Below are 115343 nucleotides of genomic sequence, written 5' to 3'. Positions count from 1 at the left end.
GCATTTCACCGGTAGCAAATCCGCGTTCGGCAAGATCTTGTGCCACCCGGGATGCTGTGCGCTTTGTGCGGGTAAAAATGATTGATAGACCGCGATCTTTGGCTTGTAAAATGCGGGCGAGAACTTCAATTTTGTTCATCGCATGGGTCCGGTAAACCACTTGGCGAACCGACTTAACCGTGGTGGAATCGTCATCGTGCGCTTGTGCACGAATATGCGTTGCGTGTGACATGTACCGGCGAGCCATCGCAACAACTGGTCCAGGCATGGTTGCCGAGAACAACATGGTGTGGCGGGTAGCTGGGGTGGAGCTGAGGATTTTCTCGACGTCTTCGAGGAATCCAAGATCCAACATCTCATCCGCTTCGTCTAAGACAACCGTTTTAACGGCACTGAGGTTCAATGTGTGATGCTTGAGTAAGTCGATGAGACGACCGGGAGTACCGACAACAATTTCGGTACCTTTTTCTAGATCTTTAACCTGCGGCTCGTAAGCTCGTCCGCCATAAACTTCAGCTATACGCACGCTACGATTCTTTGCGGCGTTCTTGAGATCTTGGGCGACTTGTTTCGCAAGCTCTCGCGTAGGGACGACGACGAGGCCTTGTGGGGATCCGGGCCGGTCGAGTTTGTCAAAGCCCTCTTCACCAGGGCCGACACAGCGTTCGATCATGGGAATGCCGAAACCGAGTGTTTTGCCGGTACCCGTTTTTGCTTGACCGATGATGTCGGAGCCTTTAAGCGCTACCGGTAGGGTTAACGCTTGGATAGGGAAGGGGTGGGTGATACCTTCAGCTGCTAAAGCATCGACGATAGGAGCAGAAACTCCGTAATCGGCAAATGTTTTCTCTTCTAAATTGAGATCAGTGGCTGCAACCTCAATATCTGCTGCAGGCTCAATAATTGTTGGAGCGGATGCACCTGACGTATCCGCGATTCCTGACGTATGGGTCATTCTTATGCTTTCTTTGTTCGGTTTTTGATATTTCTACGCAAAACCGAAGCCAACGCGCCGTTGGGGCGTTCCTGATATTTGAACGTAGCCAAGAGCGTGAGCTGGCACAAAGACTGTTTCATCATCTGAGCTGGTGAGTACCAGTGGTTTTTCTGATGCGAGTGCATCGGTGACAAGGTTGTTGAGCTCTTCGGTAGACATATCTACACTCAAGTTTACAGCTCCGGCAACGTCACGAATTCCAATTGTAATATCCAAGGCTAGTCCTTTCTTTTCTCTACGAGTCTACCGTTCTCGACAGTTACTGTCAGTTCCCATCGCGCAGGGCGTAGTTTTTGTGGAGTTTGCCGTATGCGGAGGAAAGCCCAACCAGGATTGCTCCCCAGAGGAAACCGACAATAGCTGAGCTAAAAGTCTCGACAACCCAACCAATGAAACTTCCTGCGCGCGCAACGACTGGATCAATGGCGCCCTGCAGAATATGGTGTGGATGATCGAGCCCAATTTCAGCAAGTTGAACAATGAGCATATGGCCTCCAACCCAAATCATGGCTGCCGTCCCAACAACAGTCAAAATGCGTAAAACACAGGGCATCGCTTTGATTAAGAGTGTACCTAGTATTTGGAAAGAACGTGACTTTTTAGTTGAAAGTAAGAGCCCGACGTCGTCAGTTTTAACAATCACTGCAACCACGCCGTAGACGAACAAAGTGATAAGGAAAGCGACGAAGATGAGGATCGCTAACTTTTGCCACAAGGTAGAATCAGTGACTTCGTTGAGGGCAATCACCATGATTTCTGAAGATAAGATGAAGTCAGTGCGTACTGCTTGACGCACCATAGAATCTTCTGACTGAGTGTGGATAGCAGGTGTATGCGTCGAATTCCCGATAACCCGTTCAACAATTTTATGGGCGCCTTCAAAGCACAAATACGAACCGCCAGCGATAAGGAGGTAGGGAAGTGACCAAGGCGCTACAACCGAAAGAAGGAGGACCGCAGGCAAAATAAACACTAGTTTGTTGCGCAGAGAGCCTTTGGTAATCCGCCAAATGATTGGCAATTCACGCTGCGGGCCCAGTCCTTTGATATATTGCGGCGTTACGGCGGTGTCGTCAATAACAACGCCCAAGGTTTTTGTGCCGGCTCGCGCAGCTCCAGCGGCTACGTCATCGAGGGATGCCGCTGCAATCTTGGCAAGTGCTGTTACATCATCAACTAGGGCAATAAGTCCACCAGCCATACAATCCTCCTGCGAATCGAACCTGTTAATAGTGATCGTACGGGAAGTGAAACCAAAATGTGTCGGAGGTCGGATATAACATTAAGGGAGGTAAGGCAGACAGGCACTAGGTTGAGGACCATAGCATGAGAGAAAAACTCGTTGATGCGTCGCACGAGGCAGTCGTGAGTGCATGTGAAGAAATTGCTCGCGCACGTGCGGTCGGCAAAGCGATTTCTGTTGTTGGTGCTTCAAGCACCGGAAAAACAACGGTGCTTCGGCAGTGTCTGCAAACAATTATTGACCTTGATCAACACGCGCGCATTGCAGTGCTTTCGCCTGATCGCCGTGCAGCTAATGAAATGCGCAATGAAATTGTGGGCGAGCTTAGGGTGCTCAGCGAGAATGTGCGTGTGCGGTCTATCGCCGCATTCGCATTCGCCATCGTTTCGTTGTACGCCCAAGCTACGGGGAGAAAAGAGCCAGAACTGCTCTCGGGCCCAGATCAAGATGCGCTGCTCAAAGAGCTGTTTGATATCGCAACCACTTTTTATCCGCACGCGAACGAGATCGGTTCAGTTGATCGCGATGTTGCCCATATGGAAGCTTTCCGGCAAGAATATCGAGATTTGCTCACGCGAGCGGCCGAACTAGGTATTACGTCAGATACGTTGCGAAATCTGGGTGAAAAAGAGGGAAATCCATCGTGGGTTATCGGGGCAGATCTTCTAGATGAATATGAGAAAGCGCTGGCAGTCCAAGCTGGTACTGGCTATGGCCAGCCTGATCGCACCGATCATGCTCGTATAGTTAACCAAGCTGTTGCGTTTTTGCAACAATGGAATTCTCCAACAACGGTCGAACCACGAGTGGCTTGCCCACAGTGGGATTGGATTTTAGTTGACGATATTTCCAACTGCACGTTAGCACTGCGCTCCTTGCTTAAAGTACTCCAAGATCACGGGTCCAATATCGTCGTCTTCGGTGATCCGGATACTGGTGTGCAAAGCTTCCGTGGCGGTATTGCGAATCTTCAGTCATTGTTATCGCGGCCGCTTCATGATGGCGGTTTAGCAGCGCATACCTATGTGTTGACTCACCGGTATCGTGGGGGAGGGCCTGCTGCGAATATTATTTCCACTATCGAATCAGGAATTCATGTTGCCGGATCAGCGCAGGGACGCAAAGCAGACTATCAATATGCCAAACCGCTAGCGATCAGTGCACATGTGCTGCTCAGCGAACACGATGAGACCGCATACTTGGCAAGTCGAATTCGCCGCCTGCATATGGAACAAAAAATCGGCTATGAACAAATAGCAGTGATCACCCGTTCACGCGCAGGGCATCAAAGTCTACGGCAAGCCTTGCTTGACAGAGGAGTGCCGGTTCAACCGTTGGCTGCAGTGATGCCGCTGAGATTCCAGCCGGCAGTGGCGAATGTTTTGTTGACGATGAGAATCGCTGCTGGGCTCATCGAACCGGATGAACTTGCCGAGAATATCCGTCGGCTTTTAACCGGTCCGTTATTTGATATGACCAGCCTCGATATGGCGTCGATAATCAAGCGTTTGCACGGGTGGGAGCTGTTGCGCGGGGGAAAGACGGTCGGCGAGCAACTCCTACTTTCGGTTCTCGATCTTGATCCCCAGTCGCCGGGGGCTAAAATCGGTGAGCTCGCTAAAGTACGGAAGGTTATCGCCGCGGTACGTGATGCAATCGAGACAAATCCCTTGGCAGAACACGTATTGTGGGAAACTTGGGAAAAGATTGGGATAGCTGAGCAATGGCAAGAAAAAGCTCTTGAAGGTGGCGAAGAAGCTGATCAGGCAGACCGCGATCTCGATGCTATCATCCAGCTCTTTCGTATCGCCCAACGGCTATCTGATCGAGATCCGCACAGTGCCCACATCACCGATTTATTGCGGGTTCTTGAAGAACAAGAAGTTCCTGAAGATTCGATTGCACGCACTTCTGTTAACAACACGGGAATCGTTCTCACTTCTCCTGCCGGAGCGCTGGGGCAAACCTGGGATCGAGTCTTTATCTCTTCGCTCAACGAAGGAGTATGGCCAAACCTGCAACTGCGTAACCCATTAACTAAAGTCCCCGAACTTGTTTCAATCGTTGTGGGTAGTGAGCTTGCCGGTACTGATGTTCCGGGGGAACAACGTATGAGCGATGTTATCGACGACGAACTTCGAATGTTGCTTTTTAGCGTTCTGCGTGCCGAAAACGGGGTAGAAATAACCTGCGTCAACTCAGAAGACACATTGCCGTCACGGTTTATGCATTGGTTGTTCCCTGAAGAATCACAGCTGTTAACTGAACACCATCAGGAATCGCTCACGATCGATCTGCCAACATTTATCGGCCAGTTGCGCCGAGCCCAGCAGGGGAATAACCCCGAACTGGCCGAGCTAGCTACTAGCTATCTTGAGCAGGTGAGCAACGCAAACCTTGCGGGTATGGCTGAAAAGATGTGGGCGGATTCGATTGATTACAGTGACGGCGATCTACCAGAGGGCCCCGTTAGAGTCTCGCCATCTGTTGTTGAAAAGATGCTTACGTGTCCATTGCGTGGGGTTTTTGATTCTGTGCACGGCCAAGCATTAGGGGATACCGCACTTGCTGATCTCGGAACTCTTATCCACCAGATTGCAGAAGAAACACGCGAGCCGGATATGGAACAAATGAATCAACGTCTCGATGAGCTATGGGAAGCTAGTGATTTTGGTTCTGGTATCGCAGCTCAACAACTCTACTATCGAGCGAAGCAAATGGTTGAAAAACTATATCGCTACCTCCAAGACTATCCGGCCGAAGCCGAGCACGAACTATATGCTCGCGTTGAGCGCGATAATGTGATCATTTCTGGAAAAATCGATCGCCTAGAACACGTCACCATGCGACCGGATGAAGTGCGGGTTGTTGATTTCAAAACTGGAAAAGGCAGCCCAGCAAAGTCAGAAAGCGAAACTGTTCCGCAGCTCTTGATTTACCAGTGGTTGATTGAACAAGGCGGTTTGAATAATCAATCGGCTAACGAGCCGATGCCTACCACCAGTCTTGGAGCACAACTTGTGCACATCGGTACCGATTCGAAGAAGTATTCATTGACCGAACAAAGCCCGCTGGATGATAAGCGTAGAGAACTAGCTGGAAATATGATCGATACGGTTGCGGAGATTCAGCGCTCTGCTTCGGTGCCAGCAATTGTTAACGTCGGATGCCGAACGTGTTCATATCGATCCTTGTGCCCGGCGGTTGAAGGGAAACGGATTTTCTCATGATAACCTATGAAGAATTTGTTGCTGCAGAAAAATTCCCACCCACTGCGGAACAACGTGCAGTTATTACCTCCGAGCATCGAGCAACGCTTGTTATTGCTGGTGCTGGATCAGGAAAAACAGCGACGATGGCGAACCGAATTGCGTGGATGCTGGCCTCGAAAGTGGCCCAGCCACAGGAAATTCTGGGGCTAACGTTTACTCGGAAAGCCGCAGGTGAATTAGCTGAACGGGTGACGAAGAAGATCCGTGAGGTCTCCAAGCGTGGGCTGATCTCCTTCGATGGTGATGTAGTTTCCGATGATGAATGGGAAAGGATTCCTGAAAACCAGACGGCTTCGATGGTACAAGCAAAACTCCACCGGCCTACGATTACAACATATAATTCCTTCGCCTCGCAGATCGCCACATCATACGCCATGCTCATTGGGGAAAATCCTGACTCTCGGTTGATGAATGAAGCCGAACGTTATCAGCTGATGTACGAAATCGTCGAAAATAGTCAGTTGCGCGAGGCTTTGGTAGATACATCACTAGATACCATTACTCGCAATGCGTTGAGTCTAGCTGCTGGGATAATCGATAACGACGTGAGCATTGAATACATTCGCAAGTTCTTGATGGAAGAAGTAGACGCAGTTAATTCGATCCTGCAGCCGCGGATGACTGCGAAGACAACACCAGACAAAGGATCTGTCGAACGTGCGCTCTACGATCGCGCTGTGAAGAGTTTCCAGCGCAAAAAAGTCGGAGAAAATCTCCATGGTCGGCTTGCCCTTGTGGAATATGTTGAGCAGTATTTCGTGGCTAAGAAAGAACGGTCCTTGATTGAATTCGCCGATCAGGTTTCGTGGGCAACGCGCATTCTTGAAACAGTTCCAGAGGTGCGCACATCAGTGCAGGAAGCCTTCCCAGTTGTCCTACTTGATGAGTTCCAAGATACTTCAGTCAACCAGGCGCGGTTTTTGAAAGTAGCGTTTAGTGATGCGCGATCAGTGACGGCTGTGGGAGACCCGAACCAGGCAATTTACGGTTGGCGCGGCGCCTCAGCCAATGCCTTCGCTGATTTCATTGATGACTACCAGGTCACTGCCCAAGCCCGGCTGTCGCTTTCACAAGCATTTCGTAACGCGACGTCGATTCTTGATGCAGCCAACCAACTCACCAACGGGAAACTCTCCTATGGGGAACTTCAAATCAAAAAGCTACGTCCGGCACCTGCAGCACCCGCCGGTGAAGTAATTCGCATCCATCGCCATTACGCACAGGACACATATCATGCTTTGGCTATGCGATTAGCTGACGAACTCCGCAACTCGCACGAGCAGAAAGTTCCTAGTATTGCTGTATTGGTGCGCAACCACAGTTTTGAAAAATCAGTAATCAAAGCACTTGATGATGTTGGTGTGCCCTACGAGGTCATTGGTGGCCAATCGCTGATTATCCGCCCAGAAATTCGCGCAGTTCGAGCTTTGCTTGCGATTGCTGACAATCCACAGCGCAACGATCAGCTTCTGTATTTATTGAACTTCTTTGGCCTGGGATTGAATGACCTGCGGCACTTTTCGGCAGTTGCCGAAGATGTCGCGCGTGCAGAACAATCTCGCTTGTGGCGCGAGCTGAGGCAGAGCGCGGAAGAAGAAAAAGTAGAAGAACTCAAACAAGCCTCGAAACGTCCAGCTGTGAGCATAGTGCAGGCATTGCTCAGCCATGACGATTTCAGTAAGCTCAGCCTGAGCGGGCAAGAACGGATACAGTACATTGCCCGGCTGGTACATCAAGTCCAAGAACAGCGCCACAAGCCACTGAGCGTCGTGGTCTCGACTGCGATCGATGCTCTAGACCTCTATGTATACGCCACCACCCGGTCTAAGGGCGGCGCCGCATTGAAGGCTGCGTTGACTGGTTTCATCAAGCTAGCTGGAACCTATCACGGCCAAGAACCTTCGGCACGACTGTCTAGTTTCTTGAGCTGGATCGATGCGATGGAAGTCCACGAACATGCAGGTGAAATTACCCCGGCATCCGATCTTTCATTGAGCGAAGAAGTAACACCGCAGTCCGGTATCGTGCAAGTCCTTACAGTCAACGCTGCTAAAGGACTGGAGTGGGATATCGTGGCGGTTCCTGAACTCGTAGAAAAGCGTTTCGATTACATCAAACGGCGCTATCCGCTTTGGCATAAAAACAACGATGTCTTTCCAACGTCGTTGCGTGCCGACGCACACCATGTGCCTATTTTCTCGGCACAAGACTACCTCGACGGTGAAGACTTACAGTTCCGTAAATGTGAAGCGTTAATTGAATACGCAAAATACGAAAAAGCAGTAAAAGCGCAGTCGGGTGACGAAGAACGCCGTCTGGCCTATGTTGCTCTGACCCGTCCGCGTCGTCTGTTGCTCTTGCTTACCTATGATTTCCTTGACGAAGAAGCAGCTGGAAAGGAATACCGTAGTGCGTTGGCAAGCCAAGAGGGCGAAGGTGAAGAAGATTCTGGCACCAGCAAATGCAATGAACAAACCCACACGTTACTAGATAATGGCAGGCGTCAATCGGACGCAGACACAGATGCGGTACCGGCACCATTGTACTTCTCGAACGTTTTCATCGAAGATCTTGAAGGAAAGCTAACACCGGACCGCGGATATGAAGAACCATTTACAGACCAAGCTTCAGTTATCGCTTGGGGAGAAAAGCACAACCTCCCAGCTGAAGAACCAAAAATCGGTGATTCAGTGGTTAGCTCGTCCGGTATTTCCTGGCCCACAAGCGTTGACCGGGAAGTCGAACCATACTCGGGCGGTACTCCGATAGGCACAGTCGACATAGCGAAAATTAAAGCAGTATGGCAAGAGACATACAACCGGTTAGTAGAAGAAAATTCGCGCCAGAACGATCAACAACAAGGTGTCCAGCGTGAATATCTCACCGCCTCGGACATCGTTTCATTGATGAGTGATGCGCAAGAGTTCTATCGGGATCAGCGTCGCCCAATTCCACGACGGGTCTCCCAAGCGTCTCGGATCGGAACCAGCGTACACCAAGCAATCGCAGAGCATTTCGATTCCGTCCTAACGCTCGATATTGATTCAGTCCTCAGCCCGGAGGAAATGCCAATAGACCAAGATGTATTTAAGGACGACGAAACTGTGCGGCAATATCTTCACCGGTTTGAAACTTCACGGTTTGCAAACGTTCCGCATATTGCTATCGAGCAAGCTTTGGAAATTCAGTTAGCTGGCTATCCGGTGCGTTGCGTGATTGACGCAGTGCTCGACACGTCGAATATTCCAGGAGCAAAACCAGTAACGATTGTGGATTGGAAAACCGGAAAACAACCTTCGCAAGAACAACTCCACGCCCGTGAACTTCAGCTTGGGCTTTACCGCCTGGCATGGTCACAAGCTCACAACATCGAACTAGCCGATATCGATGCGTGCTTTTACTATCTAGGTGAAGCAGATCCTGCTCGCCGCGAAGTCCATGCCGGTCAGCTCAGTGAAGAACAGATAACGCAAGCGATTAAACAATCGTTGGAATCTGTGCAAACAAACTGAGCCTTCACTCAGCTGAGGGGGCAGAGGAGAAGGTGAGATCGTCGGCGACTTCTGGAACGAATCCATCCTCGAGGGAATCAACGTTCCATACCGGGCCGGGAGCTAAATCGGGATCTGATGCGACATCTTGTGCAAGTTCGTCAAGCATTCCTTCTGCTTCGCGCACGATAGCCGGATCTTGATTACGGATACCGAACATCATCCAGCGAGCCAAAGCAATCTCGGAGAGCAATACAATACGAGTAAAGAAATATTCGTCAATACTGCTATTCAACGAGTTTCGGTACGATTCAACAATCGCGTCGAACAGGGATTCGTCTAGCCCGGACATCAAGGAAGCGAAATCTTGTGCCGGATCACCCACGTGTGCTTCACCAAATCCGAGCACGCAACTCACATGGCCTTCGGACCACAAAATATTATCTGAAGCGATATCGCCATGAACCACAGCTGGTGTAAAGTGCCACAGCTGTGAATTTTCAATAGCGTTCTCCCAACGTCGCAACAACACAGCCGGAATGTTACCTGCCGCATTCGCATCGTGAAGCTCGGTAAGAAGACGTTTACGAACCATATCCGCATCGTAGCCTGGCATGCCGGCGTCGGTAATCGTGGTCGGCTCCAGCTGATGAATAGTGGCTAACGTTCTGCCTAGTTCATGAGCCTGGTCGGTCGATAGATCATCAAAATCAATTGACTTGCCCAATGGGCGAGGATAGACAATCGCGCGGCCGGTTTCCATCGGAGCAAACCCAGCTGGTCGCATGATATCGAAAGGGAGTTGACCGTGGCGTAGACGTTCCATTAAGACCGGGGCTAACCCGGCCTCCGCCTCAATCGCGGTGGAAGCGTGCGTGTTGAGCGGAACCTTAACTATCCAATGTTTACCACGTGAGTCAAGCACACCGCCATACATATAGTCCGGGGAGGATGAGTATGGCCCGCGGATTGATACGGCATTGAGCCCGTCAATAGCAACAACGGCGAGGGCAGCTAAATGATATGGCGACATCTTCATGTCTTTACGGTATCTATTTTTTTCTCGGTATGGCTGCCCACACGCCCCTTACCACAAATTCTCCTGCATCAAACTAAATTTTCCACAGCTGTGGAAAGCTTTCGACGCGTATTTTCGGATGCCCGATATGCTGGTTACATCAACCGGATCCGAATCAACACTGTGTTGAACTTTCGCGGATCTCAACACACCAGATTTTGGAGTCTACAGATGAAAATCACGCAACCGCAGAAGTGGTTAGAAGAACGTGTGCGTGATCTTGTTCGTTCATCGGGGTTAGATCCACAAATAGACAGCGTAGGTTTAGAACAACTCATCGATACTGCGCTGAGTGAATACGAGGCACTGACGGTGACCGGGCAGGCCCTCGCGCTCGAGAACAGCGCAGAAATTGTGCAAGGCATCCGCCACAACGTCGGCGGCTTTGGCCCAATCCAGCCGTTAATCGACGATCCAGAAATCGAAGAAATCTGGATTAATGAACCCGGGAAAGTATTTGTCGCACGCGGTGGCCGCAGTGAATTGACGACGGTGATGCTCAACGACCAACAGGTGCGCGACCTCGTCGAACGAATGCTGCGGGCTTCTGGGCGCCGCCTCGATCTATCTAGCCCATTCGTGGACGCCGCGCTCCACACCGGTGAGCGCCTCCATGTGGCGATTCCTGATATTACGCGCCGCCACTGGTCGGTTAATATCCGCAAATATATTGTGCGTCCACGCCGATTAACTGATCTTGCACAACAGGGAGTATTGAGCACGGCTACAGCACGATTCTTAGATGCGGCAGTCGATTCGGGCCTCAACATTGTGGTTTCAGGAGCAACGCAGGCTGGTAAAACAACGTTTTTGGGCGCATTGCTCGGGGCGGTGCCCGCCGGGGAGCGCATTATCACTGCTGAAGAGGTTTTCGAACTGAACTTGTCGCATCGTGACGTAGTGGCGATGCAGACCCGTCCATCAAATCTCGAAGAACGTGGCGAGATCACCTTGCGCCGCCTGGTCAAAGAAGCCTTGCGTATGCGCCCGGAGCGTATCGTGATCGGGGAGGTTCGCCAAGCTGAGGCGTTCGACATGTTGATTGCTTTCAATTCAGGCATTCCTGGGGCATGTACCTTGCACGCCAATTCTGCACGCGAAGCGGTCAGTAAGTTATGTGCGTTACCGTTGCTCGCTGGCGATAACGTGACGGCCGGGTTTGTCGTCCCAACCGTGGCGCGGTCTATCGACGTCATAGTTCATCTGCATCGTGACCGGCTGGGACGACGCCGAGTACGCGAGGTCATGGGCGTCACTGGGCGCGTTGAAGGCGACGTTGTCGAAACTATTCCGATTTTTACCGACGACGGCGATGGCTTGCGGCAACGTACAACAGATGTTCCGGCACGTGAGCGCTTCGAGCAGGCCGGATACGATATTGCACACTTGTTTGGAGAGACGTCATGGGATTTCTAGCAGGTGCAGTTGTGGGACTCGGTGTGCTGCTTATTCACCGGGCATGGGGTAATCCGAAACCGGTGAAGATTCCGGGCGAGTTTTATCCGCTGGTTGGTTCGGCGTTGGCTGGCACACTAGTTGGGCTGGCAGTGACCGGATCGAGCGTGGTGGCGGTGTGCGGAGCTGTGCTGGGCGGGGCCATCCATTACGTCTTACGCCAGGCGCATACCAAACGCCAGCTTCGTGCCCAGCATGAAGCCTGGCCCGATGTTCTCGATGACGTTGTGGCCTCGCTACGTGCCGGGTTGTCAGTTTCGCAGTCGTTGGCGAAAGTGGGCGAGCGCGGGCCGGAAATGATGCGTGGACCATTCGCGCGCTGTGCGCAAGCAACGCGTGCTCACGGCAGGGTAGATCTCGCTTTAGATCAGCTCAAAGAGGAGTTTAACGACGCGTTAGCTGACCGGGTATTGGAAGCGATGCGAGTTTCGCATGAGCTTGGTGGCCGGGATTTGGCTGGTATGCTTTCGCGTCTAGCGAGCGTGGTACGAGAAGATAACCGCGCTCGCGGCGAGTTGTTGGCTCGCCAGTCGTGGACAGTCAATGGCGCTCGCATGGCGGCGGCTGCGCCATGGGCGCTGCTGGCAATGTTCGCGACTCGGCCGGGAACTATCGAGGCATTTTCGAGTCCGGGTGGGGCATTGGTGCTCTCTTTTGGCGCGGTGGTGACCGTGATTGCCTATGCGCTGATGATCAAATTGGGTGAGCTGACCCCCGATAGTCGTATTTTTACGCGTACTCGCCGGACTGTGAGCGCGGGTACGCGCCCTGCAACGGAGGTGGGTTCTCAATGATAGCGAGCATGATTGGTGCGCTTATCGCGTGCGGGATAGGCCTAGTTACCTTCGGGTTTTTCACTCCGCGTAAGCCGCTGCCGGCCCGGATTGTGGCTCACGTAGCTACCCGCGAACATCGTCCACAAAAATCGCAACTCGTCACGAAAGCAGTTGCATTGGTGATGAATGTGATTGAAAGCTTGGGATCGACCCGGTCCTCGGTTGCTAGACGGTTAGCGATTGTGGGCAAGAAAAGTGTTGAGGATTTCCGCTTGGCGCAATTACAGTGGGCTGGCGGTGGCTTGATAGCTGGCGGACTGTTCGGGGTTGCCTTGGTGGCGCGCGGTTATCCGCCGCTATCGGTTGTGGTGGTTGCGGTTTCAGGCGCATTGGCTGGCGCTTTATGGCTCGATTCGCGGTTGACGACGACGGCGAAACAGACCTCGCTTCTCTACACTCGCCAACTTCCAGACGTCGTTGAATTGATTGCGCTCGCGGTGAGTTCGGGTGAACCGGTTCGTCCGGCTATTGAGCGCGTGGTTCGGCTAGGCGAAGGTCCACTGATTGATCAGTTTGCGACGACATTAGCTCACGTTCATGCCGGTGTTTCTCTCACTCAGGCTTTGGGCGATCTAGCTATCCGCACGGATAACCGAAATATCGCGCGGTTTACTGATTCGCTCATCAGTGCTATGGAACAAGGCGGTGGTTTGGCGCAGACGTTACACAATCAGGCACGTGACGCGCGCGATGCGGCGCGGCGTGATCTTCTCGAAGCTGGTGGCAAGGCCGAGATTTCGATGATGCTCCCGGTGGTCTTTTTAATTCTTCCCATCACAGTATTGTTCACTATTTTCCCGGCACTTCAACAGTTAAGTTTTCAGTAATTTCCGCTATGAAAGGTATATAAATGAAAGAACTACAAGCTTCGATGCGACGGAAGTTTAACGCCATGGCTAATTTACGTTTGGCGCTCGTTCCTAAAGGTAAGTCTGGAGTCGAGCGCGGTGACGTACCAGGTTGGGTGATGATCACGTTAATGACGGCGGCTCTGGTTGTGCTGTTGTGGACCACCGTGGGCCCGGCGCTGACCTCATTGTTCGAAGACGCGATCAGCCGGGTTACGAATATCTCGTGAGTAAGCCTCGTCTCGAACGCGGCAATGCTGTGGTGGGCTTTACCGCCACGGTGGGGTTGCTGTTGATCGTTACCGTGACGGTGATGAGTATCGGGCTGACGTGGTTTGCTCGCGAAGTCATGAACGATTCGGTCGCGTTAGGCGCACGGATAGCCGGCCTGTCTGGTAGCAATGAGTCGATTGCACGCCAGCGCACCCAAGAGCTGATTACCCAGACCTTGCCACAAGATTTTGCGCACGACGTCGAGGTTTCGTACGGGACGACGTGGGTGGAGGTTTCAGCTTCTGCACCGGCACCGGTTCTCGGATTGCTTCTCCCAGTCACGATTGAGGTGAGTGCGCGTGCGCCGATTGAATAATGCGGGAGTGGAGACCAGAAGTGCGGTTACCGAAACCGGGAACGCAGTGGTCGAATTCGTTGGGATTATGGTGGTGATCATTGCACCCGCCTTGCTGTTATTGGTATCTCTGGGTACCGTTTTGGGTGCTCAGTTCGGCGTCCAGGCAGCAGCGCGAGACGCGGCACGTGAAGTCGTACGTGCAGACGTCTCGGACACCCAGGCATACGCTGCTGATATTGCTCGCCAGATTTGGAGCGAACGCGGTCATACTGAGCCCCTCGACGTCGGAGTGTCTTGTACACTCATGCCGTGTTCGATGCCAGGTAATGACGTGTCAGTGATGGTTTCGACGTTGATCCAGCTGCCAGTTTCCGGGATAACAGTGCCGGTATCGGCAACGCATACGATGCCAGTGGATCGCTTTCGGGTTCAGCCATGAGAAGAGATCGAAACCGCAAAGCACAAAACCGCAGGGAAGCGGGAAACCTGCTGATTCTTGGGTTAGGGATCTGGGTATTTGTGATCGCGCTGGTGTTGGTAATCGGAGCTGGCGTGAATTTACATAATCACCACAAGGATCTACTAGCCCACGCCGATGCGTATGCGTTGTCCACAGCACAACAGATTTCTGATGCACAATATTATGGAACTGGCCGGGTAGCCTATGATGCTCAGGCGCTAGCGATGTCAACATACGAAATGATTCGCCCGCAGTCTGCGGACGATCGCGTGAAAATGATCGACGTGGTGGACACCAATGTTGTTGTGGTTGAGCTGTGCCGGAGAGTGGATATTACGCTGCTTCCGGCGTTCGGTAACTTTGTGAAAAGCGTAGAAATGTGTGCAACCTCGTCTGCGCGATTAGAGATTGCACCCGGTGAATAGCGTAGACTGGGATGCGTGGCAACTGATTATTTAGCTGAAATTGAAGAACTCCGCCAATCGTATTCGCAGATTGAGGCGGTTACTGACGTAGCTGCGCTCGAAGCGCAGATCGCTGATTTGACCGAGAAATCGGGCGCGCCAGATCTATGGGACAACCCCGAAGAAGCACAGGCAGTGACGTCGAAGCTTTCGCATGCTCAATCTGAGATTGAACGTGTAGCTAAGATGGGGCAGCGTATTGCTGATCTAGGCACGCTCTACCAGATGGCAGTCGAAGAGGCAGAAACAGATCCAGAAATGGGCGCCGAGCTTCTTTCAGAAGTTGATGGCGAACTTGAACGTGTCCGTGCTGACCTATCCGAACTCGAAATTAAGACTCTCCTTTCCGGTGAGTATGATGAGCGTGACGCGGTTGTTACGATCCGTTCCGGTGCTGGTGGTGTTGATGCTGCTGATTGGGCACAAATGTTGCAGCGCATGTACTTGCGTTGGGCAGAACGCCGCGGATACGCCACGAAAGTTTTGGATACGTCCTACGCTGAAGAAGCCGGAATCAAGTCCACCACTTTCGAAGTCTCGGCACCATATGCATATGGCACGCTCACAGTCGAAGCAGGTACGCATCGCCTGGTACGTATTTCGCCTTTCGATAATCAAGGCCGGCGCCAAACTTCATTTGCTGCTGTGGAAGTAATTCCATTGATCGAAACCACTGATCACATTGATATTCCAGACAACGAATTGAAAGTCGACGTCTTCCGCTCTTCTGGCCCAGGTGGTCAGTCGGTGAACACCACTGACTCGGCTGTTCGTATGACCCACATTCCAACCGGTATCGTCGTGTCGATGCAGGATGAAAAGTCGCAGATTCAAAACCGTGCAGCGGCGTTGCGCGTGTTGCAGTCCCGCTTGCTCTTGCGCCGTCGTGAAGAAGAAGCTGCGATGAAGAAGGAGCTAGCGGGTGATGTCAAGGGCGCCTGGGGTGATCAAATGCGCTCCTACGTTCTCCACCCGTACCAAATGGTTAAAGATTTGCGTACCGGCCACGAAGTCGGAAACGCAGATGCTGTTTTCGACGGCGATATCGATGGCTTTATCGCCGCTGGTATCCGTTGGCGACACGGCCAAATGCACGGCGAAGCTGAATAGATTTCGTTAACTAAACTGGGAGTCGTAGTTCAACTGTGACTCCCAATTTGCTTAAGGAGTGCGGTTGCGTGCTAATTGTCTGACTTCAGGGTAGATGTTGTGAAATAGCTCTTTGCAGGGAACGATGTTTCCCGGCGCGTCGCACTGTTATGCCTCTGCCGGCACACTAGTGTGAGTTAAGAATGTACCCGAAGTAGATTGTGCTTAGTTCATGATTACGTTTGAAAACGTTACGAAAATCTATGCCCGCGGAGCTGCGCCGGCACTAGATCAAGTTAGCCTCAACATTGAACGAGGAGACTTTGTCTTCCTCGTCGGTGCCTCTGGCTCTGGCAAATCGACGATGTTGAGCCTGATCCTCGCCGAAGAGCGCCAAACCTCTGGTCGAGTGCATGTTCTTGGCAAAGACCTCTCGACGGTTTCGTCGCGGCGAGTGCCGTTTTTGCGCCGGAAAATCGGTACGGTTTTCCAGGATTTCCGTCTTTTAACCGACAAGAATGTTTTCGATAACGTCGCCCTAGCAATGAAAGTCATCGGCCGGCCACGCCATGCCATTATGAAGGAAGTTCCGCAAGTGTTGGAACTTGTTGGGCTAGACGGCAAAGAAAAACGTGGAATGCATGAGCTTTCCGGTGGTGAAAAGCAGCGGGTAGCTATCGCACGAGCTATGGTCAACCGCCCCGAGATTCTGTTGGCAGATGAGCCAACCGGAAATCTTGACCACAACACCGCCCTCGGTATTATGCGTCTGCTTGACCGGATTAATCGCCAAGGTACGACTGTTGTTATGGCTACCCACGATCAGGAAATTGTGAACCAACTGCGTAAGCGCGTTGTGGAATTAGTTAGCGGTCAGGTCACTCGAGATCAAGAGCGCGGCCAGTATGGAGGTGCTCGCTGATGCGTATTGGGTTTATTTTCTCTCAAGTCTGGAAGGGTCTGCGGAAGAACACGTCGATGATGGCATCGGTTGTTCTAGTCACCTTCGTGTCCCTTTTGTTTGTTGGAGCAGCTATTTTGTTCCAAGAACAGATCGAGTCCGCCAAGAATGACTGGTATGACAAGGTCGAAGTTTCGGTGTTTATGTGTCCGCCACAGTCAACAAGTGCTGCTTGTGCTGGTGGTGAAGCCAGTGAAGCACAAATTGAAGATCTGCGAGCGTTCCTTGAAGATGGTGAAGTCTCGAAGCATATTGAGCAAATCTACTTCGAAACGAAGGAAGATGCGTATGAGGCCTTCCGTAAGCAACTCGAAGATACTGCTTGGGCTGATACGATCGACGCTGAATTGATGCAGTCTTCCTTCCGGTTGAAGCTCACTGACCCAACAGAAGACGATATTGCTGTGGTGTCCGAAATGCTTTCGGGGCAGCCTGGTGTGGAGTCAGTTGTCGATCAACGTGAACAGTTGAAGCCGTTGTTTAATATGCTCAATAGATTCACTCTTATCGCAACGATCCTCGCAGTGATTATGATTGTTGTTTCGGTGCTTCTTATTCCGGCAACGATTCGACTTTCGGCGATGTTCCGCCGTAACGAAACAGAGATTATGCGTTACGTTGGTGCTTCGAATGCATTTATCCAAGCGCCGTTTATCCTTGAAGGCGTTATTTCTTCACTCATTGGTGCGTTGTTGGCAATTGGCGGCTTGTACGTGGTCGTAGAATTCTTCGTACATCAGTGGTTTGCTGATTCGTGGTTAAAGATTGTTTCTTCACATGATGTTTTGATGCTTGCACCATGGCTACTGCTTGCTGCAATCGCGATTTCCGCACTAGCTTCCTTCCTTGCGCTTCGGCGATACACGAGGGTATAACCATGAGCCTACGACGTCGATCCATCGCCGGTGTTTGTGCGTTGATGGTTGTTGTTGGAGGGCTAACCCTTCCTGCTTCGGCTGATGAACGCGAAGATTTAGTAAATCAGCAAGAACAGAACGCGCAACGCGAGCGCGAAATCAAGTCCACTTTGGAAGGCTTGGATGTTAATCTCCAAGATGCTTTCTTAGAGTTGGAAAAGACACGTTCGCAGATTCCCCGGGCGGAAGCAGACCTTGCGACAGCACAAAATGAGCTAGCGATCGCAGAACGCCAGGCGCAAGCAAATGCTGCGTTGTTGTTCTCTGCGAAAGAAGAGCTGGCAAGTATTTCTGGCGAGCTGTCAACGTCGTCAGCCGCAGCCCTACAAACCAAGCGTAAGCTGGCAGAAATCGCACGAGCTACCTATCGTGGTGAAACGATGCCGAACGCGATCGATCTTGTGCTGGGGTCGGCATCAGCGAAAGAATTTACTGATGCTTATCGAGTTAATGCTGCGTTGACACGTACGCAAAGTGCCGCTTTCACTGAACTTTCGCAATCCGTCGCGCGGTCTAAGAATCGCCAGTCGCGTCAAGAAGCAGTTGAAGATCGGGTTGAAGAACTGAAAGCCGAATCTGATGCACTTGTCGTTGCTCGGGATAACGCGCGTGATGTAGCGCAAACACATAAAGATACGTTGCTCGAATTGGAATCCTCGATTACCGCGCAGACTCAGAGTCTAGAACAGCGCAAGGCCGAATTCGAAGCTTCTTTGGTAGAGGTAGAAAAATCTCAACAGGCTGCAAGCGCACGCATCGCTGCGATCGACGAAGAAAATCGGCGTCGTGAAGCGGAACGTTTAGCGGCGCTCAACGCTGCCCAACAAGCTGCAGCTGCCGCTCAACGTGCGTCGGCAGCTGGTGGTTGGCTCAATCCACCGATCCCTGGACCGCTCGTTGTTACATCGCCATTTGGTATGCGGGTATATCCGCTTGGTAATTATCGGCGTATGCATCAAGGCGTCGATTTGCAATCGGCGTGCGGTGATCCGCAGTATGCGGCTGCAGATGGCGTAGTTGCAAGTACTGAGTTTGATGTAGGCGGTGGAAATATCGTATACGTAAACCATGGAATCCATAATGGTAGCTCGTATGTAACTGCACATATGCACTTGTCTGCGATTAAGGTCGCGCCCGGCCAACGAGTCTCGCAAGGGGACTTGATTGGGTTATCGGGTGCTACTGGTCGAGTTACCGGTTGCCATGTTCACTTCGAAGTGTGGCAGAATGGTACAGCTATCAACCCGATGGGTCTGCCAGGTTTTTAACGAGAAGGAGATAACGCATGGCGAAAAAGAATAGCGCTGCGAAGAACTCCGGGAAACTCACGCAAGCTCAAAAGTCGAAGATGGCTGCGGAAGCTAAACAGGTCATTGCGCGCAATAAGAAAGCTCGTCACGATTACTTCATTGATGACGTATTCGAAGCTGGTTTAGTTTTGTCAGGTACAGAAGTAAAGGCGTTGCGGTTGGGCCGTGCCTCGCTCAGCGAAGCCTGGATTGAAGTTGATCGTTCGGGGGAAGCCTGGGTAGTTGGAATGAATATTCCAGTCTATGCGATGGGTTCGTGGACGAACCATAAACCTACGGCTAAACGTAAACTGCTGCTGCATGCTCATGAACTTCGCGAGCTGGGTGTGAAAGTAAAAGCGAAGGGTACAACGATCGTGCCGCTTGAGCTGTATTTCGTGCGCGGCCGCGCCAAACTTGAAATTGCCTTGGCGCACGGTAAGCAGGAGTGGGATAAGCGCGAGACATTGCGCCGGCGGCAAGATGAACGAGATGCACAGCGCGCGATGAGTGAGGCGCGCCGTAAGCAACGTCGATAAGAAGTCAAGCGTGCATACAGTGTGCAAAATGATGCTCATGTCATCTGTTTTTTAGTATTAGGGTTCGTTTTTGCAAACTCTGTGCACATAGTTAGCCGTGCATTGGCTAGTTTCTGTTCTTTCATAAGCGAAACTTGTATCCTTGGCCGTCTAAACATGGTAAACATAGGTATATGAAGTCATGGCTTATTGATATGGACGGCGTGCTGGTGCACGAAGGTAAAGCGTTGCCGGGTGCAGCTGAGTTTTTGGGACGTTTGCAGGAAAAAGATATCCCGCACTTGATCTTGACAAATAACTCGATTTTCACCGAACGTGATTTAGCAGAACGATTGAAAACCTCTGGACTGGATGTGTCCGAAGATCATATTTGGACGTCGGCTTTGGCTACGGCTGGGTTCTTGGCGAAGCAGTCGGATTCGCGTCGGGCCTACGTAGTGGGTGAAGCTGGTTTGACTACTGCTTTGTATGAGCAGGGTTTTATTATGACCGATTCGAAGCCGGAGTTCGTGGTGCTGGGTGAAACCCGTACATATTCGTTCGATGCGATCACGAAGGCGATTCGTCTTATCCAAGACGGTGCTCGTTTCATTGCAACGAACCCGGATAGTACTGGCCCGTCAGCCGATGGAGATATTCCGGCAACAGGCGCGGTAGCTGCGTTGATTGAAAAAGCGACGGGTCGTTCGCCATTCTTCGTCGGCAAGCCTAATCCGGTGATGTTGCGTAATGGTTTGAATAAGATCGGTGCACATTCGGAGTCGACTGCTATTGTGGGTGACCGCATGGACACGGATGTTCTAGCCGGTGTAGAAACTGGTTTGCAGACTCATTTGGTGCTCACTGGTTCGACGAAGAAGTCAGATATTGAGAAGTTCCCATTCCGTCCAGATTTCGTTCACGATTCGATCGCGAACGTTGTTGAGCTCGTGTGAGCTAGCATCTGAGTTTTTCTGGGTTGACGACGCCGGTGCGGTGCGTTAGTCTGGCTAAACAGTATGTTTCGTGGTTTCGTTCAGTGAAGAGATGGACGGAATCATGAGGTGACAACTGAATAGGGGATGATCGGTTTCGACGGTAGTGATTACCGAAGGGAAGCGGGTAGAGGATGCACAGTTATCTCTTTAACGACCTGTGCGAAAAAATAACTGCCAACAAGCAGAACTCTGATTTCGCCCTCGCCGCCTGAGCGAGCGCATTTAACATGAAATCCGTCAGACTCACGTTGCTTTCGCGTGAGAACTCTGGCGTCGCCTTTGAAAGCCACTGGCACTAGCGGTTCGCTATTAACCGCTAGGCGACTCCCAAGTAGCTAGGTTCGTCAGCAACATGTCTGTTAGAGTGCTGGAGCCGAAAACAACGATGAACAGACTGCACCCGGAGAAGCCTTGGGTTCCTCATTATCGGACGGGAGTTCAATTCTCCCCATCTCCACACAACGGGGTCATGTCGAACTCTCTCACGAGTTCGACATGACCTTCAGCTTTCCGCGATCGTACTGATGCCCTCACATATGGGCGCTGTCCAGAAGGTAATAATAATCGGGACTATGGTGTTCTTGACCTGAATTTTATTGATTGCGAAACTAGGCAATTGTTAACCTGCTACAGGTAAGGGCAATACTAAAATATGTTTGTAGATGCTTATTATGTGTGTTGATTTAGTTGCTCTGTAAAAGTCGGGATCTAAAGTTTCCGAGGCTTCGCCGCTTAATTGGATTTATTTTTCGATAGTCATATCGGTATCTGTGTATTTAGGCTGAATTATGATGGGGATTCTGGTGATCGTTGTAACGCCCTTTGACTGAACCGATGGGTTCAGGTATACGCTCTCTGGGTTTGTCGTAGCCCAGTGTTGTGTGGTTGGCCGTTGTGTTCTTCGCCGGCTGCGTTGAGTAGGCGAAGAATGCTATTTAGCTGGCTGATCCTAGGACATTGTGTTTCATAAGACTGCTGGTGGGTCGGGAATTTTACGAGTGATTGCGTCTTGGATGGTCTAAGGGTCATGGTTGCTAGGCAGGCAGAATATAACAATAAGACGTGTCTTAGGCTCAACGAGTATGTCGATAGTGCTTTTGTTTTCTGCTCCCGATCTGGGCAAAAGAATCTTGCTAAGTGGATGGGGGAGTACGTGTTTTATCGCAAGGAGTTAGGGGCTTAGAGGGTGAATGCTGCTCCATGGGGGATGCCCAAGCTGGTTTGTTGTACTAGCGGGTTTGTAAGGAAGTCGTCTCGTATGAGTGTGGTGACTTTGTTTGGCCAGGTCGTTCCGGGCGAGGCGGTTCGTACAAGGGCAGCCATAATGGTCAAAGCACCGTATATTTTTTCGCTTTGCCCCTCGGGGAGTGCTGCGAATTCCTGTCGTGTCCGTAACGCTTCGGTCGGTGCAGGAGTGAAGGACTTGTTCCATAACCGGGCGTGATGTGCACAAAAATTGCGAACAATAGTTAGTTGTTCTGTCCATCGCACTAGTGGCGATTGTAGTTTCACTTTGCGCTGCTGATTCTTCGTCAGGATACTTAAATCGATGATGATCCCCAGATTCTCAGCTACTTGCTGTTGATATCGGCCTGGTAGTCCTTCGAACAGGCGTGAGATATCGGCGAAATCAAGCACTTCAGCTAACACCCAAAATGGGTACCTGCCCGCATAGTCAGCTTGATAATGTCTGATTGATTCACTCCGCTTACCTACTCGCTGTATACGCTTATTAATTGTGCTCATCCACTGTTGGTGCTTGAATGTAGTACGAAACTGGTTTGGGTCGCTATAAGCTAAAGGATCCGTCTCACACAGGATCTCACCGATGCTGGTTCGCATCGCGATTTCAATACGTTCCATTCCGTCATGGATAAGAGAACGCAGCTTTCTGTCCGCTTCATACAAGGCCACCGCGTCACTAAACCTAGTCCCAGCAACGAATGTGTCTATACGTGTATTGTTGTTAGCCATTTCTCTGGCGGGATACCAATAGGCTGATAGCCGGTAGTAGCTCACATAGGTTAGCCATTGACGTGCAAGGTTGCTGTCGACTTCCATGCCACGAGAGCGCAATAAATCAATGTGTTCATCAATCGTTGCAACTTGTTTCACTGGTTTAATCGACATACCATCTCCACCTTATAAGAGATCCAGCCCACTCTCGACCAAGTGTCGAGGCGGGCTGAACGATTACTCCTAAGCTACCACAAGAATCCCGGAGACTCATAGCGCCCAGTGCGACATCACATACGATCCGAGTGTAACTAGGTTTGTCATCTTTGTTACCTGCTACCTGTTATGCGCATAGGCGGATAACAGATGTTGCGCGATAATTAGAGCGTTAGACCCTCTGTTCTCTTTAGCCTTGACCTGGACTGAAATTCTCAGTCGATAACACGTCCTGATTGGGTAGCATCCAAGGGCTTATCTGAACATTGTTGTTCGCACCAATTGGACTACAAGCTCTGGCGATTGACAAGCGTGCGTGCGCTATAGTGATATCACTTTTGATTCTGCTAAAAGCTAGTTTTGAAGCGGATCTGGTTATGCTGGCTGTGTTGGTTGGTATGATAGACGTTATAGTTTATGGCACTGATTCAACGGAGAAGAACTTTATGACCACCTCGATGACCCCTTCTTCATGGCCGGAACTTCGGATTGATGAATGGGAAGATACCCGCGATACCTTGCACATGTGGACGCAGATTATTGGCAAGATTCGTATGCAGTATGCGCCACTGGTTAATCATTGGTGGCAGGTCACATTGTATGTATCGCCGGTGGGCTTAACAACATCCTCAATCCCATTCGGGGGAGATGTTTTTGATATTGAGTTTGACTTTATTAACCATGAACTCAATTTCCGGCGTAGCAATGGTCTTCACGCGAAGTTTGCGTTGGAAGCGATGGCGGTAGCCGATTTTTACGCGAAGGTGCAGCAGTCTATGGCCGACATTAATGTGCCTATGGATATTAGTGTTATTCCGAATGAGGTTGATCCAGCAATTCCGTTCCCGGAGGATACTGTTCATAAGAGTTATGACAAAGATGCCGTTCATCGTTTCTGGTTACAGCTATCGAAGGTTCATATAGTGTTGGATTCTTTCCGCGCTGGGTTTTTGGGTAAAGTGAGTCCGGTACATTTCTTCTGGGGATCTTTCGATATGGCGTGTACTCGTTTCGTAGATGAGCTCGCTCCTGAGCATCCTGGTGGTGTACCAAATTGTGCTGATTGGGTGATGGTGGAAGGCTATTCGCATCATCTATCTAGTGCTGGTTTTTGGCCTGGAGGCGAAGGCGAAGGCATGTTCTATTCCTACGCATACCCGGCTCCAGATGGCTACCCACGCCAAAAGATTGAACCTGCCGAAGCTTATTACAGTGAAGAATTGTATGAGTATGTTCTGCCTTATGAGGCGGTCCGTAAGTCGGATAATCCGGAAGAGACGGTTCGCCAATTCTTCGAAAGTACCTACGCGTTAGCTGCTGATTTGGATGGTTGGGATCGAGAAAAGCTCGACGCTGACCCGCATCGACTAACCACATACATGAACTAGTTGTTTCCCAGCTCAGACACTATTGACACCCATCCGGGGCAGTGTGCATCGTCGAAAACGTTCAGAATATCGCCGTACGCTGCCCCGGATAGTTCTATACTTATCTTTGAGCTTGTGGTTACTAGCCCCGCAGCACGTCGACGATTTCGTTGACTTTCGGGACGCGTCCAGCAATTTTGACGTCGCCGTCGACGACGAGCCCAGGGGTGTTCATAACCCCGTAGCTGAGAATATCTGCGTAGTCGGTGACTTTTTCGATATTGGCCTCGATGCCGAGTTCGTCGACTGCTGCACGGGTAGCTTTTTCGAGGTTGACGCAGTTGGCACATCCAGGTCCAAGAATTTTGATCTCCATAGTCTTCTTTCCTTTCGGTACAATGTGTTGTCTGTTCGATGTCAGATGCTTGTTCGTTATCCGTATATGAAATTAAAGAGATAGCCGACGATGATGATTCCGGCACTCACAGATCCGAAGAACAATGCTAGTAGTTGTGGTTTGAGGACACGTCGTAGTATGACAGCTTCAGGGATCGATAAAGCTATCGATCCCATGATAAGTGCCATGACGGTTCCTAGCGGCATTCCTTTATCCCATAAGGCTTGTGCGATCGGCACGATTCCGCCACCTTTTGCATAGAGGGGAACGCCGAATAGCGTTGCGATGGGTACAGCGAGTGGGTTGCTCGGTCCGGCGTATGTGACGACGACGTCGGCAGGCACCCAGCCGTGGATGAGGGCGCCGATCCCTACACCGAGGAGGATCCAGTGCCATACTTTTGTGAAGATCTCGCGTGCGTCTCGGATTGTGGTGTCAACACGTTCGTGCCAGGTGAGTGTGTGGCCGGCGGCGACGGTAGCGCCGACTTTGATGCCGAAGACCGATTGTTCTACCCAGCGTTCGAGGTTGAATCGGGAGAAGATCCAGCCAACCGTAAATGAGATCACGGCTCCGGCCAGTATATATATTCCTGCGATGTCCCAGCCGAATTGGGCGCCGATCAAGATCGCTGCAGTTTCTGAAACGAGTGGTGAGGCAACAAGGAAGGTCAGTGTGATGGAGAGCGGAATACCAGCTGCGACGAAGCCAATAAAGAGTGGGATAGAGGAGCAGGAACAAAACGGCGTGACTAGCCAAGAACCACGGCGAGTATCAGTCCGCCTAGTAGTAAGAAGATTTTTGTGCTGTCATAGCAGAAAAAGTGGAGGGCGGAACTCCAACGAGTATGTGGATCGAGGCCGGCTACCGAAAAGAGTAGCCAGTCCCAGAACGGCAGGTTGGCGAGGTAGACGCCAACCCACGGAACAAGTCCCAAAGCTAGTTGGGCGAAGAGGCTGACGGTACTCGATGGACGGGTTGTTGTGTTCACGATACGTTCTCTTCAACGGCTGGAAGTACTTCACGGCTGGGGATCGCCGCATGGAGACGATCTAGAGCATCTTGCATGAGAGTGTAATCCACCCACCTGCTGCGCCGTTCGCTGGTTACTAGGCCGGCATCTCGTAAGACTTTGAGGTGGTAGCTGAGTTGATTATCGGGGATGACGGGTTCGATTTGGAGGTTACATACGCAGGTAGTGCCAGATGAAGCGAGTTTGGTGATGATTGCTAACCGGATGGGGTCTGCGATAGCAGCTAGTAAGGCTGCCGCTTCACATGTGCTGGCTTGGGAAGCAACCATAATGGTGACACGTCCTCATATCAAAAAATATTGATTCAGATATATTTGAAGCATAACGCAATGGAGTTCCGACGTGCGAACCCAATAAAAAGACATCGGATGAGCACCAACACTATCTGTCATGCGATAGACTGAGCGAAAGTTTTATTCTTCGGCGAAAGAAGACGTGCGATGACGCAAAACAGCCATAACCAACCAGTAACAGTGATGTTCGCATGCCGAAAAAATGCCGGACGATCACAGATAGCGGCTGCGTTATTGGCAGCAAAAACAGATGATCGGGTGCGTGTGCTTTCTGCCGGAACAACGCCGGCTAACGAACTTCATCCACAAACATATGAGACCTTAGCCGAAATCGGATTAGAACCCCTCGGTGGTAGCCCCACCCAGCTCACCGTCGATAACGTATCCGAAAGCGACTGGGTGATCACCATGGGCTGTGGTGAGACCTGCCCGATTTTCCCAGGAACGCACTACGAGGATTGGGATGTTGCAGATCCTGCAAACCAGCCTACCGACGTCGTTCGACAGATACGTGAAGATATCGCACAGCGAGTTGACCAACTGATCGAACGCCTCGATATTTCAACGCCAGATCGGCACTAAAACGAAACAAAGTTATCTACAGCATCGGAAGGCAGTCCATGATTTCAGTAACCACACCGTCGATTGAAGGCCACAACATTATTCGCTACCACGGGATCGTCTTTGGCGAAGTTATCCAGGGAGTGAACGCTATTAAGGATTTCAGTGCGGGATTAAGCAATTTTTTTTGGTGGGCGCTCGAGCTCCTATGAAGATGAACTTTTACGAAGCCGTGAAGCCGCAATCCAAGAAATGGAAAACCGGGCAGCCGCACTGGGAGCAAACGCAGTCATCGGCGTCGACATCGACTACGAAGTACTGGGAACTGGAAACAATATGCTCATGGTGACTGCTTCGGGTACTGCCGTCTACATCGACTAACGCCCAGAAAACAACCACACTTAGAGCAAACTCGCGCTGGTAAACCAGCGCGAGTTTGCTCATAAAAATCAGATCTCAGTCAGATCAACCTCAGCGAACGGGTCACTGATATCCTCAATGCCGTTCACCATAAACTGAACTCGTTGAGCAACTGCAACAGCGTTGTCCCCAAACCGTTCCAAATAGCGGCCTAATAAAATAATGTCAATAATTTCTTGCCGCGTCAGGTCGAGATCCTCGTCAAGCACGTAATTAAAAGTTTTCTCATGGAGATCATCAAGGAAATCGTCTTCCTCTTCGATCGCGGTGGCAAACTCCAAATCACGAGTTTCGAGCAATAACGCCACGTTACCCGCCATAGAACTAGCATGCTCAGCCATCTTCACCAAAACACCTAATGCAGTATCAGGCAACACTGCATGCGGGTAACGGCTACGCGCAACGTAGGCGATATGCCGAGCAAGATCACCCATCTGTTCCAAAATTGACGAAAGGCGCAACGCCGAAACAACTACTCGTAGATCTGAAGCAACGGGTGCTTGCCGAGCTAAAATGGACACACCCATCTCATCAATAGAGCGCTCTAAGAAATCAATCTTGCGATCAGAGTCGATCACTTTTTCCGCTTTGGCAAGATTGGCATCACGCATCGCAACGCTAGCACGCTCCATCGCCTTATTAACGGCTTTTGCCTCCAAAACAATCGTATCGTTTAGGCGGTTCATCTGTTGATGGAAAAGTTCGCGCACAAGATCTCCTTCTGTTGCGGGTATACCACTGCTGTCTTCCCTCACAGTAAAACATATCTGCGTTAATTCTTACCCTGTTGAAGGTTAACAGCAGGTGTCAAATTCATATACGGCTCGTGCAGAGCGCCCGCGACCGATAGGGTAGAAGTATGCAAGAAGCAATGACGTTCGCAGTTGGTCTCATGCTCGGAGCTGCCATTATTGGCGGAATCTGGTTAACCGAACTGCGTATCCGTAGATATCGCGAACGCCAAGAAATTGCGAGCGTTAAAACGACTACCGAAGAGCATGTGATGCTCATTTTGGATACGTTGCCCGAGTCTTTTATTTTAGTTGATCAAGACAACGCCATTATTCGAGCCTCAGGGCTGGCAACCAATTTTGGACTGATCCAAGACGGGGTGTTGCGCGCGAATCTGGCAGCGATTGTTTCCGAAGTGTTTGTCACCGGGGAAGCACGCGACGTCGAATTTGATATGGTGAGTATCCGCAAACGTCATTCGCGTCCGCGTCGTATTTGGGTACGTGTGGCGAAGGCATCCTCGGATCGAGTCGTGGTGTTGTTTGAAGACCAAACCGATAAACTACGGCTCGAAAAAACCCGCCGCGATTTCGTTTCTAATATTTCCCACGAACTGAAAACCCCAATCGGCGGAATTAAGTTACTTGCCGAAACGATTACCAACGTGAGTGACGACGGGGAACAGGTACGTCATTTTGCTTCGAGTTTAGAAGCTGAATCTGACCGGTTAGCCCAACTAGTCCAAGAAATCATTCAGCTGTCTCGGCTCCAAGAATCAGACGCGCTCACTGATCCACGCACGGTATCAGTGGACGCCGTCGTCGCCGAAGCTCTCACACGTATCCAGGTCGAAGCTGACGCGCGCAAGATCGAACTGGTCCACGGCGGGGAAACCGGCCTGGAGGTCTTGGGTGACGATGTATTGCTGGTTACCGCGTTGCGTAATTTGCTCGACAACGCCGTGCGATACTCGCATCCGCATTCGCGAGTATCCGTGGTGGTCTCCGCGGAAAACAACCACGTGTCAATCGCTGTGATCGACGCCGGTTTAGGGATCCCTGACGATGCGAAAGAGCGGGTATTTGAACGGTTCTATCGTGGAGACGAGGCGCGTTCACGCGAAACCGGAGGTAGCGGTTTGGGCTTAAGCATTGTTAAACATATCGTTCACGATCACGGTGGCGAAGTGAAACTATGGAGTCAAGTGCGGCAAGGCTCAACATTCACCATCATCTTGCCGTTAGCTCACCATGCAATCCAAGCAGCACGTATAGAAGCAGAAGGAGAGAACTGATGACGACGATCTTAGTTGTTGACGACGAATCCACCTTACGTGAAACCCTCGCCTTCAACCTCGGGCGTGACGATTTTACGGTGGTCACCGCGGCCGACGGGAGCGAAGCGCTCGCAGTTTTTCGCTCTGAGAACCCGGATCTGGTGCTGCTTGACGTGATGTTACCCAAGCTTTCTGGTACTGAAGTGTGCCGGGAGATCAGGAAGAACTCAGCTGTGCCGATCATTATGCTCAGTGCGAAGGACTCGGAGATAGATAAAGTTGTTGGTTTAGAGATCGGTGCCGATGACTATATAACGAAACCGTATTCGTATCGGGAATTGTTGGCGCGGGTGCGTGCCTTGTTGCGGCGTAGCGTAACGGTAGCGATAGAAGACGACGTCGATCTGGAAGCTATGACGGTAGGAGAGGTTGTTTTAGACCCGACATCTCATGTGGTGACAGTGGCGGGTAACGAAATACCGATGCCGTTGCGTGAATTCGAACTCTTGGAATTCTTGATGGAAAATGCGGGGCGGGTGTTGACCCGTACCCAGATTTTTGACCGTATTTGGGGAGCAGGCTATATCGGAGATTCGAAAACTCTTGACGTTCATATTAAGCGGTTACGTTCGAAAATTGAGCCGGTTCCCAGCCAGCCGCGTATGTTAGTCACTGTACGCGGGTTGGGATACAAGTTTGTTGCCGAATAATATCTACACAATGTTCACCCACTGTTAACCCGCAGTGTATTGAGTGGTTACGTTGGCCTACTAGATTGAAGAACAGGTGAGGAAGAATAATCCTCACAGGTCAATCGAAGGAAACGAATCGTGACTATGAAAACTGGTACTCAAGCTATTGCATTACTATCAGTCGTGGCTTTAGGGCTGAGCGCATGTGCCGGACCATCCAATGATGCCGATGATAATGGTTCTACTTCCGCAGGCTCGTCGTTGAACGGATCGGGTGCGTCTTCTCAAGTTAATGCTCAACAAGCATGGCGAGATAATTTCACCACTGACTCGGGCATTGTGGTCAACTATGATCCGACTGGTTCCGGTACTGGCCGTAAACAGTTCATCTCTGGACAAGTCGATTATGCAGGAACTGATTCGATACTTGACGCTGCAGAAGTTGAGAAAGCTACTGAACGTTGCGGGGCAGAACCGCTGGAATTGCCGCTGTATATTTCGCCCATCGCAGTGACCTTCAACCTTGAAGGGATTGACTCTCTCAAACTATCTGCGCAAGTGATTGCCCATATTTTCGATGGGAAGATTTCTTCCTGGAACGATGCCGAGATTGCTAAGCTCAACCCAGGCGTGGCACTTCCCGATTTGACGGTTATCCCAGTCAATCGTGCAGACGATTCGGGTACTACCGAAAACTTCCAACAGTATTTGAGTGAAGCTGCTGGCGGTCAATGGCCTTATGAACCTTCTGATACCTGGCCGCGTACTGGCACGCAATCGGCGGAAAAGACTTCTGGTGTGGTGAATCTGGTGAAGTCGACGCCAGGTGCGATCACGTATGCCGATGCCTCCCAAATCGGAGATCTGGGTTCAGCTGATGTCGACGTCGCAGGGGAATTCTTGCCGTACTCGCCACAAGCAGCCGCCAAGATCGTAGACGGATCGTTACCTAGTGTGGACGCATCCGAACGCCGTCTTACGGTAGACCTTAAGCGTGATGGCTCGATTGCTGGGGCATATCCGATCGTCATGGTGTCCTACCTGTTGGCTTGTACTGATTATGATCAGGCAGAAACCGCGAAAAATGTGAAGAGCTTTTTGACGTATGTGGCTTCAGTTGACGGTCAGGACGTTGCCGCAAAATCCCGTGGTGGCAATGCGCCAATCTCCGATGAGCTGCGCAATAAGGTTATGGCTGCTATTGAGCAAATCAACGGCTAACATCCACATGATGGACCGGTTGCTACCAAACCGGTCCATCAGTGCCCGGTAGCGGGCAGAACGAAATTGAGGATCTAGTGGACACAAATACAATGGCTGGAAGCGATATAGCTGCCGCAACCGTATCTCATATTCGTGAGCAGGACGACCGACCGCATGCGGTGTGGTCGCCGGTGGCGCGTGGGTCACGCGTAGACAAAATCTTTCGATGGATGTCTAGTGGCGCCGGCGCCATGATTCTTGTGTTGCTGGCAGCGGTGGCAATCTTCTTGTTGTTGTCCTCTCAGAATGCACTTTTCGCATCCGGTGAGACAATCATCGAAAAGGTTGAATTTACACGCGGAAAGAATTTTTGGCAGTTCGCAGCAGCTGCGCTCTTTGGTACGATGCTCGCCTCGATTATCGCACTGATTATCGCGGTACCGTTCGCGGTGAGTATTGCATTATTCATCTCGCATTATGCTCCGCGTCGCCTTGCAGTCTTTTTCGGATCAATTATCGACTTGCTAGCCGCTATCCCATCAGTCGTATTTGGTTTGTGGGGGATGTGGACGTTAGAACCGCTATTGCGTCCAATTTTTACGTGGATATCGACGTCGTTCACTCCAGTTTTCGAGTTCATCTCCGGAACCAAAGAAATGGTTGACGGCAAAGAAGTGTGGAGCGGGGGACTGCCGGGCTTTTCAACTCTGGCGCAAACCTTCGAATGGTGGCCGCTGCAACCCGACGCATTGATCTTCTTGCCACCGGCTCGAAATATCATGATGGGTGGAGTGATTTTGGCAGTCATGATTTTGCCGATTATCACTTCGCTGTGCCGTGAGGTATTCCTCCAGTCCCCACGTCTGTTAGAAGAAGCGTCATTGGCGTTGGGTGCTACCCGCTATGAGATGATCAAGATGGTTGTGTTACCTCACGGTCGTTCGGGAATTGTGTCGGCAACGATGCTAGGTTTTGGTCGAGCCTTAGGCGAAACAATGGCGTTATTAATGGTTCTTTCACCAGGCCTCATGATTAACTTCAAGATTTTTCAACCCGGTCAACACTCAACGATTGCTTCGCAAATCGCGCTGCGTTTTCCAGAATCTTCAGGGCTGTCCTCTGACTTCCTGGTAGCGCTTGGATTTATTTTGTTCATCATCACTTTCCTTGTCAATTTCGTGGCTCGAGCCATCGTCAGCCGCTACGCAGAGTTTTCGGGAGCTAACGCATGAGTACTTTATCAACGGTAAATTCTGTGCCAGAGACGTTCGCCTCGCGAAAGCAACGCTACCTGCCTAAATGGTTTAATATCGCTGCCGGAGGGGCAGCGCTGATTATCTCGCTATTCTTCTTCGTCATTGGCCAAGAGCAACCAGATATTGTGGTAGCCGGTATGGCTACTGCTGCATTGTTCTTAGCTTTTTCCGCGTTATGTGGTTTCGCGGTAGAAGGACGGCGATACGGTAAGAATCGGTTAGCTACCAACATTATTATTGGCGCATTCGTGATGGCTGTTATTCCGCTGATCTCGCTGCTGTATACAGTTACCATCCACGGCTGGACCCGGATGATTCAGGCTGGGTTTTTTACCCACACCACATTCGGTTCGTCAAATATCGATACGGTTGTTGGGGCTGGGCACGCCATTATTGGAACTTTGGTCATTACTGGCACAGCAGCATTGATTTCGGTGCCTTTCGGTGTACTCACTGCCGTCTATCTGGTGGAATATGGCCGAGGTACGTTTGCGAAAATTATTACGTTCTTAGTCGATGTGATGACCGGTATTCCGTCGATTGTTGCCGGTTTGTTCGCTGCGGCTCTCATTCCAATTGTCAATCAGCAGCTTTTTGGGCAAGCACAGTTCAAATCCGGATTCATGGGCGCTATTGCGCTGGTGGTGTTGATGACTCCACTGGTGGTTCGAAACACTCAAGAAATGCTCCAACTGGTACCCAACGAGCTGCGCGAAGCATCTTACGCTTTAGGTGTGTCTAAAGCGGCAACGATCGTGAAAGTGGTACTTCGTACTGGAGTTTCTGGAATTGTTTCTGGAATTGTTATCGCAACTGCCCGTATCATTGGTGAATCGGCTCCGTTACTTATCACGGCCGGAACCACAGATTCATATAATCTGAACATGTTCCAGGGGCAAATGCTCACATTGCCAGTCTACGTCTACAACGAATACACCAAAGGCCATCAGATAACTGCATGGGCCGGAGCGCTTATCTTGATTGGTATCGTATTGCTCCTCAATCTTTTCGCGCGCTGGATCGCTAAGCGTTTCGCGCCTGCCGGAAACTAAAAATATTTATGGCACTGCCATTAACGAAGGGACTAGCCATGCAAGATGGAATCAAAGTATCAGACCTCAATATTTACTACGGGAGCTTCCTCGCTGTCCAAGACGTCAACGTCGACATCGAGCCCCGTTCGATCACTGCTCTTATTGGACCATCTGGTTGTGGAAAATCGACGTTTTTACGTTCGCTGAACCGGATGCACGAAGTTATTCCAGGTGCTCATTCGAAGGGCTCAGTTATTATCGATGGTGCAGATATTTATGCACCTGGTGTCGATCCGGTGAGGGTACGTGAACATGTGGGCATGGTGTTCCAGCGTCCTAACCCGTTCCCAACCATGTCCATCCAAGACAATGTGCTTGCTGGTTTACGGTTGAACAATCGTCGTATGGCGAAAAGTGAGGCTGCGGAGATTGTTGAAACCTCGCTACGTGGCGCAAATCTCTGGGAAGAAGTAAAGGATCGCCTTGAACGTCCTGGGTCCTCGCTGTCAGGCGGACAACAGCAACGATTGTGTATTGCTCGTGCTATTGCGGTAAAACCTAAAGTGTTGTTAATGGATGAACCGTGTTCTGCGCTTGATCCGATCTCCACTCTTGCTATCGAAGATTTGATGCAAGAGCTCCAAAAGGACTACACGATCGTGATTGTGACACACAATATGCAGCAAGCTGCCCGCGTTTCTCAAAAGACCGGATTCTTTAATATCGAGGGGACGGGGAAACCGGGACATCTGGTGGAATATGACGATACGGAACGGATTTTCTCTAACCCGGCTAATAAGCAAACCGAAGATTACGTCTCCGGCCGCTTTGGGTGAGGAACATCTAGGAGCGGCGGTGATAGGCGAGGACGGCAACCAGGCTCGATGTAGCGCACAGCGTCCACGTGAAGCACAAGAATACTAATGCCGCAGTACCGATTGTTCCCGAGATGGATGCTAAAAGTGAGCCACGTAGTATGGGCAGTTCCGAAAGCATTGTTTCGCCTAACGACATTGTGCCTACTGGGAAGGTTAGCGCCCACCAGCCGGGCGAAAAGGGGATGGTACTCCGTAAAGCGCGCCAGGTTTGATGGAATGCAAATATTAGAACCGGCACGCTCAGAATCAGCATGATCACGGCATAAATTACTGCGGTTGTGGTGGCATACGGGTGGATGCTGATTCGTAAGAATAGACCTGAGGAGTGGGAAATAGCAACAGCTCCGGCAGTGGATTGCCCGACGATACCAAGTGGGATCCACGCACTTATTGCATCTTTTAAAGGCAACGGTTTGAAGCGTTTGACTGCACCGTAAGACAAGGCAAATATGATGAGCCCATGTACCAGAGCGATAATAAAGCAGAGAAACGAAACGGTAAGCATGAAAAATTGCAGTCCAACAGATTCGTATTCGCGTAGCAGCATAGCGCCAGTGGTGGCTGAAACCATCGGTCCCACGACGGCGAGGCCCCAAACAGGAGTTGGTTGGCCTAGCTGACGGAATAATGCATGGGCGAGGAATGAAAAGTTTGTGACAAGTCCAATGAACGTTCCAGTCCACCACAAGAAGGTATCTCCGATGACGGCAAACGTGTCTAATCCCCATTGCGGACCGATGGTCAAGAGGGCTGCGCCGAGGGCAAGGTAGCCCATGGAGACGCTTCCCCATGCAGGATCAACGACCGGAAGTAACCGGATATGTGTATTTCCGTGGAACGTCTTCCATATCCAGCGGGTGATATATGTTGCCGTGAACATGATGAGTAAGAGAGTTCCGATCAGCAACAACGTAGTTGCAATGGGGAGGTACCACGGATGGTCTGCACTTCTCCTTCCTAAAAGAGCGGCGAGGATGGCGGTGCCCATTACCGTAGAAAACCATGCTGGGCCCATGGGTGGGATTATCAGTTCACGTTGCTTTTTCACGTTAGTAATTTTCCGCGCCTTATGTCGGAAAATCCACTATGAGATTATCGGATAGTTCATATGTTGTTGGTACAGATGGTTAGCCGAATAAGTGGTATTGGCGTAGTGGATTAACCGATTGAATAATAAAGAATAGCGTTCAGAGTTAGGGTGTGCTAACCTAATTCCGAACGTCATTCAGTATGAAAGGTTTGTTATGTCTAACCAAGAAATGCCAGAGCTACGCACTCGTTCCGCATCAGGTACAAATGCTCAAAAAATTGTTTACACCGGCGTGTTCACAGCTATCTATTTCGTTGTGTTCTTCGCCATCGGCATGCTGGGGTTCTTTGGCCCACAATTCATGTTCGTGAGCGCACCATTAGCACTTCTAATCGAAGGTACAGTGATCGTTTTGATGTTGAATAAAATCCGGTCATTCGGCGCTTTAACTATCTTGGGTATCATCGTCGGCTTATTAATGATGCTCACTGGCCATGCGTGGACAACCTTAGCATTCACTGTTGTTGCATCTTTCCTTGCGGATCTTGTTGCCAAGTCAGGCAATTACACTGATGAAAAGAAGAACATCTTTGCTTATGTGATTCTCCAGCAATGGTATATCGGCGCCTGGTTGCCGATCTTCTATGCTGCCGATGCCTATTTTGCTGATATTGCCGTGCAAATGGGGCAAGAGTATGCCGATCATATGCAGGCAATTTTCACTCCGAATATCATCATCATCTTCACCATCGTGAACTTCTTTGTCGCCCTTATCGGCGGCTGGGTAGGAACAAAAATTCTGCGGAAGAATTTCGCTAAAGCCGGCATCGCCTAAATAGTGAGATGACGTTGAACGCTGTGAACGTACCGGATCAGATGTGTACCTCGTGGAAACCGATTCGCTATTTTAAAAATGATCCGCGCACAACCCTGCTAGTCGTTTTAGCCATAAACATCACCGTCATTGGTGGAGCTAGCGCTCCTGTTTTACTCATGGCAACTGCCATAGTCGGAATTCTTTTTGCTTCGGTTGGGACGCTTAAAGGTGTTATCAGGTTCGTGGCTTTAGAGAGTGGATTTCTTCTGTTCACCTACTACGGTGCGTCGTTAGGCACTAACGGATTTGTTGCCTTCTTGATAGGTATCAGCTTTTGGATGTCTCGTTTTATCTTGACTGCAACGATAGGTATTTATGCTATCTACTCCATCAGCACGTCTGAACTGGGGGCGGCACTGCGTGCACTATATTTGCCGGCAAGCTTTGTTTCGGCGGTCCTCGTGATGCTACGTTTCATTCCAACAATACTTGCCGAGTTCAAAGCCATCCAAGAAGCAATGAAACTGCGTGGAATAAACCTTGTAGGTGCAGACGTCATTCGTCACCCAACACAAACGGTGCAATATTTAATTGTTCCGTTGCTAGCTGGAGTCGTTCGAATTGCAGACGATCTCACTGCCTCGGCAGTGATCCGAGGCCTAGGGTCTAACGAGCGGCCACTGCCGTTATACGCAACTCGATTTCGGCCAGCAGATGCACTTATTTTATTCGTCACTATGAGCTATGTTCTGATGCGGTTTTGGAATCCAACTGGTGAAGAACTACTCGGTTTTGCCCATATTCCAGGATTGATACGATGACTAAGCACGATAACGGGGAAGTTAATTTTGATGACGTTTGCTTTGCCTACCCGGCTCCGCAAGGGCAGCAACCGTCGTTCGTCTTCCAACATGTGAACCTCCATATACCAGCGGGAAGTTGCACTCTATTTTGCGGACCGTCAGGAAGCGGAAAATCCACTGCGTTGAAAATGATCAACGGGCTAATCCCGCAGCTCCAGCCAGGGCACATGAGTGGAAGCGTGACGGTTAGCGGACATAAAGTGGACGACGTCGATCTGACAGATATCGGAAAAACAAGCGCCACTGTGTTCCAAAATCCCCGGACACAGTTTTTCACAGGGCACGTTTTGGCTGAAATTGCATATGCTGGTGAAAACTACCGTGTGCCGTCGGAACAACTGTGGGATAGATGCATCGATGCCGCAAAAGAAACTGGCACATATCATCTGTTAGAACGAAGTTTACATACGTTATCTGGTGGGCAGCTTCAATCTGTGGCGCAAGCAAGTGGCCTAGCAACTATGGTTCCGGTTTTGCTCTTTGATGAACCGACGTCGAACCTTAGCCCGGAAGCGATTGATAATTTTTCGACTGTGCTCCGCCGTCAAAAAGCGGCTGGAAAAACCATTATTATTGCTGAACACCGGTTATATTTTCTGCGCGATCTCGTGGACCAAGTGGTCTATTTTTACCCTGGTTCCGATCCGGAAATGATTGATGGACCAACGTTTTTTGCCTTCGACGACGCCGAACGTCGTCGTCGTGGATTGCGTGTTTTGGATTTACCAAAAAATAGTGCGATTCCTCGCGTCGAAACTGGTATGGAGCACGCTTCTCAACCACCGATAACTACTGGCGTATCGTTGCGCAATCTCAATTTTTCCTACCCGGGCCATGAGGTTTTGCATGATTTTAGTGTTGATCTTCCCGCCGGCAAAATAACGGCGTTAACTGGCGCTAACGGTGTTGGAAAAACAACGTTAGCGCGGTTGCTGTGTGGGCTACTTAAACCGCAATCAGGCAGAATATATCTCGATGGACAACCCCGCTCACCTCGAGCATTGTCCTCGCTTAGCTCCATCGTTATGCAAGATGTCCATCGGCAACTCTTTGCCAATAGCGTCATTAAAGAAGTGACGTTAGGAAGTGATACCGACGTCGAAGCGGAGAGCTTACTGGAACAACTGGGGTTGCTATCGTCCCAACATCGACACCCATTGGCCTTGTCCGGTGGGCAAAAACAACGTCTTGTTATTGCAGCTGCGTTAGCTACTAGGCGCCGGCTGGTTATATTCGACGAACCGACATCTGGTGTGGACTACCGTCAGCTACAAGCAATTAGTTCGCTTTTTCGTCAGCTCGCTGACTGTGGACACATCATTGTGGTTATTACTCATGACAAAGAACTACTAGCTTCGTGCGCCGATCGGATTCTTCATTTGGACTATTGGATGCACTCCATTACATCAAACCTACCCCACACGGAAGATTGTTATGAACGATAATTCTGAAATTAGTAATAAAGAAAAAGATAAAGCCGGGAGGATTGCGTTTAACGACCTCCTGAAACCGATTTCTGGACGCATCCTGCTGGCTCGGATACTTGCCGTGACCTCAGCGCTACTTTCGGTTGGCCCATACATTGTTTTAGTACAGCTGTCTGGCACACTTTTAGAAGCATGGCAACGCGGCACTAGCCCTGATCCAGATAAAGTAAGAAATGCTCTGATGCTCCTCATCTGGCTCTTTTTAACAAGACTCTTCCTATATGTCTTGGCGTTAGCCGTCACGCATTTTGCCGATATGCATCTGCGCCGAATCCTACAAGATCAGGTTGCCGAACGCATCGCGCGAGCACCATTATCGTGGTTTACCAAAACTAACTCTGGTTTAGTGCGTAAAGCTGTCCAAGATGATACTGCTGATGTGCACACCGTGGTTGCACACGCTCCAGTTGATAATACAGTTGCTATTGTCAGTCCCATTGCGTTGCTAGTATATGCGTTCTATCTCAACTGGTTATTGGGCTTCATCGCCATTGCCACGATCCCGTTCTACTTTGGTGCGATGGCATACATGATGCGAGATATGGGCGAAAAAACTGCTGAGATGGATACTCGGTTAGGCTATGTTTCGGCAACGATGGTTGAGTTTATTACCGGCATTGCGGTGGTAAAGGCTTTTGGACGTACCGGCAAAGCCCATGAGCGTTACCGTTGTGCTACCGAAGAGTTCCATCGTTTTTATTTGGCTTGGTGCGGGCCGCTACTACGGATGTCAGCATTAGCATATTCGGCGATTTCAACATCTGTTTTGCTTCTAACAAATCTCGGATTAGGAGCGTTGGCTGTTTATTATGGCTATGCTCGGGCTACTGACGTTATCCCTACAGCGATTATCGCATTGATGATTCCGCAGTCCATCGAAGTTTTGGCCAATATGACGTGGTCGATTCAGATGGCTGGTGCGGCTGCGCTGCGTATTCAAAATATATTAAATATCCCGCAGATCTCCCAATCGTCTGATCCCCAAGGGGTCGATCGTGACACAACCGTGCCAGAAGAAGTCGTTTTCGACCATGTATCTTTTAGCTATGGTGATAACCTCGCCGTTGATGATGTCTCATTGACGCTCAAACCGGGAAGCATAACCGCACTTATTGGTCCGTCAGGCGGCGGAAAATCGACTTTGGCAACCCTGTTAGCTCGGTTTTCTGACCCGGACAGCGGAGCAATTACTATCGGTGGGATAGATATTAGGCAATGGCCTGATGCGCAACTGTACCGATACGTCAGTTTTGTTTTGCAAGATCCGCAAATACTTCGGCTGTCGATTCGCGATAATGTGCGGTTGGGATGCCCGCAGGCGGACGATGAAGCGATTTGGCAGGCCTTACGGGATGCCCAGATTGCTGATGAGATTGCCGCTTTGCCTCGTGGCTTGGACACTGTTTACGGAGTTGATACCTATCTTTCCGGTGGACAATGTCAACGCTTGTCTATCGCCCGCGCTCTGTTGATTGATGCACCAATTCTTATTTTGGATGAAGCAACTGCATTTACTGATCCGGAATCTGAAGCACTTATTCAAACAGCATTAACTCGCCTTATCAAAGCTCGGAAAGGTGGAAGAACAGTTCTTGCAATTGCCCATCGTCCGGCATCAGTACAGGGAGTGGATCAAGTGGCAATTTTAGAACAAGGACGGTTGAGCGCAGTGGGCACTCCAGATGAAGTGAATGAACATCCTCTCTATGCAGCTCTGTGGGAAGGAACGAACGCATGAAAACGGTATCACGAGGGATTACCCAACAGATTTTTCGGTTGTTAAGCTCCCAAGGTCAAAAACAGCTCCGATCCGTATTCATCCTTGCTGCTATTTCTGGCGTCATTCGTGGTCTGGCTCTGTCTGCTTTCTTACCTGCAGCGACTGCGCTGGTAAAGAATGAGAATGTGTGGGGCTTGTCTATCGTCGGTTGGCTCTGTGTCTTGCTCTGTTTGGGAATAACATCGGCAATCTTAGAGTATGTACTTGCGATGGCAAACTATTCGGTAGCTTTGGATTCCATGGTGAGTTTGCATAAGCAAATAGGTGATCAAGTGGCTCGGCTGCCACTTGGCTATTTCACCTCAGAAACTGCAGGGAAGTTCTCGAGGTTAGTATCGAAACAGATGCTGATGCTTGGCGAATCATTCGCCCACTTTTTAGCGCCGATGATCATGAACACGTTTACTATGCTTGTGCTTCTAGCTGGATGCTGGATCTGGTCGCCGTCGATGGGCATGCTTTTAACAATATGCGTCCCGGTCATGTTACTGGCAGTTTGGGCGTCCCAACGTTGTAAAGAACATGATGACAAGTTAACTACCCCGCCGTCGCAAGAACTATCGGCACGGCTGGTGGAATTTGCTCAAAACCAACCAATTTTGCGAGCTTGTGGACAAGCGAGTTCGTTCGAACCGCTCATTTCGGCAACAAAGGCATCCGAAAAGGCCGGCATTCGCGGCCTATGGTGGGGTGTATTAGGAAATGTCATTGTTGGTACTGCAACGCAGTTCGTTGCAGTGTTCGCGATGATCATTGCCGTCAGTGCGACTTTTGGCTTTAGCGATCCGATTGCAACCATTGTGTTTATTGGAATTATGCTTCGCTTCACTACCATGTTGTCCGAGATTGGTTCGTTAGGTATGGCGTTAGAAGGATCTAGGCCGCTGCTATCACAGATTGACGAGCTACTTGACGAGCCGGTATTAACTGACCCAATTTCGCCAAAGCCAGTTGAACGTCCAGGGGCAGTAGAGCTGCAAGACGTGCATTTTGGCTATACTTCGGAGACATCCGTACTCAATGGTGTCAGCATCCGGTTTGCACCTCAATCGTTCACTGCTATCGTAGGCCCTTCTGGTTGTGGAAAAACAACAGTAGCGCGTCTCATTGCGCGATTCTATGAAGTTGAACAAGGCTCAGTTCTCGTTGGCGGCGTTCCAGTGAAAGAACAACGTGTGGCGGATCTTATGGAGCAAATCGCATGGGTATTCCAAGATGTTTACCTCTACGATGACACTCTTGAAGCAAATATTAGAGTTGGCAATCCGGACGCTACTGAGGAACAGATTCGCCATGCCGCGGACCTGGCCGGGGTAACAGAGATCGTTAAACGTCTGCCTGATGGCTGGAACACAAAAGTTGGTGAAGGCGGACGCGCATTGTCCGGTGGCGAGCGCCAGCGGGTATCAATTGCTCGGGCTATCGTCAAAGATGCACCGATTGTTTTGTTTGACGAGGCGACCAGTGCTTTAGATCCGGCAAATGAGAATCATGTCGTTCAGTCGCTGAATTATTTGCGTGAGCGGGCTACACTTATCGTTATTGCACATAAGTTATCTACAATCCAAACAGCAGATCAGATTGTAGTCTTAGATTCTCACGGACGAGTTGCTCAACAAGGTACGCACCAAGAACTTCTTGAAAAAGACGGAACGTATCGGGAGTTTTGGGAGCTTCGTCAAGCAGCTAAAGGATGGTCGTTGACATAATGCATATGCGCCTGGGACGTAAAACTGGTCCAAAGCCGAAGTTTACTGCAGAACAAGTTATCGATGCAGTGCTACGAATTGGTTTGGACAAGTTCACTATGTCCCAGGTGGCACGGGCTGTTGGGGTAGGCGCACCTAGCCTGTATCGCCTCTACAATTCTCGTGACGATCTGGTTGCAGCTTGTTTAGAGGAGATCGCTCGACGTCGGCCGTGGGTTTCGCCGCAAGTACCGTGGCCAGATATGCTTCGTGAGTGGTCTCGGTACTGTTGGGAACTGTGCGAAGCGTTCCCAGGATTTGCTCTTACGCTTTACACATATCCATTTCCGCAAGTCAATTTTATGAAATCAGTGCCGTCAATAGTTGAGGATTTTACCGCTGCTGGACTGTCTAAAGACATAGTTCTATTCGCACTAGATTTCATTGGTGACACTGCCATCACAATTCATTTGGGAGTAAGTGCATATCGTGCTGGTCCTGATGATCATGAACGACGTGATCTTATCCAACGCAACCTTGAAATATCTAATCAGCAGTTAGATACTGATCTATCTGCGTTGCTTTATAGTCCTGACATATACCGGGACTTGGTTGAGCCAAAAATCGAATTTATCATCGCGGCTTTGCAAGCCGGAATACGGCCTCCTGCGCATGGCTTTGGTCAGTTAACATAGGGCCGTAATTAACTAGTAGAGATAAAACCATGTTGAAAAGTGAATTACGTATACTTCTATTTACCGTCTTATTGGCTTTCATGGGGCAAATGATTCTTAACCCCATACTTGCTCCGTTAGCGCGAAAACTTGGATTAGCCGAATGGCATATCGGGGCAGCTATCTCTACAGCAGCAATCATGTTCGCGCTTTTTGCTGGAGTCTGGGGAAGGGCCTCACTGCGGTGGGGGACTCGCCGAGTACTACTTTTGTCGATGCTTCTTGGCTTTATAGCTCTAGCATCGTTTGCATATGTATCTCATATCGGGCTCTCTGGTTACAGAACCACAGGTGTGCTGGTGGTACTTATTTTACTTACCCGAGGTGTACTTTATGGTAGCGCAATAGCTGCTGTAGCTCCGTCGTCACAAACATATATTGTCACGCATACGGTTACCGAATCTGAACGAATCAAAGGTGTTGGTGCGTTAGGTGCCTCGCAGGGTATCGCATCGATTCTCGGAGCAATAATTGGCGGAGCTTTAGCTGCCTACGGCGGTATTATGCTGCCTTTAGTAGTTATGCCGGTGATGATGGTTGCAGGGATTTGTGTTTTATTGCTATTTTTTCATCCCTCTAGCGAATCTTATCGGGTGGAAAAACCTGCAGCTGTCCATTACCGGGACCCGCGGGTTTTTCCGTTCCTTAGCGTTGGGCTGTTAAATTACATTTCATTTGCTAGCGTGGGGACGATCTTCGGATTTCTCCTTCAAGATGGTCTCCAACTCGAGCCGAGTTATTCAGCTGGGCTGATTGCGCTCTGCATGGCGGTGATGGGAGTCGCGATGATTCTCGGACAAGCTGTGGTAGCTCCGCTGTCTAAATGGAAGCCGGCAGTGTTATTACGTCGCGGTACGCTGATGCTGTGTTTAGGTGTCGCATGTTTAATGCTCCCGGCACATTTAGGATCGTATTTGGTGGCGTGCACTGGTGTGGGAGTCGGAATGGGGCTGGCGTTGACTGGATATAATGCTGGTCCCACTGCGTTGGTGGAGCATCATGAGCAAGGTGGATTAGCAGGTATTCTTAATGCTAATGGGGGAATCGCTTATGCGGTGGCTCCGATTGGATCTACCGCCTTGTACAGTTGGAACCATACTAGTCCGCTTATTGTGTGTATCGGGATATGTGCTATCTCGACATTGTGGTGTTATTTTCACCCGGCTTTACGACGGGCAGCTGTAGATTCAATCTGAAACCTGTAACGCACAGCCTTCGTTGCCTGTTGACTATCTATCGTTGTGCGTCGTCTAATTCGGCTGGTGAACGATAGGAAGCAAGCTCATATCAATAGTAAAGTTAGCCGATGTTTAATCCGAGAAAAACGGCAAACTAGCATAACAGCTACATGGCGTCCCTTAACAAGATAGGATGCCAGTAATAGAAGATTTCTATGTGAGTATAAAGTGCAGTTGAGTGGTTGTGAATACATTTCAAAAGACAACTGGCCAAATTGCGAAGAAAACTTGGGGAGTCTTCGTTGTGGCCGTCAGTATTATTTTCAGTCTCCTCATCTCGATTGTGGGGACAGCACAGGCCACTCAACGGCCCTTTCCACAATATGACCTATCTTTCGAATGGATCCATGGCAAGGCTGATCCGCAGTGGAAACCGGGTGATCCGGGGGATGGGTGTTTGCATGAAGCTAATCCGCAAGTCACCCATATATCAACGTTTGGCTTCCGCACGGTTATTAATCCGTGCGATGGTGTGCGAACCGCCATGCGCTGGTATTACACCGGGGATCAAACAGTTGGCGAAAATACCGCGCCTACTAAACAGTTTCGTCTTGGAGTGACTTGGCAGTATACGCGTCGCGACTCGAACGATCCATATTTTTGGAAGCCAGTGGAGAATATGACGCTCGACGGCAAGCCAATCGATGCCGCGCTTTATGATCCAGCTGATCAAGAATCCGTCGTCGTAAAGAAAGCTGACGGCACGTGGAGTCATATCCCGGATCGTCCAACTGGATTCTTCGAACCAAAGCACATTGTTTTTGACGATGTGTTTGAGTTCGACGAAGAACACACATTTGTGTGGGATGCCTACCTATCAGTTTTTGGTGACTATGGGGGCATGACAATTGGGACCGGTTCAACCGGAGATACTGAGGGAGGCTCTATTCGTGCGAAAGCTAATGGTCTTCACGTGTCAATCCCTGCCTACGCTGATTTCCGATATGTTCTCGATTCTGAGTATCGCCAAGCATTAGGTATTACCGATACTGAGTCAGATGGGCAACCGATTAAGCTGCCGCATCGCCCGTTAGCTCGTTGGTCTGGTGGATTAGCGGGGTCAACATACACAACAATTGCGTGTTTGGAAGATTCGTCCCAGTTCCTTTCGCCGGTGCTTGCTTCCCAGAAAACAGCCGAAATATATCCTGAACTGGCTAAGAAGTATCCAAATATTGCAGCAAGTACTGATGAAGTACAGGTAGCAGACGGCTCTGGTAGCTATGGGTTGGGTCGCTGGCCGTACGAATTTTCGTTACGCCAGCCAGGCACCTGGGCTTCGGCGTCGGGCCTGCGTCCGATGAATTACGATAGCGCAGCTGGACAGTTCCTGGATTATGGGGGATAAGAATCTTCCATACAGGCCAACGTTTGAATCGGTGAAGAAGGAGATCCCGGGATACACTTACGTGGATAACGATCTCCCAGTAGAAGAAAAAGGCGTTTTTGATTCCATGGGGTCTGGCGGTATTCCGCTCTTCAAGCCTGCGCCGAACATCAAATTGTCTTTCCACAAGCAGGTTGGATATGAAACGCAACATCTTTATTTCACGTATAAAAAGAATCCCGGTACGTTCCGAGTTGAGAAGACTAATTCTGACGGTGTGCCGATTGCGGGCGCGAAATTCGCGATATATAAGGTTGTCGATAATACGCCAAGTGCATGTGGGGTAGTAACTGAGGTCCCAACCGACGTCGAAGACATCAAAGTCTGTGACGCAACTGATCCGCAAGCCTGTGCAGAACTCACAGTACAACAGGTAGTTTTGGACGATTTCGAGACTAGTGACGGGACGTTCGTGACTGGCGTTGACGGCACGTACATGCCAGCTGGTGAGCGGTCATTGGAGCCAGGACGATACGTTGTTAAAGAACTCAGCGTGCCCGAGCCCTACCTTATTTCGCGCCAATACACAGTATTCGAGATACCTATCCAAGCGGGAAAGAACGACGCCGGAGATCTTGTTTCGATGACTGTGCCCGGTGTAGCGAAGGTGGTCAACCATCCAGATTACGTTAATGTTCCCGTGACGAAAGTTTGGGATGACGGCGATGACGTAGACGGGTTACGTCCGTTGAAGATCAGTGTGGAATTGTTGGCTGATGGTATGCCGACTGGGAAGCAGGTTGAGCTCAATGCGGACAATAACTGGTCTGCTCAATTTACGGATCTACCACGGACGAAAGATGGCCGGGCGATCGTTTACTCGGTTGCTGAGGAAGTAGTTGAAGGCTATCAGGTAACCGTTAGTGGCGATGCACAGACTGGATTTGCGCTAACTAACAGCCATAAACCGGTTGTGCCTCCGACTCCGCCGGTTGTGCCTGGGCCCGGGGGTGATTTAGCAAGAACGGGTATTGGTCTTCCTGCTGGTATGGTCTTCATGGCATTGGCTAGCGGCGTAGTAGGAGCATTCCTCACGTACCGAAGAACGATCTCCAAATAGAAACAGTGGGGAGTACATCATGGTATGTACTCCCCACTGCTATTTCTAATGAGGATTATGAGTGCTGCTTATACCTGAATAAGCCTCCTACTATAATGAATGATAACGCGAAACCTACAAGAATCAATCCAGTAAAACCTGTTTTTGCCAAGCTTGCTGATTGAGTAGGAAGTACAATCGGTGCTTGTGGCTTCTCTTTCTGATCGTGATGGGTCTGTGCTTGATGCTGCTGTTGTCCTTGTTGGTCCTGCTCTTGAGGCTTCTGCTCCGGTGTGTGATCTGTTCGTGGTAAGGCAGGAGTAAGCTTTAGAGCTGGAATAACCTTTTTAGCTGGTTTGAGTGGGAATAGTGGGAAGGTGGTTTGGGGATCAGCTTCGATTACTGTGATCCTAACCGGGATATTTTTGTGTGTACCATCTGTGTACACAGCAGTCACAGTAAAGCTATAGTCACGTAACTCGACATACTCATCCGGATGGACAGTAATTGCTCCAGATTGCGGGTCGACGTCAAGCCAACTCGGCATCTGTGCTCCAGCGTTGAATATAATATCCTTTGGCATACCGCGGTTCTTGCCAAATAATGTGGCAATAACATCGAGTTTTTGCGTGTCTCGCTGTTTGAGTGTTAAGTCTGGATAAGATAGCGTCCAAGCAGAAGAATCAGGCTGGGAGCTATTTGCTGGAAGAACAGTAATATGCACTGGCAATTTAGTTGCTATACCGTCCGAATGTGTTGCAATAACAGTGAAAGTGTACTTTTGTATAGCGGTGTATTCGTTGGGGGTAGCCGTGATCGTTCCAGTTGTCGGATCGATTTGTACCCAATCTGGCGTGCTGGCCTCAGTAGTGTACGTGATGCCGTGGGGCACTCCGCGATCTTTACCGAATAAAGTTGCTGTCAATGCGCTCTTGATGGTTTCTTGTTGTTTGACTGTCATGTCTGGATACAACAACTCCCAAGCATGTGTCTCACTCTGAGATGTAGGTGGTTCATCCCATTGTGCCCATGCCTCATTGTCTTTGAGATAGAAGTAGGCAGAATAGTTGCCGCGTAATGCTAAAGGAGTGGCCGCTATTACGGTATAGCGCCCATCGCTTAGCCCGCTGGGCAGCGAGACGACGGTATCTAGAGAACCATCGTTAGTGGTTGTTGCAGGCGTGCTCATGACTACTGATCCTGATGGATCGAGAACTTTTATCGTGATTGTACTGTTCTTAGTGAAAGCATTGTCACTGGATAGTTCATCGTTGCGATATGAAACGACGCGGATATTACGAACTGTTGCATCGGCTTTAGATACTTTAATGCCGTATGTAGGCTTTGATGTGAGAAGTGAACGGTAGTCGAGTTGATATTTATTCGTTGTTCCGATTGCAAAAATAGTAAAACTCTTGGCTTTGTCGTTGAGCGGGATCCAGATATTGGTATCTACGTGACCGCTATCGTCAGCGGTGATATGTCCAATGTTGGTTCGTTCTGAAGAATCATCGAAGGCAACGAATAGTTCGACGTCTTCACCTGGAACAAATGGTTCGGCTTTGGTGCCGTCGGTGAGAAGCAACTGCTGATGTGATGGATATGATGAGATACGCACACGATCGCCAGGCCGTGGAATGAGGTAGTTTAATGGCTCCCCAGCAAAAGTGACGGGCAAGTTGGCACGGGTCAAGGTTATATCGCGTGATTGCGTGCTGTAAACCTGTTGTCCGTCAAGTGATTGGCACTGCGCGTTGATTGTGTAGACGCCAGTTGGCCATTGAGAAGCATTCACGTTTTCGGTTCGTGAAGAACGTCGAAGTTGCGCCTTATGTCCATTGAAAAGTACGGAGACATTGACTGTTTTGCGGTTCGTTACAGAGCAACCAGAAACATTCCAAGATAAGGTGCGTCCAGTTAGCGACTCAGTGAACTCAGCTAGGTTGATTGCCATTTCATTATCTGGTGTAGATTCTGGATCTGGTGTTGGCTGATCTGGTTGCGAAGCAGGTACGACGATAGATTTAGTGAGAGTAGTTGGCACAAGCCATTCAGGGGAACATGTAGCGCGCATTGTGTATGTTCCAGCTGGCTGATCTTTAAGAGTTAACTCGCTGAGGCTATCTATTTTTATTGGGCTGTTATCGCGCATGAGCGTGAGCGTCGCTGGAGAAGGAGCGCGGCATCCTGTTGTGTGCCACGTTAATTTTGCGTTATCGCCCTCGCCAACTTTATCGAAATAAAGTGTGAAAGGTCCATCGTCTTGTGGTTTATTTTCCGGGGGTTTGGGGCTTTGCGGTAGTGGGCTAACCTTCAGCTCCATAGATTTTTTCACCGGTGCCAGCCACTGGCTGTAGGTGCATACTGCGTCAAGGTGGTAAGTACCGGCATCGTTAGTCTCTAATTGCAATCGAGTTTGACCATTGAGGGGAATGTTAGTGCCATCTTTAGTCATCGTATATGTGACGGTTGCAGTTTCACCGGTAACTGGGATGCAGTTTGTGTGCGACCATTGGAGATGGCGTTGCGAGCCGTCTGTGATTTCTTGAAAAGAAATATTGAATCCTTCTTGCTTCCCGGCTGCAGATGAGGGGATTGCAGTTGCTGGAATGATAAGTGCGCTTAGACAAAGACTACCTATTGTTAGCGCGGTAACGAGTTTAAAAAGTTTCATAAACGTCCTATCGAACTAATAAAAGTATCGCGTAATTTAGGGTACCCTAATAATGTTTCTGTTGCGCTAGCTCAAAGTCCTAAGGGGGTATATACGCATCTCGCTTTGTGGGACGGGTCTATTTCACAATATGAGAACTTGTGTTGAATTCTGGATTTTTGGTTCGCAACATCGATAGAGTTTCTTAGTGAAATTCTTAAACAATACTGCGCCTAGTTTTGACCTGACCTACGACGACGTCTTCATGGTTCCATCACGATCTAACGTCGGTTCTCGAAGCAACGTTGATCTAACAACGAGTGACGGATCGGGAACAACCATCCCACTTGTCGTAGCCAACATGACAGCTATCGCTGGAAAGCGCATGGCTGAAACTGTTGCTCGCCGCGGCGGCCTCGTGATCATCCCGCAAGATATCCCAACCGATATCGTCATCTCAACAATCGCTGACGTTAAGTCACGCCATCTCGTATACGACACCCCAGTTGTTGTGAAACCGCACCACACCTGCGGATATGCGCTAGGACTATTGACGAAACGATCCCACGGGGCGGCGATCGTCGTCGATCCAGACACAAACGTTCCAGTTGGCCTCATTGTTGAAAAAGACATCACCGGTGTCGATCGCTTCACCCAGGTTCAAGATGTCATGTCAACCGAACTCTTCACCTTGCCAGAAGGAATCGATCCCCGTGAAGCCTTCGACATTCTCAAAGCCAAACATCATCCACTAGCTCCAGTAGTTGATACCAAAGGCGCACTCGTCGGCGTACTTACCCGTGCCGGGGCAGTACGTGCCACCATCTACAAACCAGCAGTTGACGCTAACGGTCGCTTGAGAATCGGTGCGGCAATCGGTATGAACGGCGACCCGGCCGGCAAAGCTCGCAAGCTAGTCGACGCCGGAGCCGACGTCATCGTCGTGGATACTGCTCACGGTCATCAAGAAAAAATGATCGAAGCAGTGCGAGCAGTGCGTGCAGTTGTCCCTGCCGATTTCCCGATAGTTGCCGGAAACGTCGTCGCTGCTGACGGTGTACGTGACCTCGTTGAAGCGGGCGCCTCGATTATCAAAGTTGGTGTTGGCCCGGGCGCCATGTGTACCACGCGTATGCAAACCGGCGTAGGTCGCCCACAATTTTCTGCCGTGCTCGAATGCGCAGCCGAAGCCGCGAAATACGGCGCACACGTGTGGGCCGACGGCGGAGTCCGCCACCCGCGCGACGTCGCCCTCGCACTCGCGGCCGGCGCCTCCAACGTCATGGTCGGATCGTGGTTTGCAGGCACATATGAATCGCCAGGCGACCTACAATATGACGCAAACGGACGGCCATATAAGGAATCTTTCGGAATGGCATCCAAGCGTGCAGTACGCAACCGAACCGCCGCTGATGAAGCGTTCGATCGAGCCCGCAAAGCACTATTCGAAGAAGGTATTTCGGTGGCGCGCATGTTCCTCGACCCAGAACGACCTGGCGTTGAAGATCTCATCGATCAGATCATCTCCGGTGTGCGCTCCTCGTTTACCTACGCCGGATCGCGTACCATCCCTGAATTTGCCCAACGAGCCATCGTGGGTATCCAATCATCCTCCGGTTACCGCGAGGGTGCTCCCGTTCCTACATCGTGGTGAAAACCAAGGAAAGAGGAAAATAATGTTAGAACAACACGTTGACACCTGCGCTGCCATTGTCGGAGCGAACTGGGGCGATGAAGGTAAAGGCCGGATGGTAGACCTTCTCGCTGCGGACTACGACGTCGTCGTCCGTTATCAAGGCGGCGGAAACGCCGGCCATACGGTCGTCAACGAGTATGGTACGTTTGCACTTCACCTTCTCCCGTCTGGCATTTTTAACGACGGCGTGATCAACGTTTTGGGTAACGGTGTAGCACTCAATGCCGAGCAGCTTTTTGGAGAAATCGACACTCTCAAAGACCAAGGCGTCCATGTCGGGCCAGATAACCTCGTTGTTTCTGAACGTGCATCGCTACTCTTGCCATGGCACCGCGACCTTGACAACCTTGAAGAAGCGCGCTTGGCGGACAAGCAGTACGGTTCTACTCGCCAAGGTATTGCACCATTCTACTCCGATAAATTCCAAAAGAAGACGATTCTAGCTGGTGAATTGCGTGATCCAGAACGGCTCCGCCAACATGTCGCGGACCTTCTTGAATGGAAGAACCTCACGCTTACCAAGGTTTACGGGGCGCCAGAGGCGAAACTGGACGACGTCATGGAATGGATCGACACCTGGGCGATGCGTCTCGTGCCATACTTGGCTAACACCGCCGACGTGCTATCTCAGGCGAAGAAGGACGGCAAGCGCATCCTGTTCGAAGCTCAGCTCGGTGCCTTGCGTGATATCGATTTCGGTATTCACCCATTTACGACGTCGTCGAACACTGTTGCGGCATATGCTCCAGTCGGTAGTGGCCTGCCAAGCCTGACTATCGATCGGGTAGTGGCTGTGGTCAAGGCGTACTCGACCTGTGTGGGTGCCGGTCCGTTCACCTGTGAATGGTTCGGCGAAAAGGCTGACAACTTGCGTGATGCGGGTGGCGAATACGGTGCAACAACCGGACGTCCGCGTCGTGTGGGTCCACTCGATATGGTTGCTACTCGCTACGGTATTCACATGCAGGGCGCATCTGAAATTGCGTTGACGAAGATGGATGTGCTTTCTGACATGGATGAGATTCCAGTATGCGTAGCCTACGAGACGCCTAATGGAAAGACGGAAAATTTCCCATTCCCAGCTGACCTTGACGCTGCTAAGCCAATTGAAATCAAGTTGCCCGGTTGGAAGAGCGATATCAGCAACTGTCGTACCTGGGAAGAGCTCCCAGAAGAAGCACGCGCTTACGTCGAATATGTGGAACAACAGCTCGGTTGTCCCATCCGCTACGTCAGTGTTGGCGCGCAGCGTGAAGCCTACATTGTCCGATAGATAACCTCCGGCTGGCTGTGGCAGTCGTCAAGCTTCCACAGCCAGCCCTATACTTATTTCTGTTTGCAATACGTGTCCCAGAAAAGAGCATTCCTCGTGGATCATTCAGCCAAGAATCGCTATGTCAATCCGCTCACAACCCGCTACGCTTCAGATTTTATGGTCGAGCAGTTCTCTCAACGAACTCGTATCGAAACCTGGCGAAAGCTATGGGTATCGTTAGCTCGTGCACAGCACGAACTCGGATTGCCGATTTCGAATGAACAGGTTGCTCAACTTCAAGACCACGTGGCGGATATCGATTGGGACGTGGTGGCAGCGCGTGAAGCCGAGGTGCGTCACGACGTGATGGCGCATGTCTATGCGTTTGGTCAAGTTGCGCCAGATGCTGCCGGTATTATCCATCTGGGTGCTACCAGTTGCTACGTGACAGATAATGGAGATCTCGTCATTTACCGCGATGCACTGCTGCATGTGCGACGTTCCTTGTGTACTGTCATTGCTAATTTGGCGCAGTTTGCCCAGCAGTATCGCGCGATGCCAACGCTTGGCTATACACACTATCAACCCGCTCAGCTAGTGACGGTTGGTAAGCGTGCCACCTTGTGGTTGCAAGATTTCATGGCAGATCTTGAAGAGCTCGACTTCGTGATATCTTCTGTTCGTTTCCTCGGTTGCCGGGGAACAACTGGAACCGAAGCGAGCTTCATGGAATTATTCGACGGTGATGAAGCCCGTATAGATCAGATGAACTCACGTATCGCTCAAGATTTCGGATTCGATCGACTCTTTGACGTCGCCGGCCAAACTTATCCGCGTAAATTTGATGCGCGGATCATGAACTGCTTGTCGTCGATTGCGCAAAGCGCCTACCGTATGGCGCAAGATATTCGCTTGCTACAGCACGATCGCCAGGTCGAAGAACCGTTCGAGGCCCAGCAAATAGGTTCGAGTGCGATGCCATACAAGCGCAATCCGATGCGCACCGAGCGTATTTGTTCCCTGGCGCGTTACGTTATGTCCGACGTCGCCAACCCAACGATGACGGCGGCAACTCAATGGTTTGAACGAACCCTTGACGATTCAGCAAATCGCCGTATCTCGATGCCAGAAGGCTTCTTGGCTACGGACGCAATCTTGCGCCTGTGTATGAACGTCACCTTTAATCTGCATGTCAACGACCAGATCATCGCAAAGTCGGTGCGTGACTATTTGCCATTTATTGCTACCGAAAATATTTTGATGGAAGCAGTTAAGCGTGGCGGCGATCGGCAAGAATTACACGAATTGATTCGCGAAGAATCTCACCGTGCAACTGCCTTGATGAAGGCTGGCGAACCATTTGATCTTCTGGGTGCGCTTGCCACGCATGCCGAGTTCAATATGACCGAAGAGGAACTGAACGCAGTGCTCGATCCGGCTGCGTTTATTGGCCGCAGCCCACAACAAGTCGATAACTATCTCGCTGTTGTGCGTCAAGCGATTGGGGAGTGCCAGCCACGCGATCAGCTGCTAGCGGTTTAGTCTGATGGTAGAGGTAGCTCTACTAAAAAAGTAGAAGCCGGGCTATTTCAACTCGAGTGTGAATGCATCATAATCGAGTTATGAATAAAAAGTCGAGGATACAACAATGGCTAAGGATTCCTGCATTACTGTTAGCTACAGTGTTGTTATGTTCAGGATGCTCAACGTTTGAGGCGCTCACTCGCTACTATGCACGGGACAAAATCCACTGTCAGCTGAGATATCCCGATATTCAGCATTTTTCGTGTGGTGATATAACCTATGCCATCACCGCCCAGCGAGCAGAAGACGAGCAAGTCGGGGACTGGATCGGATATATCCGTCAGCTCGTTGTTGTCGATAAAACTGGCAAGGTAGTGGCCTACCAAGATGCAACCACCATGTACGACTCAGATCTTGCGGTAGATGGCGAGCAAAAGCAGCCAGGTAACCATACAATACAATTTTTCAACGTCTACCGGGACCACGGCGAATCCACGGCACTACTCGTCGATATTGGAAATCAACGTTACCGCGCAGTTGACGAACGTCAGCTTGATCCAGGGAGTGAACTCTATACTCCGCAACCTCATGCGCAAGATGCGTCCAGTGATAGCCACGAGGCATCCCTCCGCCTCGATCCGGAAAATGCTTACGTATTCTATGCTTACGGGCAACGTTATGCGGTCACGAATGAAAAACTCGGCGACCGCCAACTGGGAGAACTGATCGGTGGAATAGACGATATCGTTGTGTTCGACGTCGAGACTGCCCGTCCACTATCTAAAAAGCAGCTTGCTGAAATTGACTGGCTGGGAACACAATCGGACAAAGAGCGTGATGTGTGGAATTACGGAGAAGTGTCGCGCATACAGGGCAGCGATCCAGATCAAGAGTTAGCGGTTGAAATCAACGGTAGTTACCGACTAGCGCTACGGATCGTTTAAGAAACACGTGATACGAGGGAAAATACGTCATCGTCCCAGTATGTGACACTAAAACACAGTTATGTATTGTTGAACACGGGGATGCTTGTTATTCTGAAAGTACTCTTATACGGCACTCATGTTACGGAGACTGTCTTCATGAAAAAGACGTTTATGCGCCCATTGACTGGCGCAACCATTGCTTTTACCCTAGCTACTGTTCCCAGTTTGGCGTGGGCAGAAGATACTCCAGCAGTACCAGCTGCTGACCCGACCGACATCGTCGAACTAGACCTATACAATCTGACAGATATCCATGGTCATATTGAACGCTTAGAAAAGACTGACAAGGTTACAAACAAAGTAACCGTCCGCGAAGCAGGTCTAGCGGCTGTGCAGTGTTATTTGGACGGAGTAGAAAAGAAAACTCCAAATTACACGTTCACTCTTCTCGGTGATAACATCGGCGCCTCGCCGTACACCTCAGGTTCACAAAAAGATAACCCAACGATTGCTGCGTTAAATGAGCTTCCAGTTGTAGGATCCACCATCGGCAACCACGAACTAGATCTCGGCCAGCCTGTCTTCAAGCAGCGCGTTGATGGCTCTGCTCCAGAAGATTTCGTTAAGGTTGGTTTCCCTTACTTGGGCGCCAATGTTAAGGGAATGGGATCGTACATGGATAATGGTGTCGAGACACCATATCTGAAGAACTATGCCATCGCTGAGCGCAACGGCGTCAAGATTGCATTTATTGGTGCTATTGCACAAGATGTGCCTTATAAGTTGAGCCCAGATACAACGAAGGGACTTACCTTCGAAGATCCCATTGCAGAGATCGCCACTCTCGCAAAAACACTGAAGGCTGACGGCACAGCTGATATCGTCGTTGCCATGCTTGATGATGACGTCAAGAATAACTACCCAAAGATGCCAGCTGAGGTTGATGTTCTTATGGGAGGCGATACCCATGTCCCATACGAATTTGATCATGTGAATTCCACAGTCAAGCTAGAATCAGAAAACCCACTCCTAGCTGGCGTTGCATCTGGCTCCTACACAGACAATCTCGGCTTGGTGCGCTTGCAGTACGATAAGACCGCCAAGAAAGTTGTCACTGCTGATTCCATCCTTATTCCAGCGGGTGAAATCGTAGCTGGCGCAGATGCTGGTTGCTTGGCATCGTCCACCGCTGGCGCTGTTGTTGAGAAGGCCAAGAAAGCAGCAGAAGTTGCCGGTAAAGTCGAAATTGTTTCCGGTGTTACTACCGAATGGCGTCGAGGTGTTTTCCTTGAGCCGGGCAAAGACGTACCTGGCCCAGGCTCAAACCGCGGAGTAGAGTCCACGTTGGGCAATCTTGTTGCTGACGCAATTCATAGCGAAGTAACTATTGATGGCAAGACACCAGTTGATTTCGGTGTTGTCAACGCAGGTGGTCTGCGTGCTGACCTCGTGCCTGAAAATGGCGTATTGACATACGCTAATACCTACAAGGCTCTGCCATTTTCCAATGAACTGGGATATTCGCCAATGACTGGCGCACAGTTCAAGCAGGCATTAGAAAACCAGTGGAAAGAGAACCTCAACTCGCAAAATTCTCGCCCTATGCTTCGTCTAGGCACCTCCTCGAATCTTACCTACACGTATGATCCGTCCCGCCCAATGAACGAGCGCATTACCTCGATTTTGCTTAACGGCGAGCCGATGGATATGGACAAGACTTACAATGTCGGTTCGATGACTTTCGTTCTTCAAGGCGGAGATGGATACTTCGAAAAGGGCTTACCAGTAACAACCTTCGGTCAACTCGATCGAGATGGTTTCAATAACTATCTCAAGAAAGTTACCGGACCAAAGCTAACCTCTTCTATGCTCAAGCGTGGTGTTGGCATGACGCTTCCGGAAGCAGAAGTTGCATCCGGCGAATTCCCTGTCGCGCTCCGTGGTCTTTCCTTCACTGAAGGCGCAGGCAAAGCAGCTAATGTGACTGTGAATATTGGTTCTGCAACCAAAACCGTCGACGTCAACAACGATTTACTTGAGCCCAATGCAGAAAGCCATAAATCAGTTATTACCACTGACGGTGCTGGGCAAGCTAACGCAATGTTCCCAGTAACTGAGGTCTGTGGCGACAAGTCTGGTAAGCACAACTTCCCAGTGACTGTTGAAAACGAATTTGGTCAACTTGTCAAGACCGAATCTGGCTTAACGGTTGCCGTTGACTGTGGCGGGGCAACATCAGACGAGGATAAGGACAAGTCTGATCAGGGCAATTCCGATCAGGGCAATCCCGATCAGGGCAATCCCGATCAGGGCAAGTCTGATAATGGTAAGACTAAGCCTACTCAGCCACAGAAAGTCAAGAATCTAGCTAAAACTGGTGCCGAAATTAATTTCGCAGGTTTTGCTTTGCTTGCCATGCTAGTGGGCGTAGCTGGAGTAGCTTTCTCACGCCGAGAAGCACGCTAACCATATCAAGTATCAATCGATGCAGTAACTATACTGGTCGATGAGTTACGCGGACCGTTCACGCATCATGCGTTAACGGTCCGCGTAATATATGTTTATATAAGGCGTGGTTTCTACGTTCTGATAGATCATTGTGCTAAGGCGCTTTCGCTATCCAAAATATCGTAGTAGGAAAGTTGTGTTGTTTTTAGCCGGAGTTATTGGTATCGGTGTCGGAATTGTTGTCGGTGCTTTGGGTGCTGGCGGCGGGATTTTAGCAGTGCCCATCTTGGTGTATGTACTTCAGCAGCCTGCCCACAACGCCACTGCTGAGTCACTCGTTATTGTAGGTCTCACAGCACTGGTTGCGATGACTACCCGGTGGCGTTACATTCACTTTTCTTCGGGTTTCACATTCGGTGCGCTTGCCATCATAGGTGCCATCGTAGGTTCGCGACTTAGCCCCCTTGTTGCTGATAACGCATTGATCGTGATGTTTGCCGTGTTGCTATGCCTCGTGGGCATCGTGATGCTCCGAAAAGGAATACGTGCATTGCGCGTGCACAGCATAACGAGTCAGGACGGCGATATCACAAGGCGTCCCTTATGGGCAGTAGTTGTGACAGCTCTAGGTACAGGTATGTTGACTGGGTTTTTTGGAGTTGGTGGGGGATTCGTCGTCGTTCCCGTGCTGATTTTAGTTCTTGGCATCCCCATCCAATATGCCTCATCGACGTCGTTGCTCATTATGGTGATGACGTCGATTTCTGGACTGGTGGCACGTATCGGTACTGGGGTAGAGATCGACTGGCCGGTAACGTTGGTCTTTGGCGTGGCTTCGATGCTTGGCGGTATCGTTGGTGGTCCACTAGCTCAACGTGCACGTTCGGAATATTTGACAATCATTTTCGGATGCTTACTTCTCGGAGTAGCCGGTTTTTCACTTGCTATGAGCCTCTAACACTATGAGCAAAGACAAAAGAGTAAGCACTCTAACAATTTACGCAACGATTCTGTTCTGTAATTAAAGTAAGCTAAAAGTCTAGCTTAGTTTCTGCTTTAGAGGAGTATGCGTGTCTGAACATCGCGTTGTTGTTATCGGCTCTGGCTTTGGCGGCCTATTCGCTACCAAAGAACTGAGAAAATCGGATGTATCGGTGACGATGATTTCACGCACCACCCACCACCTCTTCCAGCCATTACTTTACCAAGTAGCAACTGGAATCCTCTCACCCGGAGAAATCGCGCCAACCACCCGTGAGATTCTCTCACGTCAAAACAATGCGGAAATTCTTCTTGGCTTAGTTGAGGACATTGACGTCGATGCGAAAGAAGTTATTTGGCGTTATCACCAGCGGCAGATGCGTACCCCCTACGATTCGCTCATCGTCGCTGCCGGTGCAGACCAGTCCTACTTCGGAAACGACCAGTTTGCTCGATTCGCCCCGGGATTGAAAACTATCGATGACGCCCTAGAAATCCGAGCCCGCATTCTCGGCGCATTCGAACTTGCCGAGCTTGAAACTGACCCAGAAAAACGCAAGGAAATCTTAACCTTCGTCGTTATCGGAGCAGGCCCGACTGGTGTTGAAGTTGCCGGTCAGATCCGTGAACTAGCGTCGAAAACTCTACGCAAAGAGTTCAAAAACTTTGATCCTCGCGAAGCCCGCGTTATTTTAGTTGACGGTGCAGATTATCCGCTACCGCCGTTCGGTGAGAGCCTCGGAAAACGCACCTGGAAAGCGCTCGAAAAGCTTGATATTGACGTCATGATGGGCCAGATGGTTGTCGGAATGACAGATAACACCGTCACCCTGCGTGACCGCTCGGGTAACGAACAAACCATTTCCAGCATCTGTAAAGTGTGGTCTGCTGGCGTGCAAGGCTCACCACTGGGCAAGAAGCTTGCTGAGCGTACTGGCGTTGAACTTGACCGCGCTGGTCGAGTGCGGGTCAATCCGGACCTCACAATCCCAGGTTATCCAGAGATCTTCGTCGTAGGTGACATGATGAGCGTCGATGGGGTTCCAGGTGTCGCACAAGGCGCTATCCAGCCGGGCCGATTCGCAGCTCGCACAATCAAGAACCGACTTGCTGGCAAGCCCACCGAAGAAAAGTTTGTTTACAATGACAAAGGTTCGATGGCAACGATTGCAAAGTCGAAAGCCGTTGTAAAAATCGGCAAGCTTGAATTTGATGGTTTTATTGCCTGGTTGGCATGGTGTTTGCTCCACATCTTGACGCTGTCTGGTTTCAAGACTCGTATTTCGACACTCATGCGATGGACAATCAGCTACCTGTCCTCACACCGTTCGGCACGTTCGACGACGAATCAACAACTCGTTGGTCGTCTCGCACTCAAAGCACTGGGCGACCACGCTTCTGGACATCTGATTCTTGGTGATGTTGATCCCGAACCGTTGGCGAAAATCGCGAAGCGTGCCGCTCAAGACCAGCTTGATGAGCACGCAGAAGAACGTGAGCGTAAATCCACTGAGTAAGGGCCGGTCACGTATACCGACTAATGTGTGGTGGGCTGGCATGAAATGCTAGCCCACCACACATTTATTGCGAACAGCTAACTGATTTCTCCGGCATTATTCAGCGATGAGGTGCGCGCCGCTACTTGCATGCGCGACCAAGAAAGCGGGTTCTGGGAACCCAGCATCGACATGTGCTTCGCGGATAGCCCGAGCAATATCGTCACGCTGAGACTCATGGATGAGGGCAATTGCCGATCCGCCAAATCCACCACCGGTCATGCGCGCGCCCAAAGCTCCATGGGCCATTGCAGTTTCGACCGCACAATCCAACTCTGGTGAGGAAACCTCGTAATCATCGCGAAGCGATTCATGCGATTGCAAGAATAGCTGACCTAGAGTGGTGAAATCACGTGCGCTCAGTGCTGCGATAGCATCGCTCACACGAGTATTTTCTGAAACGACATGGCGTAAGCGTTGGGCAATAATACCCTGAAGCTGATCGACATCAGCAAGTCGCGCACTGCGTAGCGACGCTAGCCCAAGTTCCTTCTTTGCCTGTTCACACTGTGCACGACGCTTTCCATACTGGCCATCGGAGAGTGAATGCTTTGCGCGGGTGTCGATAACTAAGAGGCAAAGGCCAGCTTGGGTAAAATCGGCTGGCACATGTGTTTGAGTATGTTCGAAGAAATCGATACATACCGCTTCGCCACGATTTGCGAAGATGGAAACAGTTTGATCCATACCGCCAGTCGGTGCGTTGGCGACTTCGTTTTCTGCTCGGATGCATGCGTCAACAATAGGCTGACGATCGTGAGCATTTTGCGGAGGCTGGAGCGCAAAAGCCATGGCAGCCTCGATAGCTGCCGAGGAGGATAGGCCAGCGCCTAACGGTACACAGGACACAACCGCAGCATCAAATCCGCGAACAATTCCTAGTGACCATGCTGGGCCACCGGCGTAGTTCACCCAAGATTGTTCCATTCCAGGAACGATATCGGTAATCTTGCCACGCCACAGTTCGCCCTGGTCGGAAATGAGGCGCACGACGTCGTCATCGCGATATGACAAAGCCACAAAAGTTTTGTGGGGGAGTGCGATAGGTAAACACAAACCGTCATTGTAATCTGTGTGCTCTCCAATCAGATTAACTCGCCCTGGAGCACAACTGAACACGGATGCTTTCTTATTGAAAGTCTGAGTAAAAAGTGTGCTGACCCGAGCTTTGCCGTCTTCTTCAGTCCATGGCTCGAGGAAAATTTCTGACATCGTTGTCTCCCATAGTGCAGTTGGTAGCCCTCGGGCTACTTTCGCGTAGAACACCAATATGTTATCAGCCAATATAGCTATGTGTTCACACTCAATGAACATTCACTATTAAAATTCCCGGATTATCGTCCTTCGTTGAGGAACCGAGTACAGTAGTTTATATGATTAAAGTTTCAAGTCTGACAAAGGACTATGGCCAAAATAAAGGCGTTTTCGACGTATCATTACAGGTCAAACCAGGTTCCGTTTACGGATATCTAGGTCCTAATGGTGCTGGTAAGTCAACGACCATTCGGCATTTAATGGGGTTCATCAAGGCAGATAATGGATCGGTGAGTATCGCTGGCCTTGATTGCTGGAAAGAACAAAAGAAAATTCAGCTGCTTACTGGGCATTTGCCGGGTGAAATCGCATTTCCGCAAACGATGAGTGGCTTGGCATATCTCAAATTAACCGCGCGACTACGTGGGATGAAAGATACCTCGCGTATGAATGAGCTACTGGACATGTTCGAGCTCAATCCGCGGGCACCGCTGAAACGCATGTCTAAAGGTATGAAACAGAAAATCGCCATTGTCAGTGCGTTCATGCATCAGCCAGAGTACTTGTTACTTGACGAACCGACATCGGGGCTAGATCCGTTGATGCAGGATCGTTTTGTGGACCTTATTGGTCAGGAAAAACAGCGCGGTGCAACAATTATGCTGTCGTCGCATATTTTCGCTGAAGTTGAAAAAACGTGTGATCAGGTAGGCTTGGTTCGCGCCGGACACTTGGTCACCGAAGTTCCTATTGACGATTTCCGTGGGAATAAACAGTCCACCTATTCGATCACTTTTGCTACCCGTGGCGACTGTGCGCGTTTCCGGCAGGATTTCCCGGAAGCTGATACTCAAGCAACCCATGCAACGATTACGCTAAGCAGTACACGCCTCAACGAGTTGATGCATACTCTTTCGCAACTGGATATTGTTGGTCTACATGAAAGTGAGCAAAGCTTAGAAGAATACTTTATGGGTTTTTACGGGGAAGAGGCGTGATGTCGATTGCATACGGCCGCTTTATTGCGCGCGAGAATATGAAAATTTTTGTTATTATCACGCTTGTTGTGAGCGCATTGTTGATGATGATGCTTTCGGTGTTTACTCCCGAAACGATTAAATCGATAGAAGCCATGAGAGGTTCTCGGGCTATGGGAGATCTCCCGAAGTCGCTTTCTCTCACCGGTTTTCTTGGGAATTTTTATAAGGTTCACGCAATTTTAATTCCTACAATATATAGCATCGTCGTGGGAAATCGTCTTTTGGCGGACAAGATTGATCGGGGAACGATGGCGGGTTTCTTGTCCACGCCTATTACCCGACGTGAGATTACAGTGACGAGTGCGCTGTATTTCATTTCATCAATTGCGCTCATGTGGTTGGTAATCGGCGGGGCAGGTTTAGCGTTCGCTCACTACAAACAGCCGGGCGAGCTTGACGTCTCGGCGTTTATTTCGCTCAACATCGGCATCTTTACTTATCACATCCTGATAGCAGGAATCTGTTTTGCGGCGTCAGGTATTTTCAATATGTCACGTTATTCGTTGCTCGTGGGGGCAGGGTTGAGCGTTTCGTTCTTTATTATGAGTATGTTTGCACAGCTTTCAGATTCCTTTGAATGGATGCGCAAGCTAACACCAGTGACACTTTTCGATACCGATGCGATTATCGATGGGGCGACGCCGACTGCGAACCTCATCGGGCTCGGATTGGGCGGTTTAGTGTTGTTTATCGTCGGTATCGTATGGTTCGATAGGAAGGATCTACCTCTTTAAGGATGATTTTGTGAGCTAGGTCGTCCCTTTTATCTTAAATATTGAGCGATGGTACACGTTTTTCGAAAATAATTTGGGTATTTCCTCAGTGAACCCTATTCTTAAGGTAAAGAAATAGTAGGTGGGGCATATGGCCTCAACGAGATGAAAGGAAGTGCTGAAAGATGAACAACGTCGTTGTTTCCTGCAATGTAGCACTTGTTACTGCGCTCTGTGGAGCTTGCAGTGTCCTCGTCTCGCTTGCGGTTGCTATCCCAATTGGTGTACTAGCATCTGTTTCGCTTGCTCTTGGCGCGATCGTCGACCCTGTCCGAGCACGACTTATTAAGGGGCGTTAAGCCCCCGTCCGCGATCTTCTTGGACACGTCTTTCGGCACAAGCGTGCTAGCTCATTTTTTCCTATTATGTAAAGGGTTAATCCCATGTTTTCTCAATCGTCAAGATCTATTTTGTTCTCCGGGTTTGCTCTGTTCGCCATGTTTTTTGGTGCAGGCAACCTAATTTTCCCGCCGATGATTGGTGTTAATGCTGGCGAATCTGCATATCCGGCAATCGCTGGATTCCTCGTTACTGGCGTCGCATTGACTGTCCTTGGCATGATTGCGGCTGGCACACTTCGGAAAAATGAAGTCCGGATAGCTGACCGCGTTGGTCGGCGGTTCGGCGCGGTCTTCACTACGGTGTTATTTCTTGTGATCGCGATGCTCTATGCAACACCACGTGTAGCAACTGTCAGCTTCGAAATGGGTGTTGTTCCGTTTGCTGGAGATGGCCAAATCGTCCTGGTTGTCTATACGGCAGTGTTCTTCGCGATCTGTTACGCATTAATTTTGCAACCGGCGAAGATTATTGAGCGTATCGGAGCCTATTTGACCCCCGCTTTGTTGGTGTTACTGGTAATTATGTCATTATCGTCCTATTTATTGCCGAACCTGAATCACGCGGCGAATGAATCGTATGCGCAATCTCCATTTGCTACGGGATTGATTGAAGGATACTTCACTATGGATTCCCTCGCGGCGCTCATGTTTGCTCCAGTTATTCTAGGAGCGTTGGCAAGTGCAGGTTTTGTCGGCAAAAAACTCTACGGGGGTATGGTCAAAGCCTCCGTGCTTGCCGGTGTACTGCTTGCTTTGACCTATCTCGGCTTAGTTAATATCGGAATAGTGGGCGACGGCGATAATGGCGCTGCGGTCATTACGAATGTTTCCCACGAACTCTTTGGCCGCCCAGGGCAAATGATCTTTGGCTTGATCGTTTTCCTTGCATGTTTAACTACAGCTCTTGGTCTGATGACCGCGTCAGTGGCTTACTTCAGCAAGCTCGTGCCTCAACTTTCCTCTCATACCTGGTTGATTATTCATGTTGTTGTTGCTTTTGGTTTGTCTAACCTCGGCCTGGATATCATCTTGATGCTCGTTGCGCCGTTGACTCAGCTCCTTTATCCGATCACGATCGCAGTTATTGTTGTTGCGTTGGTTGAAGCCTTCGCTGTTCGGTGTTACTTAACGTGGTCCTACCGTCTGGCTGCATACACTGCCGCAGCTTTGGCCATCCCAGAGGCGTTGAACGCCACCGGGATCAGTGCGTTTTCCTCGTTCCGTTTCTTCCTTGATCTTTTCCCACTGGGATACTTGCAGATGGCATGGCTCGTTCCTGCCCTAGTGGCACTCGTACTCGGTCTGGCTATTGACATGATTCTCAAACCAGCGACGTTGGCGCAAGAAGCCTAACAAGTTAACGGGATTGTCCCATTAGTGATTTGAGTCTGGTGGTGAGTAGCTATTGTGCACTACTCGCCACCAGATTTTGCGCTTGAGGCGTTTTCTATCTCTCATTGTGATGTGGCAAATAGACAGCTAGCGCTGTTTAAGTTAAAAATTTAATTATGTATATTTTTGAGATGATACGTTCCACGCCAAGTCACACCATCGGTGCAGCTTGTCTGCGTTTGTCTCAGTCTTCGTGTTGTGCTGCTTGATACTTTCATCGCTTGTTTTCCAACACATTTCTTGCATCACTTCCCCGCTGGGGAGCAAGTATGCCCTATTTTGTCACTCCTGATGAAAGGCAATCATGTCTATTATGAAACGCATTAGTGCAATTACTGGAATTTCGATGCTCCTTGCGGCATGTGCAGGCACCCAGGGATCAACAGCAAACGACACGACTATGCCAACGGATTTGCTTCAGGCAACGCAAGAAACCAAGACGATCACTGTCGGAACTGAAGGTACTTACCGTCCATACTCCTACACCGACGAACGCGGAAACCTCGTAGGTATCGAAGTAGATATCATGAAGCTTCTGGCTAAAGATCTTGGTGCAGAGGTTAACTTTACGGTTGCACCGTGGGACGGTTTGATTGCCGGAGTGGATGCCGGTAAGTACCCCGTCGTCATCAATAATCTCGCGATAAATGACGAACGTAAGAAAAAATACGACTTCTCTATTCCATACACCCGTGACGTGGCAAAGTTTGCTGTACGTGACGATTCGCCACTGCGTACAATCGACGACTTAACCCCGCAGCTCAAAGCTGCACAAAGTTCGACGTCGAATCTGGGTATGACTGCCAAGGATATCTACGGTTTGGGTATTGTTCCGGTTGATGGTTTCGTCCAGGCTGTGGATCTCGTAACTTCTGGGCGTGCAGATGTCACGTTAAATTCCCTCGCCACGTTCAAGCTCTATCAAGAAGAGAACGACGCAAGCCAGATTCGCTTGCTTGACGGTGAAGTTGCGACTCCAGATTGCTGCTCAATCCTCGTCGAGAAAGGCCAAGACGAATTTGTGACTGCGCTTAATGAAGCTATCGAGCGCCGCTTAGCAGATGGCTCAATTGCTGAAATCACTCGCAAGTATGTTGGCGAAGATATGTCAGCTAAGGTGAGTGCGCAGTGATGCATGCTGTGGAATTGTGGGTGGATTCGTTACCCACATTATTAGCTGCAACAATCAGTGTGACGTTGCCGCTAGCGGTTATTGCGTTTGCTTTTGCACTGATTATTGGTGGACTTGTTGCAGTTGTTCGGTTTGAGCGCATCCCAGTCTTAGCGCAGATCGGCGCGATATATGTGTGGATCTTCCGTGGCACTCCGTTGCTTGTTCAACTCTTCATTGTGTTTTATGGATTGCCTCGGGCAGGTATCGTACTTGAGGCGTGGCCGGTAGCCATTATGACGCTATCGTTAAACGCTGGTGCCTACACTGCAGAAGCGTTACGTGCAGGACTGAAAGCTGTTCCGCGCGGGCAATGGGAAGCAGGGCAGTCGTTGAATCTTACCCACCGGAAGATCCTCTGGCATATCGTTGCTCCCCAGGCATTTCGAATTTCTATCCCGCCGCTGTCGTCAGATTTCATTGATCTCGTTAAAGGAACGTCGCTCGTATCATCAATCACCTTGGTTGATGTATTCTTGCGGAGCCAACAGCTAGCAGCCATCACCTTCGAGCCGCTGTTACTCTATGTAGAAGTCGCAATGATTTATCTCGTCATTAATTCGGTGCTCACCGCGGGGCAACATGCGCTCGAAAAGCGAACATCGAAGTATGTGGAGACACGCTAATGCTTAACGTTACCGATTTGTATAAGACATACACCAGCAAAGATGGCGAACCAGTGCGTGCGCTTGACGGTGTATCGATCAATTTCGATCCACAGCAAACGACGGCGATTATTGGACCGTCAGGTTCTGGAAAATCAACGTTGTTACGTTCGCTGAACCTGCTGGAAACTCCCGAACAAGGCACGTTAAAAGTTTCTGACCGAGAGATTGAGTTTTCGAACCGGCTCTCAGCTGAAGATAAGCATGTGGTACGGGCACATTCGGCGATGGTCTTCCAAGATTTCCAACTTTTCGCGCATCTCAGTGTACTTGATAATGTCACGTTCGGACCGATACGTGCGTTAAACATTCCGCGCGCGCAGGCCGTGGAACAAGGTCGTGAACTGTTAGCCAAGGTTGGTCTAGCCGGGCGGGAAAAAGCTTATCCGTTTCAGCTTTCTGGTGGGCAAAAACAGCGTGTGGCAATTGCTCGAGCGCTTGCTATGAAACCAGAGTTCTTGTTGTGTGATGAGCCGACGTCGGCGTTAGACCCAGAACTGGCAGCTGAGGTGCGTTCCACGCTTCAAGATGTTGCACGTGGTCAAACTGCGTTAGTGTTGGTCACTCACGATATGGGGTTTGCGCGCTCAATCGCAGACCGAATCGTTTTCTTGCAAGACGGAAAAATTGAATACGACGGCCCCACTCAAGCGTTTTTTGCAGCGCCTACTGCACGTATTGAACGGTTCTTGGATTTGTTCTCGTAAACACTGGTCAAACACGAACTCGTGGCTCAGTAACAGGTGATGTTACTGAGCCACGAGTTCGTTGTAGGAGACCGAGGTTGAGACGCCTCGGTAGGGGCGGACGAGCTTAGCGCAACGACGTGCGGGCAATTGCTCGGATCCCGAACCAGATCAAGACGATCGTGAGAATTGGCAAGGTGATTAGTAAACCGATGCCGAAGAGTTCCGGCTGGCTATCAGTTTGAATCGAACGCACAATGCTTGGCAGCATCGGTTCCCAGGTCAAGGTTAAATCTGAGATACGCACCGAGATTGGAATGAGCAAGGTGCCGATAGCTCCCAGGACCTGATTCGCGAGGTAGAGCCCAGCAAACCCAATAGCGATATTCGACGCCCTTGAGCCGGTGAATCGACCCAGAGCACTAATACTCAATACTGCAGCTCCTTGGAGGATAATACTTGCCAAACCGAGCGTGAAGTAGAGTAGGGCGACCACAACCAACCAAGTGGGTTTACTTTGGAGGTATTCTTTATACGGTTCGAGGAATTGACCCAATGACATATCGTTTTCCCACGCATTGCTCAACGCCAGTGCCAAAAGAACAAGCATAGTCAAACCGAGGGCACGCAGTTCAACAAGGAATGCGAAGAGCGTTTTTGCCCAGAACAATTCACTTGGCTTCGCCGGAATCGTGTGTGTGAAGTAGCCGCGCTCGCCAGACATCGACTGCCAGTATTCGGCTCCCAACCCAATCATGATCACTACCGGCGTGCCAATCGCCGTCGCCACCATCGTGAAATAAGGAAACGCAGTTAAGCCTGGAATGTGCGGCAAGGAGACGACGAAGGAAACGATAGCGATCAAGCTAGCCGTCAGAAATATTGAGCTCAACCAGCTCTTTTGCGAGGTGAACTCTTGACGAAGAAGTAGCAAAAACATCAGTTCAATCCTTTCCGGCAAATACTATCGAGGGACATTCCATATTCCTCACGCAGATCGTCAACGTTGGCGTAACGGGCAACCTTGCCGTTGTTAATGAGGATGACATCGTCGAGAATCGCTTCGACGTCGGCAACTAGATGAGTGGAGAGCACCATGAGTGCTTCGGGGCTAAAGTCGCGCAAAATTCCGTTCAAAATAGTGCTTCGGGTTGCTGGATCGACACCCGAGATAGGCTCGTCAAGCAAGTAAATATCGGCATTGCGTGACATCGTTAGCGAGACTTGAACCTTCTCGTTCATCCCCTTAGACATCTCTTTGAGCTTCTTATCCAAGGGCAAGTCGAAGTAGTCCAGCAGATCATGGGCTTTGCGGATGTCGAAATCGGTAAAGAATCGAGCATACAGCCGGCATGCGTCACCAGCGGTCATCGTTTTGTTTAAGAACTGTGCCGAGGGTAAGAAGGCGAGACGTTTCTTTGTTTTTGGGCTAGGTGCGTATCCGGCAATCCTAACTGTCCCTTCCCAGTCGGAGAGTACACCAGCTAAAATTTTCATCAGTGTTGTTTTACCGGAACCGTTATTACCGATCAGGCCAATAACTTTTCCAGGATGTAAATCAAGCGAGACATCGGCTAGTGCGGTCGTCGATGCATAACGTTTGGTTAACCCTTCTATGAGAATAAGGGGTGTGGTCGGTTCCATCTCATGATCCTTCATGTGTTGCTCAATCGTTCCAGCGCTCGCGGATAAGCTCTATGGCTGCGTCGATGCTCAGGCCTAAGGAGACCATCGTTGTCACATGTTGGCTGGTTGCTTGACCGGCTAACTCGGATCGTTTGTGGGCGATCGTTCGCAGATCGGTTGTCACGAAACGACCCTGTGTGCGTTCGGTGGTGGTGAGACCTTCGTTATCGAGCTGGGTGAGTGCGCGTTGGATTGTGTTGGGGTTGACTCCGGCGTCCAGTGCTAGCTCACGGACGCTGGGAATCTTTGACCCTGCTGGCCATGTTCCAGTCACGATGTTGTGGCTGAAAGTGTCAACCAGTTGGATCCAGATTGGGCGAGAGTCGTCGACTGACATATTCACCTCTGTGTTGCTGTATTAATACACTAATACAATCTCATATTTTGCGAACTGTGTCAATCGAATAATACAGGTGTGGTGTGAGCTAGGAAATATGTTTACGCCGTCGCTCGTGCACCCAGCCCAGAATCTTCTCATCTGCGATAGTTACCAAAAACAAAACTGTCAGGCCAACAACCGAAAAAGTTGATTCTTCAGGCAGTAAAGTCCATGATGTGGCGAACAGTAGAAGAGTGGAAACGAGGGCTGAATAGCCCATCATTGTGAACCACGCCCAGCGTCGTCGGCGAAACGTGAGGAAAAGTAACGCTCCCAATATTGCGGCAAGTCCGGCGTAGGCCCATCCATATGGTTGGAAAGTCATAACTCGATATGCTGCTGTGGTGATGAGCAAAGTGAAGAAGACTGCGGCAAACCACAATGGAACAGGAGGGAGGGCGTGAGAATGCGGGCGCGTTTCTGGGGAGTTATACGGCGAGCGTTGGTCTGCTTGCGAGACGTCTACGACGGGGAGATGCCCGTCGGTGACGATAAGATCGCCTCCGCCATTCCAGGAATAGTACGATGTCGAAAAATGCTCGATGATTGAAACAGTACAGTGTGGATCTGCGTAGCGGATGGTGTTGATGACGAAATTGCGTTCGGCATCAATATCAGCGTCGATGCGGTGAGTTGCCTGCAAGGTGAAGAAGTTGATTCCAACCGCACGATCGAAGGACGCTGCGGCTACCCAGTCGACTTTTTCTCCACCGGGTGGTCGCCATCCTGCTGGCACTCGCCAAAACCGGATGTGGTGGCGTTGATACGTTGTTCCATCGACATCGCGTTGGAAACTGAAATTTTGTTTCCTGCCGAAGAGGTTGAGGTCGGAGACTGGGGCAGAAGGGTAAGGTGTGTGACGAAGAGTTGAAAGAACTATTTGTGTTCCGGAACGAATGTTGAGTGCGTCAGCTTCGACCCATCCGGCTTGGGCGAGGGCGGCCTTGAGGTCAGATTCTGTGCCGTTGAATGCTAGATTCACCGGATCCCCCAGAACGCCGTCGTTGGTGCGGGTTCTACCAATAAAATAATCCGGAACGTATAAAAATGTGAATATCTGATGGAGTCGCGGTAAAACAAAATACGTCATCGCAACCCAGAAGATGAGCAGGTTAATGTACCAAGAGCCACGGGTGGGGTGAAGAATGATGAGGATCATCAGCCAGCAGGCACTGAAAAGTGCGATCGCAACAAAAGAGAACATTGCGATGTGGTTAGCTGAGCGAAAACGTCGGCGTGGTGACGTGATGTTTCGAGAAATGTAGGCAGGGGGAAACTCTGGTAGTGGGTAGTGTTCTTTGGCGTTGTGGTCAGCAGGGGTAGATTCAGAGGGTGAAGAGTTAAACATATAGTCCATCTGAACCGTCCTGGTGATACACATAGAGGGGAGTTTCCTTGTTCTCAGTCTACCAAGGCTGGCGATTCTAACACCGATAACTAGTTTGTTGAATCTGGAATTGGGAATAAGTTCGATATGTGGTGTATTCAATGTTTGGGACCTTCGAACTCTCTTGCTTAGGGTAACCGTAGTAAGGTGATGAGTATGAATATCAAAAAAATTACGCGCGTTCTCCCAGCGCTCCTAGCGGGTTGCGCACTCGCTTTAACGGGATGTTCTTCGTCAACTGACTCCGCTACCAACGCCGAAGGTTCAACTGTTGATACCTCTGCAGCAGAGTCGACAGAAAAGCCAGTGGTGTTGACAACCTTCACGGTGATCGCCGATATGGCAAGCCAGGTCACTGGTGACAAGATGACCGTTCTCTCCATCACCGAGCCAGATGCGGAAATCCACGACTACCAGCCAACGCCAGAAGATATCAAGAAGGCTGAAAAGGCAGACGTTATTTTGAATAACGGACTTGGGCTCGAGCGCTGGTTTGAGCGATTTGTTGCTGATGTGGATGCCCCACACTTCGATCTTTCCGAAGGTGTTGAGCCGATTGCTATCGCCGAAGGCGAATACGAGGGCAAGCCGAACCCGCATGCCTGGATGTCTCCAGATTCGGCGTTGATCTATGTTGATAACATTGTTAAGGCAGTGTCGTCGATCGATAAAGCCAACGCCGATTACTACAAAGAAAATGGTGAGAAGTACAAGAAGGAACTTGCCGGCGTGAAGGAAAAGATGGAAAAGGAGCTCGCTTCGATTCCGGAAAACCAACGCGCACTGGTGACCTGTGAAGGCGCATTCTCTTACCTGGCTCGCGATATGAAGCTGACTGAAAAGTATCTGTGGGGAGTTAATGCCGAAGGTGCGTTGACTCCGCAGCGCATGGCTGACGTAGAAAACTTCGTCAAGGATTCAAAGGTTCCAGCTGTGTTCTGTGAGTCTACTGTTGATAACAAGATGCAACCAGTCGTGGAAGCAACCGGAACCCCATTTGGTGGCGTTCTCTACGTTGATTCGCTTACCGATTCTGACGGCGATGTGCCAACTTATCTCGATCTTCTGCGTTACGACGCAGAGACCATCACAAAGGGTTTGACTGGCAAGGCTCAGTAATCCTCTCCGGTGGTGGACCTCCGAAATAATTTATGACCGACATGCCCTGTTCTTGGAACTTGCATGTCGGTCATAAATTATTTGTTTCTAGGGCAGAAGTCCTCACACGCATCACAATGTTCGTGACGTCGAACATTTAACTTGATCTTATATGTGACCTTATTCTTGCATGCGGTAAAGTTGGTGCCGAATAGCATGCGAGCTACTGTTCAAAGATGTTAGCCGTAAAACGCTTGTTAGGTGACTAAGGATAAAAAGTGGATACACAGAATCTTGTTTTAGATGTGCGAAACGTGCATGTCGCCTATGGTGAGGTTCGTGCACTAACCGGCATTGACTTCGCAATTGACAGCGGAAAAATTTGTGCCATTGTGGGCATGAACGGCTCCGGAAAATCCACATTCTTCAAATCCATTATGGGGCTAGTGCGCTACCAGCAAGGCGACATCAGAATTGTTGGGCAAAGCTCCCTCGATGCCCGGCGTGCCGGCAAAGTTGGCTACGTTCCACAAAACGAAGAAATCGATTCCCGATTCCCACTCTCAATTTATGAGGTCGTCATGATGGGACGCTACGGACTGATGGGACCACTCCGCAAACCAAGCGATGCAGACCGGGCAGCCGTTAACCATGCACTCGACGTCGTCGGACTCACCGATCTTGCCGACCGACCCATCGGCGCCTTATCAGGTGGTCAACGTAAGCGAGCCTTCGTCGCACGTGCAGTGGCACAAGGCGCCGAACTGATGTTACTCGACGAGCCGTTCGCTGGCGTTGATTACACGTCTGCTGGCGTCATTACCGAACTTTTACAAGAGCTGGCAAAAGCTGGGGCAACCTTGCTAGTTTCTACCCACGACTTATCAGCAATCCCAGACTTTGCTGATGAAGTAGCGTTACTTAACCGAAAAATTGTCGGCCGAGGTGACCCACGTACCACCCTCAACGCAGAGAATCTCAAAATAGCTTTTACTCAACCAGAAGGTCTTTCTCAGGAGTCGTACGCATGAGCGCAGAATGGTTTTATGCCACGTTTATTGAAATGTGGACACACACATTTATGGTTCGCGGTTTTGCGGTGACAGTTCTCGCGGCCTCGGTATGTGCGTTGTTGTCGTGCTGGTTGGTACTCGTGGGCTGGTCGCTTATGGGCGACGCGCTCTCGCACGCAGTGGTTCCTGGCATCGTTATCGCCTACATTTTAGGATTCCCGTTCTCCATCGGAGCGTTTATTGCCGCACTGATCTGTGTGGGGCTGATCGCGGTTCTGCGCAACGGTTCTGGCCTAAAAGAAGACACCGTGATGGGCGTAGTGTTTACAACAATGCTTGCTTTAGGACTTGTGCTTATTTCGGTGTTTCCGAGCCAGATCCACCTCCAACATGTCATTTTTGGTGACTTGCTTGGAATTACGCAATCAGACCTTTTACAGGTAGTGATTTTGGCACCACTTGCGGCCGTGATCGTTATTCTGAAGCGTCGCGATCTGACATTGTTCGCTTTCGATCCGATTCATGCCAGCGCGATCGGACTGTCAACCAGGCGGTTATCTGCCTTGCTTTTAACCTGTTTAGCGATGACCGTGGTGGTGGCTATGCAAGCTGTTGGTGCCATTTTGATTGTGGCCCTGTTGATCATCCCGGGTGCCATCGCATTTTTAATGACCTCGTCATTTAAACGAATGCTATGGATTGCCCCGCTCATGTCGGCTTTAAGTGTCACGATTGGTATTTATTCGTCCTACTGGTACAACATGGCTTCGGGGGCTGCAGTTGTTCTGGTACACGGAATCGTCTTCTCCATCGTGTACGTGTTTTCGCCACGCGGATTAGATATCCTGCACCGGATCAGCAATCTTATGCTTGCCCGTTCCACTCGTTCTTAAAGTTTTCGACGAAGGAGCGCATTCGCTCATTTCGTAACTCACCGATGCGCTTTGCCGGTTCGGTGTTGAGCGTTTCAACAAGAGTGAAGAGCTTTTCGTAGAAGTGGTTAATCACGCTGGTGTGTTCACGATAGGTGGATTCGTCGCTCAGATCACGGGGCAGGAGTTGCGGATCGTAGAGCAGATCGCCGTGCTTTCCACCGTAATAGAAGGCGCGTCCGATTCCGATGGCCCCAATTGCGTCGAGTCGATCTGCGTCTTGAACGATCTGCCCATTCAAGGTTAGTTCGTGGCGCCTCGCAATATTTTTCGAAAACGACATGTGGTCGATGATGTCGAAAATTTCAGCACTCTCGTCTCCGCTGAACTCTAAGGTAGTGAGATAGACAGCTAGGTTGGCGCGGGCCCCATCGACATCGGCAACAACTTTCGGATCGATCAGATCGTGCACATAGGCGGCCGTGAAGATAATATCCGGGTTAATAAGTTCCGGATCCATCTCGGCAATAATGAGCTCACATAACCCAACTACACGATTAATGTGGTCCATTCCATGACCGGTCCGATCGGCGTCGTAAACACGGGCACAATAGGTACGGACATCATCTAATTCGATACGAGACATGGTTCTCCTGACCTCGATGAGGATCGTTTAGACTCAACGAACGAGAACTAAACGAACGGGTTCCAAAAACGACCACCGTTGACATACTGCAACCAGATCGCTACCCCTACGATAGCAATACTGGCCAGAATAATAAGCCAATCGCCCAATCGCAGTGGGCGTGCAGACCACCAGGTACGCTTTTTTCGGCTACCAAATCCGCGCAACTCCATAGCTGCTGACGTTGTTTCGATGCGGTCGAGGGAACCGAACAGGAGCGGCATGAGTACAGCTAGAAGGTTCTTGGCGCGTTCCCCGAGCGGAGCTTTGCGTGAGGCGTCCAAACCGCGGGCCTGCTGGGCTATCGAAATAGTCTCATAGTCGCGTTGCACATCGGGAATGTAGCGCAACGCTAGAGAAACCGAATAGGCGAAACGGTAGGGGACACCGAGGGAGTTGAGAGAGGCGGCAAATTCCGGTGGCGGGGTAGTGGCAATAAACAGCAGAACACCGGGCAGCACCGCGAAGTATTTCAACGTCACCAATGCCTGGTAAAATAGTTGCTCCCACGTCAACACCCAGCGGCCTGGGCCAGCCACGATAATATGTTCTGTGCCGAATAAGGACACGCCGTAGCGTGGGGCGAACACAAAAATCAGCAGGTTGTTGAGCAGCATGAAAGTCAGAATAATGAGCAACACAACTTTCAGATCGCTGAGCTTGATCCGTGACACTGCCCAAAGAACCATCGACAGCGCAGACAGTGCAAGGAGGAGCCGGGCATCGAAGGTGAGCATAGCGGCAAGCACCAGCGCCCCAACTAAGATAAGTTTTGCGGTGCCGGTGAGGCGGTGGAGGAACCCGGGGCGATCCACATATCCGAGAACTGCTTTAGCCACGTGTATCGTCTCCTTGCTCCGCAACCGCTGAACGGCGTACCTGGCGATCAACATTCACAAATGCTTGCACAAGTTTCGAAGCGTCAGGATAGCCAACCCGCCGAGCTAGTTCGTAGAGCCCGGTGGTGACGAGATCAGCCTCTGTGCTGATTCCTTCGTTAGTGAGGACGTTTGCTGGAACGTCGTCGGCGATAATTTCTCCGTGAGCCATAGCGATCACTCGCGAGGTGTACTCTAACGCCAAATGCATATCGTGGGTGATGAGGACGACGGTGGTTCCGTGTTCATTCAGCGAGACAAGGAAGTCCATAAACTCGGTATAGTGCGCGAAATCTTGGCCGGCAGTTGGTTCATCCAAGATAAGCACGTCCGGGTTGAGTGCCAGGATCGCGGCAATCGTGACGCGTTTCTTTTGGCCGTGGCTCAACGCCGATAGCGGCCAGTTACGGTATGGCCACAAGCCACATATTTTCAACACGTTATCGCGGCGTGGCACGCGTTCGTCGTCGGCTACTCCGTGGGCATGTAGTCCCAACTCAATCTCTTCTATGATTGTGGTCCGTGAGAGCATGTGGCCGGGCTCTTGCAACACGAAACCTACGCGTTGACCGCGCTCGGCAATAGACCAGTGGGCAGTATCTTTACCAGAAATAACGATTTTTCCAGACTCAATGGGAAGGAATCCGCAGATAGCTTTCGCGAGTGTGGATTTTCCGGCACCGTTGGATCCGACGATGGACACCATCGAGCCATGATTGATTGCCGTCGAAACATTGGTCAAGACACGGTTGGGTGTTTCATCTCCGGCGTAGGAGACAGTAATATTGGATACCGCGAGGGCCGGGGTGGACTCGGCCGCTGGAACCACTGGCATAATCCCATTTGCATGAGCCCACCGATGGATTTTTTCGACGTCGGACTGCGAGAGTCTCACGGTGCCGACAGATGCTGGGAGCATATCTGCTGTGACAGTGACTCCGGCGTACTTCAGAGCAGATACGTGCAGGGGAGGGCGAATACCATGTTCTTCCAGTAGTGAAGAGGCCAGTAATTCATCGGGTGTAGATATTGAAACAATACGCCCATGATCCATGAGCACTATTCGATCAACTGGACGGTGAAGCACGTCTTCAAGCCGGTGCTCAACGATCACCACTGTTTTGCCGTGGATTGTTTTGAGGTCGTCAATCAGATCAATACTCGAACGCCCCGAAGCTGGATCGAGCATAGCTAGCGGTTCGTCGAATAACAAGATATCGACGTCGTCAACTAAAACTCCGGCCATAGCGACGCGCTGCTTTTGTCCGCCAGAAAGTTCGTGGGGAGCATGGTTGAGGAACTCTGCCATCCCAACGATTGCGGCAGTCTCGCGTACCCGTTGCGGCATCTGGTGAGTGGGAATGGCTTGGTTCTCTAGCGAAAACGCAATATCGTCGGCGACGGTGAGGCCGACGAATTGACCCGTTGTGTCTTGTAAGACGGTGCCCACATGAGTGGAGATATCAACCAACGGAACCTCACGCGGATCAAGTCCGGCAACTGTGATATCGCCAGTGACTTCACCCGAAAAGTAATGGGGAACCAGGCCGTTGATGAGCCGCATGAGAGTGGACTTACCTGACCCAGAGGCACCCACGATCGCCACTTTTTCACCCGGAAAAATATCGAGTGAAATATCGCAGAGGGTAGGAGCAGATTGCGCACGGTACTGGAAAGTTACGTTCCGTAGCGAAATCACAGGCTGGGTCAGGTAGGTCATTAATGTTCTCTTTTAACAGTAGGGTAGAAGGTCTAAGCTTCGGTGCTGAGCGAGCCGGTCTGCGTGCGAGTCTTTGCGTAAGCAATCAGAACCAAGGTGCCGATAATTCCGGTGGTGAGTGCGTTGGATGCAAAAGCAGTCACGCCTTGGACAAATACTTTGTTTGCTGGCTCAGAATAGATGAGGATATCACCCAGTGGAGCCACCAACATCCACGATAGTGCATGCGCAACGACAACCGAAATGTTAAACCGAACGATGGTCTTGGTTGGTAGTTCACCTTCGTAAACCTTGTTGCCGATCATCATTGCACCAATAATCAAGCCAACAACTGCGGAAGAAATTTCCCATGACGCCCAAATACCATAACCGGTAGCGTCAATCAGAACATGGCCGATTCCGCCGATCAGTGAGCCGGAAACCGGGCCAAACAACACTGCGAACACGGCGAGGATCGCATACTGCAAAGCAATCGATACGTTAGGAATCGGAGTAGGGATCGCTGCGAAACGACCAAGAACAAAGAACAGCGCTGCGCCGATACCGATAGCAACAACCTGCACGACAGGAGACATTTTCTTAGCCATGATTATCCTTTCATTCCTCACAGTTCGTAAGGAGCTAATGATACCTGCCAAGATGTGCCGGTACCGATATTGAATGCGTGAGCATAGGACCCACGGTTGATGGCGATGGCCATCCGGTCTAGGGAATTAACGTAGAGAAGGGAATCGCCTACTTCTACTGAAGCGAACGAAGGTACATAAACCATGTGGTTGGAATGGACCTGGCGGCCTTGGTTGAAGACGCGCAATTTGAAACGCTGGTTGAAACCGTCTGCCATTTCTAGGAACAATGCACGTGGGATTGACGTCCACAATGAACCGTAGCGGACATCGTGGGCTTCGATGATACCGCGGATCTCGCCGTCGTTAAATACTGGCTCTTCGTAATCCAATGTGACGAGAGCATCGAGCGAGACACGTGGTCCGACGTCGTTAAACGAAATGATTCCGGCGGCCAACCGGGCGCCAGAGTAGGCGTAAATGTCGCGACCATGGAAAGTGTAGGAAGCCTCTGAGCCAGCGCGACGATTAATGGTTTCGTCGACGGTGCGGATCTCAGTTATGCCATAGATGGCGTGGACGTGGGTGAGTGTGCCGTTATTCGGGGTAACGATATAGTGCCCGGTTTTTGTTTTTGCGACGACGGAGAGCCGATCGGAGCCCACACCGGGGTCGACGACGGAGACGAAAACAGTTCCGTGTGGCCAATAGTCGATCGTCTGGGCCAAGCGGTAAGAACCTTCCCAAATATCGTAGGGTGGAATATTGTGGGTGAGGTTATAGATGTGAAGATCGGGGTTGGTTGCAACCGCAACGCCGTACATTGCGGCGACTGCACCGTCGTCGAGTCCAAAGTCTGACTGCAAAACAAGGTTATCCATAATGCTCATTATCGAGTTTTATCAGGCTGATATCTAGGTATTTCTTGATATGTAAAATGATACGTCTCATATCTATGCCTAGTCAGGGCAGTGGTGCGCAGACTCACAGGTTCACTGATCATGGACTATCTTCGTGTTGGCCGGTGGGCTCGCGTATAGTAGAAGGTGAATTGTCACGGCTTTCCGCCGTTCTAGCACCACGACGTTAAAGGTATAACTAATGACTGAAAACTCTCGCTTCGAATTGAACAAGCAGCTTGCCCAGATGCTTAAAGGTGGCGTTATTATGGACGTCACAAATGCTGAGCAGGCACGGATTGCCGAAGAAGCAGGCGCTAGTGCGGTGATGGCTCTCGAGCGCATCCCAGCAGATATTCGTGCAGCTGGTGGCGTTTCGCGCATGAGCGACCCACGTCTGATTAAAGAAATCCAGAACGCAGTATCCATCCCAGTGATGGCAAAGGTCCGTATCGGCCACTTTGTTGAAGCCCAGATTTTGCAGGCGCTCGAGATCGACTACATTGACGAGTCCGAAGTGCTCTCGCCAGCAGATAATGTTTTCCACATTAATAAGACTGATTTTGATGTGCCGTTCGTGTGTGGCGCGAAAGATCTCGGCGAAGCACTTCGCCGAATCGCTGAAGGTGCCTCGATGATTCGTACTAAGGGTGAGCCAGGAACTGGCGACGTGGTCCAGGCCGTGACCCACATGCGTCTAATCCAGTCGCAGATGCGTAAGATCCAGGGCTTGCGTGCCGATGAGCTCTTTGAAGAGGCCAAGCAGTTGGCAGTGCCAGTTGAACTCTTGCGTTACGTGCATGAGAACGGCAAGTTGCCAGTCGTGAACTTCGCTGCTGGTGGTGTGGCTACTCCGGCTGATGCTGCGTTGATGATGCAGCTCGGTGCAGAAGGCGTCTTCGTCGGTTCGGGTATTTTCAAGTCTGGTGATCCAGCCAAGCGCGCCCAGGCAATCGTGAAGTCGGTGACGAACTTTGAAGATGCTGCCCTGATTGCCGAACTTTCCGAAGATCTCGGTGAAGCCATGGTTGGCATCAACGAGTCTGAGATCGATTTACTCATGGCAGAGCGCGGTAAGTGAGCCTACCAGGCGGCAACTAAACTATTTTTCGATCGTTCAGGTACCGGCAGGTTGCCGGTACCTGCGGTAATTTATTTAAGGAAACACTGGTCATTATGGAGAAAACTGTTGGCGTACTGGCAGTACAGGGTGCGTTTATTGAGCATCGCCGTCGTATCGAACAGCTCGGATTCCAGGCTGTGGAACTACGCAACGGAGACGATGCTCGCAGTGAGCTTGACGGCCTCGTATTACCTGGCGGTGAGAGCACGGTGCAAAGCAAGCTCCTGCGTGAGCTCGACATGTTCGAGCCGCTGGCCAACAAACTTTCTGAAGGTATGCCCGTGTTTGGCACCTGTGCCGGGCTGATTCTCTTGGCACAACAGGTGGCAAACGGTCCGGTGGCTGGAGCTGAGCATGCGGCTCCGACGTCGTCCCATGTTGCTATTTCTGGGTTTGCCACGATGCCGGTGACGGTGGTGCGCAACGCCTATGGTCGCCAACTCGGTAGTTTCCATATCGCTGACGGGCAATTTTTTGGCGATGCGACTGGTGTTGAGGCGGCTGGTGGCGACTCGGCTGCTAGTGTCCCGACTGTTGCTCAGATCCCCATGACGTTTATCCGCGCCCCGCATATCGCGCAATACGGCGATGGGGTAGAGGTGCTGGCGGCATTGCCAGACGGAACTCCGGTGGCCGTGACGTATGGTAACCAGCTCGGCGCTACGTTCCATCCGGAGCTCGACGACGATATGAGCATCTACAATACGTTTGCTCAGATGCTGTAAATCGAATCGCGTCGGCCTATCGAAAAGATTTCAATGGTGATTGTAGTATCGTCAATGATTGCCAATATGCGGTATGAGCCGACGCGATAGCGCCATTCTCCAGACCTATTAGCTGTCAGCCCTTTGCCGAAAGCACGTGGGTCACTACATCCCTCAAGGTGATCCTTTATCCATATAGCGAGTATTTTTGCATCAAAGCGATCCATCTTTTTAAGCTGTTTACGTGCTCGTGTAGTGAGGAATACTCGATATGTGTGTGGCGGGGTGCTCATCTTCAGGATAGTTCTTCTAAAACCTCGTCGATAGTAAAGCGCTCACCAGTGTCATGAGTAAGAGCATGATGTAATTCGTCGAGATCATAGGAATCTTCAATTTTTTCCAGAATTGCTTGACGGGCAAAATCGGATATTGTTAATCCTTCAAATTTGGCGAATTTCCGGATCAGTTCGGCGTCGTTGTCATTCATACGTAGCGTCATTGTGGTCATAGGTACTCCTCAGATCCATATTTTGAATACATTGTATTCGCAATGAGAGTCTGTGGCAAGTAAGGCTGTGAAAATTGGTCTATGTCCCAGGGAAGAAGATATCTTCAATGGATTGGTGGAACACTCGAGCTATCTCGAATGCGAGCGGAAGTGAAGGGTCAAAGTGCCCTTTTTCGATAGAGATAATCGTTTGACGGCTCACGCCTAGTTGTTGTGCGAGATATTCTTGCGACCAGCCGTTTTCTTTGCGTAACTTCGGCAAGGTATTTTTCATTTAAGAGTCCGTCTGCGATGGACGAAATAGCTGACCCAATAAGTACTCACACCTAAAAAGAAAATGACGGCCAAGTAAGTGGTTGCGAAGTTATGCTGGTAAAAACTGGCGATAGCCATGCCCCAGCTACTGCTGATGAACATGGTGAAGAAACCTGCTGATGCAGCCTTATGGTGCCATGCATTCTCAATACTTACTTCCGGTTTCGCGACGGTGCCAGTGATAGTTGCACGATCGACGAGGATAACCCAGATCAGCGCAGCGAAGATTGGTCCAGTAAGTGCGGCGAAGATCGCGGTGTACAACCACACGTTGTTCATATCTGAACGAAGGTATGCGCAGATCACTCCTGTAAAAGCACCGAATATTAGACCTGTTGGTAGTGCTATGCGTAGAGCAGGTATTTGCTTATGCTTCGTGTATCCCCACTTAGAAGTCCTCGGTTGTGGCACGTTAACTCCTCTCTTTATTTGTAAAGTCTACTTTACAGGTGGAGTGATGAGAATGTCAAAGGAACTTGACATGTGTTCAGCTAGTGAAGCTATTTAACATAGCGGGCATAAGGGGTGTCAAACTGTGCGGGTGGTTGATGTCTGTATGTTTCTTCTATATCATTCATTTATGGAGAAAACAACGAATTTGGAAAACGGTACTAGCGCTCTGGAAATGCAGCCACAGCAAGATGCTCGCACGAGTAATCTATGGGTTTTCGCCGGCATGGGGATCGGTGCAATCCTGGGGCTGGTAGCTTACGTTCAGCACTGGATCAGCTAAATAGTGGAAACCAATTAGCTGACAAAAGATGGATAAGCGAAGCCTGGGTGTACTCAATGATGAGTCTCACCCAGGCTTCGCTCTATCAGCTTCAGGTTGTTGAGCTTGGCTGTGTGTCCACCCGATCTGCTTTATTATCTGGAATGTTAATCTTCCAGGTAATGATTGCTTCACCGGTCGGTTGCGCTGATCCGCCGGCGGGTTCGATCGTCACAAAGACGTCGTCACCATCTTCTGGCATGGCGTCAATGAATGAGAATGGACCAGTCTCATCGGGCTCATACATACCAGCTTTGCGAACACTACCATCATGGCGTACCCACACTGCCAGACTATGGCCAGCGGGAGCTTGTAACTCCACCGGCATCGTCACCGCAGCCATCTCCATATCGTGTGACCACGTCAAGGTCACCACATGACCGTCTGGCATCGTGTCGGAAACGCGAACCACATCTTGTGCCTGATTAAGCTGGGCATAATGGCTGGTGTATTCCATTGAATCCATAACGCTCCAACGCCCTACACCCACACCGGCCGCTACGAGAACCACTGCAGCGGCCACTTGGGAAACAGTGCGCAGGATCCGTATCTTGCGCGGTCTGAGTTCAACGACATTACTGTTCGCCTCGTCCGATCCGTGCTTGATGAGAGAATCTTGCGGAAGATGCTCAATTTTTGTCAGTAACTGCTCACGTACCTTCGGGGAAGGGGAAACAGGCGTCAAACTTGTTCCCAGAACTCCAGTAATTTCGTCTGGAAAGGTGAGATCGTCGTCGATATTCATCGTTCCTGCTCCATAAATCGTTTCATTTTAGCCAATCCGTCTCTAATCCGAGTTTTTACTGTTCCTAACGGAACACGTTGATAATCTGCAATTTCGCGATGCGTTAACCCGGAAAAGAACGCAAGTTTGATAGTGGAAGATTGAGGCTCGCCCACGAAGTCAAGCATTCGTCGAACATTTTCCGTCTCTAGACGTTGTTCAACGCTTTCTAGCGTGTGATCGTAGTCGATAGTTGTCGCAACATAAGCGGTATCGCGATCACGTGCAGCTTGAGAAGATCTCACTCTATCAATGGCGCGCCGGCGAGCAACTGTCACCAACCACCCGCGGGCTGTGCCGCGGGCGCTGGCGAATTGAGGCGCTTTTTGCCATACTTCTAAAAACACTTCCTGCAAAACTTCCTCCGATTGGGAATGGTCGCGCAGAATCTGGCGGATCAGTGCCAAAATCTTGCCACTCCAGCGATCGTAGAAAGTTGCGAAAGCTTGGCTATCGCCGTTCGCGATGCGTCCCAAGAGGACGTCGTCAAGATCTGATGGTTCAGTTATCACGGCTATATCGTACGGGGTGTATGACGAGATTGTCACGATGTCTCACCCAAAGGTGAATGAGTATAATTCCACACCTGGCGATACGGTTAGTTCTACGATTCCCGAAGAACCTGGAGTGGTGCTAACAATTTCTTGCGCATTAGGCACACCAGATATCTCCATAGTCGATTCTTTCCCATCGATATTCCACGTAATAGTTCCTTCGCCGGAAGCTACCAGGTAGACGTGTGCGCCGCGCCACGACAGCTCCAATTTACCGTCAGAATCGATCGGAGTGATTGATTGCGGGCTCACTTTCCAGGTTCCTTCTAAGGCGAAGGTATCTGGTTTTAACTCTGCTGGAAATGCGGCGTTGATAATGCCGTTTACCAGACGTGGACCAGCATAGCGTTCGGCACGCGCGGAACCGAGATATGTTTCCGGTGTCCGTGGGGATCGAGCTGAGGCATCGTCATTGGCATCAGAAAAAATTGGTTCTGGAAGGGTGATGTTCGGGTTCGCTTCACGCAACAGGTCACGGATCTGGCGTTCGGTAGTTGCTTCTGCGCCTTCGCCATATTTGATTGCGCGTAGCTGGCCGGTTGCGTCAGCAAGGTAGTGGGCTGGCCAGTAGTGGTTATCGAAATTTTGCCACGTAACGAGGTTGGAGTCGACGGCGATCGGATAGGTGATTCCGAGTTTGTCGCCGCCAGCTTTCACGTTCTCCGGTACTTTTTCAAAAGCGTATTCTGGAGAGTGGACCCCGATAACCTGCAGACCAGAATCCTTATAGGTTTCGTAGAGTTTTTCGATACCAGGGATTGAGCGCTGGCAGTTGATGCACGAGTATGCCCAAAAATCTACAAGGGTTACTTTGTTTGCTCGGTCAGTTTCTGTCAGTGGCTGATTATCGGGAGTGTTATACCACGCTACTGCGCCACTGATTTCGGGGAGTTGACCGCAGTTTGCGAGTTCCGTTGCGCCGTCGACGCAGGGCCCATTTTGTTGAGTTGGATAGAGCGACTCAGTGCTCTTTTGTAACGACGACGTCCAGTCCGGTAGTGCACGCTGGATTTTAGCTGGTACATCAAAAACAATGCCAAGAGCCAGGCCAATCATGGCGATGCCAGCAATGGAACGGATAAGTTGCTGCCGAGTGCGAAATGCAGTGATTCGTTCGGTGAGTTTTTGCCCTGAGAGTGCAAAGAATAGGAGTGGAATTGCGGTTCCGATACCAAAGGATAGTGCAAGAGCGACGGTATCCGCTCCGATCTTTCCAGTTGTTCCAGCAACAGACACGGCGGCGAGAACCGGGCCGGCACAAGGAACATAGGCAGCACCAAGGACAACGCCTAGCCAGAATCCGTTAGATGAGGTTGAGTTGCCAGTTTTAGCGAAACGGGCAAATGGTTTTTCAAGTAGTTCCATTAGTCGTGGCACGAGCATCGCGATACCGATAAGGAGGAGCATAACTACGCCTGCCCACCGAATGAAATCTTGGGGAAGATTGAGCAGTGTTAATAGGGCAGAGCCAAAGAGCGTAAAGGTTGTAAAACTGAGAACTAGTCCGCCAACGACGGCGTATGGGCGCCATTTCGATGCAGGTTTGGTTGCCTGAGTGGTGACGCTTGAGGCGGGTGCGCTGTCATTAAGTGAAATAAGATTTCCAGATAACAGACCAGGCGCTGAATTCGGTTTGGTTGTTTGTGCTCCCTGTGCACCGGATAAGAAAATAACAGGGAGTACCGGCAGAATACATGGAGATATTCCGGTGATAAATCCGCCCAGGAGGCCAATTAATATAAGAGACATAATGTCAAAGTCCTTTCATCAAGTTCTATAAGTAGTTCGGGACGGAGCTGATTTTGGATTGTTTTGTCAATGGATTTGAGCTGTGGGGCAGGTCACTGCGCTGGATCCAATCCGGATTGTGATCAGTGTCGAACTAGTTATGAAAGATCGCCGAGGTAACTTGCCTCGTAATATAAGGAGAACTTTATGAATATTCGTCGAATCACCGCTGGTGCTGTTGTTGGTCTACTATCTGTTGCTGGTCTTGCAGCTTGCAATTCTGACATGGATAACAAAATGGATGACGGCAAGATGAATGATAAGCAAATGTCGGAAACCAAGATGGATGATGACAAGATGTCTGATGGTGAGAAGATGTCGGATGACAAAATGAGTGATGACAAGATGTCTGATGGTGAGAAGATGTCGGATGACAAAATGAGTGATGACAAGATGTCTGATGGTGAGAAGATGTCGGATGACAAAATGAGTGATGACAAGAAGTAATTCGCTGTTTAGCGCTGTCCTACGTTAGGCAAAGTGAGAGCCTCCGGTTAAGGAGGCTCTCACTTTATGCGGTATGAATCTTTAGAAAGATGAGCCTAGGATTTCGTGCCCATGTGTCACAAGAGGAGTAATGGCAGTCCGATCGGTGTGGTCGTACCCGTCAGCTATATGATCAGCAACCGCAACTGCCCACTCGCCACGATTGCGATATTTCTGCACTCGTTTAGCAAAGGTCTTTAGTAAACCTTTTTCGAATGGGTTCAGGCCTTCGTATCGCACTCCACCTTCGAGATAGAAGTAGGCGTAATCATGACGGGCAAGTTCAACCCGGTTAAATGTGCGTGAAGCAGAACGATAATCTCGATCCGGGTGCTGCGGTGTTCCGCCATTTGCCCATACGATTATTTTCTTCGACGTCAATAACCCCGAGCGTTTTAAGAGTTTACGGAATTTAGCGAAGTTGCGAATTACTCCCATACGAACACCAGCGCCATAGATGATCAGATCGTAGGCATTAAGTGTTACCTGACCGTGCTTAATAAGTGGAAGTAGTTCTTCTAGAGAATAGAGGTCGGCATCTAAATCCTCTGCAATCCATTGCGCATAAGTGCGGGCGAACCCGGTAACGGTGGAATAGACGACTATCGTTCGTTTCATTGTTTGCGACACTTTCGTTTTATGTGTTCGTTTTTTATACCGATTAGTTTATATAGACAGGCTAACCCTATCGGAAACATAGCGACAGTTGGAAGTTAGGGGGAGCTTGGTTGAGGGTTACCGGGCAAAATGCGCAGTGATAGTTTCCGACTGTGGATCTAAGGTCATCTCACCGCCATATGGCAGGACAGCTTGCGGACGAGTATGGCCAAACGGCACGCCAATAACCACAAGAAGATCTTCGCGGTAGGCAGCGATGTTAGACAACAGGTAATCCATATACCCCATGCGTCGAGCCTCCTTCACATAGTCCGGGGCGGGAGCATCTCGGTCATCAACGATCGGTTGGGCAAACACTAAACCGGCAACTGCGCTGAGATATCCACGTTCGCCAAACGCGCGAATCCACCGTCCCACATAATCTGGTGGAGGCATAATCTCCGATGTCTCTAAGATGAGAATTTTTCCTTCTAGCTCACCGGCATCTGGCAACCGCCCAGCCATCGCTAATTGATCGAGAACTTCAAAACATCCACCCCACGTCGCCCCGCGTACTATGTGATCACTGCCGATAAACTCCACTGGCATCGCTGCCTCACGGCGGACTCTGTCCGTGAGTGCCCGTGGGTCAGACCAATCCACCCCATAGTCTTCCGACTCAGTAACTGCCGGCAGAACGACGTCGTCGCCAAACAAAGCTCCGCGCAACGTTAATAGATGTATTGGATCGATACTAGGTCCAGAACCAAAATGTACTTGAGTGGCACCGCCATGGAAGCTAACCACCCCGTTTCGCCATAACCAATTTAAGATATTCGTATTATCCGAATATCCAAAAAACGGTTTGGGATCATGGTTGACAAGCTGCGGGTCAAGCAATGACGTTAAACGAATCTGATCATCCCCACCAATGGTGGTGAAAATTGCCCGGATATCTGGATCTGCAAAAGCAGCGTTAACGTCGGCTGCCCGCTCGGCAAGAGAAGCACCCATGGTAACAGTAGTAGGAAAATCAACGGGAATTAGCCCGAGTTCAGTCAAAATCCGTTGTTTCGCTTGTTCGTGAATTTCTGGAAAATAAGCTGGGGCTGCCCAAGCTGGCGAAAGCAGTGCAACTTTATCGCCAGGGCGGACGGTCGACGGGAGGCGGAACGTTGATGAAGGAGTCATGATTTTAGTCTAGCCGGGTACGAGTGCGCCTTGTAGGATGAGGAGCATGAATGATTTTTCTCAGCTAGTTCAATCTCGCCAAACAACCCGTGATTTCAACGCTACTGAAATAACGGCCGATATCCTCGATCGTATTCTTGACGATGCTCGCTGGGCGCCAAGTTGGTCCAACACGCGCGCATACAAGATTGCGCTCGCCACTGGTGAGACGACGAAAAAGTTACGCGAGTCCTATCTGCGTGAATTCGATGCTTTCTCTGTTGCCCAAGCGTCGCAAACGCCTCCCGATATCGACGGTGACTACGACATCTTCGCTCGATATCCTGAAGATTTACGAGAGCGCCAGGTTCAAGTTGGAGTCGATCTGTATCGCCACCTAGGTATTGAACGAGACGATACGGTGGCTCGCGGAAAGCACATGCGCCGCAACTTTGAAGCATTCGGTGCGCCAGTGATGGGCTTGGTCTTTATCCACCGTGACTTCTTGCCATACTCAGCACTCGATGCTGGACTAATGCTCCAAACAATCTTCTTATCAGCTAAGGCTCACGGTGTAGATTCGTGCCCACTCGGAGTCCTTGCCGGATGGCGTCGCCCAGCTGATGAGCTATTTGATATTCCAGCTGAGTATGCTCTTGTTACTGGTTTCGCGTTGGGTTACGGGACGGATGCGCCGGTGAATCAATTCCGCGCAGCGCACCCGCCACTCGATATCATCCCTGAACGCCATACTCCGGCTCAGCACGCTTAACCAAACTCATAACTCCCATAGTGATCGGGGAGAAGATGAGCTCCACGGCAGTCTTGTAGGTGAAACCGACGAACAGGTAGTTCAGGAACGTTGAAACGTCTGGAATTTCAAGAACTTGTGCGGCAATTGAACAAAAGACGAGTGTGTCAACGAATTCTCCAACGATCGTTGATGCGGCCATTCGGCCAAAGAGCATCTTCTCACCCGATCGCTTTTTCATCTGGACCATGGTGAAGGCATTGGAGAGTTGGCCGGCAAGGAAGCCGAACAGGGAAGCTACAACGATTTGCCATACTGGTCCGAGTGTGCGTACTAGCGCCTCTTGGCCATCGTAGAAGTCAGCTCCTGGTAGAACAATCATCACCCAGTAGCACAATGCGGCGAAAATCGAGAGTGCGAAGGTTACGATGACTGCTCGACGCGAGGCCTTCCATCCGTAAACCTCTGAGACGACGTCGCCGATAATGTAGGCGAACGGGAAGAGAAAGAATCCGCCGTCGGTTAAGATTGGGCCAAATGTAACTGGTTTTGAAGCGCCAATGTTGGACAAAATGAGAACAACAGCCATGATGGCAACGAAAATCGGGTAGAGACCAGTACCGGTGGGGGCGAACTTCGCCTTCTGGGCAGACATGAGCACTCCTTGTTGTGCGTATAAATGGAATACGAAAAATAGGCACAACGACGCTCTCACTGCCTCTGCGGCGCGTAACTCACCTGCTGCCCCAAGTGGTGTACCGTGAAGCATTTTGCCAGAACCGTGCTGAGTGTGCACCAATTTGTTGTGCTATGTGCTGAAAATTATGCTTCAGTGCCGCTCAATCGGGCTAATTCGGCGATGGCGTCACTCTCGGTAAAGCCGAAGGCATGCAATTCAGCTAGGTAGTGTTGGGTTAGACGGGTGAGGTGATGGGCGAGCTCGGCGTCGTTATTTTTCCTTCCATTAACGATCGTTCCTTTACTTCTAGCCGTGGTGATATATCCGGCGTCGGATAAGGAATTGTAGGTGCGCATAACAGTACCGGGAGCAATGCCAAGATCGCGAGCGAGTGCGCGCACAGTAGGGAGTTGGCTACCTGGGAGAAGTTTTCCGGAAAGTATCGCACCGGTAATTTGATTTGTTAGTTGTTCATGTGCCGGGATTGAGAGTGTTGGGTCAATGGTTAGCTCTACGCTCATCGATCAACGCCGATCCCCGGATTGAACTGACGAGCCAACGCAATGATGAAAATGGCGATATTGATGATCGCTGCGATGGTGTGAACAGTGGCCAAAATGATGAGTATCGTCGAACTCGGCATCGCGCCTGTGTTAATAAAGACTGTGGGGCGTAAGAATAATGCACCGAATGCATGATGAGCTCCACGTACTGATAAACCAAGAGCAGTGGCCGAGGTAGCTGCAGTTAAGCCGAAAATGAGCTCGTTAATAGATCTGCGGCGCACAATGTTATCAAGGCTAACAAGCTCAGAATTTGACGAATTTCGTGGGCGCAAGACAACAATCTGTGTGAGTGCGACAGTAAGTAAAGAAGTGAACATTAGTGCGCCGATGACTGCAAATGCTGCAAGTGGTGGCGCGTAAGAAACAGAGCCGGAATCGTCAGGTAGAACTGGTATTAGAGGGTAGAGCGCGGTGAGGATGAACAATATGAGCGGAGTGCCTATGAGTGTTACTTTGGGAAGATGGTTTACGTATTGGGTAAGAGTGCGGCGCTCGAGACCGCTATGCCCCGGGTCATGTGCAGCTTTGAACGTGAATATGTGGACTATGAGTGTAAATAGGCAAACCGAAGTGTAGATAGTAAATGGTGCGGCATAGCTAAGCTCGGGGATCCTTATGAAAGATAGCAAGATAATTGTTGCTGGTATGCCAGCAATGAAGCCTATAATTCGAGCGATAGCTAGACCTCGGATTGTTGTCTGTAACTTTGGCGCATATGGGAGTCGCTTGAAGAAAAGCTTGCGATGTGGGGTGTGAATATACCATGCTCCGAGGGTGATCAGTGGAACAACTATCAGACCTAGTTGCACAATTGCACTGATCAATACGAGAGACATAATCGATCCGGTGTGTGGTACAAGCATGGCAGCAATACCTCCTTGTGATAGCTAATTGATACAAGAATTGTATGTTGGGAACATTCTTGTGTCAATGTAGTGTTACAAGGTGGGTCCGTGTGGTGCGGCGACCGCTCAGTTTCCGCACCACACGAAGTTTGCTGTACCTAGTCAGGCCTGGTGACGAGCCAAAATCTCACCGAATGGTTCGAGCTTCTCGGCGTCGTATGCGGCCCGGAACTCGTCAAAGTCGATGCGTTCATCGCGTGATTGTGGGAACTGTTCGACTGGCAGTAAACGATCATTAGTTACTTTGACGTCGATCAAGATCGGCTCGGTTGTATCCTTTGCCTTGGCCAGTGCGGCGCGGAGCTCGTCGGTGTTTCGTACCGTGATGCCTGCGACGCCGAAGCCTTCGGCAATCTTGGCGAAATCAAGGCCAGAGAGCTTGATACCAGAATGCGGCTGGTTGGTATCGTCTTGCTCGGCTTCAATATAGCCTAACGATTCGTTGGAAAGCACGACTGAAATAATCGGCAAATGATGCTCAGTGGCAGTTGTTAAGCCTTGGATGACCATCGCAGCTGCGCCGTCTCCAGCGAGGTTCCACGCTTGGCGCTGCGGGTATTCCAGCGATCCGGCCACTGCCGCTGGTAGGCCGTATCCCATGGTCGCATAGAGCGGGGACGTGGTGAACTGCTGGCCAGGGTTGATCTTTAAGAAGCGAGCCGAGGCGATATTGACGTTGCCGACGTCGATACCGAACAGTGCGTCATCCGTGGTGACCTTGTTGATCTCGTTGAATACGGTTTCTAGACGGATTGGGGATTCGTCGGTGGTGTGTTCGGTGATCCATGCTTCCCACTGTGCACGATTTTCCTTCGCTGCTGCCAGCCATGGAGTATCAGTGCTGGTCAGGCCGCGCTTGTGGCCGGCCTCGATGAGTGCGGTGAGGAATTGTTGCGCGTCGGCCTGGAAGCCGAGTTTGGCTGCGTGGCGTGCGCCAAGGACTATCGGATTGATATTGACGTCGATGAAAGTTGCGTCCGGGCGGAAGAAGAATTCACCGAATTCGTAGTTGGTTCCGATGAAGAGGACGGCGTCTGCCGATCTACCAGTGTCAACTGAAGGCTTGGTGGCGACTCGTCCGGTAGAAATCATGTAAGACTCAGTGTCGTGAGCGATGATTCCCTTAGCGAGGTAGGTGGACATGAGCGGTGCACCGAGCATGTCGGCAGCTTCGAGCAGTTCTTTTCCAGCCTTGCGTGCGCCTTGGCCGAAATAGATCACGGGGCGTTTAGCTGAGGTGAGAATATCGAGTGCCCTCTCGATGTTTTCCGCTGGAATATTGTAGGTGACATCTTGTTGTGATTGAACGTTGGCAGATACTGGGTAGGCGCCTTGTTCGATTTTCTCCCAACCTAAGTCTTTTGGTAGGACGACGACGGCGGGTCCGCGCTTGGCGTAGGCGGTGCGAATAGCAGTGTCAATAACGAGGGGAAGTTGTTCGGCTGTCATGATGGTACGGTTATAGACGGTTGCGTCAGCGAACATCGGGTTTTCGGGCAGTTCTTGGAAGAAGTCGAGGTTCATGCGTGAGCTTGGTACTTGACCGACGATGGCGAGTACTGGGATGTTGTCCATCTTGGCGTCGTAGAGGCCGTTAACAAGGTGGGCTGCGCCGGGCCCTGCCGAGCCGAGCATGACGCCGATGCGTCCAGTAATTTTCGCTTCAGCGACGGCAGCGAGGGAGCCGAATTCTTCGTGGCGGACACCGATGTAGTCGATGTGGTCACGGTAGGTGTGGATTGAGTTCATTGTTGAATCAAGTGATCCACCTGGAAGACCGTAGATACGCTTGACTCCCCATTCTTCTAGGACGCGCATCATTTCATCTGCTGCTGGAACCATTGTTGAGGTAGTCATTTTCTTTCTCCTGACATCGTGGTTTATGCCGTGTCCTCTACTGTACTCCCTTTTTGTTTAAAAATAAACTATCAAATATTTCACTAAATAGGTTGTGGAACAATAGTGGGTTAGCAGAAAGTATGATGCTGACTTTAAAGTGATGTAACAACAGGAAATGAAATAGTAAGTTAGAGACGTTAAGCTACAAGCTATGACACGTGGATGCTTAATTGTGGCCCTGGGAACTCCAGCCTCACCACACCCCGAGGATATTCGAGCCTTCCTGCAAACATTTCTTTCCGATCCCGCAGTCGTCGATATGCCACGATGGCTATGGAAACCAATCCTCAACCACATCGTGTTACGAGTACGTCCCAAGAAGATCGCACCCGTCTACCAATCCATCTGGACCGAACAAGGATCCCCGCTGCTCATTCACACTCAAGCCCAAGCGCAACACCTCGCCGCCGAACTTGAGGACGTCAAAGTCGGATACGCAACAACCTACACTCAGCCGTCCATCGCCCAAGCGATCGAGGAGCTCGACGTCGACGAACTTGTTGTAATCCCGTTATATCCGCAATACGCGCCGTCAACGGTTGCTGAAATTTGGCGTCAAATAGATATCGTCGAATCACAATCAGGTGCGCCGCGAATCATCCGAGCACAAGCCTGGTACGACAACGCTGCATATGTGCGCTGGTACGCCGAAACAATAGCCGAAAGCATCGCAGACTCAGCGGGCTCGCCAACTGACAAACTCGTGTTTTCATACCACGGAGTTCCACAACGAAAAGTTCATGAACCGCAAAGCTACCGCGAACAATGCGAAGCCACAACACACGCTATCCTTAGCCGACTCAAGGATCGTGGAATCCATATTCCAAGTGAAATTACCTACCAGTCAAAATTTGGTCCTGGCACATGGCTACAACCGGCAACTATCGAGCGTATGACGCAACTGCCCGACGAAGGCGCGAAGAATATCCTCGTCGTCACGCCAGGATTCTTTGCTTCCTGCATCGAAACGCTCGATGAGATTATGGTGGTCAATCGCGATAAATTCATCGCAGGCGGAGGAAGTGAATTTCGTATGGTACACCCGCCCAACTCAGACCCGGCAGCTGGCGCGATGTTGGCTGAGATATATCGACAATATTTCCCAGGACAATCGTAAAGTACTGGAGTGTTTTACCATAGTGGTATGAGCATGATAGCCGAGGAGATCCTCGCCATGGTGGCGATTTTACTCGCACCACTCGTGATAATGTCCCTAACGTTCATTATCCGGAAAAAGTCCCAGAAGGTCACTGAACTACAACGAGAGTTAGACACCCGCAACGAACGTCCTGCGATCATATCCCATGAAATCCGAACTCCTCTTACACTAATCAACGGAGCTGCAGAATTACTTGCCGAAGGCCTCGCAGGGCCACTGACCGACCAACAGCGCACCTTTGTCACCACCATCACCGAAAATACGACCCAGGTGATCAACATTTCAGAGAACTTCCTCATCGATGCAAAACTCAAAGCTGCTTTGCCTCTAGAGAGACAAGAGGTAGATATTCGAGAAGTCGTTGCGCAGACGGCGCGGCAAATGCGCCGCATCTCATCAGTGCCGATCCATGTAGATGCGGCAGGAGGTCTTCTTCCGATTGATGCCGACCCAGCTCTTATTCGCCAACTTGTGTGGAATTTGGTCAATAACGCCACACGGCACGCGGGGAACGGAGCAACCGTTACTGTGCGCGTCAATAATGCAGAAGGAGGTGGGGCACAGCTCATCGTTTCAGACGATGGTGAGGGTATTTCACGCGACGATCAAGAGCACATGTTTGAAGCATTTCGTACTGGATCCTCACGTCGACCGGGAACCGGCATCGGGATGATGGTGGCTAAACGAATCGTAGAAGCCCACGATGGTCGTATACTTGTGGACTCCATCTCAACACAAGGCACAGCTATTCACGTTATACTGCCTGCTAGCCCTAGGGAGGAAAAAGAGTGAAGCCACGTGCTCTAGTTGTTGATGATGAAGCTCAAATGATTTCAATCGTAACGTTTGCGCTCGAGACTCAAGATTTTATATGCGAAAGTGCGACTTCACCATCGCAAGCGTGGAAGCTGTTACAAAACCAGCACTACGATTTGGTCGTTTTAGATGTTCTTATGCCTCGCGGATCAGGAATCGATATTACTCGCCGGATGCGCGCGAATGGCATACGAACCCCGATCATTCTCTTAACAGCGCTGGGTGACGAGTCCGATCGGATTGCCGGTTTGGAAGCTGGCGCGGATGATTATGTCACCAAACCTTTTAGTCCACGCGAGCTGGCTTTACGGGCCCAAGCAATCGTGCGTAGATTTCTACCGCAGGCCGAACAACAGATAGTCAACATTGGTCCGTTGCGGGTTGATTTGGAAACGAATCGTGCATGGTATAACGACATTTTAATCACGGAAAGTCATGCTGAAGTAGCAATTTTAGGTAAACTCGCTCGGCATGCAAATGATGTTGTCCCCACTCGAGACATTGTGAATACTGCCTGGGGCGGAGGAGTCACAAGTGGCGGTCGAGAGATGGTTAAGACCACAATTTATAGGTTGAGAAAACATATGGAGTTAGCCGGTGTGGATCCTGGATGTATCCGTAGCCATCGTGGCCAAGGCTATTCGCTTGATACTAGTAACACTTGGTAACAACCTGTTACCAAGTGTTACCTTGCGAGGCTTCGTTGTGACCGCCATCTTTTTATTATGAGTGGTACAGAGTTATCAAAGACGATCCTCGGAGGTTTAATGTCTGCGCAATCTCGGCCGCTAGGATTTTTATCGGCCCCACCCAAAGCTGACCCCCTTCCACAAAACAAAGTGGATTCTGTATATAAACGTATGCGGTTCGAAGTATTCATGGGTATCTTTCTTGGATACGCGGGCTTCTACCTCATCCGTAACAATGTCTCACTAGTTGCGGCAATTCTTCAAGAGCACGATCTGATGAACACCGTCGGTATCGGTATTGTTGCCAACGCTGTTCTTTTCGCATATGGCCTCTCCAAATTCTTCATGGCTATGCTCTCGGACCGAGCAAACGCACGGTACTTCCTTCCCCTTGGTTTAGCGCTCTCCGCTGTCATGAATCTGCTCATCGCCTTCGTTCCGGTCTTGTCTGCATCGGTTGGTTTATTTGCCATCGTGATGTTCATTAACGGCTGGTTCCAAGGTATGGGATGGCCACCATCAGGGCGTGTTCTTGTCCACTGGTTCTCGACGAATGAGCGTGGATGGAAAACATCTATCTGGAACTGCGCTCATAACGTTGGTGGTGCTGGAGTCGGCCTCATCGCAGCTTGGGCACTCGGATCTTTCGCAACAGACGAAGCTGATTGGACGCCGGCTTTCTGGGCTCCAGCGATCGTAGCTTTGGTAGTTGCAGTTATTGCTTTCTTCCTCATTCGCGATCGTCCAGAGGCTGTTGGCTTGCCAACAATTGAGGAATACCGCGATGATCCCGCTAAGGTTGAAATCGTCGATACCGAAGGGTTGAGCTGGAAAGACATGCTCTTCAAGCATGTCTTAACTAATCGAGTTATCGTACTTTTGGCAGTCACTAACGTTTTCGTCTACACCTTGCGTTATGGTGTTTTGAATTGGATTCCGGTCTACCTGACCCAGGAGATTCACGGTGTCAATATCAAGGAAGGTATCATCGGTTTCGCTATTTACGAAGGTGCTGGTATTGTCGGAACTCTGCTTTGTGGCTGGGTATCGGATAAAGTCTTCAAGGGATGGCGGTCAGGTGCTGGCCTGCTCTTCTTAGCTGGCGTTGGCGTAGCTATCGCACTGTACTGGCTTATTCCAAACACCGCTCCACTTTGGATCTTCTACGTCCTCATTGGCGTCATCGGGGGCTTGATTTATGGTCCAGTCATGCTGATCGGTTTGCAAGCAATCGATCTTTCGCCGCGTAATGTTGCCGGAACTGCTGCTGGTTTCACCGGCTTGTTTGGATACCTACTCGGTGCAACTTTGGCGTCGTCTGGAGTAGGAATTCTCATTCATTACTTTGGCTGGGATGTTACGTTCGCAGTGCTCTTAGTCGTTGTCGTTCTGTCTTTGATCCTTATGTGGATTGTTGGTAAGGACGAGCGACGTCTCATGGAAGAGCACACTGCTAAAAACCAGGCTAGTGAAAAATAATCATTGTCCTGTGTGCTGATAATAATTGAGGGCTCACCTTTGAGGTGAGCCCTCAATTTTCTATACTGAGAACATGAAATCGCTTTGGGTGCGCACGATGATGCCTCGTCTGATCATAGGTATTTGTGTTGTCCTTATAGTATTCACTGCGTTCGTGTGGAATAAAGAGCTCAACCCAGATGTCATGGTGTTATGCTCGAATAACGAAGTCGCATGCCAAGCTCTTGTAGAGGACTACGTGACTCGAACAGGTCACAGTGCCCAAATGGTTCGGATGCCGACGTCGGAAGCCTTGAGCCACATCCGATCTGAAAAACAACGTTCTGAGTTTGACGTTTGGATAGGCGGACCTGCAGAAGCCTACGTGCTAGCTGAAAGAGAAGGGTTGCTTCTTGAGCATGGCTTAGATACTCAGATGATTCCGGAGTCGATGAAAACTAAAAGCTGGGTGGGAACATACGGCGGAGTTTTGACGTTTTGCGTAGCAAACGGCAAGTCAATTCCACGATCATGGCAAGAGCTGCCTAATTATCCGGATAGATTGGCTCTACCGCTCCCGTTTTCTTCGGGTACTGCGGCAACCATGTTGGGAGTTCTTTATGAACTCAACAAGCCACAATCGTTTTACCGTCGCTTACATGAGGCCACAACTGTTTACACCGCTTCAGGAACCGTACCAGCTGAACTAGTGCATCGGGGCTTGGTAGACGCTGCCGTCACATTCGAGGCATACTGCCCAATCGAGCGTGTGTGGTCTGGCGAACTCATACGAGTTCTACCTTCTGACGGTACCGGATATGAAATTGGTGCCGGAGCCGTCTTAGCGCGCGGACGGACTCAAGCCGGGAAAGATTTCTTGCAATATGCTATTTCTGATTCCGGACAACGGGTGCTTACCCAAGCTGAGGGGCAAAATCCTATATCTTTATACTTACCGAATAATCTTGCTTCACGGTTAACTACTCTTCGTGTCCCGTTATATACGGAAGATCTTGATAGTGGTGCAGATGTTCGCCAACATCTCATGGAAAATTTTGCCACCAACGTCATGTATCCGCATGGCAGTGTGGGGCCGCTTCTGCGATCGTGGGGCTTAGCTTTAGGCGGCGCAATTCCAGCTACCATATTGGGTGCTCTTCTGGCACTTTTTTACCGAACAAATTTCAGGTATCGGCTCGTTATTATTTTTACCGCCTGTGTACCTATTCTCTTCCCCTCGGTGGCAATTGCTGCGGCTTTGACTATTGCACCTATTTCTCTTGACCCGTATACACCTTGGATTTTAGCGGTCAGTTTTGCGCTTTACAGCGTGCCGATTTGCTTCCTCAGTTGTGTTATCGTTACCTCTCGCATCACCCTAGAAAAAATCATGGCTGCAGCTGACTCAGGGAGTTCTTCGTGGAAGGTTGTGCGTAAGCTTTTCTTTCCGCGCATTCTCATCGGTTGTGTCGGTGGGCTAGTGATGGCATCGTTATGGCTAGTCTCAGATAATTCTGCGGGAGCTGTTTATGGCGGAAGAGAGCATTTGTTCATTAATATGGCCCTCAATTCGCTCACAGTCGGTGAACGTGCCCATCAGTTAGCGATACTTACGGGACTCATGGCTATAGCCGGGGCTATCACCTCATGGGGTGTTGCAAAACGTGCTCGATGGGAAACAGGATCTCCGCGATTAACATCAGCTCCAGACGCGCCTCATGAATTCGCCAAACAATTCTGTCACACGTTCTTCGCAGACGTTCGAAAATGGTTACTCACTGTAGAGCTAGTATGGAGCGTCGTCATCCTCTACCTAGTGGCGACGATGATCTTCCACGCTGATTTTTCTGGAGCTCCAACCGATTTCCTTTCACGAATAGGGATTAGGATGGCTGTTTCATTAGCGGTAACTGCAATCGCGGTCGTTGTGGGCTTGTGGCTTGCCATCAACCGTGGCCCGCATATCACCTTGGTGAGATCCGCTATGGTCTTCTTACTCCTTTACGCTCCGATCGGAGTGGGGCTGGTGTTCACACTGGTTTTGCGCAGTTCTATCAAAGTCGCTGGATTTTCTATATTTCCGGCGTTGGTCGGAGGGTATTCTTTGGGTGGTGGAATTATTGCCGTAATACTTGCCTATCTGACTTTAGCGCTACCTTTTTCGTACTTTATTGCCACTGTAACAACCCGAAGATTCTGGCCTCTCGTCCAAGTAGCACGTGATGGTGGTGCGATTAAACCACGAATTCTGGTGTTGATTATGCGACATATGAAAGGTCAGTTGACGGCCCTTGTGGCGATTCTTTTTGGTCTGACCTTGACACAAACAGCAACGCTAGCATTCGTTCAGCCAGCGTATCTTTCGGTATCATCGACTGATTTGATCAGTCTTGCCGAGCATGGGAACCTCGGTGAACTGTTAGCGACGTCGTTACTTATTGGGAGTATCGGTGGTTTGCTAATCGTTTCTGGAAGCGTGATGCTAGTTGTGAGCCAGCGGGGAAGAAAGCGAACCAAAAGAACATGAGTTTATCTCTTAATAACGTGTGTGTTGGCGAAATTCTCGCCAAGATTTCCTTCAGCGTCGACGACGGGGAGGTGGTTGTTATTGTCGGTCCTTCTGGCTCGGGTAAAACAACTTTGCTCCAGGCCATTGCGGGGTTTATTCAGCCGACAGCAGGAAATGTCGTCATTGATAACGAAGATATTATTGCTCTCCCGCCCCAAAGGCGGCCAACTGGGATAATGCTAGAACGTGCCACACTTTTCGATATGAGTGTGCGAGAGAACGTTGAATTTGGTCTCGATGACAGCTCTCTTACGGACAAGCAACGCCATGATATCGCCGATATTGTGATGTCATCGTTGAATATTTCTGGATTAGCTCAAAGGGATTCAGCATCTCTGTCTGGTGGGCAAGCTCAACGTGTTGCGCTCGCCCGAACTCTAGTCCGCCGGCCCCGAGTACTTCTTTTAGATGAGCCTTTAGCACATATTGAATCGACGGTTAGAACAGATATTCACCGAGAGCTATTGAGTCAAGTGCATCGTCTGGGACTATCTGCACTCTATGTCACCCACGACATGACCGACGCTTTCACTGTCGCAGATCGGATCATCGTTCTTGATCAAGGTGAAATTGTGCAAGAAGGGCGGCCCGAAGATCTCTACCTTCGCCCGCGAAACGCTACGGTAGCTAAGCTAATGGGTATTCCGAATATTCTTAGTGCAGCCAACGTTTCACTGATTGCGCCGGATAAAGTATTAGAGCGTTTATCCGGAGAAGTCGTGATTCCACCGTCGATGATCGAGCTTCGGCCCAGTGAAGAACACATGGTATATGGAAGCGTTGGACAAGTGCTTGATTGCGTCTATGTGCGTTCGCATTTTATTGTTTACGTCGAGACGCAAATCGGTACGCTCGTAGCTTGGTCGAAAGATCGGTATGAGATAGGGCAGAGTTGCCGTATCAATGTTTCATACTTGTGGTCGTTCGCTAACACTGAAAGATAGTCAAATTTTCTACCATTTTTTGATCAAACGTGGCACAATGAGGATATGACAAACACCCTAAACGAGCCACCAGTTGTCAGACCAGAACAGACGCCGCACTGTGATGATGGGGCAGCCGTTGAAATTATTACCTCGCGGGAAGTCCCCCTCGGAGGACTTCGAGCAATGACCGTCTACCGAACTTTGCCGCAACGGCAACGTTCGCTCATAGGTGCCTGGTGCTTTGTAGACCATTATGGTCCAGATAATGTGGCAGATACTGGCGGAATGGATGTTGCTCCGCATCCGCACTCCGGCCTGCAAACCGTTTCGTGGCTGTTCGAAGGCAATATTACCCACCATGATTCGGGCGATCATCACGCTGTTGTTAAGCCCGGCGAAGCGAACTTTATGACTGCGGGCAACGGAATTTGCCATTCGGAAGTGTCGACGCAGGACACCACCGTTTTGCACGGGGTTCAGTTGTGGGTGGCGTTGCCGGATAGTGCCCGTCACGGCGAGCGGCGGTTCGACCATTACGTTCCGCCAGTCGTCGCGGTCGACGGCGGTCAGGTGCGAACTTTTATTGGTGGACTTGCTGGTTCGACGTCGCCGGTCCCCACTTATACACCACTGTTAGGCGCTGAGATTCTTGTTGAGCCGCACTCGACGATTGTCCTCGATGTCAATCCGGATTTCGAACATGGCTTGCTCGTTGACTCGGGGGAGATCGACGTCGAAGGCGTCAAGATCGAGCGTACCGAGCTGGCTTATACCGGTATCGGACTAACTCGGTTGCGCATCCGCAATTCAAGTGACACAGTTGCTCGAACAGTGCTTATTGGTGGCGAACCGTTCAACGAACAAATCGTTATGTGGTGGAATTTCCTGGCACGCGATTCGGCCGAACTGCAGGACATGCGTAACGCGTGGGAAGAACACAGTGAGCGTTACGGAAAAACAGAAGGATACATTGGGCACGATCCTCAAGGTCTAGCACGAATCCCAGCTCCAGTTTTGCCAGAGGTGACGATTAAGTCGCGTAACAACCCAGAACCTATTGCGCGTCCAGATGTCCGTTTTTAAGTAATTGAACCAGCTTTGGAAGGAAAATAATGACAGAACAACTAACAGATAAGAATGGCCTAGCAGTAGAAGTTATTGAAGATGAAGACCGGTTTGCGATTCGTTACGACGAATCAGATGTCGCTGGGTTCACCCAGTACGTGGATAATGGAGATGAGCGTATCTTCTTCCATACCGAAGTTCGTCCAGAACTTGGAGGACGAGGATTGGCTGGAACTTTGGTGAAGGTAGCCTTAAACGAGACAGCTGTCGCTGGCAAAACAATTGTTGCCATGTGCCCGATGGTCCGTAAGTGGGTTGGCAAGCATGGCGAAGGCCTTCATTGGCGTGCAGCAACCATGGAAGATCAGCAAGTTGTCATGAAAAGCATGTAACTTTTTGCGTTAGTTTTTATTGAGCAACTAACGCGCTTGCCAAATGCATAAGTGTGGGCCCGGAAAATCCGGGCCCACACTTATGCGCTTAGCTGTGAAGCGTTATGCTCGCTTGAGCTTGCGGCGGTAGATGACGGCAGCGATACCGGCGAGCATGAGCGTTGCCGATAGGGCAGAGGCGTAGAGAGTGCTCTCAACACCGGTCTTTGCCAATCCTGCAGCAGCAAGATCGTTAGCATCTGGTGTACATGGATTGCCATCTGCATCAAGCCATACAGTGGTGGAACCGGCAGCTCCAACCGTTGGGCCGAGATCGAAGTGTCCACTGGTGATTCCCGAACCTTGACCCACATTGAACGTCAGGGTAGTGGTACCAGAGATCTTCTTACCGTCCTTCATTTCGGCTTCCATGGTGATGCCGACCTTGTAGGTTCCTGCCTTGTCGAATACCCAGTTCGGGTGAACGTGGCTATTTGGTTTGAGGGTTACTGAACCGGAGCCCGAGTTACCGTTGCCGGTAAACCACTTTTGGCCAACAACCTTACCAAAATTGCCCGAGGTGTAAACTTCCATCTTTCCAGGGCCGGAGAATGAGGTGAGGGACAATGTTGCAGTGCCCTTCGTCTTTTCCAAGAAGGTTGGGTTTTGGGTGTTAGCACCCACCCATGGGACATTCTCTACTTGGGTAGCAGAGATCATCCAGACCTGGGAGCCAGAACCGATTGAGCCAATTGCTTGGTTCGTCGTGGCTTGACCAGAACCACCGATAGCAAACGTGAGTGACGATGGGTCTACCCACTTGCCTGGTGCCGTGCGGTCGTCCTTTACCTGTGGAAGGAGTGTCTGTTCGCCCTTGCCGCCTTGTTGCTTCGGGAAGCACTTAGCCATTGGCTTGTTTGCCGAGCCTGACCCGCCGGTAGTTGAACCGTTTGTAGCACCAATAGAGGTGGAACCTGCTGAGTTGGAACCAGTCGAGTCTGAGCCACCCTGTGGAGTCTCCGTATGAGAATCCTTAGCTTGCGGCTGCTGAGTGTTTTGACCAGAGATCTGCTCAGTAACCTTGCCAAGAGCGACAGTTTCATCCCCAACTAACCATGTGTAGGTCACTGGCGCTGATTCAACCTGTGGTCCGCCATTGACAGGTGTGGCAACAGCCTTGACTTCCATCTCGTAGATTCCTGGCTTGGAGAATAGCCAGTTGGTGTGGACGTGAGCTGGTGCTGCCTGACGAATAGTTGATCCATCAGTGAGCTCATAAGAGTTCGAGGTCAGCGTTGGGGCCACCCCACCGGTACGACCATTGGAGAAGAGGAAGACCTTTCCATCCTTTGGGGTAACGACCTTTGTGAACATAATGTCGGTCGAACCAAAGTCTGGCTTAACACCAGTGGTATCCCAGCCAGGGAAGAGGAGAGTATCTTGGCTATTTCCAGCTTGATCGAGATAGTAACCACTTGTCGGAAGTTCAGCTGGCATTCCACCAGGAAGCTGAGCAAGCGCATTATTCTTTACGCGCCAGTATACATCAGCTGGATTACGTAGCTGAAGTTCGCCATGCGAATCATCTTTGGCAGTTACCGATAGTTGTCCGTCTTTGGCAATGACGTTAAACAGATCGATGTGACCGTTGCTGATTTCAATACGTGGCTTTGCTTTGCCTGCACCTGGTTTGAGAGCGCCAGCATTCGGGATGACGCCATTTGGATACTTTGGTTTGATCTCAAACATCATGACTGCAAGCTCATTACCATCTTTCGCGGTGACGATAATTTCATGTAGTCCAGGTGCTTGTGGCACAGTGACGCGTGCGGAAGCAATACCGTTCATGCCGGCCACGACGTTTTTTGCGAGAAGCTGCGGCTCGGAATGAAGGTAGAAATCTACCGCGCTGCCCGGGGTCAGACCGCGGGCTTGAATAGTGATGGTTTCGCCTTCGGTCGCAACGAGCTTTCCGGACGCCAGAGAAACATGCGGCTTTGGAGCTGTTGGCTTTGAATCACCAGAGGGAGCGCCATCTGCGTTGTTGCCTGCTGTATCTTCGTTGCTACCGTTTGCGTTGGTGTCATTGCTGTCGGCGTCATTTGAATCTTCAGGTAGCTTATCGGTATCACCGACGAACCAACGGTAAGTAGCGACATTGGAGAGTGCTGGTTCGCCACCATCGGTTGGAATTGCGCGCGCTTGAACTTCCATTGAGTATTCGCCTGGCTTGGTGAACACCCAGTTGGTGTGGACATGGCTAGGCGTTTCTTGATGAATAGTTGAGCCATTTTCCATCTGGTATTTACCAGAAGTGAATGCGGGTTCGATACCACCGGTCCGTTTGAAGTTGAACAGGAATACCTTTCCGGGGCCTTTGACCTTCTTAATGATGATGTCAGTTGGCCCAAATGTTGGCTTAACGCCGTACGTATCCCATCCAGGGAAGAGGATTTCTTGTTGGCTCATGCCACCAGCATCGAGGTAGTATCCGCGTTGAGCGATATCTCCCTTAATACGGTCAGGAAGATCGCCAAGTGCATTGTTGTGGATGCGCAAGGAGATGTCTGCTGGGTTGCGAAGAATTTCCTCATTGGTGGATCCGTCTTTTGCGACTAGCAGAAGTTTCCCCTCATGTGCAATAGCAGTGAAGAGGTCAAGGTGCCCGTGATCTATGATGACTTGCTCGTGAGTTTCTACGAAATCTCGAACTGCCTTATCAGCTTCAGTGTTACTGGAACTGCCAGAGTCACTACCGCTGTCTTTGTCGGTATCGAGGTTTTCTCCTGGGAGGAGCGGATGCGAGTCATTTTCGACGACGGTGAAGAAAACATTTGTTTCTTGATTTTTCGTGCCGAACTTGTTTAATGCAAGGAGGTATTTTCCAGGCTTAAGCGTTGCTGGCAAGGTGGCGCTAGCTGAGATAGTTCCGTTGTTATCGCTAGAGACTTCTTCGGTAAGCGTTGTCGGTTCGGATTTGGTCATCGGCATTGCGATCAACGTAAACTTCTTGTTCGCAGGAAGATTCGTTGCCTTGTACGCAATCTTGTCGCCGGCGTGGATAGCTGGCGATGAGGAGATAATCTTTAATTCCGCCCAACCTGAGTCGTCATCGGACTCATCGGTGTCGGCAGGCTGGTCAGTGTTGGCTGAATCGCCGTCGTGCTCGGTTTCATCCGCATCCACGTCGCCAGATGCTTGCACTTCTTCTTCGTTTTTATCAATCTTCCAGTGATAATCGACTGGTTCAGAAGTTACTTTTTTGCCATCTCGGGTGGTCGCAACAACTTGGGCCTTGAAATCATAGTTTCCCGACTTCGTGAAAATCCACAAACCGTGGGTGTGGCCAATAACCGGAAGTTCTGCGCCTTCGGTCAGGTATGGGCTTTTGGTGCTCAATACTGGATTAAGCGAGTAGTCCATAAGCGGAGTTCCGGCCAGTACGATCTTTCCTGGGCCTTTGATAGAAAGGAACTTTACGGCAACATTCTTGTAGCCGTGGCCGGAGAAGTTGTCAACTGACCAGCCTGGCGAAAATGGATCGAGTCCTGGAAGCTTTCGATTGGTGTGGTATCCAGCGCCTTCTTTGAACGTGCCGTTCATATCGATTTTCTCGTAAAAGTCTTTTGATAGATGGAAGGTGACGCTGCTTGGCTTGCGCAAGGCTCCTTTGTAAGAGGTGAAGTTTTCGCGGACGACTAGGCGTGGCTTTGGTCCATCGGTGAGGATGAAGAAGCCATCAGTGTGTCCAGAATTAAGTGTGATGGGCTGGTCAAGAATGTCCCGGTCGGTAATTTTTTCGGTGTTGTCGATGACGGCGTCGTCTTCGTCATCGTCTTCTTCACCCCAATCATCGTCGTCTTCGTCATCGGTGGAATCCGGAGAAACAGGTTGTGCGATAGCATCTTCGGATTCGTCAGTCGGCAAGTCTTCATCTACTTGATCATCGGAATCTGCATCTGGAGTTGAGGATGCTGAAGGGGAGTCCTCATCGCTTTTGCTAACGTTGAAGGTCGTGGTGAATGTTTCTGAGGCGACGGTTTGTCCCTCCGGAGTTACGCCAACTGCGTGACCAGTGATTTTGTAAGTGCCAGCAGCGGTGAAAAACCAGTGCGCGTGCTGGTGGCCGAAAACTGGCAAGCTGACACCTGGCTCGACGTAGTAGGTGCCGCCAGGGATACCCTGAACCGTGTAGTCTTCACGCGCTGCTTTGGCGGTTTCCTCATTTTCTAATTGCTCAATGAAATCATTAACTTTTTCCAAATTGTTCGACGGTACGAGGAAGGTCCCTAACGGGTCTCCTTCCTTAAAGCTATTTCCGACAAGGGCTACTGAGCCCGGCCCGTCAACGCGCTCAAAGTCAATGCGCATCGAACGAAACCCGTTCTCACGGTATGCTGGAGCGGACCAGCCAGGTTCGAAGTATTCTTCTAAATCCCAGCTGTTGGTGTAGTAGCCGACTGCGCCGCGATTGAGGAATGACATCTCATCGGAATAATCGCCGTAGGCTAGTGAGGAGATGTTGAATTGTACGTTGTTCGGGTCGTATTTGTCGTTGGAGAGTCCGTGATTGACTAAGACCTTGAGTTCCCCGCCCGTCGAATCGATATAGAACGCGTCGGTGTGTCCATTTTCAAAAGTAATGGTCGGTTCCGAGGCGTACGCGGGAATAGTGATCATACTCAGTAGCAATGCGGAGACTGCCGAGTATATCGCTAGGCGTAGTTTCGCTAATTTCATGTAGCGGTTTCCTGTCTAACTTGTTCAGTAGATGTGAATTTCTAAGTATCCCAATGGCAAGTTTGATACAATCCAACCTTATTGTGAATGATAACTATTCTCAACTGGTGAGATTACATTTACGTCACACAGACGATATGTAGGTAGAGTTAGATTATGAATAAAAATTTGCAACACCACATCATCACTACACTCGGTGTCAGGCCAACTATCGATCCGGTCATTGAGGTTGAACAACGCGTGAAGTTCTTGTGTGACTACGCCAAAGCTACGCACACTCAAGGCTTTGTTTTAGGTATTTCCGGCGGTGTAGATTCCACCCTCGCTGGACGTCTAGCGCAGCTTGCAGCTGAACGGTTACGCGAACAAGGAGCCCAAGCCCAATTCATCGCAGTGCGCCTACCCTACGGCATCCAAGCTGACGAAAGTGATGCTACGGCGGCCGTTGAGTGGATCAAGCCAGATTGCTCCGTCACCATCAATATCAAAGAAGCTACCCAAGCAATGCGTGGCGCCTACGAAACCGGGCTCGGCGAACCGATCACTGATTTCAACAAAGGTAACGTTAAGGCCCGTATGCGAATGATTGCCCAATTTGCCATCGCCGGCGACCATCAACTACTGGTTATCGGAACCGACCACGCGGCAGAAAATATCACCGGTTTCTTCACAAAATTCGGCGACGGAGCGGCCGATATTTTGCCGTTAGCCGGGCTCAACAAGCGCCAGGTACGTCAACTGGCTCGCCACCTCGGAGCGCCCCAGCACCTATGGGAAAAAGTCCCGACTGCTGATCTACTCGATAACAACCCAGGGCGAACAGATGAAGACGAATTAGGGATTCGATACGACCAGATAGATGATTATTTGGAAGGGAAAGAAATACCTGCTGATATCGTCGCCAAACTAGAACAACGCTGGACACGTGCACAGCACAAGCGCGTCACGCCAGTAGGGCCAAATGACATATGGTGGCGTTCCTAAACAGGCATGCTGAACCTTAAGACGTTGCGCTTTCCAACTCTGGAATGCGCAACGTCTTATATACAGACCACACGATAGCGATGAGCGGAATCGCGATCACTGCACCAATCAATCCGGCAGAGAAGCCACCAGCGGCTACACCCACAGCAACGACTACCGGATGGACTGAAACTTTCTTCCCCATAATCAGTGGCTGCAAGAGATGACCTTCGATCTGGCCGATAGCAGCGATGCCGATGCCGACGATAATAAACATCGTTAAACCATCAGAAGCCAAGCCAACAAACATGGCCACCAGCATCGCCGTCGGTGCGCCCACCAGCGGAATGAACGTACCGAGCATCACCAACACAGCCAGCGGAGCGGCCAGAGGTAAATCCAAGAACCACAAGAAAATAAACGACAATCCGCCATTCGTGACCGCAATAATAACTGTGCCGGCAGCGTAGCCAGAAAAAGCCTCCCAGCCAGCACGCGCACCCTTATCGATACGCTCTTGCTTGCACTTGGGGAGAAGATCGAGGAACCACTGCCACATTGAATTTCCTGACGCGAGCAAGAAAATCGTGACAAAAATAGCCAGAGCAACCACCGTGAAAATGACCGCAACTTGGCTAGCATTTGATAACACTGTCTGTGCGATATCACCAACGTGATCTTGAGCGTATTGCGAGCCCTGGCGTAATGCGTTTGTGACGACGTCGAGTACTTCTGAGCGGTGGACTTTAAACGGGAGTGAGCCATCGGTCAACATCTCAATAATATTATTGACACCGTTTGAGAATTGGCTCGCAAGACCATTCCATTCATTGACAACGGAAGAGACAACGTAGGTGATAAGTCCACCAAAAACTGCAAATCCGCCAATAATCGCCAAAGCGGTCGCCAGCGCCCGGTGCATAACAAGGCTCAACCAGTCCACGATTGGCAACAGCACCGCAGTGAGCACACAAGCTAAGAAAATACCGAGGAAAACCTGATAGATAGAGCTCAAAAGATAGACAACAGTGGCAATAACGATCCCAACGCCGATTAATGACCACGCGCCAATACCGTATTTGACCAGCGAATGGGGGATACCTGAATTACGTGCACCAGGTTGGGCCACAATCGAATCCCACGCTCGCTCGGTGGAAGTGCCTGGCTCAAGAAAATGTGGAGAGCTCGTACGCCTAGCCATCTGCATTCCTTCGTCGATATGAAAAGATCTATCACTTCTAGACTATCGCTACTTTTACGCTCTTGCCGATAAGCACACCACGACACTTGCTCCACACACCAGACTAAGGAAGAATGAAAGCTGCATCACATAGTCTCAAAGGGGAGAAGTACAGCATGAAAAAGTTCATCAACGATCCAACAGAAGTAGTCGATGAGGCGCTAGCCGGAATGGCACTCGCGCACCCTGAACTGCGTATAGACAAGGCAACTCGCGTCATCTTCCGAGCAGGGAAACCAACCCAAAAAGTCGCACTGATTTCTGGTGGCGGATCAGGCCACGAACCACTCCATGGTGGCTTCGTTGGCCCAGGAATGCTCGATGCTGCAGTAGCTGGCGAAATATTCACCTCCCCAACCCCGGATCAAGTCTTTGCCGCTATCAAAGGTTCGGATGGCGGTAAAGGCACCCTGCTCATCATTAAAAACTATACCGGTGACGTCCTGAACTTCCAGATGGCTGCCGAACTAGCTCAAGGCGAAGGCATCGACGTCGAATACGTTGTTGTCAACGACGACGTTGCCGTCGAAGACTCCTCCTTCACCGCAGGACGACGCGGGGTAGGACTCACCGTCCTGCTCGAAAAAATCGTTGGCGCCGCGGCTGAAGAAGGCCAAGACCTTGCCAGCGTCAAAGAACTCTCCAATAAGGTCATCGCCACCGGTCGCTCTATGGGTGTAGCCCTAACCTCAGTAACGCTCCCTGCAGTCGGAAAACCATCATTCGACCTACCTGAAACCGATATTGAAATGGGCGTCGGAATCCACGGCGAACCCGGCCGGCGTCGAACCACCATGATGAGCGCACGTGAGATCGCCACCGAACTCGTCGACGCTATCACCGCAGACCTCGACTTCACCGACTCCCCAGCAATCGTCATGCTCAATGGCATGGGGGCAACCCCGCTCATCGAGCTCTACCTCATGTACAACGAAGTCGAACAGCTCCTCGCTGAGCGCGGAGTTAAGACTGTGCGAAACCTCGTCGGCAACTACATCACCTCAATCGATATGGCCGGATGCTCACTCACCGTCCTGAAAGCCGACGAGGAAATCCTGCGTCTGTGGGACGCACCTGTCGCCACACCAGCCCTCACTTATGGCGGAAACGTTGCCACCCAACAAACTGTGGAAGAAACTGTGCAGGCAACCAGTGCCGTAATAACGGATGCGTCATCGACCACCGTTGCCCCCGAACATCGCCAACGTGAAGAAACCGGAACCGGCATTACCCTAGCGATGGTTCGGCAGTGGCTCGAAATAGCAGCCCAAAAAATGCAAGAAAACAAAGAGCACCTCACCGAACTCGACGCAGCAATCGGAGACGCCGACCACGGCGGAAATATCGCTCGTGGTATGACCGTTGCTGTAGAAAAGCTCGCTAGCTCTGATCCTGATTCGTTCGCAGAGATTGGCAAAACTGCCGGAGTGGCACTCGTCTCGAGCGTTGGGGGAGCATCCGGGCCACTCTATGGCACCTTCTTTCTGCGCTTTGGCCAAGAAATTGGCGACGTCGATGAAATCGATGTTGCTACCTTGGCTGCGGCTTTTCGCGCTGGTGTTGACGGCGTACGCTCGCGAGGCAAGGCAGACGCTGGAGATAAGACGATGCTTGATGTGTTGATTCCAGTAGCAAACACCCTGGAGGCCTATGTTGATGCGCAGCTTTCGGATGCGATGAGTGCCGCCCGCCAAGCTGCATTTACTGGGCGCGACGAGACTGTCAATATGATTGCGCAAAAAGGTCGAGCATCGTATTTAGGCGAGCGTTCCCAAGGACATATGGATCCAGGGGCGGCGTCGGCAGCCTTGCTCGTTGACGCCCTTGGTATCGCTGTTTTAGGAGAATAATGAGTGTTGGAATTGTCGTCGTTTCTCATTCACCTGCGCTAGCACAAGCTGCAGTTGATTTTGCTTTGCAAATGGTGCCAGAAAAGAAAATCAATGTGGCGGTAGCTGCTGGCACAGATGATGGCTCATTTGGCACTGATGCGATGGCCATCATGTCCGCAATCGAGTCGGTGAACACCGGCGCCGGTGTCGTGGTATTCACCGATTTAGGTTCGGCAGTGCTCTCCACTGATGTGGCACTGGAATTCCTTGGCCAGCCCGATGACGTTGTCATGGCCGATGCACCATTTGTTGAGGGGCTACTCGCGGCAATGGTCAGTGCTAATGGAGGCAAAGGACTTGCTGAGGTGCTCAAGCAAGCCCGTGGTGCGTACCAAGCCAAAGCTACCCAGATCCAGCAATATGGCGCGGGCAGTGAAGCAGAAGAATCCGTCGAACGCAACGTTGCTGATACATCGGGTGGCGTAGAAGGCGTGGTACGCACAGTCATGATTGCCAACCCTATGGGATTGCATGCCCGTCCAGCTGCGCAGGTAGCCGATCTCGCCGGTAAGTTCGCGGCTGACGTCACGATCGCGTTTGATGGCGGAACTGCCGATGCAGCGTCGTTACTAGATATTGCTGCACTCGGTGTGCGAGGACAGGATGAAGTTGAGCTGAGTGCTACCGGTAGCGACGCCGAACAAGCAGTGGAGGCCATCGCTGAGCTGATCGCAACCGGCTTCGGAGAAAGCTGAGTCGCGCGATCGGCGTTGCCCGTGCAATCTTCGTCTGTGCAGTCGTCGTCGAATGTGCAGCGCGATGTGCGCAACGTTCGCACCGCGGGCAACCATCGTGGTCTGCGCTCGCTAATGCGCACTAAACCATAACGATAAGGGTGAGGTTCTCAATTCGCGTCTCACCCTTATCGTTATTGGAGTTTTCCTTGTTTAGCTGCTTCTTCGAAGGTTTGCTGGAAGCCGCGCCGCCATGTGCCATACCCGTGGTTGCCGGGAATAATACGCGAATCAACATCCATGCCTACCTCCTTGGCAAGGCCAGACAATAGGCGTTGGGCACGGCGGGCACGCACATCGCTATCGCCACTCAAAAAGACCGCAGTGATGCCACGGAATCGCTGATCACCGTCGGCAATTGCTTGTCGGAAAATATGTTCCGGATTGACTGCCTGGAAGGCTTGTTCATCGCCGTTGAAAAGCGTATCGACGGTTTCTTCATGGTTGCGTAGTTCCGGAGCCTCATACCCGGAGAGATTAATGAAAGCGCCGTATGCTGAAGGATTGTTAGCAACGACTTGGAGTGCACAGGTACCGCCGTAGCTCAGGCCGGCAAGCGTCCAATGCGACTGGTGAGGATCTACTCGGAGTCGTTCCTTGATTAATGGTGGAACATCGTGCCCGAGATAGGTTTGCATTTTGATATCGGGTCCGTCAACACATGCGGGGTCTCCGGCCCATGAACCGGTGGCATCGACTGATACGACGATCGGTGAAATTCCGTCGTGGTCACGTTGATAGCGATCTGCCGGTATGGCGGCATCACCTACTGCAAACCAGCGTTGAGGTGATCCGGGATTGCCATGAAGTAGGACAACGACGGGGAGATCTATCGCTGGATGGGTCCAGTAAGCAGGCGGGACGTATGCCCAAGCGTCACGTGCGTCGAAACCTGACTCGGTACCTTTTAGCGGGATTGTGACCAGTGCACCGATGTCGCGCGAACCATTTGTTGGGGGCGTTTTCCGGTCTAAGAATTGCTGGTAGGACATTTCTTCGGTGATGTGATGGGGAAAGAAAGAACCTATTGAGGCGTATTCTTCATAGGTGAGGTTCGCAACCAAATACGTATTGGCACTTCCGACGATAGCCAATAGCGCAAGGACGATACGCCGACCGCGTATCGTGAACATGCCGATGATAGCGGCCAATGGCACAAAGACAGCAATGAAGATCTGCCAAGGAACAAGGCCGGGGAATGGTGCGGGCCAGACGAAGAAATATCCCCAGCCCATGAGTGCTCCGACCAAACCAACAATAGTCGCACTAAATCTCGGCAAACGTGATCTATTGCTCGTCTTGTATAGCGTGAGAACGCACACGGCACCAATTAGCCCAATCGTCACGGCATAAATAATAAACGTAGGAATAGTGCCGATCAGAGCAAGAGAATCAAGAAAGTCCATAGTCGAATCATCTCAAAAATCCTTGGTAAAGTTTATTTGTACCACTCATAACACAATGTGGCGCTGAGCGCTTTTTCGAAAGGTCGCAGTGTGACTGCTCTATTTCTAGAATCACCGTTAATGACAGTATTTTTTGTTGTCGCGTTGGGTGCGATTGTGGGCCTGATTCCATTTGGCCCGCTACGTTTAGGAGCCGCCGGCGCCTTGTTTGTGGGTTTAGCTATCGGCAATGCAGTGCCTGAAGTTGCCGACTCGATGGGGATGATTAAAAGCCTCGGACTAGCACTGTTCGTTTATACGGTTGGCTTGAGTGCTGGACAAACATTCTTCGCTGATCTGGTACGTCAATCTAAACTCATGATCGCCTCTATCGGGGTTTTGATCATGGGTGCGCTAACAGCGATTATCGGCGGAATGTTACTCGGGTTTGATCACGACTTTTCTGTCGGTATTTTCGCTGGTTCGACGACGAACACCCCTGCCTTGGCAGCTGCTACCTCAGCAGTTGGTAACCAAGTCCCAGCGGTGGGGTATTCGTTGGCCTATCCGATGGGCGTGATTTTCGGAATTATTTTTGTTTCTTTGGTAGTTGCTCGTAATTGGCCGGGGAAGAACGATACCGAATCGCTCGCTGGCAAACAGCTTTCCGCTGTTACGGCAAATGTGGAACGTAAAATTGAATTACGCCAAGTGCCGGGCTGGCACGAAGAGCGCATTCGCATGTCGTATCTACGTCGAGGCGACGATCAGCGCGTGGTTAGCCCTGGCGAGGTGTTGCTACCTGGTGATCGTGTTGTCGTCGTGGGTTTGCCTGATGACGTTAATGTCGCAGTCGATTCTGTGGGATCGGAAGTAGACGAACACCTTGCTGATGACCGGTCTATTGTGGGCTTCCGGAGCTTCGTTGTTTCTTCCAAAAACCTGGCGGGCCGATCGATTGCCTCATTGAATCTTCCAGCGAATTTCGGCGCCATGATTACCCGAGTCAATCGTGGCGATTTAGAGCTTTTAGCAGCAGATGATCTTCGACTCGAATTGGGAGACCGGATCGCAGTTGTTTATCCTCGCGATGAGGAAGCGGCTATCGAGGATTATTTTGGCAATTCGCAACGGAAAATTTCCGAGGTAGACGCCGTTGGCATGGGTATCGGACTAGTTGTCGGCTTGCTTGTTGGGTTGATTGAAATCTCCTTGCCAGGTGGTACCACATTCAGTTTGGGCGCAGCAGCCGGACCGCTACTGGTCGGAATGGTCCTTGGTAACTTGCATCGGACCGGACCACTCGTGTGGCAGTTACCGTTGTCAGCCAATCTCACGATTCGTCAGCTGGGCTTGCTGTTGTTCTTAGCCGCGGTTGGTATCGCTTCAGGACCTGCTTTCGTAGATACTGCTTTTACTGCTAAAGGTGTACAAGGCGGCTTGCTGGGAGCTCTTATTGCAATCATCGTCGTTGGCTTGGCTGGTTTAGCAGGTAAGTTACTCGGATTATCGGCTCAACGTACGGCGGGCGCGATGGCAGGAATTTTGGGTCAGCCTGCGATCTTGGCCTTTGCTTCGTCGAAGGTGACTGACGAGCGCATTGAAAGCGGATATGCGGCACTCTTTGCTCTGGGAATGATTGCCAAGATTTTGTTGGTCTCGTTGATTTTAATGTTCTGATCTCGCGCTTGACGAATAAGAGATAGTGTTACTGATGTGACAAATGTGGTAAATAGTGCTCGCTGATAGTGATTTTTTCTATCATTTTTGCGCAACACGCGTGAAAATTCGAGTTTTTGGCTTAATATCAGCTAAATTTTTAGGTAGCGGCTAAACAGCCCGTTCGAACCACTTCGATTTGGAGGAAGAACTATGTCCCTCAACCGTACTGAACTTATTGCAAAGATTGCAGAAGAAGCTGGCATCACCAAGACTGATGCTGACAAGGCTATCTCCGCTCTTCAGACTGTTCTCGTTGACTCATTGGCAAAGGGCGAAGCAGTGAAGATCACTGGTCTGATGTCCGTTGAGCGCACCGAGCGTGCAGCACGCAAGGGTCGCAACCCACGCACTGGCGAAGAGATTAAGATTCCAGCTGGTTACGGCGTGAAGATCTCCGCTGGCTCAACCTTGAAGAAGGCTGTTGCTAAGTGAACAATTGCTAAATAATTAGCGAGTTTTAATAACGAGCAGTACGGAGGTACTGCTCGTTATTTTGTTATTTGCCAGTATTTTCAGGTATTTGATTCAACATACGGGATAGCTCACGCACTGTGAATGAGACTTTGTGGGAGGTGCGTCCTAGACTAAAAGTATGTCTATTTCAGATCCATACTCAGCACCGGAACAGCCTGGCGCTCCAGAAGCTCCAAGTCTAAATCCTTCGTCAACAACGGCTGTTTTAGAAAAAACTGAGGAGCAAAAAGCTCCTGGAGATGATGAACGTTTCGCACACTACGTGCGTAAAGATCGCATCACCCAGTCCGCAGTTGAAGGCGGACCCGTCGTTGCATTGTGTGGCAAAGTGTGGACTCCTGTTCGGAACCCCGATAAGTATCCCGTTTGCCCTACTTGTAAAGCTATATACGAGCAGATGGGCAATATAGGTAGCGGCTGGCCATTCGGTCCGAACGTTCCTGGACAAGGCGGTAACGGCGGAGGTGGCCAATGAGTCCTGAGCTGAAAGGCTCAGCACACTCCCCGCACTCTGCGTCAGTATCTGCTGCAGAAAATCTCTCCCCAGTATTTCCTCGGCGAGCTGCGTGGGGAACTGCCGGATCGTTGCGTGCGTGGCAGGCTGCTGCATTGGAACAGTTCCTTGAAACTATGCCGCAAGATTTTCTGGCGGTAGCAACACCGGGTGCTGGAAAAACAACATTTGCTTTGCGTGTAGCTACGGAATTGATGTCTCGCAAGATTATTAACGAGGTCGTCGTCGTTGCACCAACCGAACATCTCAAGTACCAGTGGGCCGAAGCCGGAGCTCGAGTTGGCTTGCAGCTAGATCCTGATTTCGCCAATTCGAATATCGGTCTTGGGGCATCCTTTAATGGTGCCTGTGTGACCTACGCTCAGGTAGCGCGTGCGCCGATGTTCCACCGGCAACGCATCGCCTCGCGGAAGACTTTGGTGATTCTCGACGAGGTCCATCATGGTGGCGACAACCTCTCGTGGGGGGATGCCATTCGAGCCGCCTTTTCGGTAGCTAAGCATCGGTTGAGCTTAACGGGTACGCCATTTCGTTCGGATACCTCCTCGATTCCGTTCGTCACGTATGAGTCAGATGAGGAAGGCGTTTACCGCTCCAAAGCGGATTACACGTATGGTTACGCTGAAGCTTTACGTGACTTTGTTGTCCGTCCGGTGATGTTTATGTCCTACACCGGAAGTATGCAGTGGCAAACTAAGCACGGCGAGGTAATGGAGGCAACTCTTGGTGAGCCGCTCACCAAAGATATGGTCGCGCAAGCGTGGCGTACTGCGCTTGATCCAAGTGGCGAATGGATCCAAGCAGTACTTAAGGCCGCTGATGAACGGCTGAGCGTGGTTCGCCGTAGTGTTCCAGATGCTGGTGGATTGGTTATTGCAACCGATCATAAAACCGCCAAAGCATACGCTGGACTTCTAGATAAAATCACTGGCGAAAAAACAACTGTGGTGCTCTCGGATGACAACACTGCCTCCGACAAGATCGCACAGTTTTCTGCCGGTACTAGCCGCTGGATGGTGGCAGTGCGAATGGTATCCGAAGGTGTTGACGTCCCGCGGCTTTGCGTAGGTGTTTACGCGACGTCTGCCTCTACGCCACTATTTTTCGCTCAAGCTATTGGGCGTTTCGTCCGTTCGCGTAAACGTGGCGAAACTGCTTCAGTGTTCCTGCCGTCTGTACCGCGTTTGTTAGGGTTAGCAGGAGAACTGGAGGCCCAGCGAGACCATGCGCTGAATCGACCGGCCTCAGATGAAGAACAGCAAGGTTGGGATGATGAATCCTTAGCTGAGGCTAACCAGGAAGAAAAGGCTTCTGACGATCTTGAAGGTCCTGGCTATCGAGCACTTTCTGCCGCCGCCACTTTCGACAAGGTGGTTTTTGACGGTGACGATTTTGGATCGTGGGCTGAAGTAGGATCGGATGAAGAAGCAGACTTTCTCGGAATTCCTGGTTTACTTGAACCCGATGACGTTGCTACATTGTTGCGCCAACACCAGCAAGATCAACAAAGCAAAGCAGCTAAGCGTCCGGCGACTGGGCCTGCACCGGTGATGAACTCCCGCCGCCGTCGAGAAAAACGTCAGGAACTATCGAAAATTGTGGCGGCATATTCGGCAA

Annotated in this window: 107 protein-coding genes, 1 other RNA gene and 1 pseudogene (2 of these 109 only partly in view); 71 read left to right on the top strand and 38 right to left on the bottom strand. The window is 50.5% G+C overall.

Annotated elements, in window-relative coordinates; genetic code table 11:
* The 3 genes in view from JTE88_RS06235 to JTE88_RS06225 are tightly spaced (at most 49 nt apart) and all read right to left on the bottom strand, a layout consistent with a single transcriptional unit that may run on beyond the window.
* A protein-coding gene (locus tag JTE88_RS06235) for a DEAD/DEAH box helicase (protein ID WP_204423645.1) crosses the window boundary here: on the bottom strand, positions 1–955 show its 5' portion. The gene continues 620 nt to the left of window position 1, outside the view; only the first 955 of its 1575 coding nucleotides appear in the window; its start codon is at positions 953–955; its stop codon lies off the left edge, out of view.
* Positions 956–988: 33 nt separating this feature from the next.
* The gene (locus JTE88_RS06230) at positions 989–1213 is read right to left on the bottom strand and encodes a DUF3107 domain-containing protein (RefSeq protein WP_204423643.1); all 225 of its coding nucleotides are present in this window, start codon (positions 1211–1213) and stop codon (positions 989–991) included.
* Between the two features lie 49 nt (positions 1214–1262).
* Positions 1263–2198 (bottom strand): DUF808 domain-containing protein, encoded by a 936-nt coding sequence (locus JTE88_RS06225; protein WP_204423642.1) that lies wholly within the window; start codon positions 2196–2198, stop codon positions 1263–1265.
* 125 nt (positions 2199–2323) lie between these two features.
* Here JTE88_RS06225 and JTE88_RS06220 point away from each other — a divergent pair, with 125 nt between their 5' ends.
* Both JTE88_RS06220 and JTE88_RS06215 read left to right on the top strand, forming a co-directional pair.
* A complete protein-coding gene (locus JTE88_RS06220; protein WP_204423640.1) occupies positions 2324–5470 on the top strand; it encodes an ATP-dependent DNA helicase in 3147 nt (1048 codons plus the stop codon).
* Positions 5467–9024, top strand: a complete 3558-nt coding sequence (locus tag JTE88_RS06215) for a UvrD-helicase domain-containing protein (RefSeq protein WP_204423639.1) — start codon at positions 5467–5469, stop codon at positions 9022–9024. Before JTE88_RS06220 ends, JTE88_RS06215 begins: the two co-directional genes overlap by 4 nt.
* A gap of 4 nt (positions 9025–9028) precedes the next feature.
* Here the strand turns inward: JTE88_RS06215 and JTE88_RS06210 are convergent, their stop codons facing one another.
* On the bottom strand, positions 9029–10042 hold the full coding sequence (locus JTE88_RS06210; RefSeq protein WP_204423637.1) for a phosphotransferase: 1014 nt from the start codon (positions 10040–10042) through the stop codon (positions 9029–9031).
* 210 nt (positions 10043–10252) lie between these two features.
* Between JTE88_RS06210 and JTE88_RS06205 the strand changes: the two genes are divergently transcribed.
* The 14 genes from JTE88_RS06205 to ssrA all read left to right on the top strand — a co-directional run bounded on the left by JTE88_RS06205 (position 10253) and on the right by ssrA (position 20947).
* The gene (locus JTE88_RS06205) at positions 10253–11497 is read left to right on the top strand and encodes a TadA family conjugal transfer-associated ATPase (protein ID WP_204423636.1); all 1245 of its coding nucleotides are present in this window, start codon (positions 10253–10255) and stop codon (positions 11495–11497) included.
* Positions 11485–12330: a type II secretion system F family protein gene (locus JTE88_RS06200; RefSeq protein WP_204423634.1), complete on the top strand. Its 846-nt coding sequence runs from the start codon at positions 11485–11487 to the stop codon at positions 12328–12330. Before JTE88_RS06205 ends, JTE88_RS06200 begins: the two co-directional genes overlap by 13 nt.
* A complete protein-coding gene (locus JTE88_RS06195) occupies positions 12327–13199 on the top strand; it encodes a type II secretion system F family protein (RefSeq protein WP_204423631.1) in 873 nt (290 codons plus the stop codon). Before JTE88_RS06200 ends, JTE88_RS06195 begins: the two co-directional genes overlap by 4 nt.
* Before the next feature lie 65 nt (positions 13200–13264).
* On the top strand, positions 13265–13450 hold the full coding sequence (locus tag JTE88_RS06190) for a hypothetical protein (protein WP_204425800.1): 186 nt from the start codon (positions 13265–13267) through the stop codon (positions 13448–13450).
* A complete protein-coding gene (locus JTE88_RS06185) occupies positions 13447–13809 on the top strand; it encodes a pilus assembly protein (RefSeq protein ID WP_204423629.1) in 363 nt (120 codons plus the stop codon). Before JTE88_RS06190 ends, JTE88_RS06185 begins: the two co-directional genes overlap by 4 nt.
* Positions 13793–14230 (top strand): TadE/TadG family type IV pilus assembly protein, encoded by a 438-nt coding sequence (locus JTE88_RS06180; protein ID WP_204423628.1) that lies wholly within the window; start codon positions 13793–13795, stop codon positions 14228–14230. Before JTE88_RS06185 ends, JTE88_RS06180 begins: the two co-directional genes overlap by 17 nt.
* Positions 14227–14676 carry a hypothetical protein gene (locus JTE88_RS06175; RefSeq protein WP_204423626.1) on the top strand — a complete coding sequence of 150 codons (450 nt, stop codon included), beginning with the start codon at positions 14227–14229 and terminating at the stop codon, positions 14674–14676. Before JTE88_RS06180 ends, JTE88_RS06175 begins: the two co-directional genes overlap by 4 nt.
* Positions 14677–14691: 15 nt before the next feature.
* Positions 14692–15825: a peptide chain release factor 2 gene (prfB, locus tag JTE88_RS06170; RefSeq protein ID WP_204423624.1), complete on the top strand. Its 1134-nt coding sequence runs from the start codon at positions 14692–14694 to the stop codon at positions 15823–15825.
* A 211-nt stretch (positions 15826–16036) separates the two neighbouring features.
* Entirely contained in the window at positions 16037–16726 is a 690-nt protein-coding gene (gene ftsE / locus JTE88_RS06165; RefSeq protein WP_204423622.1) for a cell division ATP-binding protein FtsE, read from the top strand.
* Positions 16726–17640 (top strand): permease-like cell division protein FtsX, encoded by a 915-nt coding sequence (gene ftsX, locus JTE88_RS06160; RefSeq protein WP_204423621.1) that lies wholly within the window; start codon positions 16726–16728, stop codon positions 17638–17640. The genes ftsE and ftsX overlap by 1 nt, the downstream gene beginning before the upstream one ends.
* A gap of 2 nt (positions 17641–17642) precedes the next feature.
* The gene (locus JTE88_RS06155) at positions 17643–18950 is read left to right on the top strand and encodes a peptidoglycan DD-metalloendopeptidase family protein (protein WP_204423619.1); all 1308 of its coding nucleotides are present in this window, start codon (positions 17643–17645) and stop codon (positions 18948–18950) included.
* A 17-nt stretch (positions 18951–18967) separates the two neighbouring features.
* Positions 18968–19510 (top strand): SsrA-binding protein SmpB, encoded by a 543-nt coding sequence (smpB, locus tag JTE88_RS06150; RefSeq protein WP_204423618.1) that lies wholly within the window; start codon positions 18968–18970, stop codon positions 19508–19510.
* A 173-nt stretch (positions 19511–19683) separates the two neighbouring features.
* Entirely contained in the window at positions 19684–20445 is a 762-nt protein-coding gene (locus JTE88_RS06145) for an HAD-IIA family hydrolase (protein ID WP_204423615.1), read from the top strand.
* A 122-nt stretch (positions 20446–20567) separates the two neighbouring features.
* Positions 20568–20947, top strand: a transfer-messenger RNA (tmRNA) gene (gene ssrA, locus JTE88_RS06140).
* Between the two features lie 719 nt (positions 20948–21666).
* On the opposite strand, the gene JTE88_RS06135 is transcribed toward ssrA, so the two are convergent.
* On the bottom strand, positions 21667–22617 hold the full coding sequence (locus tag JTE88_RS06135; RefSeq protein ID WP_204423614.1) for an Abi family protein: 951 nt from the start codon (positions 22615–22617) through the stop codon (positions 21667–21669).
* Between the two features lie 440 nt (positions 22618–23057).
* Between JTE88_RS06135 and JTE88_RS06130 the strand changes: the two genes are divergently transcribed.
* Entirely contained in the window at positions 23058–24047 is a 990-nt protein-coding gene (locus JTE88_RS06130; protein WP_204423604.1) for a DUF5996 family protein, read from the top strand.
* Between the two features lie 121 nt (positions 24048–24168).
* Here JTE88_RS06130 and JTE88_RS06125 read toward each other — a convergent pair whose 3' ends face one another.
* Genes JTE88_RS06125 through JTE88_RS06110 form a run of 4 tightly spaced genes read right to left on the bottom strand, consistent with a single transcriptional unit; the run spans position 24169 to position 25725 of the window.
* Entirely contained in the window at positions 24169–24402 is a 234-nt protein-coding gene (locus JTE88_RS06125) for a thioredoxin family protein (RefSeq protein WP_204423600.1), read from the bottom strand.
* 56 nt (positions 24403–24458) lie between these two features.
* Entirely contained in the window at positions 24459–25115 is a 657-nt protein-coding gene (locus tag JTE88_RS06120; RefSeq protein ID WP_239519588.1) for a permease, read from the bottom strand.
* Positions 25116–25174: 59 nt separating this feature from the next.
* On the bottom strand, positions 25175–25414 hold the full coding sequence (locus JTE88_RS06115; protein WP_204423594.1) for a hypothetical protein: 240 nt from the start codon (positions 25412–25414) through the stop codon (positions 25175–25177).
* Positions 25411–25725 carry an ArsR/SmtB family transcription factor gene (locus JTE88_RS06110; protein WP_204423592.1) on the bottom strand — a complete coding sequence of 105 codons (315 nt, stop codon included), beginning with the start codon at positions 25723–25725 and terminating at the stop codon, positions 25411–25413. The genes JTE88_RS06115 and JTE88_RS06110 overlap by 4 nt, the downstream gene beginning before the upstream one ends.
* A gap of 171 nt (positions 25726–25896) precedes the next feature.
* Here JTE88_RS06110 and JTE88_RS06105 point away from each other — a divergent pair, with 171 nt between their 5' ends.
* A complete protein-coding gene (locus tag JTE88_RS06105; protein WP_204423590.1) occupies positions 25897–26331 on the top strand; it encodes an arsenate-mycothiol transferase ArsC in 435 nt (144 codons plus the stop codon).
* 38 nt (positions 26332–26369) lie between these two features.
* A pseudogene (locus tag JTE88_RS06100) lies at positions 26370–26691 on the top strand (putative heavy metal-binding protein).
* A 68-nt stretch (positions 26692–26759) separates the two neighbouring features.
* On the opposite strand, the gene phoU reads toward JTE88_RS06100, so the two are convergent.
* Entirely contained in the window at positions 26760–27440 is a 681-nt protein-coding gene (gene phoU, locus JTE88_RS06095; protein WP_204423588.1) for a phosphate signaling complex protein PhoU, read from the bottom strand.
* Between the two features lie 149 nt (positions 27441–27589).
* Between phoU and JTE88_RS06090 the strand changes: the two genes are divergently transcribed.
* The 6 genes from JTE88_RS06090 to pstB all read left to right on the top strand — a co-directional run bounded on the left by JTE88_RS06090 (position 27590) and on the right by pstB (position 33759).
* On the top strand, positions 27590–28756 hold the full coding sequence (locus tag JTE88_RS06090) for a sensor histidine kinase (RefSeq protein WP_204423587.1): 1167 nt from the start codon (positions 27590–27592) through the stop codon (positions 28754–28756).
* Positions 28756–29448, top strand: coding sequence for a response regulator transcription factor (locus JTE88_RS06085; RefSeq protein ID WP_204423585.1), 693 nt, complete (start codon positions 28756–28758; stop codon positions 29446–29448). The genes JTE88_RS06090 and JTE88_RS06085 overlap by 1 nt, the downstream gene beginning before the upstream one ends.
* 126 nt (positions 29449–29574) lie before the next feature.
* Complete coding sequence (gene pstS, locus JTE88_RS06080) at positions 29575–30651, top strand: phosphate ABC transporter substrate-binding protein PstS (protein ID WP_204425796.1); 1077 nt, start codon at positions 29575–29577, stop codon at positions 30649–30651.
* 92 nt (positions 30652–30743) lie between these two features.
* Complete coding sequence (gene pstC, locus JTE88_RS06075) at positions 30744–31865, top strand: phosphate ABC transporter permease subunit PstC (protein ID WP_204423583.1); 1122 nt, start codon at positions 30744–30746, stop codon at positions 31863–31865.
* The gene (gene pstA / locus JTE88_RS06070) at positions 31862–32941 is read left to right on the top strand and encodes a phosphate ABC transporter permease PstA (RefSeq protein WP_239519501.1); all 1080 of its coding nucleotides are present in this window, start codon (positions 31862–31864) and stop codon (positions 32939–32941) included. Before pstC ends, pstA begins: the two co-directional genes overlap by 4 nt.
* Before the next feature lie 38 nt (positions 32942–32979).
* A complete protein-coding gene (gene pstB / locus JTE88_RS06065; protein ID WP_204425792.1) occupies positions 32980–33759 on the top strand; it encodes a phosphate ABC transporter ATP-binding protein PstB in 780 nt (259 codons plus the stop codon).
* Positions 33760–33766: 7 nt separating this feature from the next.
* Here pstB and JTE88_RS06060 read toward each other — a convergent pair whose 3' ends face one another.
* Complete coding sequence (locus tag JTE88_RS06060; protein WP_204423581.1) at positions 33767–34849, bottom strand: TDT family transporter; 1083 nt, start codon at positions 34847–34849, stop codon at positions 33767–33769.
* Positions 34850–35045: 196 nt separating this feature from the next.
* Here JTE88_RS06060 and JTE88_RS06055 point away from each other — a divergent pair, with 196 nt between their 5' ends.
* The 9 genes from JTE88_RS06055 to JTE88_RS06015 all read left to right on the top strand — a co-directional run bounded on the left by JTE88_RS06055 (position 35046) and on the right by JTE88_RS06015 (position 45885).
* A complete protein-coding gene (locus tag JTE88_RS06055) occupies positions 35046–35666 on the top strand; it encodes an MptD family putative ECF transporter S component (protein WP_239519500.1) in 621 nt (206 codons plus the stop codon).
* 8 nt (positions 35667–35674) lie between these two features.
* A complete protein-coding gene (locus JTE88_RS06050; protein WP_204423579.1) occupies positions 35675–36469 on the top strand; it encodes an energy-coupling factor transporter transmembrane component T family protein in 795 nt (264 codons plus the stop codon).
* The gene (locus JTE88_RS06045; protein ID WP_204423577.1) at positions 36466–37956 is read left to right on the top strand and encodes an ABC transporter ATP-binding protein; all 1491 of its coding nucleotides are present in this window, start codon (positions 36466–36468) and stop codon (positions 37954–37956) included. The genes JTE88_RS06050 and JTE88_RS06045 overlap by 4 nt, the downstream gene beginning before the upstream one ends.
* The gene (locus JTE88_RS06040) at positions 37946–39736 is read left to right on the top strand and encodes an ABC transporter ATP-binding protein (RefSeq protein ID WP_204423576.1); all 1791 of its coding nucleotides are present in this window, start codon (positions 37946–37948) and stop codon (positions 39734–39736) included. The genes JTE88_RS06045 and JTE88_RS06040 overlap by 11 nt, the downstream gene beginning before the upstream one ends.
* Entirely contained in the window at positions 39733–41487 is a 1755-nt protein-coding gene (locus tag JTE88_RS06035) for an ABC transporter ATP-binding protein (protein ID WP_204423574.1), read from the top strand. Before JTE88_RS06040 ends, JTE88_RS06035 begins: the two co-directional genes overlap by 4 nt.
* Positions 41472–42161, top strand: a complete 690-nt coding sequence (locus tag JTE88_RS06030) for a TetR/AcrR family transcriptional regulator (RefSeq protein WP_204423573.1) — start codon at positions 41472–41474, stop codon at positions 42159–42161. The genes JTE88_RS06035 and JTE88_RS06030 overlap by 16 nt, the downstream gene beginning before the upstream one ends.
* Positions 42162–42190: 29 nt before the next feature.
* On the top strand, positions 42191–43396 hold the full coding sequence (locus tag JTE88_RS06025) for an MFS transporter (protein ID WP_204423572.1): 1206 nt from the start codon (positions 42191–42193) through the stop codon (positions 43394–43396).
* Positions 43397–43622: 226 nt separating this feature from the next.
* The gene (locus JTE88_RS06020) at positions 43623–44786 is read left to right on the top strand and encodes a hypothetical protein (protein WP_204423570.1); all 1164 of its coding nucleotides are present in this window, start codon (positions 43623–43625) and stop codon (positions 44784–44786) included.
* A complete protein-coding gene (locus JTE88_RS06015) occupies positions 44776–45885 on the top strand; it encodes a Cna B-type domain-containing protein (RefSeq protein ID WP_204423569.1) in 1110 nt (369 codons plus the stop codon). Before JTE88_RS06020 ends, JTE88_RS06015 begins: the two co-directional genes overlap by 11 nt.
* Before the next feature lie 55 nt (positions 45886–45940).
* On the opposite strand, the gene JTE88_RS06010 is transcribed toward JTE88_RS06015, so the two are convergent.
* The gene (locus tag JTE88_RS06010; protein WP_204423562.1) at positions 45941–48538 is read right to left on the bottom strand and encodes a Rib/alpha-like domain-containing protein; all 2598 of its coding nucleotides are present in this window, start codon (positions 48536–48538) and stop codon (positions 45941–45943) included.
* A gap of 187 nt (positions 48539–48725) precedes the next feature.
* Between JTE88_RS06010 and JTE88_RS06005 the strand changes: the two genes are divergently transcribed.
* From JTE88_RS06005 to JTE88_RS05975, 7 genes are all read left to right on the top strand, one after another.
* On the top strand, positions 48726–50171 hold the full coding sequence (locus JTE88_RS06005) for a GuaB1 family IMP dehydrogenase-related protein (protein WP_204423555.1): 1446 nt from the start codon (positions 48726–48728) through the stop codon (positions 50169–50171).
* A 22-nt stretch (positions 50172–50193) separates the two neighbouring features.
* Positions 50194–51486, top strand: a complete 1293-nt coding sequence (locus JTE88_RS06000) for an adenylosuccinate synthase (protein WP_204423554.1) — start codon at positions 50194–50196, stop codon at positions 51484–51486.
* 96 nt (positions 51487–51582) lie between these two features.
* Entirely contained in the window at positions 51583–53010 is a 1428-nt protein-coding gene (purB, locus tag JTE88_RS05995; protein WP_204423552.1) for an adenylosuccinate lyase, read from the top strand.
* A gap of 80 nt (positions 53011–53090) precedes the next feature.
* Positions 53091–53936, top strand: a complete 846-nt coding sequence (locus JTE88_RS05990) for a NisI/SpaI family lantibiotic immunity lipoprotein (protein ID WP_204423551.1) — start codon at positions 53091–53093, stop codon at positions 53934–53936.
* Between the two features lie 138 nt (positions 53937–54074).
* Positions 54075–56384, top strand: coding sequence for a bifunctional metallophosphatase/5'-nucleotidase (locus JTE88_RS05985; RefSeq protein ID WP_239519499.1), 2310 nt, complete (start codon positions 54075–54077; stop codon positions 56382–56384).
* A 178-nt stretch (positions 56385–56562) separates the two neighbouring features.
* Complete coding sequence (locus JTE88_RS05980; protein ID WP_204423546.1) at positions 56563–57324, top strand: sulfite exporter TauE/SafE family protein; 762 nt, start codon at positions 56563–56565, stop codon at positions 57322–57324.
* Positions 57325–57436: 112 nt separating this feature from the next.
* Positions 57437–58864, top strand: coding sequence for an NAD(P)/FAD-dependent oxidoreductase (locus JTE88_RS05975; protein WP_204423545.1), 1428 nt, complete (start codon positions 57437–57439; stop codon positions 58862–58864).
* 96 nt (positions 58865–58960) lie between these two features.
* Here the strand turns inward: JTE88_RS05975 and galK are convergent, their stop codons facing one another.
* Entirely contained in the window at positions 58961–60115 is a 1155-nt protein-coding gene (galK, locus tag JTE88_RS05970; protein WP_204423543.1) for a galactokinase, read from the bottom strand.
* Positions 60116–60276: 161 nt separating this feature from the next.
* Here galK and JTE88_RS05965 point away from each other — a divergent pair, with 161 nt between their 5' ends.
* The 7 genes from JTE88_RS05965 to JTE88_RS05935 all read left to right on the top strand — a co-directional run bounded on the left by JTE88_RS05965 (position 60277) and on the right by JTE88_RS05935 (position 66246).
* Positions 60277–61155: an ABC transporter ATP-binding protein gene (locus JTE88_RS05965; RefSeq protein ID WP_204423542.1), complete on the top strand. Its 879-nt coding sequence runs from the start codon at positions 60277–60279 to the stop codon at positions 61153–61155.
* Positions 61155–61931 (top strand): ABC-2 transporter permease, encoded by a 777-nt coding sequence (locus tag JTE88_RS05960; RefSeq protein ID WP_204423540.1) that lies wholly within the window; start codon positions 61155–61157, stop codon positions 61929–61931. The genes JTE88_RS05965 and JTE88_RS05960 overlap by 1 nt, the downstream gene beginning before the upstream one ends.
* Positions 61932–62095: 164 nt before the next feature.
* Positions 62096–62269 carry a hypothetical protein gene (locus JTE88_RS05955; RefSeq protein ID WP_204423539.1) on the top strand — a complete coding sequence of 58 codons (174 nt, stop codon included), beginning with the start codon at positions 62096–62098 and terminating at the stop codon, positions 62267–62269.
* An 84-nt stretch (positions 62270–62353) separates the two neighbouring features.
* Positions 62354–63664 carry a branched-chain amino acid transport system II carrier protein gene (gene brnQ, locus JTE88_RS05950; protein ID WP_204423538.1) on the top strand — a complete coding sequence of 437 codons (1311 nt, stop codon included), beginning with the start codon at positions 62354–62356 and terminating at the stop codon, positions 63662–63664.
* A 343-nt stretch (positions 63665–64007) separates the two neighbouring features.
* Positions 64008–64835 (top strand): transporter substrate-binding domain-containing protein, encoded by an 828-nt coding sequence (locus tag JTE88_RS05945; RefSeq protein ID WP_204423536.1) that lies wholly within the window; start codon positions 64008–64010, stop codon positions 64833–64835.
* Positions 64835–65500: an amino acid ABC transporter permease gene (locus JTE88_RS05940; protein ID WP_239519498.1), complete on the top strand. Its 666-nt coding sequence runs from the start codon at positions 64835–64837 to the stop codon at positions 65498–65500. The genes JTE88_RS05945 and JTE88_RS05940 overlap by 1 nt, the downstream gene beginning before the upstream one ends.
* Complete coding sequence (locus tag JTE88_RS05935; RefSeq protein ID WP_204423533.1) at positions 65500–66246, top strand: amino acid ABC transporter ATP-binding protein; 747 nt, start codon at positions 65500–65502, stop codon at positions 66244–66246. The genes JTE88_RS05940 and JTE88_RS05935 overlap by 1 nt, the downstream gene beginning before the upstream one ends.
* Positions 66247–66352: 106 nt before the next feature.
* Here JTE88_RS05935 and JTE88_RS05930 read toward each other — a convergent pair whose 3' ends face one another.
* From JTE88_RS05930 to JTE88_RS05915, 4 genes are all read right to left on the bottom strand, one after another.
* Complete coding sequence (locus JTE88_RS05930) at positions 66353–67165, bottom strand: hypothetical protein (RefSeq protein WP_204423532.1); 813 nt, start codon at positions 67163–67165, stop codon at positions 66353–66355.
* Entirely contained in the window at positions 67165–67869 is a 705-nt protein-coding gene (locus JTE88_RS05925; RefSeq protein ID WP_204423531.1) for an ABC transporter ATP-binding protein, read from the bottom strand. The genes JTE88_RS05930 and JTE88_RS05925 overlap by 1 nt, the downstream gene beginning before the upstream one ends.
* A gap of 22 nt (positions 67870–67891) precedes the next feature.
* Positions 67892–68248, bottom strand: coding sequence for a GntR family transcriptional regulator (locus tag JTE88_RS05920; protein ID WP_204423529.1), 357 nt, complete (start codon positions 68246–68248; stop codon positions 67892–67894).
* An 88-nt stretch (positions 68249–68336) separates the two neighbouring features.
* Positions 68337–69671, bottom strand: coding sequence for an LssY C-terminal domain-containing protein (locus JTE88_RS05915; protein WP_204423527.1), 1335 nt, complete (start codon positions 69669–69671; stop codon positions 68337–68339).
* A gap of 162 nt (positions 69672–69833) precedes the next feature.
* On the opposite strand from JTE88_RS05915, the gene JTE88_RS05910 reads away from it, so the two are divergent.
* The 3 genes from JTE88_RS05910 to JTE88_RS05900 all read left to right on the top strand — a co-directional run bounded on the left by JTE88_RS05910 (position 69834) and on the right by JTE88_RS05900 (position 72681).
* Entirely contained in the window at positions 69834–70796 is a 963-nt protein-coding gene (locus tag JTE88_RS05910) for a metal ABC transporter substrate-binding protein (protein WP_204423525.1), read from the top strand.
* Between the two features lie 257 nt (positions 70797–71053).
* Positions 71054–71806 carry a metal ABC transporter ATP-binding protein gene (locus JTE88_RS05905; protein WP_204423524.1) on the top strand — a complete coding sequence of 251 codons (753 nt, stop codon included), beginning with the start codon at positions 71054–71056 and terminating at the stop codon, positions 71804–71806.
* Positions 71803–72681 (top strand): metal ABC transporter permease, encoded by an 879-nt coding sequence (locus JTE88_RS05900; protein ID WP_204423522.1) that lies wholly within the window; start codon positions 71803–71805, stop codon positions 72679–72681. Before JTE88_RS05905 ends, JTE88_RS05900 begins: the two co-directional genes overlap by 4 nt.
* Here JTE88_RS05900 and JTE88_RS05895 read toward each other — a convergent pair.
* The 5 genes from JTE88_RS05895 to JTE88_RS05875 are packed head-to-tail and all read right to left on the bottom strand — an operon-like array spanning position 72653 to position 77390.
* The gene (locus JTE88_RS05895; RefSeq protein WP_204423520.1) at positions 72653–73306 is read right to left on the bottom strand and encodes an HD domain-containing protein; all 654 of its coding nucleotides are present in this window, start codon (positions 73304–73306) and stop codon (positions 72653–72655) included. The genes JTE88_RS05900 and JTE88_RS05895 overlap by 29 nt on opposite strands.
* 47 nt (positions 73307–73353) lie before the next feature.
* Positions 73354–74184, bottom strand: coding sequence for an energy-coupling factor transporter transmembrane component T family protein (locus JTE88_RS05890; protein WP_239519497.1), 831 nt, complete (start codon positions 74182–74184; stop codon positions 73354–73356).
* Entirely contained in the window at positions 74177–75943 is a 1767-nt protein-coding gene (locus JTE88_RS05885; protein WP_204423517.1) for an ABC transporter ATP-binding protein, read from the bottom strand. The genes JTE88_RS05890 and JTE88_RS05885 overlap by 8 nt, the downstream gene beginning before the upstream one ends.
* A 32-nt stretch (positions 75944–75975) precedes the next feature.
* On the bottom strand, positions 75976–76530 hold the full coding sequence (locus JTE88_RS05880; RefSeq protein WP_204423515.1) for an ECF-type riboflavin transporter substrate-binding protein: 555 nt from the start codon (positions 76528–76530) through the stop codon (positions 75976–75978).
* Positions 76531–76547: 17 nt separating this feature from the next.
* Entirely contained in the window at positions 76548–77390 is an 843-nt protein-coding gene (locus tag JTE88_RS05875) for an SAM hydrolase/SAM-dependent halogenase family protein (protein ID WP_204423514.1), read from the bottom strand.
* A gap of 220 nt (positions 77391–77610) precedes the next feature.
* Here JTE88_RS05875 and pdxS point away from each other — a divergent pair, with 220 nt between their 5' ends.
* Together pdxS and pdxT are read left to right on the top strand one after the other, a co-directional pair.
* Positions 77611–78489 (top strand): pyridoxal 5'-phosphate synthase lyase subunit PdxS, encoded by an 879-nt coding sequence (pdxS, locus tag JTE88_RS05870; protein ID WP_204423512.1) that lies wholly within the window; start codon positions 77611–77613, stop codon positions 78487–78489.
* Positions 78490–78584: 95 nt separating this feature from the next.
* Positions 78585–79256 carry a pyridoxal 5'-phosphate synthase glutaminase subunit PdxT gene (gene pdxT, locus JTE88_RS05865; RefSeq protein ID WP_204423507.1) on the top strand — a complete coding sequence of 224 codons (672 nt, stop codon included), beginning with the start codon at positions 78585–78587 and terminating at the stop codon, positions 79254–79256.
* On the opposite strand, the gene JTE88_RS05860 is transcribed toward pdxT, so the two are convergent.
* The 4 genes from JTE88_RS05860 to JTE88_RS05845 all read right to left on the bottom strand — a co-directional run bounded on the left by JTE88_RS05860 (position 79244) and on the right by JTE88_RS05845 (position 80469).
* Positions 79244–79528 (bottom strand): type II toxin-antitoxin system RelE family toxin, encoded by a 285-nt coding sequence (locus JTE88_RS05860; RefSeq protein ID WP_204423506.1) that lies wholly within the window; start codon positions 79526–79528, stop codon positions 79244–79246. The genes pdxT and JTE88_RS05860 overlap by 13 nt on opposite strands.
* A 2-nt stretch (positions 79529–79530) precedes the next feature.
* The gene (relB, locus tag JTE88_RS05855; protein WP_204423504.1) at positions 79531–79743 is read right to left on the bottom strand and encodes a type II toxin-antitoxin system RelB family antitoxin; all 213 of its coding nucleotides are present in this window, start codon (positions 79741–79743) and stop codon (positions 79531–79533) included.
* 79 nt (positions 79744–79822) lie between these two features.
* Positions 79823–80017 (bottom strand): helix-turn-helix transcriptional regulator, encoded by a 195-nt coding sequence (locus tag JTE88_RS05850; protein ID WP_204423503.1) that lies wholly within the window; start codon positions 80015–80017, stop codon positions 79823–79825.
* Positions 80014–80469 (bottom strand): hypothetical protein, encoded by a 456-nt coding sequence (locus tag JTE88_RS05845; protein WP_204423502.1) that lies wholly within the window; start codon positions 80467–80469, stop codon positions 80014–80016. The genes JTE88_RS05850 and JTE88_RS05845 overlap by 4 nt, the downstream gene beginning before the upstream one ends.
* 169 nt (positions 80470–80638) lie before the next feature.
* On the opposite strand from JTE88_RS05845, the gene JTE88_RS05840 reads away from it, so the two are divergent.
* Entirely contained in the window at positions 80639–80791 is a 153-nt protein-coding gene (locus JTE88_RS05840; RefSeq protein ID WP_204425856.1) for a hypothetical protein, read from the top strand.
* A 91-nt stretch (positions 80792–80882) separates the two neighbouring features.
* On the opposite strand, the gene JTE88_RS05835 is transcribed toward JTE88_RS05840, so the two are convergent.
* From JTE88_RS05835 to JTE88_RS05825, 3 genes are read right to left on the bottom strand one after another with little or no spacing between them, the layout of a single operon-like run.
* The gene (locus JTE88_RS05835) at positions 80883–81575 is read right to left on the bottom strand and encodes an anti-sigma factor (RefSeq protein ID WP_204423500.1); all 693 of its coding nucleotides are present in this window, start codon (positions 81573–81575) and stop codon (positions 80883–80885) included.
* Complete coding sequence (locus JTE88_RS05830; RefSeq protein WP_204423499.1) at positions 81572–82126, bottom strand: sigma-70 family RNA polymerase sigma factor; 555 nt, start codon at positions 82124–82126, stop codon at positions 81572–81574. The genes JTE88_RS05835 and JTE88_RS05830 overlap by 4 nt, the downstream gene beginning before the upstream one ends.
* Positions 82127–82168: 42 nt before the next feature.
* Positions 82169–83917 (bottom strand): cytochrome c biogenesis protein CcdA, encoded by a 1749-nt coding sequence (locus JTE88_RS05825; protein ID WP_204423498.1) that lies wholly within the window; start codon positions 83915–83917, stop codon positions 82169–82171.
* Positions 83918–84103: 186 nt separating this feature from the next.
* Here JTE88_RS05825 and JTE88_RS05820 point away from each other — a divergent pair, with 186 nt between their 5' ends.
* A complete protein-coding gene (locus JTE88_RS05820; protein ID WP_204423494.1) occupies positions 84104–84403 on the top strand; it encodes a hypothetical protein in 300 nt (99 codons plus the stop codon).
* Positions 84404–84484: 81 nt separating this feature from the next.
* Here JTE88_RS05820 and JTE88_RS05815 read toward each other — a convergent pair whose 3' ends face one another.
* Together JTE88_RS05815 and JTE88_RS05810 are read right to left on the bottom strand one after the other, a co-directional pair.
* A complete protein-coding gene (locus tag JTE88_RS05815) occupies positions 84485–85060 on the bottom strand; it encodes a flavodoxin domain-containing protein (protein WP_204423493.1) in 576 nt (191 codons plus the stop codon).
* 117 nt (positions 85061–85177) lie between these two features.
* The gene (locus tag JTE88_RS05810; protein WP_204423491.1) at positions 85178–86230 is read right to left on the bottom strand and encodes a S66 family peptidase; all 1053 of its coding nucleotides are present in this window, start codon (positions 86228–86230) and stop codon (positions 85178–85180) included.
* 46 nt (positions 86231–86276) lie between these two features.
* Between JTE88_RS05810 and JTE88_RS05805 the strand changes: the two genes are divergently transcribed.
* Complete coding sequence (locus tag JTE88_RS05805; RefSeq protein ID WP_204423490.1) at positions 86277–86981, top strand: nitroreductase family protein; 705 nt, start codon at positions 86277–86279, stop codon at positions 86979–86981.
* Here JTE88_RS05805 and JTE88_RS05800 read toward each other — a convergent pair.
* The 4 genes from JTE88_RS05800 to spxB all read right to left on the bottom strand — a co-directional run bounded on the left by JTE88_RS05800 (position 86944) and on the right by spxB (position 90967).
* Entirely contained in the window at positions 86944–87615 is a 672-nt protein-coding gene (locus JTE88_RS05800; protein WP_204423482.1) for a queuosine precursor transporter, read from the bottom strand. The two genes, JTE88_RS05805 and JTE88_RS05800, sit on opposite strands and share 38 nt — an antisense overlap.
* A gap of 167 nt (positions 87616–87782) precedes the next feature.
* Positions 87783–88160: a GntR family transcriptional regulator gene (locus JTE88_RS05795; protein ID WP_204423476.1), complete on the bottom strand. Its 378-nt coding sequence runs from the start codon at positions 88158–88160 to the stop codon at positions 87783–87785.
* Positions 88157–89068 carry a hypothetical protein gene (locus JTE88_RS05790; RefSeq protein ID WP_204423475.1) on the bottom strand — a complete coding sequence of 304 codons (912 nt, stop codon included), beginning with the start codon at positions 89066–89068 and terminating at the stop codon, positions 88157–88159. The genes JTE88_RS05795 and JTE88_RS05790 overlap by 4 nt, the downstream gene beginning before the upstream one ends.
* Positions 89069–89212: 144 nt before the next feature.
* Positions 89213–90967 (bottom strand): pyruvate oxidase, encoded by a 1755-nt coding sequence (gene spxB, locus JTE88_RS05785; RefSeq protein ID WP_204423473.1) that lies wholly within the window; start codon positions 90965–90967, stop codon positions 89213–89215.
* 193 nt (positions 90968–91160) lie between these two features.
* On the opposite strand from spxB, the gene hemH reads away from it, so the two are divergent.
* From hemH to JTE88_RS05745, 8 genes are all read left to right on the top strand, one after another.
* Positions 91161–92126: a ferrochelatase gene (gene hemH, locus JTE88_RS05780; protein ID WP_204423466.1), complete on the top strand. Its 966-nt coding sequence runs from the start codon at positions 91161–91163 to the stop codon at positions 92124–92126.
* 27 nt (positions 92127–92153) lie between these two features.
* Complete coding sequence (locus tag JTE88_RS05775) at positions 92154–92960, top strand: sensor histidine kinase (RefSeq protein ID WP_239519495.1); 807 nt, start codon at positions 92154–92156, stop codon at positions 92958–92960.
* Entirely contained in the window at positions 92957–93652 is a 696-nt protein-coding gene (locus JTE88_RS05770; protein ID WP_204423461.1) for a response regulator transcription factor, read from the top strand. Before JTE88_RS05775 ends, JTE88_RS05770 begins: the two co-directional genes overlap by 4 nt.
* A gap of 99 nt (positions 93653–93751) precedes the next feature.
* The gene (locus JTE88_RS05765) at positions 93752–95152 is read left to right on the top strand and encodes an MFS transporter (RefSeq protein WP_204423459.1); all 1401 of its coding nucleotides are present in this window, start codon (positions 93752–93754) and stop codon (positions 95150–95152) included.
* Positions 95153–95225: 73 nt separating this feature from the next.
* On the top strand, positions 95226–97658 hold the full coding sequence (locus tag JTE88_RS05760) for a substrate-binding domain-containing protein (RefSeq protein ID WP_204423457.1): 2433 nt from the start codon (positions 95226–95228) through the stop codon (positions 97656–97658).
* Positions 97655–98644 (top strand): ABC transporter ATP-binding protein, encoded by a 990-nt coding sequence (locus JTE88_RS05755; protein ID WP_204423455.1) that lies wholly within the window; start codon positions 97655–97657, stop codon positions 98642–98644. The genes JTE88_RS05760 and JTE88_RS05755 overlap by 4 nt, the downstream gene beginning before the upstream one ends.
* Before the next feature lie 45 nt (positions 98645–98689).
* Positions 98690–99709, top strand: coding sequence for a pirin family protein (locus JTE88_RS05750; protein ID WP_204423449.1), 1020 nt, complete (start codon positions 98690–98692; stop codon positions 99707–99709).
* Positions 99710–99738: 29 nt separating this feature from the next.
* Positions 99739–100083 carry a GNAT family N-acetyltransferase gene (locus JTE88_RS05745; protein ID WP_204423447.1) on the top strand — a complete coding sequence of 115 codons (345 nt, stop codon included), beginning with the start codon at positions 99739–99741 and terminating at the stop codon, positions 100081–100083.
* Positions 100084–100185: 102 nt separating this feature from the next.
* On the opposite strand, the gene JTE88_RS05740 is transcribed toward JTE88_RS05745, so the two are convergent.
* The gene (locus JTE88_RS05740; protein ID WP_204423444.1) at positions 100186–104802 is read right to left on the bottom strand and encodes a TIGR03773 family transporter-associated surface protein; all 4617 of its coding nucleotides are present in this window, start codon (positions 104800–104802) and stop codon (positions 100186–100188) included.
* Between the two features lie 156 nt (positions 104803–104958).
* Here JTE88_RS05740 and nadE point away from each other — a divergent pair, with 156 nt between their 5' ends.
* Positions 104959–105786, top strand: coding sequence for an ammonia-dependent NAD(+) synthetase (nadE, locus tag JTE88_RS05735; RefSeq protein WP_204423443.1), 828 nt, complete (start codon positions 104959–104961; stop codon positions 105784–105786).
* 16 nt (positions 105787–105802) lie between these two features.
* Here the strand turns inward: nadE and JTE88_RS05730 are convergent, their stop codons facing one another.
* The gene (locus JTE88_RS05730) at positions 105803–106966 is read right to left on the bottom strand and encodes an AI-2E family transporter (RefSeq protein WP_204423442.1); all 1164 of its coding nucleotides are present in this window, start codon (positions 106964–106966) and stop codon (positions 105803–105805) included.
* A gap of 155 nt (positions 106967–107121) precedes the next feature.
* On the opposite strand from JTE88_RS05730, the gene dhaK reads away from it, so the two are divergent.
* Positions 107122–108855 (top strand): dihydroxyacetone kinase subunit DhaK, encoded by a 1734-nt coding sequence (gene dhaK / locus JTE88_RS05725; RefSeq protein ID WP_204423441.1) that lies wholly within the window; start codon positions 107122–107124, stop codon positions 108853–108855.
* Positions 108855–109592 (top strand): dihydroxyacetone kinase phosphoryl donor subunit DhaM, encoded by a 738-nt coding sequence (gene dhaM, locus JTE88_RS05720; protein WP_204423440.1) that lies wholly within the window; start codon positions 108855–108857, stop codon positions 109590–109592. The genes dhaK and dhaM overlap by 1 nt, the downstream gene beginning before the upstream one ends.
* A gap of 173 nt (positions 109593–109765) precedes the next feature.
* On the opposite strand, the gene JTE88_RS05715 is transcribed toward dhaM, so the two are convergent.
* Complete coding sequence (locus JTE88_RS05715) at positions 109766–111037, bottom strand: alpha/beta hydrolase (protein WP_204423438.1); 1272 nt, start codon at positions 111035–111037, stop codon at positions 109766–109768.
* Between the two features lie 120 nt (positions 111038–111157).
* On the opposite strand from JTE88_RS05715, the gene JTE88_RS05710 reads away from it, so the two are divergent.
* The 4 genes from JTE88_RS05710 to JTE88_RS05695 all read left to right on the top strand — a co-directional run.
* Positions 111158–112696: an aspartate:alanine exchanger family transporter gene (locus JTE88_RS05710; protein WP_239519493.1), complete on the top strand. Its 1539-nt coding sequence runs from the start codon at positions 111158–111160 to the stop codon at positions 112694–112696.
* A gap of 192 nt (positions 112697–112888) precedes the next feature.
* Positions 112889–113170 (top strand): HU family DNA-binding protein, encoded by a 282-nt coding sequence (locus JTE88_RS05705; RefSeq protein WP_204423435.1) that lies wholly within the window; start codon positions 112889–112891, stop codon positions 113168–113170.
* A 160-nt stretch (positions 113171–113330) separates the two neighbouring features.
* Positions 113331–113687, top strand: coding sequence for a DUF3039 domain-containing protein (locus tag JTE88_RS05700; protein WP_204423433.1), 357 nt, complete (start codon positions 113331–113333; stop codon positions 113685–113687).
* On the top strand, positions 113684–115343 hold the 5' portion of the coding sequence (locus tag JTE88_RS05695; protein WP_204423431.1) for a DEAD/DEAH box helicase. It continues 137 nt past the right edge of the window; the window shows 1660 of its 1797 coding nt (coding positions 1–1660); it begins with the start codon at positions 113684–113686; its stop codon lies beyond the right edge, outside the window. The genes JTE88_RS05700 and JTE88_RS05695 overlap by 4 nt, the downstream gene beginning before the upstream one ends.

It is taken from the genome of Arcanobacterium phocisimile, assembly GCF_016904675.1.
GTDB classification, from domain to species: Bacteria; Actinomycetota; Actinomycetes; order Actinomycetales; family Actinomycetaceae; genus Arcanobacterium; species Arcanobacterium phocisimile.
The sequence above is the reverse complement of the archived record's forward strand: the minus strand, read 5'-3'. Positions and strand labels throughout refer to the sequence as shown.

Coding starts and splice junctions, on each gene's coding strand:
- JTE88_RS06225 (WP_204423642.1), bottom strand. CDS start 2,198: ATGGCTGGTGGACTTATTGCCCTAGTTGATGATGTAACAGCACTTGCC.
- JTE88_RS06220 (WP_204423640.1), top strand. CDS start 2,324: ATGAGAGAAAAACTCGTTGATGCGTCGCACGAGGCAGTCGTGAGTGCA.
- JTE88_RS06215 (WP_204423639.1), top strand. CDS start 5,467: ATGATAACCTATGAAGAATTTGTTGCTGCAGAAAAATTCCCACCCACT.
- JTE88_RS06210 (WP_204423637.1), bottom strand. CDS start 10,042: ATGAAGATGTCGCCATATCATTTAGCTGCCCTCGCCGTTGTTGCTATT.
- JTE88_RS06205 (WP_204423636.1), top strand. CDS start 10,253: ATGAAAATCACGCAACCGCAGAAGTGGTTAGAAGAACGTGTGCGTGAT.
- JTE88_RS06200 (WP_204423634.1), top strand. CDS start 11,485: ATGGGATTTCTAGCAGGTGCAGTTGTGGGACTCGGTGTGCTGCTTATT.
- JTE88_RS06195 (WP_204423631.1), top strand. CDS start 12,327: ATGATAGCGAGCATGATTGGTGCGCTTATCGCGTGCGGGATAGGCCTA.
- JTE88_RS06190 (WP_204425800.1), top strand. CDS start 13,265: ATGGCTAATTTACGTTTGGCGCTCGTTCCTAAAGGTAAGTCTGGAGTC.
- JTE88_RS06175 (WP_204423626.1), top strand. CDS start 14,227: ATGAGAAGAGATCGAAACCGCAAAGCACAAAACCGCAGGGAAGCGGGA.
- ftsE (WP_204423622.1), top strand. CDS start 16,037: ATGATTACGTTTGAAAACGTTACGAAAATCTATGCCCGCGGAGCTGCG.
- ftsX (WP_204423621.1), top strand. CDS start 16,726: ATGCGTATTGGGTTTATTTTCTCTCAAGTCTGGAAGGGTCTGCGGAAG.
- JTE88_RS06155 (WP_204423619.1), top strand. CDS start 17,643: ATGAGCCTACGACGTCGATCCATCGCCGGTGTTTGTGCGTTGATGGTT.
- smpB (WP_204423618.1), top strand. CDS start 18,968: ATGGCGAAAAAGAATAGCGCTGCGAAGAACTCCGGGAAACTCACGCAA.
- JTE88_RS06145 (WP_204423615.1), top strand. CDS start 19,684: ATGAAGTCATGGCTTATTGATATGGACGGCGTGCTGGTGCACGAAGGT.
- JTE88_RS06135 (WP_204423614.1), bottom strand. CDS start 22,617: ATGTCGATTAAACCAGTGAAACAAGTTGCAACGATTGATGAACACATT.
- JTE88_RS06130 (WP_204423604.1), top strand. CDS start 23,058: ATGATAGACGTTATAGTTTATGGCACTGATTCAACGGAGAAGAACTTT.
- JTE88_RS06125 (WP_204423600.1), bottom strand. CDS start 24,402: ATGGAGATCAAAATTCTTGGACCTGGATGTGCCAACTGCGTCAACCTC.
- JTE88_RS06110 (WP_204423592.1), bottom strand. CDS start 25,725: ATGGTTGCTTCCCAAGCCAGCACATGTGAAGCGGCAGCCTTACTAGCT.
- JTE88_RS06105 (WP_204423590.1), top strand. CDS start 25,897: ATGACGCAAAACAGCCATAACCAACCAGTAACAGTGATGTTCGCATGC.
- JTE88_RS06090 (WP_204423587.1), top strand. CDS start 27,590: ATGCAAGAAGCAATGACGTTCGCAGTTGGTCTCATGCTCGGAGCTGCC.
- JTE88_RS06085 (WP_204423585.1), top strand. CDS start 28,756: ATGACGACGATCTTAGTTGTTGACGACGAATCCACCTTACGTGAAACC.
- pstS (WP_204425796.1), top strand. CDS start 29,575: ATGAAAACTGGTACTCAAGCTATTGCATTACTATCAGTCGTGGCTTTA.
- pstC (WP_204423583.1), top strand. CDS start 30,744: ATGGCTGGAAGCGATATAGCTGCCGCAACCGTATCTCATATTCGTGAG.
- pstA (WP_239519501.1), top strand. CDS start 31,862: ATGAGTACTTTATCAACGGTAAATTCTGTGCCAGAGACGTTCGCCTCG.
- pstB (WP_204425792.1), top strand. CDS start 32,980: ATGCAAGATGGAATCAAAGTATCAGACCTCAATATTTACTACGGGAGC.
- JTE88_RS06055 (WP_239519500.1), top strand. CDS start 35,046: ATGTCTAACCAAGAAATGCCAGAGCTACGCACTCGTTCCGCATCAGGT.
- JTE88_RS06050 (WP_204423579.1), top strand. CDS start 35,675: ATGACGTTGAACGCTGTGAACGTACCGGATCAGATGTGTACCTCGTGG.
- JTE88_RS06045 (WP_204423577.1), top strand. CDS start 36,466: ATGACTAAGCACGATAACGGGGAAGTTAATTTTGATGACGTTTGCTTT.
- JTE88_RS06040 (WP_204423576.1), top strand. CDS start 37,946: ATGAACGATAATTCTGAAATTAGTAATAAAGAAAAAGATAAAGCCGGG.
- JTE88_RS06035 (WP_204423574.1), top strand. CDS start 39,733: ATGAAAACGGTATCACGAGGGATTACCCAACAGATTTTTCGGTTGTTA.
- JTE88_RS06030 (WP_204423573.1), top strand. CDS start 41,472: ATGGTCGTTGACATAATGCATATGCGCCTGGGACGTAAAACTGGTCCA.
- JTE88_RS06025 (WP_204423572.1), top strand. CDS start 42,191: ATGTTGAAAAGTGAATTACGTATACTTCTATTTACCGTCTTATTGGCT.
- JTE88_RS06015 (WP_204423569.1), top strand. CDS start 44,776: ATGGGGGATAAGAATCTTCCATACAGGCCAACGTTTGAATCGGTGAAG.
- JTE88_RS06010 (WP_204423562.1), bottom strand. CDS start 48,538: ATGAAACTTTTTAAACTCGTTACCGCGCTAACAATAGGTAGTCTTTGT.
- JTE88_RS06000 (WP_204423554.1), top strand. CDS start 50,194: ATGTTAGAACAACACGTTGACACCTGCGCTGCCATTGTCGGAGCGAAC.
- JTE88_RS05990 (WP_204423551.1), top strand. CDS start 53,091: ATGAATAAAAAGTCGAGGATACAACAATGGCTAAGGATTCCTGCATTA.
- JTE88_RS05985 (WP_239519499.1), top strand. CDS start 54,075: ATGAAAAAGACGTTTATGCGCCCATTGACTGGCGCAACCATTGCTTTT.
- galK (WP_204423543.1), bottom strand. CDS start 60,115: ATGTCAGAAATTTTCCTCGAGCCATGGACTGAAGAAGACGGCAAAGCT.
- JTE88_RS05965 (WP_204423542.1), top strand. CDS start 60,277: ATGATTAAAGTTTCAAGTCTGACAAAGGACTATGGCCAAAATAAAGGC.
- JTE88_RS05960 (WP_204423540.1), top strand. CDS start 61,155: ATGTCGATTGCATACGGCCGCTTTATTGCGCGCGAGAATATGAAAATT.
- JTE88_RS05955 (WP_204423539.1), top strand. CDS start 62,096: ATGAACAACGTCGTTGTTTCCTGCAATGTAGCACTTGTTACTGCGCTC.
- brnQ (WP_204423538.1), top strand. CDS start 62,354: ATGTTTTCTCAATCGTCAAGATCTATTTTGTTCTCCGGGTTTGCTCTG.
- JTE88_RS05945 (WP_204423536.1), top strand. CDS start 64,008: ATGTCTATTATGAAACGCATTAGTGCAATTACTGGAATTTCGATGCTC.
- JTE88_RS05940 (WP_239519498.1), top strand. CDS start 64,835: ATGCATGCTGTGGAATTGTGGGTGGATTCGTTACCCACATTATTAGCT.
- JTE88_RS05935 (WP_204423533.1), top strand. CDS start 65,500: ATGCTTAACGTTACCGATTTGTATAAGACATACACCAGCAAAGATGGC.
- JTE88_RS05930 (WP_204423532.1), bottom strand. CDS start 67,165: ATGTTTTTGCTACTTCTTCGTCAAGAGTTCACCTCGCAAAAGAGCTGG.
- JTE88_RS05925 (WP_204423531.1), bottom strand. CDS start 67,869: ATGGAACCGACCACACCCCTTATTCTCATAGAAGGGTTAACCAAACGT.
- JTE88_RS05920 (WP_204423529.1), bottom strand. CDS start 68,248: ATGTCAGTCGACGACTCTCGCCCAATCTGGATCCAACTGGTTGACACT.
- JTE88_RS05915 (WP_204423527.1), bottom strand. CDS start 69,671: ATGTGTATCACCAGGACGGTTCAGATGGACTATATGTTTAACTCTTCA.
- JTE88_RS05910 (WP_204423525.1), top strand. CDS start 69,834: ATGAATATCAAAAAAATTACGCGCGTTCTCCCAGCGCTCCTAGCGGGT.
- JTE88_RS05900 (WP_204423522.1), top strand. CDS start 71,803: ATGAGCGCAGAATGGTTTTATGCCACGTTTATTGAAATGTGGACACAC.
- JTE88_RS05895 (WP_204423520.1), bottom strand. CDS start 73,306: ATGTCTCGTATCGAATTAGATGATGTCCGTACCTATTGTGCCCGTGTT.
- JTE88_RS05885 (WP_204423517.1), bottom strand. CDS start 75,943: ATGACCTACCTGACCCAGCCTGTGATTTCGCTACGGAACGTAACTTTC.
- JTE88_RS05880 (WP_204423515.1), bottom strand. CDS start 76,530: ATGGCTAAGAAAATGTCTCCTGTCGTGCAGGTTGTTGCTATCGGTATC.
- JTE88_RS05875 (WP_204423514.1), bottom strand. CDS start 77,390: ATGGATAACCTTGTTTTGCAGTCAGACTTTGGACTCGACGACGGTGCA.
- pdxS (WP_204423512.1), top strand. CDS start 77,611: ATGACTGAAAACTCTCGCTTCGAATTGAACAAGCAGCTTGCCCAGATG.
- pdxT (WP_204423507.1), top strand. CDS start 78,585: ATGGAGAAAACTGTTGGCGTACTGGCAGTACAGGGTGCGTTTATTGAG.
- JTE88_RS05860 (WP_204423506.1), bottom strand. CDS start 79,528: ATGAGCACCCCGCCACACACATATCGAGTATTCCTCACTACACGAGCA.
- relB (WP_204423504.1), bottom strand. CDS start 79,743: ATGACCACAATGACGCTACGTATGAATGACAACGACGCCGAACTGATC.
- JTE88_RS05850 (WP_204423503.1), bottom strand. CDS start 80,017: ATGAAAAATACCTTGCCGAAGTTACGCAAAGAAAACGGCTGGTCGCAA.
- JTE88_RS05840 (WP_204425856.1), top strand. CDS start 80,639: ATGGAGAAAACAACGAATTTGGAAAACGGTACTAGCGCTCTGGAAATG.
- JTE88_RS05835 (WP_204423500.1), bottom strand. CDS start 81,575: ATGAATATCGACGACGATCTCACCTTTCCAGACGAAATTACTGGAGTT.
- JTE88_RS05825 (WP_204423498.1), bottom strand. CDS start 83,917: ATGTCTCTTATATTAATTGGCCTCCTGGGCGGATTTATCACCGGAATA.
- JTE88_RS05820 (WP_204423494.1), top strand. CDS start 84,104: ATGAATATTCGTCGAATCACCGCTGGTGCTGTTGTTGGTCTACTATCT.
- JTE88_RS05815 (WP_204423493.1), bottom strand. CDS start 85,060: ATGAAACGAACGATAGTCGTCTATTCCACCGTTACCGGGTTCGCCCGC.
- JTE88_RS05810 (WP_204423491.1), bottom strand. CDS start 86,230: ATGACTCCTTCATCAACGTTCCGCCTCCCGTCGACCGTCCGCCCTGGC.
- JTE88_RS05805 (WP_204423490.1), top strand. CDS start 86,277: ATGAATGATTTTTCTCAGCTAGTTCAATCTCGCCAAACAACCCGTGAT.
- JTE88_RS05800 (WP_204423482.1), bottom strand. CDS start 87,615: ATGTCTGCCCAGAAGGCGAAGTTCGCCCCCACCGGTACTGGTCTCTAC.
- JTE88_RS05795 (WP_204423476.1), bottom strand. CDS start 88,160: ATGAGCGTAGAGCTAACCATTGACCCAACACTCTCAATCCCGGCACAT.
- JTE88_RS05790 (WP_204423475.1), bottom strand. CDS start 89,068: ATGCTTGTACCACACACCGGATCGATTATGTCTCTCGTATTGATCAGT.
- spxB (WP_204423473.1), bottom strand. CDS start 90,967: ATGACTACCTCAACAATGGTTCCAGCAGCAGATGAAATGATGCGCGTC.
- hemH (WP_204423466.1), top strand. CDS start 91,161: ATGACACGTGGATGCTTAATTGTGGCCCTGGGAACTCCAGCCTCACCA.
- JTE88_RS05775 (WP_239519495.1), top strand. CDS start 92,154: ATGAGCATGATAGCCGAGGAGATCCTCGCCATGGTGGCGATTTTACTC.
- JTE88_RS05765 (WP_204423459.1), top strand. CDS start 93,752: ATGTCTGCGCAATCTCGGCCGCTAGGATTTTTATCGGCCCCACCCAAA.
- JTE88_RS05760 (WP_204423457.1), top strand. CDS start 95,226: ATGAAATCGCTTTGGGTGCGCACGATGATGCCTCGTCTGATCATAGGT.
- JTE88_RS05755 (WP_204423455.1), top strand. CDS start 97,655: ATGAGTTTATCTCTTAATAACGTGTGTGTTGGCGAAATTCTCGCCAAG.
- JTE88_RS05750 (WP_204423449.1), top strand. CDS start 98,690: ATGACAAACACCCTAAACGAGCCACCAGTTGTCAGACCAGAACAGACG.
- JTE88_RS05745 (WP_204423447.1), top strand. CDS start 99,739: ATGACAGAACAACTAACAGATAAGAATGGCCTAGCAGTAGAAGTTATT.
- JTE88_RS05740 (WP_204423444.1), bottom strand. CDS start 104,802: ATGAAATTAGCGAAACTACGCCTAGCGATATACTCGGCAGTCTCCGCA.
- nadE (WP_204423443.1), top strand. CDS start 104,959: ATGAATAAAAATTTGCAACACCACATCATCACTACACTCGGTGTCAGG.
- JTE88_RS05730 (WP_204423442.1), bottom strand. CDS start 106,966: ATGGCTAGGCGTACGAGCTCTCCACATTTTCTTGAGCCAGGCACTTCC.
- dhaK (WP_204423441.1), top strand. CDS start 107,122: ATGAAAAAGTTCATCAACGATCCAACAGAAGTAGTCGATGAGGCGCTA.
- dhaM (WP_204423440.1), top strand. CDS start 108,855: ATGAGTGTTGGAATTGTCGTCGTTTCTCATTCACCTGCGCTAGCACAA.
- JTE88_RS05715 (WP_204423438.1), bottom strand. CDS start 111,037: ATGGACTTTCTTGATTCTCTTGCTCTGATCGGCACTATTCCTACGTTT.
- JTE88_RS05710 (WP_239519493.1), top strand. CDS start 111,158: ATGACAGTATTTTTTGTTGTCGCGTTGGGTGCGATTGTGGGCCTGATT.
- JTE88_RS05705 (WP_204423435.1), top strand. CDS start 112,889: ATGTCCCTCAACCGTACTGAACTTATTGCAAAGATTGCAGAAGAAGCT.
- JTE88_RS05700 (WP_204423433.1), top strand. CDS start 113,331: ATGTCTATTTCAGATCCATACTCAGCACCGGAACAGCCTGGCGCTCCA.